This is a genomic window from Streptomyces sp. NBC_01166 (assembly GCF_045039765.1).
GTDB lineage: Bacteria > Actinomycetota > Actinomycetes > Streptomycetales > Streptomycetaceae > Streptomyces.
In genome coordinates, this window is record NZ_CP108613.1 from 6,150,953 (window position 1) to 6,266,295 (window position 115,343).

Annotated in this window: 99 protein-coding genes, 1 pseudogene and 1 riboswitch (2 of these 101 running past the window's edge); of the genes and pseudogenes, 69 read left to right on the top strand and 31 right to left on the bottom strand. The window is 70.9% G+C overall.

Annotated elements, in window-relative coordinates; genetic code table 11:
• Positions 1 to 33, top strand: partial view of a CsbD family protein gene (locus tag OG379_RS28385; protein WP_104789534.1) — the end only. It extends 159 nt beyond the left edge of the window; 33 of the gene's 192 nt are visible here — the last part of the coding sequence; its start codon lies off the left edge, out of view; its stop codon occupies positions 31 to 33.
• Between the two features lie 267 nt (positions 34 to 300).
• The gene (locus tag OG379_RS28390) at positions 301 to 519 is read left to right on the top strand and encodes a hypothetical protein (protein WP_405665806.1); all 219 of its coding nucleotides are present in this window, start codon (positions 301 to 303) and stop codon (positions 517 to 519) included.
• Positions 520 to 615: 96 nt separating this feature from the next.
• Here the strand turns inward: OG379_RS28390 and OG379_RS28395 are convergent, their stop codons facing one another.
• Positions 616 to 1,422: an Fpg/Nei family DNA glycosylase gene (locus OG379_RS28395; protein WP_405665808.1), complete on the bottom strand. Its 807-nt coding sequence runs from the start codon at positions 1,420 to 1,422 to the stop codon at positions 616 to 618.
• A gap of 58 nt (positions 1,423 to 1,480) precedes the next feature.
• A complete protein-coding gene (locus OG379_RS28400; protein WP_405665809.1) occupies positions 1,481 to 6,193 on the bottom strand; it encodes a DEAD/DEAH box helicase in 4,713 nt (1,570 codons plus the stop codon).
• A 101-nt stretch (positions 6,194 to 6,294) separates the two neighbouring features.
• Between OG379_RS28400 and OG379_RS28405 the strand changes: the two are divergent.
• The 3 genes and pseudogenes from OG379_RS28405 to OG379_RS28415 all read left to right on the top strand — a co-directional run bounded on the left by OG379_RS28405 (position 6,295) and on the right by OG379_RS28415 (position 8,249).
• Positions 6,295 to 7,157, top strand: a pseudogene (locus tag OG379_RS28405) (AraC family transcriptional regulator).
• Between the two features lie 10 nt (positions 7,158 to 7,167).
• Positions 7,168 to 7,947 (top strand): AzlC family ABC transporter permease, encoded by a 780-nt coding sequence (locus OG379_RS28410; protein ID WP_405665810.1) that lies wholly within the window; start codon positions 7,168 to 7,170, stop codon positions 7,945 to 7,947.
• Entirely contained in the window at positions 7,944 to 8,249 is a 306-nt protein-coding gene (locus OG379_RS28415; protein WP_393761929.1) for an AzlD domain-containing protein, read from the top strand. Before OG379_RS28410 ends, OG379_RS28415 begins: the two co-directional genes overlap by 4 nt.
• Positions 8,250 to 8,259: 10 nt before the next feature.
• Here OG379_RS28415 and OG379_RS28420 read toward each other — a convergent pair whose 3' ends face one another.
• Complete coding sequence (locus OG379_RS28420) at positions 8,260 to 9,174, bottom strand: hypothetical protein (RefSeq protein ID WP_393761931.1); 915 nt, start codon at positions 9,172 to 9,174, stop codon at positions 8,260 to 8,262.
• Positions 9,175 to 9,254: 80 nt separating this feature from the next.
• Between OG379_RS28420 and OG379_RS28425 the strand changes: the two genes are divergently transcribed.
• From OG379_RS28425 to recX, 4 genes are all read left to right on the top strand, one after another.
• A complete protein-coding gene (locus OG379_RS28425; RefSeq protein ID WP_104789542.1) occupies positions 9,255 to 9,449 on the top strand; it encodes a DUF3046 domain-containing protein in 195 nt (64 codons plus the stop codon).
• A 196-nt stretch (positions 9,450 to 9,645) separates the two neighbouring features.
• A complete protein-coding gene (locus OG379_RS28430; protein ID WP_405668681.1) occupies positions 9,646 to 10,791 on the top strand; it encodes an AI-2E family transporter in 1,146 nt (381 codons plus the stop codon).
• A gap of 319 nt (positions 10,792 to 11,110) precedes the next feature.
• Positions 11,111 to 12,241, top strand: a complete 1,131-nt coding sequence (gene recA, locus OG379_RS28435) for a recombinase RecA (RefSeq protein WP_401519646.1) — start codon at positions 11,111 to 11,113, stop codon at positions 12,239 to 12,241.
• 3 nt (positions 12,242 to 12,244) lie between these two features.
• The gene (gene recX / locus OG379_RS28440) at positions 12,245 to 12,937 is read left to right on the top strand and encodes a recombination regulator RecX (protein WP_104789545.1); all 693 of its coding nucleotides are present in this window, start codon (positions 12,245 to 12,247) and stop codon (positions 12,935 to 12,937) included.
• A gap of 187 nt (positions 12,938 to 13,124) precedes the next feature.
• On the opposite strand, the gene OG379_RS28445 is transcribed toward recX, so the two are convergent.
• From OG379_RS28445 to OG379_RS28485, 9 genes are all read right to left on the bottom strand, one after another.
• Complete coding sequence (locus tag OG379_RS28445) at positions 13,125 to 13,775, bottom strand: hypothetical protein (RefSeq protein ID WP_405665812.1); 651 nt, start codon at positions 13,773 to 13,775, stop codon at positions 13,125 to 13,127.
• A 280-nt stretch (positions 13,776 to 14,055) separates the two neighbouring features.
• On the bottom strand, positions 14,056 to 14,463 hold the full coding sequence (locus OG379_RS28450; protein WP_405665813.1) for a rhodanese-like domain-containing protein: 408 nt from the start codon (positions 14,461 to 14,463) through the stop codon (positions 14,056 to 14,058).
• On the bottom strand, positions 14,460 to 15,050 hold the full coding sequence (locus tag OG379_RS28455) for a cysteine dioxygenase (RefSeq protein ID WP_405668682.1): 591 nt from the start codon (positions 15,048 to 15,050) through the stop codon (positions 14,460 to 14,462). Before OG379_RS28455 ends, OG379_RS28450 begins: the two co-directional genes overlap by 4 nt.
• Positions 15,051 to 15,144: 94 nt before the next feature.
• Positions 15,145 to 15,231: a putative leader peptide gene (locus OG379_RS28460; protein ID WP_311605579.1), complete on the bottom strand. Its 87-nt coding sequence runs from the start codon at positions 15,229 to 15,231 to the stop codon at positions 15,145 to 15,147.
• 32 nt (positions 15,232 to 15,263) lie between these two features.
• Positions 15,264 to 16,898, bottom strand: coding sequence for an FAD-dependent monooxygenase (locus OG379_RS28465; RefSeq protein WP_405665814.1), 1,635 nt, complete (start codon positions 16,896 to 16,898; stop codon positions 15,264 to 15,266).
• Positions 16,899 to 17,200: 302 nt separating this feature from the next.
• The gene (locus tag OG379_RS28470) at positions 17,201 to 18,133 is read right to left on the bottom strand and encodes an amino acid ABC transporter permease (RefSeq protein ID WP_405665815.1); all 933 of its coding nucleotides are present in this window, start codon (positions 18,131 to 18,133) and stop codon (positions 17,201 to 17,203) included.
• Positions 18,130 to 18,777 (bottom strand): amino acid ABC transporter permease, encoded by a 648-nt coding sequence (locus OG379_RS28475; RefSeq protein WP_104789549.1) that lies wholly within the window; start codon positions 18,775 to 18,777, stop codon positions 18,130 to 18,132. The genes OG379_RS28470 and OG379_RS28475 overlap by 4 nt, the downstream gene beginning before the upstream one ends.
• 140 nt (positions 18,778 to 18,917) lie before the next feature.
• Positions 18,918 to 19,841 (bottom strand): glutamate ABC transporter substrate-binding protein, encoded by a 924-nt coding sequence (locus OG379_RS28480; RefSeq protein ID WP_405665816.1) that lies wholly within the window; start codon positions 19,839 to 19,841, stop codon positions 18,918 to 18,920.
• A 32-nt stretch (positions 19,842 to 19,873) separates the two neighbouring features.
• Positions 19,874 to 20,659 (bottom strand): amino acid ABC transporter ATP-binding protein, encoded by a 786-nt coding sequence (locus OG379_RS28485; RefSeq protein WP_356710160.1) that lies wholly within the window; start codon positions 20,657 to 20,659, stop codon positions 19,874 to 19,876.
• A gap of 354 nt (positions 20,660 to 21,013) precedes the next feature.
• Here OG379_RS28485 and OG379_RS28490 point away from each other — a divergent pair, with 354 nt between their 5' ends.
• Entirely contained in the window at positions 21,014 to 21,706 is a 693-nt protein-coding gene (locus tag OG379_RS28490; RefSeq protein ID WP_104789552.1) for a response regulator transcription factor, read from the top strand.
• Between the two features lie 15 nt (positions 21,707 to 21,721).
• Positions 21,722 to 23,116, top strand: a complete 1,395-nt coding sequence (locus OG379_RS28495; protein ID WP_405665817.1) for a sensor histidine kinase — start codon at positions 21,722 to 21,724, stop codon at positions 23,114 to 23,116.
• Between the two features lie 16 nt (positions 23,117 to 23,132).
• Here OG379_RS28495 and OG379_RS28500 read toward each other — a convergent pair whose 3' ends face one another.
• On the bottom strand, positions 23,133 to 24,131 hold the full coding sequence (locus OG379_RS28500) for a TAXI family TRAP transporter solute-binding subunit (protein ID WP_405665819.1): 999 nt from the start codon (positions 24,129 to 24,131) through the stop codon (positions 23,133 to 23,135).
• A 99-nt stretch (positions 24,132 to 24,230) separates the two neighbouring features.
• On the opposite strand from OG379_RS28500, the gene miaB reads away from it, so the two are divergent.
• Positions 24,231 to 25,751 (top strand): tRNA (N6-isopentenyl adenosine(37)-C2)-methylthiotransferase MiaB, encoded by a 1,521-nt coding sequence (gene miaB / locus OG379_RS28505; protein ID WP_405665820.1) that lies wholly within the window; start codon positions 24,231 to 24,233, stop codon positions 25,749 to 25,751.
• A 29-nt stretch (positions 25,752 to 25,780) separates the two neighbouring features.
• A complete protein-coding gene (locus OG379_RS28510; RefSeq protein WP_405665821.1) occupies positions 25,781 to 26,500 on the top strand; it encodes a class III extradiol dioxygenase subunit B-like domain-containing protein in 720 nt (239 codons plus the stop codon).
• An 84-nt stretch (positions 26,501 to 26,584) separates the two neighbouring features.
• Here OG379_RS28510 and OG379_RS28515 read toward each other — a convergent pair whose 3' ends face one another.
• Positions 26,585 to 26,830: an antitoxin gene (locus tag OG379_RS28515; RefSeq protein WP_405665822.1), complete on the bottom strand. Its 246-nt coding sequence runs from the start codon at positions 26,828 to 26,830 to the stop codon at positions 26,585 to 26,587.
• A 133-nt stretch (positions 26,831 to 26,963) separates the two neighbouring features.
• Here OG379_RS28515 and miaA point away from each other — a divergent pair, with 133 nt between their 5' ends.
• The 6 genes from miaA to hflX all read left to right on the top strand — a co-directional run bounded on the left by miaA (position 26,964) and on the right by hflX (position 34,955).
• Positions 26,964 to 27,902, top strand: coding sequence for a tRNA (adenosine(37)-N6)-dimethylallyltransferase MiaA (gene miaA / locus OG379_RS28520; RefSeq protein ID WP_405665823.1), 939 nt, complete (start codon positions 26,964 to 26,966; stop codon positions 27,900 to 27,902).
• 107 nt (positions 27,903 to 28,009) lie between these two features.
• On the top strand, positions 28,010 to 28,447 hold the full coding sequence (locus OG379_RS28525; protein ID WP_405668684.1) for a hypothetical protein: 438 nt from the start codon (positions 28,010 to 28,012) through the stop codon (positions 28,445 to 28,447).
• Positions 28,448 to 28,544: 97 nt separating this feature from the next.
• Positions 28,545 to 29,417, top strand: a complete 873-nt coding sequence (gene dapF / locus OG379_RS28530; protein ID WP_405665824.1) for a diaminopimelate epimerase — start codon at positions 28,545 to 28,547, stop codon at positions 29,415 to 29,417.
• A 136-nt stretch (positions 29,418 to 29,553) separates the two neighbouring features.
• Positions 29,554 to 31,701 carry a RelA/SpoT family protein gene (locus tag OG379_RS28535; RefSeq protein WP_405665825.1) on the top strand — a complete coding sequence of 716 codons (2,148 nt, stop codon included), beginning with the start codon at positions 29,554 to 29,556 and terminating at the stop codon, positions 31,699 to 31,701.
• 108 nt (positions 31,702 to 31,809) lie between these two features.
• Complete coding sequence (locus OG379_RS28540) at positions 31,810 to 33,300, top strand: M1 family metallopeptidase (RefSeq protein ID WP_405665826.1); 1,491 nt, start codon at positions 31,810 to 31,812, stop codon at positions 33,298 to 33,300.
• A 134-nt stretch (positions 33,301 to 33,434) separates the two neighbouring features.
• Entirely contained in the window at positions 33,435 to 34,955 is a 1,521-nt protein-coding gene (hflX, locus tag OG379_RS28545; RefSeq protein WP_405665828.1) for a GTPase HflX, read from the top strand.
• 94 nt (positions 34,956 to 35,049) lie between these two features.
• Here the strand turns inward: hflX and OG379_RS28550 are convergent, their stop codons facing one another.
• A complete protein-coding gene (locus OG379_RS28550) occupies positions 35,050 to 36,261 on the bottom strand; it encodes a trypsin-like serine peptidase (RefSeq protein WP_393761971.1) in 1,212 nt (403 codons plus the stop codon).
• Positions 36,262 to 36,601: 340 nt separating this feature from the next.
• Between OG379_RS28550 and OG379_RS28555 the strand changes: the two genes are divergently transcribed.
• Genes OG379_RS28555 through OG379_RS28575 form a run of 5 tightly spaced genes read left to right on the top strand, consistent with a single transcriptional unit; the run spans position 36,602 to position 44,633 of the window.
• Positions 36,602 to 37,993 carry a diaminobutyrate--2-oxoglutarate transaminase family protein gene (locus OG379_RS28555; protein ID WP_393761973.1) on the top strand — a complete coding sequence of 464 codons (1,392 nt, stop codon included), beginning with the start codon at positions 36,602 to 36,604 and terminating at the stop codon, positions 37,991 to 37,993.
• Positions 37,994 to 38,021: 28 nt separating this feature from the next.
• Positions 38,022 to 39,944, top strand: coding sequence for an IucA/IucC family protein (locus tag OG379_RS28560; protein WP_405665829.1), 1,923 nt, complete (start codon positions 38,022 to 38,024; stop codon positions 39,942 to 39,944).
• A 31-nt stretch (positions 39,945 to 39,975) separates the two neighbouring features.
• A complete protein-coding gene (locus tag OG379_RS28565) occupies positions 39,976 to 40,695 on the top strand; it encodes a GNAT family N-acetyltransferase (RefSeq protein ID WP_405665831.1) in 720 nt (239 codons plus the stop codon).
• 60 nt (positions 40,696 to 40,755) lie between these two features.
• The gene (locus tag OG379_RS28570) at positions 40,756 to 42,615 is read left to right on the top strand and encodes an IucA/IucC family protein (protein WP_405665833.1); all 1,860 of its coding nucleotides are present in this window, start codon (positions 40,756 to 40,758) and stop codon (positions 42,613 to 42,615) included.
• A 50-nt stretch (positions 42,616 to 42,665) separates the two neighbouring features.
• On the top strand, positions 42,666 to 44,633 hold the full coding sequence (locus tag OG379_RS28575) for an ATP-dependent DNA helicase (protein WP_405665834.1): 1,968 nt from the start codon (positions 42,666 to 42,668) through the stop codon (positions 44,631 to 44,633).
• Positions 44,634 to 44,702: 69 nt separating this feature from the next.
• Here OG379_RS28575 and lexA read toward each other — a convergent pair whose 3' ends face one another.
• Positions 44,703 to 45,500 carry a transcriptional repressor LexA gene (gene lexA, locus OG379_RS28580; protein ID WP_104789571.1) on the bottom strand — a complete coding sequence of 266 codons (798 nt, stop codon included), beginning with the start codon at positions 45,498 to 45,500 and terminating at the stop codon, positions 44,703 to 44,705.
• A 534-nt stretch (positions 45,501 to 46,034) separates the two neighbouring features.
• On the opposite strand from lexA, the gene nrdR reads away from it, so the two are divergent.
• Both nrdR and OG379_RS28590 read left to right on the top strand, forming a co-directional pair.
• Positions 46,035 to 46,550: a transcriptional regulator NrdR gene (gene nrdR / locus OG379_RS28585; protein WP_405665836.1), complete on the top strand. Its 516-nt coding sequence runs from the start codon at positions 46,035 to 46,037 to the stop codon at positions 46,548 to 46,550.
• 156 nt (positions 46,551 to 46,706) lie between these two features.
• Positions 46,707 to 49,616 carry a vitamin B12-dependent ribonucleotide reductase gene (locus tag OG379_RS28590; RefSeq protein ID WP_405665837.1) on the top strand — a complete coding sequence of 970 codons (2,910 nt, stop codon included), beginning with the start codon at positions 46,707 to 46,709 and terminating at the stop codon, positions 49,614 to 49,616.
• 129 nt (positions 49,617 to 49,745) lie between these two features.
• Here the strand turns inward: OG379_RS28590 and OG379_RS28595 are convergent, their stop codons facing one another.
• Positions 49,746 to 50,279 (bottom strand): TerD family protein, encoded by a 534-nt coding sequence (locus OG379_RS28595; protein ID WP_405665838.1) that lies wholly within the window; start codon positions 50,277 to 50,279, stop codon positions 49,746 to 49,748.
• Positions 50,280 to 50,481: 202 nt separating this feature from the next.
• Here OG379_RS28595 and OG379_RS28600 point away from each other — a divergent pair, with 202 nt between their 5' ends.
• The 6 genes from OG379_RS28600 (at position 50,482) to OG379_RS28625 (ending at position 56,698) form a co-directional block, all read left to right on the top strand.
• Complete coding sequence (locus OG379_RS28600) at positions 50,482 to 51,087, top strand: YdbC family protein (protein WP_393761988.1); 606 nt, start codon at positions 50,482 to 50,484, stop codon at positions 51,085 to 51,087.
• Positions 51,088 to 51,179: 92 nt separating this feature from the next.
• The gene (locus OG379_RS28605; protein ID WP_393761990.1) at positions 51,180 to 51,839 is read left to right on the top strand and encodes a histidine phosphatase family protein; all 660 of its coding nucleotides are present in this window, start codon (positions 51,180 to 51,182) and stop codon (positions 51,837 to 51,839) included.
• Positions 51,840 to 51,851: 12 nt separating this feature from the next.
• Positions 51,852 to 52,763, top strand: coding sequence for an ADP-ribosylglycohydrolase family protein (locus tag OG379_RS28610; RefSeq protein WP_405665839.1), 912 nt, complete (start codon positions 51,852 to 51,854; stop codon positions 52,761 to 52,763).
• Between the two features lie 246 nt (positions 52,764 to 53,009).
• Positions 53,010 to 54,800: a DUF4153 domain-containing protein gene (locus OG379_RS28615; RefSeq protein ID WP_405665840.1), complete on the top strand. Its 1,791-nt coding sequence runs from the start codon at positions 53,010 to 53,012 to the stop codon at positions 54,798 to 54,800.
• A 490-nt stretch (positions 54,801 to 55,290) separates the two neighbouring features.
• Positions 55,291 to 56,001, top strand: coding sequence for a ribonuclease HII (locus OG379_RS28620; RefSeq protein WP_405665841.1), 711 nt, complete (start codon positions 55,291 to 55,293; stop codon positions 55,999 to 56,001).
• A gap of 58 nt (positions 56,002 to 56,059) precedes the next feature.
• The gene (locus OG379_RS28625; RefSeq protein WP_405665843.1) at positions 56,060 to 56,698 is read left to right on the top strand and encodes a hypothetical protein; all 639 of its coding nucleotides are present in this window, start codon (positions 56,060 to 56,062) and stop codon (positions 56,696 to 56,698) included.
• 62 nt (positions 56,699 to 56,760) lie between these two features.
• On the opposite strand, the gene OG379_RS28630 is transcribed toward OG379_RS28625, so the two are convergent.
• Together OG379_RS28630 and OG379_RS28635 are read right to left on the bottom strand one after the other, a co-directional pair.
• Positions 56,761 to 57,393: a hypothetical protein gene (locus tag OG379_RS28630; protein ID WP_405665845.1), complete on the bottom strand. Its 633-nt coding sequence runs from the start codon at positions 57,391 to 57,393 to the stop codon at positions 56,761 to 56,763.
• A gap of 216 nt (positions 57,394 to 57,609) precedes the next feature.
• Complete coding sequence (locus tag OG379_RS28635; protein WP_405665847.1) at positions 57,610 to 59,781, bottom strand: RecQ family ATP-dependent DNA helicase; 2,172 nt, start codon at positions 59,779 to 59,781, stop codon at positions 57,610 to 57,612.
• 110 nt (positions 59,782 to 59,891) lie between these two features.
• On the opposite strand from OG379_RS28635, the gene OG379_RS28640 reads away from it, so the two are divergent.
• From OG379_RS28640 to OG379_RS28665, 6 genes are all read left to right on the top strand, one after another.
• Positions 59,892 to 61,241: a DUF4192 domain-containing protein gene (locus OG379_RS28640; RefSeq protein ID WP_405665849.1), complete on the top strand. Its 1,350-nt coding sequence runs from the start codon at positions 59,892 to 59,894 to the stop codon at positions 61,239 to 61,241.
• 130 nt (positions 61,242 to 61,371) lie between these two features.
• Complete coding sequence (locus tag OG379_RS28645; RefSeq protein WP_405665851.1) at positions 61,372 to 62,136, top strand: NUDIX domain-containing protein; 765 nt, start codon at positions 61,372 to 61,374, stop codon at positions 62,134 to 62,136.
• 146 nt (positions 62,137 to 62,282) lie between these two features.
• Complete coding sequence (locus OG379_RS28650) at positions 62,283 to 64,028, top strand: ATP-binding cassette domain-containing protein (RefSeq protein ID WP_405665853.1); 1,746 nt, start codon at positions 62,283 to 62,285, stop codon at positions 64,026 to 64,028.
• A 181-nt stretch (positions 64,029 to 64,209) separates the two neighbouring features.
• Complete coding sequence (locus tag OG379_RS28655) at positions 64,210 to 65,076, top strand: FadR/GntR family transcriptional regulator (RefSeq protein WP_405668685.1); 867 nt, start codon at positions 64,210 to 64,212, stop codon at positions 65,074 to 65,076.
• A 323-nt stretch (positions 65,077 to 65,399) separates the two neighbouring features.
• Positions 65,400 to 66,947, top strand: coding sequence for an RNA polymerase sigma factor (locus tag OG379_RS28660; protein WP_405665855.1), 1,548 nt, complete (start codon positions 65,400 to 65,402; stop codon positions 66,945 to 66,947).
• A 130-nt stretch (positions 66,948 to 67,077) separates the two neighbouring features.
• The gene (locus OG379_RS28665; protein ID WP_405665856.1) at positions 67,078 to 67,908 is read left to right on the top strand and encodes a S1 family peptidase; all 831 of its coding nucleotides are present in this window, start codon (positions 67,078 to 67,080) and stop codon (positions 67,906 to 67,908) included.
• 134 nt (positions 67,909 to 68,042) lie between these two features.
• On the opposite strand, the gene OG379_RS28670 is transcribed toward OG379_RS28665, so the two are convergent.
• The gene (locus OG379_RS28670; protein ID WP_104789587.1) at positions 68,043 to 68,276 is read right to left on the bottom strand and encodes a hypothetical protein; all 234 of its coding nucleotides are present in this window, start codon (positions 68,274 to 68,276) and stop codon (positions 68,043 to 68,045) included.
• A gap of 433 nt (positions 68,277 to 68,709) precedes the next feature.
• On the opposite strand from OG379_RS28670, the gene OG379_RS28675 reads away from it, so the two are divergent.
• The 6 genes from OG379_RS28675 (at position 68,710) to OG379_RS28700 (ending at position 75,484) form a co-directional block, all read left to right on the top strand.
• Entirely contained in the window at positions 68,710 to 70,833 is a 2,124-nt protein-coding gene (locus tag OG379_RS28675) for a type IIA DNA topoisomerase subunit B (RefSeq protein ID WP_405665857.1), read from the top strand.
• A 121-nt stretch (positions 70,834 to 70,954) separates the two neighbouring features.
• Entirely contained in the window at positions 70,955 to 71,494 is a 540-nt protein-coding gene (locus OG379_RS28680) for a DUF1453 domain-containing protein (RefSeq protein WP_405665859.1), read from the top strand.
• Positions 71,491 to 72,654: a sensor histidine kinase gene (locus tag OG379_RS28685; protein WP_405665860.1), complete on the top strand. Its 1,164-nt coding sequence runs from the start codon at positions 71,491 to 71,493 to the stop codon at positions 72,652 to 72,654. The genes OG379_RS28680 and OG379_RS28685 overlap by 4 nt, the downstream gene beginning before the upstream one ends.
• Complete coding sequence (locus OG379_RS28690; RefSeq protein WP_405665862.1) at positions 72,651 to 73,328, top strand: response regulator; 678 nt, start codon at positions 72,651 to 72,653, stop codon at positions 73,326 to 73,328. The genes OG379_RS28685 and OG379_RS28690 overlap by 4 nt, the downstream gene beginning before the upstream one ends.
• Positions 73,329 to 73,424: 96 nt before the next feature.
• Positions 73,425 to 73,895 (top strand): DUF485 domain-containing protein, encoded by a 471-nt coding sequence (locus tag OG379_RS28695; protein ID WP_393762017.1) that lies wholly within the window; start codon positions 73,425 to 73,427, stop codon positions 73,893 to 73,895.
• Positions 73,892 to 75,484, top strand: a complete 1,593-nt coding sequence (locus tag OG379_RS28700; protein WP_405665863.1) for a cation acetate symporter — start codon at positions 73,892 to 73,894, stop codon at positions 75,482 to 75,484. Before OG379_RS28695 ends, OG379_RS28700 begins: the two co-directional genes overlap by 4 nt.
• 14 nt (positions 75,485 to 75,498) lie before the next feature.
• Here OG379_RS28700 and OG379_RS28705 read toward each other — a convergent pair whose 3' ends face one another.
• Positions 75,499 to 76,176, bottom strand: a complete 678-nt coding sequence (locus OG379_RS28705; protein WP_405665864.1) for a response regulator — start codon at positions 76,174 to 76,176, stop codon at positions 75,499 to 75,501.
• Entirely contained in the window at positions 76,173 to 77,897 is a 1,725-nt protein-coding gene (locus OG379_RS28710) for an ATP-binding protein (protein WP_405665865.1), read from the bottom strand. The genes OG379_RS28705 and OG379_RS28710 overlap by 4 nt, the downstream gene beginning before the upstream one ends.
• A 190-nt stretch (positions 77,898 to 78,087) precedes the next feature.
• Here OG379_RS28710 and OG379_RS28715 point away from each other — a divergent pair, with 190 nt between their 5' ends.
• Positions 78,088 to 79,098 carry a LacI family DNA-binding transcriptional regulator gene (locus OG379_RS28715; protein WP_393762023.1) on the top strand — a complete coding sequence of 337 codons (1,011 nt, stop codon included), beginning with the start codon at positions 78,088 to 78,090 and terminating at the stop codon, positions 79,096 to 79,098.
• Between the two features lie 25 nt (positions 79,099 to 79,123).
• Here OG379_RS28715 and OG379_RS28720 read toward each other — a convergent pair whose 3' ends face one another.
• Complete coding sequence (locus OG379_RS28720; protein WP_405665866.1) at positions 79,124 to 80,455, bottom strand: citrate/2-methylcitrate synthase; 1,332 nt, start codon at positions 80,453 to 80,455, stop codon at positions 79,124 to 79,126.
• Positions 80,456 to 80,596: 141 nt separating this feature from the next.
• Here OG379_RS28720 and OG379_RS28725 point away from each other — a divergent pair, with 141 nt between their 5' ends.
• Both OG379_RS28725 and OG379_RS28730 read left to right on the top strand, forming a co-directional pair.
• Complete coding sequence (locus OG379_RS28725; RefSeq protein ID WP_405665867.1) at positions 80,597 to 81,760, top strand: citrate synthase; 1,164 nt, start codon at positions 80,597 to 80,599, stop codon at positions 81,758 to 81,760.
• A 20-nt stretch (positions 81,761 to 81,780) separates the two neighbouring features.
• On the top strand, positions 81,781 to 82,842 hold the full coding sequence (locus tag OG379_RS28730) for a CobW family GTP-binding protein (RefSeq protein ID WP_405665869.1): 1,062 nt from the start codon (positions 81,781 to 81,783) through the stop codon (positions 82,840 to 82,842).
• A 24-nt stretch (positions 82,843 to 82,866) separates the two neighbouring features.
• Here the strand turns inward: OG379_RS28730 and OG379_RS28735 are convergent, their stop codons facing one another.
• Positions 82,867 to 85,317 (bottom strand): DNA topoisomerase (ATP-hydrolyzing) subunit A, encoded by a 2,451-nt coding sequence (locus OG379_RS28735; protein ID WP_405665870.1) that lies wholly within the window; start codon positions 85,315 to 85,317, stop codon positions 82,867 to 82,869.
• A gap of 246 nt (positions 85,318 to 85,563) precedes the next feature.
• Here OG379_RS28735 and OG379_RS28740 point away from each other — a divergent pair, with 246 nt between their 5' ends.
• The 4 genes from OG379_RS28740 to OG379_RS28755 all read left to right on the top strand — a co-directional run bounded on the left by OG379_RS28740 (position 85,564) and on the right by OG379_RS28755 (position 90,395).
• Positions 85,564 to 86,916: a pitrilysin family protein gene (locus OG379_RS28740; RefSeq protein ID WP_099176506.1), complete on the top strand. Its 1,353-nt coding sequence runs from the start codon at positions 85,564 to 85,566 to the stop codon at positions 86,914 to 86,916.
• Between the two features lie 26 nt (positions 86,917 to 86,942).
• A complete protein-coding gene (locus tag OG379_RS28745) occupies positions 86,943 to 88,325 on the top strand; it encodes a M16 family metallopeptidase (protein ID WP_393762198.1) in 1,383 nt (460 codons plus the stop codon).
• Between the two features lie 191 nt (positions 88,326 to 88,516).
• A riboswitch (cyclic di-AMP (ydaO/yuaA leader) is annotated at positions 88,517 to 88,685 on the top strand.
• A gap of 12 nt (positions 88,686 to 88,697) precedes the next feature.
• The gene (locus tag OG379_RS28750) at positions 88,698 to 89,477 is read left to right on the top strand and encodes a M23 family metallopeptidase (protein WP_405665871.1); all 780 of its coding nucleotides are present in this window, start codon (positions 88,698 to 88,700) and stop codon (positions 89,475 to 89,477) included.
• A gap of 219 nt (positions 89,478 to 89,696) precedes the next feature.
• Positions 89,697 to 90,395, top strand: a complete 699-nt coding sequence (locus OG379_RS28755) for a GntR family transcriptional regulator (RefSeq protein WP_405665872.1) — start codon at positions 89,697 to 89,699, stop codon at positions 90,393 to 90,395.
• Between the two features lie 173 nt (positions 90,396 to 90,568).
• Here the strand turns inward: OG379_RS28755 and OG379_RS28760 are convergent, their stop codons facing one another.
• Positions 90,569 to 90,850, bottom strand: a complete 282-nt coding sequence (locus OG379_RS28760; RefSeq protein ID WP_356710256.1) for an HPr family phosphocarrier protein — start codon at positions 90,848 to 90,850, stop codon at positions 90,569 to 90,571.
• Positions 90,851 to 91,015: 165 nt separating this feature from the next.
• On the opposite strand from OG379_RS28760, the gene OG379_RS28765 reads away from it, so the two are divergent.
• The 5 genes from OG379_RS28765 (at position 91,016) to OG379_RS28785 (ending at position 97,293) form a co-directional block, all read left to right on the top strand.
• Positions 91,016 to 93,895 (top strand): GNAT family N-acetyltransferase, encoded by a 2,880-nt coding sequence (locus tag OG379_RS28765; RefSeq protein ID WP_405665873.1) that lies wholly within the window; start codon positions 91,016 to 91,018, stop codon positions 93,893 to 93,895.
• 60 nt (positions 93,896 to 93,955) lie between these two features.
• On the top strand, positions 93,956 to 94,552 hold the full coding sequence (locus OG379_RS28770) for a DUF5998 family protein (protein ID WP_365521898.1): 597 nt from the start codon (positions 93,956 to 93,958) through the stop codon (positions 94,550 to 94,552).
• The gene (locus OG379_RS28775) at positions 94,552 to 95,739 is read left to right on the top strand and encodes an alkaline phosphatase family protein (protein ID WP_405665874.1); all 1,188 of its coding nucleotides are present in this window, start codon (positions 94,552 to 94,554) and stop codon (positions 95,737 to 95,739) included. The genes OG379_RS28770 and OG379_RS28775 overlap by 1 nt, the downstream gene beginning before the upstream one ends.
• Before the next feature lie 56 nt (positions 95,740 to 95,795).
• Positions 95,796 to 96,446 carry a thymidine kinase gene (locus OG379_RS28780; protein WP_393762046.1) on the top strand — a complete coding sequence of 217 codons (651 nt, stop codon included), beginning with the start codon at positions 95,796 to 95,798 and terminating at the stop codon, positions 96,444 to 96,446.
• A 364-nt stretch (positions 96,447 to 96,810) separates the two neighbouring features.
• Positions 96,811 to 97,293 carry a nucleoside deaminase gene (locus tag OG379_RS28785; RefSeq protein ID WP_405668687.1) on the top strand — a complete coding sequence of 161 codons (483 nt, stop codon included), beginning with the start codon at positions 96,811 to 96,813 and terminating at the stop codon, positions 97,291 to 97,293.
• 82 nt (positions 97,294 to 97,375) lie between these two features.
• Here the strand turns inward: OG379_RS28785 and OG379_RS28790 are convergent, their stop codons facing one another.
• Complete coding sequence (locus tag OG379_RS28790) at positions 97,376 to 98,152, bottom strand: VOC family protein (RefSeq protein WP_405665876.1); 777 nt, start codon at positions 98,150 to 98,152, stop codon at positions 97,376 to 97,378.
• Positions 98,153 to 98,394: 242 nt separating this feature from the next.
• On the opposite strand from OG379_RS28790, the gene OG379_RS28795 reads away from it, so the two are divergent.
• Complete coding sequence (locus OG379_RS28795; RefSeq protein ID WP_405665878.1) at positions 98,395 to 99,222, top strand: sulfurtransferase; 828 nt, start codon at positions 98,395 to 98,397, stop codon at positions 99,220 to 99,222.
• Between the two features lie 83 nt (positions 99,223 to 99,305).
• Here the strand turns inward: OG379_RS28795 and sepH are convergent, their stop codons facing one another.
• Positions 99,306 to 100,370, bottom strand: coding sequence for a septation protein SepH (sepH, locus tag OG379_RS28800; RefSeq protein ID WP_405665879.1), 1,065 nt, complete (start codon positions 100,368 to 100,370; stop codon positions 99,306 to 99,308).
• A 498-nt stretch (positions 100,371 to 100,868) separates the two neighbouring features.
• Between sepH and OG379_RS28805 the strand changes: the two genes are divergently transcribed.
• Positions 100,869 to 101,882: a hypothetical protein gene (locus tag OG379_RS28805; RefSeq protein ID WP_405665880.1), complete on the top strand. Its 1,014-nt coding sequence runs from the start codon at positions 100,869 to 100,871 to the stop codon at positions 101,880 to 101,882.
• A gap of 30 nt (positions 101,883 to 101,912) precedes the next feature.
• On the opposite strand, the gene OG379_RS28810 is transcribed toward OG379_RS28805, so the two are convergent.
• Both OG379_RS28810 and OG379_RS28815 read right to left on the bottom strand, forming a co-directional pair.
• Entirely contained in the window at positions 101,913 to 103,232 is a 1,320-nt protein-coding gene (locus OG379_RS28810) for a D-arabinono-1,4-lactone oxidase (RefSeq protein WP_405665881.1), read from the bottom strand.
• The gene (locus OG379_RS28815) at positions 103,192 to 104,436 is read right to left on the bottom strand and encodes an MFS transporter (RefSeq protein WP_405665882.1); all 1,245 of its coding nucleotides are present in this window, start codon (positions 104,434 to 104,436) and stop codon (positions 103,192 to 103,194) included. The genes OG379_RS28810 and OG379_RS28815 overlap by 41 nt, the downstream gene beginning before the upstream one ends.
• A 115-nt stretch (positions 104,437 to 104,551) precedes the next feature.
• Between OG379_RS28815 and OG379_RS28820 the strand changes: the two genes are divergently transcribed.
• A complete protein-coding gene (locus OG379_RS28820) occupies positions 104,552 to 105,676 on the top strand; it encodes a ferrochelatase (protein WP_405665883.1) in 1,125 nt (374 codons plus the stop codon).
• 72 nt (positions 105,677 to 105,748) lie between these two features.
• A complete protein-coding gene (locus OG379_RS28825) occupies positions 105,749 to 106,549 on the top strand; it encodes an inositol monophosphatase family protein (protein WP_393762063.1) in 801 nt (266 codons plus the stop codon).
• 101 nt (positions 106,550 to 106,650) lie between these two features.
• Here OG379_RS28825 and OG379_RS28830 read toward each other — a convergent pair whose 3' ends face one another.
• A complete protein-coding gene (locus tag OG379_RS28830) occupies positions 106,651 to 106,824 on the bottom strand; it encodes a hypothetical protein (protein ID WP_164992724.1) in 174 nt (57 codons plus the stop codon).
• Positions 106,825 to 107,187: 363 nt separating this feature from the next.
• Here OG379_RS28830 and OG379_RS28835 point away from each other — a divergent pair, with 363 nt between their 5' ends.
• The 4 genes from OG379_RS28835 to OG379_RS28850 all read left to right on the top strand — a co-directional run bounded on the left by OG379_RS28835 (position 107,188) and on the right by OG379_RS28850 (position 110,761).
• Entirely contained in the window at positions 107,188 to 107,841 is a 654-nt protein-coding gene (locus OG379_RS28835) for a response regulator transcription factor (protein WP_031089418.1), read from the top strand.
• 7 nt (positions 107,842 to 107,848) lie between these two features.
• Positions 107,849 to 109,090: a sensor histidine kinase gene (locus tag OG379_RS28840; RefSeq protein ID WP_393762066.1), complete on the top strand. Its 1,242-nt coding sequence runs from the start codon at positions 107,849 to 107,851 to the stop codon at positions 109,088 to 109,090.
• Between the two features lie 403 nt (positions 109,091 to 109,493).
• Positions 109,494 to 109,790 carry a DUF4193 domain-containing protein gene (locus tag OG379_RS28845; RefSeq protein WP_003965732.1) on the top strand — a complete coding sequence of 99 codons (297 nt, stop codon included), beginning with the start codon at positions 109,494 to 109,496 and terminating at the stop codon, positions 109,788 to 109,790.
• A gap of 11 nt (positions 109,791 to 109,801) precedes the next feature.
• A complete protein-coding gene (locus tag OG379_RS28850; protein WP_405665884.1) occupies positions 109,802 to 110,761 on the top strand; it encodes a hypothetical protein in 960 nt (319 codons plus the stop codon).
• 4 nt (positions 110,762 to 110,765) lie between these two features.
• Here OG379_RS28850 and OG379_RS28855 read toward each other — a convergent pair whose 3' ends face one another.
• The gene (locus tag OG379_RS28855) at positions 110,766 to 111,221 is read right to left on the bottom strand and encodes a DUF3093 domain-containing protein (protein WP_393762070.1); all 456 of its coding nucleotides are present in this window, start codon (positions 111,219 to 111,221) and stop codon (positions 110,766 to 110,768) included.
• Positions 111,222 to 111,279: 58 nt separating this feature from the next.
• Between OG379_RS28855 and OG379_RS28860 the strand changes: the two genes are divergently transcribed.
• The 5 genes from OG379_RS28860 to OG379_RS28880 all read left to right on the top strand — a co-directional run.
• Positions 111,280 to 111,864 (top strand): PaaI family thioesterase, encoded by a 585-nt coding sequence (locus tag OG379_RS28860; RefSeq protein WP_393762072.1) that lies wholly within the window; start codon positions 111,280 to 111,282, stop codon positions 111,862 to 111,864.
• On the top strand, positions 111,864 to 112,391 hold the full coding sequence (gene dut / locus OG379_RS28865; protein ID WP_014153608.1) for a dUTP diphosphatase: 528 nt from the start codon (positions 111,864 to 111,866) through the stop codon (positions 112,389 to 112,391). Before OG379_RS28860 ends, dut begins: the two co-directional genes overlap by 1 nt.
• A 1-nt stretch (position 112,392) precedes the next feature.
• Positions 112,393 to 113,160 carry a DUF3710 domain-containing protein gene (locus tag OG379_RS28870; protein WP_405665885.1) on the top strand — a complete coding sequence of 256 codons (768 nt, stop codon included), beginning with the start codon at positions 112,393 to 112,395 and terminating at the stop codon, positions 113,158 to 113,160.
• A 153-nt stretch (positions 113,161 to 113,313) separates the two neighbouring features.
• Entirely contained in the window at positions 113,314 to 114,048 is a 735-nt protein-coding gene (locus tag OG379_RS28875; protein WP_405665886.1) for an ABC transporter ATP-binding protein, read from the top strand.
• A gap of 138 nt (positions 114,049 to 114,186) precedes the next feature.
• Positions 114,187 to 115,343, top strand: partial view of an ATP-binding protein gene (locus tag OG379_RS28880; protein WP_393762078.1) — the 5' portion only. It continues 1,387 nt past the right edge of the window; only the first 1,157 of its 2,544 coding nucleotides appear in the window; its start codon is at positions 114,187 to 114,189; its stop codon lies beyond the right edge, outside the window.

Below are 115,343 nucleotides of genomic sequence, written 5' to 3' on the forward strand. Positions count from 1 at the left end.
GTGAAGGATTCCCTCACCGACGACGACAGGTAGGAGCAGCGCCCACCGGTGTGCCCCCGCGGATTCCGATCCCGGGGGCACCGGCATGTCCGGGGTGCCGGCGTGCCCGGGGCCGTGGGATGCAGCCGGCGCCGACCCGGGGGAAACTGCGGGGGAGGGCCGGGAAACACCTCTGCGGTCAGCGGCCCCAGGAGAGAGCGCGCACTGTCGTTCCACTCGCGCCGTGCACGCCGGTAGTGCACCGATGCGCCCTCCCGTCAGGAGATCGTGCCGTACTAGCGTCGGCCGGAGGAGGCAGCCATGGTGCGGCGATGGGTGCCGGTGCTCGTCCTCGGAGGCATGTGGTGGTGGGCGGTGCTGCGGCTGCTTCTGGAGCCGCAGCACGCCGGAGTGGTCGAGGGTGCGGTGGCGGCCGGTGGGTGGGGGCTGAGTCTCCTGCCGGTTCATGTGGCGTCCTCGGGGCGGCCGGAGAAGGCTGCCGATGAGCCCGCGGTGGACCGGACGGACATACCCTCCTAGCGCCTCAGCAGACAGCGTCCGTCCCGTCACGCAGACATTGCCTGGGGCGGCACCTGACTTTCAGCGCGTGCCGGGGCCGCGGACGGGGCACGGACCTCAGCCGGTGGGCCCGGACTGGCAGTGCGGACACCAGTAGGTGGGGCGGTCGTCGCGATCCGCGACGCGGATGGGCGTACGACAGCGCAGACAGGGCCGGCCGGCCCGCCCGTAGACGAAAAGACGCTCCCGTGTACGGCTGCGGGACATGGCCGCCGTCGCCCCGGTCGTGGTCCGCACGGGCCGGTCGCGGTTGGCCTCCAGGAGCTGCCTGGCCGTGCTGACCAGACGGGTGGCGACGGGCAGGGGCAGCTCGCCCACCGGGAGCCACGGCGTCGCGCGGGCCATGAAACAGAGCTCACACATGTAGACATTGCCGATGCCGGCCAGGTTGCGCTGGTCCAGAAGCGCGTCCCCGATCCGGCGTCCGGGGTCGGCGAGCAGATTGCGCAGTGCGGTGTCCGGGTCCCAGTCCGGCCCCAGCAGATCGGGCCCCAGATGGCCCACCGCCTGCGCTTCGTCCTCGGTGCGGAGCAGTTCGAGGACGGGCAGGCGGTAACCGACGGCGGTGTGCTCCGCAGTGGCGAGCACCGCGCGGATCTGGTGGGCGGGGCCGCCTCGCCAGCGCTCGCCGGGGTCGTACACGCGCCAGGAGCCCTCCATGCGCAGATGACTGTGGAGGGTGAGACCGCCCTGGAACCGGGTGAGCAGATGCTTGCCGCGCGCCGTGACGTCCAGGACGGTCCGGCCGGTCAGGTCTGCTGTGGCGAACCGGGGGACCCGAAGGTCGGAGACCGTCAGGACCTGGCCGGCGAGTGCCGCGTCGAGACGCCGGGCGGTCTGCAGGACGGTGTCACCTTCGGGCATGTGTCCATGATGCGCGGCCCGGGCCGCGCATGGTCCCCCGGCCGCGCCGAAACCGTCCTCAGGCGCGCAGCCGCAGACCTCGTGGCGTGGCGAGGAAGCCGGCGGCCTCCAGGGTGCGGCCGAGCGGGGAGGTGAGGGAGGAGGCGCCGTTGGTGCGCTCCACCGTGACCGTGCCGAGCGTCCCCGCGCGGGCGGCCGACGCGAGCGCCTCCGCGGCGGCCCGGAGCGCCGGGTCGTCCGGATCGGTGGGCCATGCGAGGAGGGACTTGCCACCGCGCTCCATGTAGAGCGTCAGCTCGCCGTCCACGAGAACCACCAGCGACCCCGCCTTGCGGCCGGGCTTGTGTCCCGCGCCATCCGGTGACTCGGGCCAGGGCAGGGCGGCACCGTACGCGTTGGCCGGATCGGCCGCCGCGAGGACCAGGGCGCGGGGAGCCGAGCCAGGGTCCGCACGGTCGCGTGCGGTTGAGGCTGCCCTGAGCCGGTCCACGGCGCCGTCCATGGCGAATTGCGCGGCCCCCAGCCCCTCGACGACGTAACCACGGCGGGCCTGACCGCTGTCCTCGAACGCGGCAAGGATGCGGTAGATCGCCGAGAACCCGCCCTCGACGCCCTCGGCCTGCACCGCGCCGCGGGTCACCACGCCGTGGCGGTCGAGGAGTGTCCGGGCAAGGGCGTGCGCGCGATGGGTCGGCTCGGGCTCGGCGGGGGGCAGCAACGACCAGCGTCCCGACACGGTCGGCGGGCCGGTGCGGGATGCGGGACGGGCCGCAGCGGTCAGCGACCCGTAACGGCCGCGCGGCACATTGCGCCGCGCGCGGTGCGCGGTGGAGCCCGCAGTGCGCCCTGAGCCGAGGAGCGAACGCAGGGGCGCGAGCGTGTCGTTGGTGAGACGGCCGGACCAGACCAGGTCCCAGAGCGCGTCGGCCAGCTGGGGATCGGTGCAGTCCGGGTGGGTGGTGGCCCGGACCTGATCGGCGATCTGCCGGAAGAAGAGCCCGAACCCGCCGGAGAGCACGGTGAGAACCGACTCGTGCAACGCGCTCTCCTCCAGCGGAAGGGGAGGAGGGAGGAGCAGCGGAGCACTGTCGGCCAGGTAGACGGAGAGCCAGCCGTCCTTTCCGGGGAGAGCGCCCGCGCCTGCCCAGACGACCTCGCCCGTGGTCGTGAGCTCGTCGAGCATGGCGGGGGTGTATCCCGCCACGCGGCTCGGCAGGATCAGCTTCTCCAGGGCGGACGCCGGGACCGGGGCGCCCTGCAACTGCTCGATGGCACGGGCCAGTCCGTCGATCCCCCGCAGACTGTTGTCGCCGAGGTGCTGCCACTGGGGGAGGAAGCCGGCCAGCGCGGCGGGTGGCACAGGCTCCAGCTCCTGTCGGAGCGCGGCGAGCGAACGGCGGCGCAGCCGCCGCAGGACCGTGGCGTCGCACCACTCCTGGCCGATGCCCGCGGGGTGGAACTCGCCCTGGACGACGCGGCTCGACGCGGCGAGCCGCTGCAGCGCCCCGTCCGTGACGGCGCTGCCGAGGCCGAAACGGCTCGCCGCCTGTGTGGTGGTGAACGGGCCGTGCGTACGGGCGAACCGGGCGAGGAGGTCGCCGAGCGGGTCCTTGACCGGCTCCGTGAACGCCTCGGGGACTCCTACCGGGAGTGCGGTGCCGAGTGCGTCGCGCAGCCGGCCCGCGTCCTCGACAGCCGCCCAGTGGGAGGTTCCACCGATGCGGACCTGGATGGCGCGCCGGGATGTCGCCAGCTCCGGGGCCCACGCGGGCTCCGCGCCGCGCTCGGCCAGCTCGGCGTCGGTGAGGGGGCCGAGCACGCGCAGCAGATCGGCGACCCCCTCGACGTCCTTGATCTTCCGGTCGTCGGTCAGCCACTGGAGCTCCCGCTCCAGTTCGCCGAGGACATCGGCGTCGAGCAGCTCCCGCAGCTCCGCCTGGCCCAGCAGCTCGGCCAGGAGATGGGAGTCGAGCGAGAGTGCCGCCGCCCGCCGCTCGGCGAGGGGCGAGTCGCCCTCGTACAGGAACTGCGCGACGTAGCCGAAGAGGAGGGAGCGGGCGAACGGTGACGGCTCGGGGGTGGTCACCTCGACCAGACGGATGCGGCGGGCCTCCAGGTCGCCCATCAGCTCGGTGAGACCGGGGACGTCGAAGACGTCCTGAAGGCACTCGCGGACGGCTTCGAGGACGATCGGGAACGAGCCGAACTCGGAGGCCACCTGGAGCAGCTGGGACGCGCGCTGACGCTGCTGCCACAGGGGGGTGCGCTTGCCGGGGCTGCGCCGGGGCAACAGCAGGGCGCGCGCGGCGCATTCGCGGAACCGGGAGGCGAACAGGGCGGATCCGCCGACCTGTTCGGTCACGACCTGACTGATCTCGCCCTTGTCGAAAACCACGTCGGTGGCCCCGACGGGAGGCTGCTCGCTGTCGAATCCGGCGGCGGGAAGACCTGGGCCGCCGGCGCCGCGCCCCGCGCCGCCCGCGGCCTCACCGCTCGCATCGGCCTGGACCGGATCGAAGTCGAGGAGGTCGAGCCCCATCAGGTCGGCGTCGGGCAGCCTCAGCACGATGCCGTCGTCGGCGTGCATGACCTGTGCGTCCATGCCGTACCGCTCACCGAGCCGGGCGGACAGGGCGAGCGCCCACGGGGCGTGGACCTGGGCGCCGAACGGCGAGTGCACCACGATCCGCCAGTCGCCCAGCTCGTCCCGGAACCTCTCGACCAGCACCGTCCGGTCGTCGGGGACATGCCCGCAGGCCCGGCGCTGCTCGTCGAGGTACGACAGGATGTTGTCCGCGGCCCAGGCATCGAGCCCGGCCGCGACCAGCCGGAGCCTGGCGTCCTCGGCGGACAGCCCGCCGATCTCCCGGAGGAACGCACCCAGGGCACGGCCCAGCTCCAGCGGGCGGCCCAGCTGGTCGCCCTTCCAGAACGGCAGCCGGCCGGGGACTCCGGGGGCGGGCGAGACGAGGACCCTGTCCCTGGTGATGTCCTCGATCCGCCAGGATGTGGTGCCCAGGGTGAACACGTCGCCGACCCGGGACTCGTAGACCATCTCCTCGTCCAGCTCGCCGACGCGTCCGCCGCCCTTCTTCGGGTCGGCGCCGGCCAGGAAGACGCCGAAGAGTCCGCGGTCGGGAATGGTGCCGCCCGAAGTGACGGCGAGCCGCTGGGCACCGGGGCGGCCCGTGACCGTACCGGTGACGCGGTCCCACACCACACGCGGCCGCAGCTCCGCGAAGGCGTCGGACGGATAACGCCCGGCGAGCATGTCGAGCACGGCGGTGAACGCGGATTCGGGCAGGGAGGCGAAGGGGGCCGCCCGGCGGGCGAGGGCGAGCAGATCGTCGGCCTGCCAGCTGTCGAGCGCGACCGTGGCGACGATCTGCTGGGCGAGCACGTCCAGGGGGTTGGACGGGATCCGCAGAGCCTCGATGGCGCCCTGGCGCATCCGCTCGGTGACGACGGCCGCCTGTACCAGGTCGCCCCGGTACTTGGGGAAGACCACCCCGGTGGACACAGCGCCGACCTGGTGCCCGGCTCGGCCCACCCGCTGCAGTCCCGAGGCCACGGAGGGCGGCGACTCGACCTGGATCACCAGGTCGACCGCGCCCATGTCGATCCCCAGCTCCAGGCTGGAAGTGGCGACCACGGCCGGCAGCCGGCCCGCCTTCAGGTCCTCCTCGACCTGGGAGCGCTGCTCCTTGGACACCGAGCCGTGGTGCGCTCGGGCCAGGACGGCCGGTGCCCCCTTCGCCGCCCCGGACTGGGCCATGATCTCGGCGGGGGAGTGGGCTTCGGGCAGGGGCCCGCCCGCCCCCGGCCCTTCCTCCGACGCGGCGGTCGCCCGCTCGTGAGCGATCTCGTTCAGCCGGTTGCACAGGCGCTCCGCCAGCCGCCGGGAGTTGGCGAAGACGATCGTGGAGCGGTGTGACTGCACGAGGTCGGCGATGCGCTCCTCGACATGGGGCCAGATCGACGGCTTCTCCGCCTGGCCGCCCTCGTCACCCGTGGCGGGGGAGCCGCCCAGCTCGCCGAGATCCTCCACCGGAACCACGACGGAGAGGTCGAACTCCTTGGTGGAGGGGGGCTGGACGATCTCCACCCTCCGTTGCGGGGAGAGGAACCGCGCGACCTCGTCGACCGGGCGGACCGTCGCCGACAGCCCGATACGCCGCGCGGGCCGCGGCAGCAGCTCGTCCAGACGCTCCAGGGAAAACGCGAGATGGGCGCCGCGCTTGGTGCCCGCGACGGCATGCACCTCGTCCACGATCACCGTCTCGACCCCGGCGAGCGCATCCCGGGCCGAGGACGTGAGCATCAGGAACAGGGACTCGGGAGTGGTGATCAGGATGTCCGGGGGCCTCGTCGCCATCGAACGGCGCTCGGCCGGAGGGGTGTCGCCGGAACGGATCCCCACCCGCACCTCGGGCTCGGGCAGACCCAGACGTACTGACTCCTGACGGATCCCGGTCAGAGGTGAACGCAGATTCCGCTCCACGTCCACGGCGAGCGCCTTCATCGGTGACACGTACAGCACCCGGCAGCGCTTCTTCGCCTCGGCGGGCGGCGGAAGGGCCGCCAGCCGGTCCAGGGAGGCGAGAAAGGCGGCGAGCGTCTTACCCGATCCGGTCGGTGCGACGACCAGCACGTCCGAACCCTCGCCGATGGCCCGCCAGGCCCCCTCCTGCGCGGCGGTGGGCGCGTCGAAGGCGGCGGCGAACCAGCTGCGGGTCGCGGGTGAGAACGAGTCGAGTGCGGAACCGGCCATGCCCCCCATCGTGCACCCCGCCACCGACAACGGCCGGTGGACGTGCCGCCGCCCACCGTCCTGGGCTTCGGACACCGGCCCGGACCTGCGAGAATACGAGCATGGCGGAGGTGGACACGACACAGGAATGGGCGAGGTACTGGCAGTACGCGGAGCTGCCCGACCTCGATCTGCTGCGTGCCCGCTACGTCCGCCACGCCTTTCCGCGCCACAGCCACGAGGGCTACGTCTTCGGCACGATCACCAGCGGTATCGAGGACGTCGGCCTCCCCGACGGCACCGTGCACGCCGGACCCGGCACCGTGGTCATGATCAACCCGGAGGTGCCGCACACCGCCCGTGCCGGAGTGCCCGAAGGATGGGTGTACGCCACGCTCTACCCCTCCGCCCAGGTGATCAACGACATCGCGGCCGACCTGACGAACCTGCGCGGCACCCTCGGCTTCGCGGAGACCGGCGTGCGGGACCCGCATGCCGCCCGTCTGATCACCGAGGTCCACCGGGCCGCCGAGGAGGGTAACGCCCTCGCCGCCGACAGCGTCCTGCGCGTCCTGGTAGCCCGGCTGCTCGACCGCCACGGCAGCGTGCTGCCGGCCAGGACCCCGCACTTCGCCGGCGCCCGGGACGCGGTCCGCGCACGGGCCGCACTGGAGGAACGGATGGAGCGGCCGCCCACCCTGGAAGCGCTCGCGGCCGAGCTGGGTACCGGCCCGTTCGCGCTGCTGCGGGCCTTCAAGAAGCAGTACGAATGCCCCCGCACACGTGGCTCACCGACGCCCGGGTGCGCCGTGCGCGACGCATGCTCGACGCCGGGACCGCGCCCGCCGAGGCAGCCGCCGCCGTCGGCTTCACCGACCAGCCCCATCTCAACCGTCACTTCACCCGGATCGTCGGAGTGCCCCCGGGCGCCTACCAGCGCGAGCGTGCAAGAACGTACAAGACCGGCGGGGATCCCGCACCGTAGCGTTCCGGGCGTGGCAGAACAGACAGCACTCCCTCAGAGCTCCGGCGCACTCGGCGCCCAAGGAGCGGATACGGAGAAGCCGGACGGCGCCGTCGTCCGGGACGCACTCGGCGTGGGCATAGCCGTGGGCCTCTCCGGGTTCGCCTTCGGCGTGACCTCGGCAGGCTCCGGACTGAGCCTTCTCCAGACCTGCGCGTTGAGTCTCCTCGTCTTCACGGGGGCCTCCCAGTTCGCCCTCGTGGGTGCCATCGCGGCCGGCGGCAACCCCTGCACCGCCGCGGCAGGAGCCTTCTTCCTGGGCGTCCGCAACGCCTTCTACGGGCTACGGCTGTCGCAGCTCCTCGCCTTGCCGCGCTTCGTGCGCCCCCTCGCCGCCCACTGGGTCATCGACGAGACGACCGCCGTCACGCTGCCCCAGCCCACCAGGCGTGCCGCGCGTATCGGCTTCACCGTCACCGGGCTCACCCTCTACGTCCTGTGGAACCTGACCACGCTGGGGGGCGCGCTCGGGGCGAAGGCGCTCGGCGACACCGACGCCTGGGGACTGGACGCGGCGGGCCCCGCCGTGTTCCTCGCGCTGCTGGCACCGATGCTGAAGAGCGCCACGGAGCGCGTCACGGCGGCGCTGGCGGTCCTGCTGGTGCTGGGCCTCCTGCCGGTGCTGCCGGCGGGCGCGCCCGTACTGGTGTCCGCGCTGGCCGCTCCGGTCGTCCTGTTCCTGAACGGCCGGGGTGGGAGCGGCTCGGACCGGACCGCCACCGGAGGCACGGCGCCCGGGGAGGGCCGATGAACATCTGGATCGCCATCGGACTCACCGCCGTCGGCTGCTATCTCGCGAAGCTCCTGGGGCTCCTGGTCCCCGCCGGAGTCCTGGAGCGCCCCCTCGTGCAGCGGCTGGCAGCACTCATGCCGGTGGCGCTGCTCGCGGCCCTCACCGCTCAGCAGACCTTCGCCGACGGACAGCAGCTGATGCTGGACGCCAGAGCGGCAGGGCTCGCCGCGGCGGCGCTCGCCCTCGTCCTGCGGGCGCCCTTCCTCGTCGTCGTCGGCACCGCCGTCGTGGTCACCGCTGCCGCGCGCGCCCTGTTCTGAGGCGGGCAGGTCAGCGCGGACCGCGGCCGTACGCCCGGAGGGTCTGCAGCGCCTTGATCGTCACGATCGGACGGCCCTCCAGGGCCGTCCCCGGGGCCCAACGGCGCCAGTTGACCGGCCAGCCGCCGTCCTCCTCCTGTTCGGCCGCGAGATGATCCAGAGCGCTCTCCAGCTCGCTCTCGCTGAACCAGCGACGGGCGAGCGACCCGGGTGTGCGGGCGTAGTCGTAAGGGAAGTGGTGTTCCCCCGGGGCATAGCCAGGAGCCACCGGATACTCCGCACGGCGCCGGGGATCGAGCACCACCAGCCGCTGCTCACGCACCAGTTGCCCCAGCCGGTCGGCTGCCGATTCGGCACGCGCACGGTCGGGAACGCCGTCCAGGAAGGCTACGGCGGCCTCGATCTCGTACGGATGGGACTGCTCCAGGGCGTCGACGGCGGCCCAGCAGAAGTCGGTGGCCCGGAACAGCCAGGCGTGCCACACCTGATTGCGGTGCAGAAGCCCGACCACCGGGCCCGTCGCCAGCAGTTCGGCGGGCGGGTCGTCGACTACGGGGATAAAGGGTGCCGCGGGGTAGCCACGCTGGGAGGGATGGAGCGCGGGCAGAGCGCCTTCCTTGGTCGACACGTCCGTCAGATAGCGGCAGATCCGTTCCACGCGCATCCCACCGCAGCGGCTGATGGAGTCGAGGACGCTCAGCGCATGAGCGGTGTGGAGCGGCTGACTCACCGGTCCGCGAAGATCGGGTTCGAGCGCGTGACCGTAGCCACCGTCCCCGTTCCGATAGGCGTCGAGCGCGGTTTCGACGGTGTCCGCGCTCCCTCCCAGGAAGAGATGGGCGAACCGCCGCTGTTCGAGGACGCGTGCGGTGAGCCAGATGAACTGCTCGGCGCGGGCGAGGGGATTTGCTCCGGTTCCAGCCATGGAACCGACCGTAGAGGGGAAAACGTCGCCGGCAGGGCCCTCCGGCCCGGCTGCACTCTCAGGAGCGGGATACTGAGGGCATGCGGTTGACGATTTTCTGGGAACGGATGGCGGATCACTTCGGCGAGGCCTACGCCGACTCCTTCGCGCGCGATCACGTCATGGCGGAGCTCGGCGGCCGCACGGTGCACGAGGCCCTGGCCGCGGGATGGGAGGCCAAGGACGTCTGGCGCGGGGTCTGCTCGGCGGTCGGAGTGCCCCCGGACAAGCGCTGAGCGACGCGGCCATGCCCGCTGCCTCGGCCGCGGCACCCGCGTCACCCGCATCGGTCCCTGCCTGGCCGGGGGTCCGGCTGTCACAGCAGTGAGCGAGACTTGTCACGTGGCACCGACAGACGAGACAGCCCAGACCCAGCCGCCCGCCTCGCCGCCCGCACCACCGAGTCCGCCGCCCGGCACCGGCCCCGTCCGCATGCCCGGCTGGCTGCCGCGCGCGATGGTCATGGCTCTGGCGCTCTACGGGTGCTTCCAACTGAGCAGCTGGGCTTTTTACCAGCTCATCGGGCTGCTGACCAACATCCTCATCGCCTTCTTCCTGGCGCTGGCGATCGAGCCGGCCGTGAGCCGCATGGCCGGGCACGGGATGCGCCGGGGACTCGCCACCTTCCTGGTCTTCCTCGCCGTGCTGATCGCCGGGATCGGCTTCATCGTCCTCCTCGGCTCGATGCTCGCCGGCCAGATCGTCGACATGGTCGAGGAGTTCCCCAAGTACCTCGACTCGGTGATCAACTGGGTCAACCAGACCTTCCACACGGAGCTCTCGCGGGTCGAGGTGCAGGACAGCCTGCTGCACTCCGACTGGCTCCAGAAGTACGTGCAGAACAGCGCTACCGGCGTGCTCGACGTCTCGACCACCGTCCTCGGCGGGCTGTTCCGGCTTCTGATGATCTTCCTGTTCTCGTTCTACTTCGCGGCCGACGGTCCCCGGCTTCGGCGCGCGCTCTGCTCCGTGCTGCCTCCCTCCCGGCAGACAGAGGTGCTGCGCGCCTGGGAGATCGCGGTCGACAAGACCGGCGGCTACATCTATTCGCGCGGACTGATGGCGCTGATCTCCGGCGCGGCGCACTACGTCCTGCTGGTGGTCCTCGGAGTGCCGTACGCGCCGGCGCTCGCGGTCTGGGTCGGCCTCGTCTCGCAGTTCATCCCCACGATCGGTACGTACCTGGCCGGCGCGCTGCCCATGCTGATCGCCTTCACGGTCAATCCCTGGTACGCGCTGTGGGTTCTCGGTTTCGTCGTGGTCTACCAGCAGTTCGAGAACTACGTGCTGCAGCCGAAGCTCACGTCCAAGACGGTCGACATCCATCCCGCGGTCGCCTTCGGCTCGGTGGTCGCGGGCACCGCGCTCATGGGAGCCGTCGGAGCGTTGATCGCCATTCCGGCCGTCGCCACGCTCCAGGCGTTCCTGGGCGCGTATGTGAAGCGCTACGACGTGATGGACGACCCGCGGGTGCAGGGCGGACACCGCTGGCGCCGTGGCGAGCCGGTGCTGTCGAGGATCCGCCGCGCCGTGGGGGGCGGCGGGCACGCCCGAGGCCCGGCCGACGGCAATCCGTGACACCGCCCGGCGGCTCGGGGGTCGGGCCCGGGGCCTGGGCCTCCGCGAGGCATCGCCCGAATCCGGCGTGAGGCCTGTCGCAGTTCATTGACTTGATCGATGTCGACTGCTATAAGCGGCTACCCTCGGCCGTATCGGCCCGGCGTGGTGCGCTTGACACTGAAATCGAACATCCATTCTCATGGGATTCCGGCCGGGTTTTGCCGGGCCCGACCGTGGAGTTGTCCACAGGCCGGGAGGACGTCGAGGCCCATTGTCAGTGGCAGGGGTTAGCGTCTGTGACGTGAAGCGATCGACTCAAGCAAATCGGGTGGAACCCATGGCAGGAACCGACCGCGAGAAGGCGCTGGACGCCGCACTCGCACAGATTGAACGGCAATTCGGCAAGGGCGCGGTGATGCGCCTCGGTGAGCGGCCGAACGAGCCGATCGAGGTGATCCCCACCGGGTCCACCGCGCTGGATGTGGCCCTCGGTGTGGGCGGTCTGCCGCGCGGCCGTGTGGTGGAGGTGTACGGACCGGAGTCCTCCGGCAAGACGACGCTGACTCTGCACGCCGTGGCGAACGCGCAGAAGCTCGGCGGCTCGGTGGCGTTCATCGACGCGGAGCACGCTCTGGACCCGGAGTACGCGAAGAAGCTCGGCGTCGACATCGACAATCTCATCCTCTCGCAGCCGGACAACGGCGAGCAGGCGCTGGAGATCGTGGACATGCTCGTCCGCTCGGGCGCGCTCGACCTGATCGTCATCGACTCCGTCGCGGCCCTGGTGCCGCGAGCGGAGATCGAGGGCGAGATGGGCGACTCCCACGTGGGTCTGCAGGCCCGCCTGATGAGCCAGGCGCTCCGGAAGATCACCAGCGCGCTCAACCAGTCCAAGACCACCGCGATCTTCATCAACCAGCTGCGCGAGAAGATCGGCGTGATGTTCGGCTCGCCGGAGACCACGACCGGTGGCCGGGCGCTGAAGTTCTACGCCTCGGTGCGTCTGGACATCCGCCGGATCGAGACCCTGAAGGACGGCACCGACGCCGTGGGCAACCGCACTCGCGTCAAGGTCGTCAAGAACAAGGTGGCGCCGCCGTTCAAGCAGGCCGAATTCGACATCCTCTACGGCCAGGGCATCAGCCGTGAGGGTGGTCTGATCGACATGGGCGTGGAGCACGGCTTCGTCCGCAAGGCCGGCGCCTGGTACACGTACGAGGGCGACCAGCTCGGCCAGGGCAAGGAGAACTCCCGCAACTTCCTCAAGGACAACCCCGACCTGGCCAACGAGATCGAGAAGAAGATCCTCGACAAGCTCGGCGTCGGTGTCCGTCCGGAGGATGCCGCGGCGGAGCCCGCAGCCGATGGTGCGGTCACCACGGGGGCTCCGGCCGACGGGGCGGCCAAGTCGGTACCGGCTCCCGCGACCAAGGCCAAGCCCGCCAAGGCCGCAGCGGCCAAGAGCTAGGCCGTGACGCGTCGCACGGAGTGGCCGGGCACCGACGCGGGTGCGGGCCCCGGCCCCGAGTACGCCGCAGAACCGTCCGGGGGTCCCCCGGAGCCCGGCCGGGGGGCCGGGTTCGGTGAGGGGGCGGGGCGTCGTTCCCGCTCCCGCTCCAGAAGCAGCGGTTCCCCTTCCTCGTCGAGGGCCGAGAAGGGGGAACCGCGAGACCCGGTCGAGCAGGCGCGCAACATCTGTCTCAGGCTGCTGACCGGGACCCCGCGCACCCGTAAGCAGCTGGCTGACGCGCTCAGAAAGCGGGAGATTCCCGACGAGGCGGCCGAGGAAGTGCTCTCGCGGTTCGAGGACGTGGGACTGATCGACGACGCCGCGTTCGCGGACGCGTGGGTCGAGTCCCGGCACCACGGACGAGGGTTGGCCCGGCGTGCCCTCGTGCGGGAGCTGCGCACCAAGGGGGTGGACCCGACAGTGATCGACGAGGCGGTCGGGCAGCTCGACCCCGAGCAGGAGGAGGAGACCGCCAGGGAGCTCGTCGCGCGCAAGCTCCGCTCCACCCGGGGGCTGGACCGCGACAAGCGTCTGCGCCGGCTCGCGGGCATGCTCGCGCGCAAGGGGTACGGCGAGGGGATGGCCCTGCGCGTGGTGCGTCAGGCGATCGAGGCGGAGGGGGAGGACATGGAAGGGCTGGACGAGCCCTTCTGACCGGTGGAACGGGGGCGGGAGGAGCGGGGGAGCACGCAGCCAGGCCGGTGTGGGGCTCGGCGCCCGGTCGGTGCGGGGGATTCGGGGGATGAACGCGCAGGTCACGGGGCGGTCGGCGACGGTGGCGGAGGGGGCTACCGCCGCAGACCGGCCCGGTGCCGGAAAGGGGCGGGTGAAAGTCGGGTGCTCAGTGTCCTGCAAGGGACGCGCGGCGGATCGTGGCGTCGATCAGGGCCAGTGCGTCGGCGGCGGTGCGGCCGGGGTGCCGGTTCCAGGGGCCGATCAGGTCGGACCAGCCTTGCGAGCGCAGCTCGGTGATCACCCACGCACCGGCACGGTCGACGGTGTCGAGCGACCCGTAGCCGAGTCGGTGAGCCGTCAGCATGGCCCCGCAGAGGCAACGCGCGCCACGGGTGTTGCGCAGGCGGTAGGGGGTGTTCTGCCAGCCCCACTCGGTGAGGATCTGTCGGGCGTAGCCCAGATGGGTGGACGGGCGCACATCAGGCTGTCCGATGCGGCGCCACGCGTGCAGACGCTCGGGCAGTACAGCGCCGAGGCGCCCGGGAAGCCGGCGCTCGCGCGGCTGCCGCGGAGGCAGGGCCCGCAGGGAGTCCTCGACGAGCCGGTCGACAGGCACGGACAGCAGGTCCCGCCAGTCCGCGGTCGGGGGTGCGGGCCGAGCCTCGTCGGCCGGTACGGATGCCGGGGGTTCGGTCGCGGGTGCGGGCTCCCGGGCGGTCTGCTCCCAGCCTGTGACGATGCGCTGCCACGCGTCGCTGCCATGGAGCAGGGAGGCCTGTGTGTCGAGCTGGTCCGGGGTGAGCTGAGCGGTTTCCATCGGCGCGACATCTCCGTACATTCCGGTCCTCAGTGATGAGGTGAATGTCCGTCGCGCGCGGGGATAGCTCCACCGGGGAGCAGCGTTCGGGTGGGTCGGAGCGTCGTTCGGTCCAGTGAGCGGCCGGATGACCGGTGACTGTGCCACCGGTCATCCGGTCATCCGGACATCGGTCATCGACCACCGGTCATCGGAAAGAGTCCTCGGAGCGGCAGGGCCGCCGACACGGTGTGGCGGCGGCCGTCGGTGCACGAGGCCAGGCGCGTCAGGTGCCCTCCCCTCAGGGAGCGACCGGGAGCCCGGCCGAGCGCCACGCCTGGAAGCCACCGGTCAGGTCCGTGGCCCGGTGCAGTCCCAGCTGCCGCAGGGAGGCGACCGCGAGACTCGACGCGTAACCCTCGTTGCAGATCACCACGACCCGCAGATCGTGGCTCACCGCCTGTGGGGCACGGTGGCTTCCCTGCGGATCGAGCCGCCACTCCAGCTCGTTGCGCTCGACGACGAGAGCCCCGGGGATCAGGCCGTCCTTCTCGCGCAGCGCCGCGTAACGGATGTCGACCAGCAGCGCGCCGTCGGCTGCCTCCGCTGCCGCCTCCTCGGGTCCGATCCGCTCGTAGCCTGCCCGTACCCGGTCGAGCAGCTCATCGATGCCCACCGGTTTCCGCTGTACCTGGTCCGCGTCGCTCACTGCCAGTCCTCCGGGCGTTCGGTCTGCTCCAGGCGCAGGACCGCTCCCGTGCGGCTGTAGCGGCGGATCTGCGGCAGGGGCGGGTAGTACGCGTGCACCGATACGGCGTGCTCGTCGCCGGACTCGTTGAGTACCTCGTGGACGTGGTGGCGGCCGAAGGCCCTGCCCTGCCCGGTCGCCAGGAGCCGGTCCCGGTCGATGCCCTCGCTCAGTTCGAGGGTCTTCCAGCCGTCCGTGGGCAGTCGCGCGGCCAACGAGTGTTCCCGGAGGGCGCCCGCTGCGACGGTGAAGGCCCCCGTCGACTCGGCGTGGTCGTGCCAGCCCGTGCCCGTACCGGGCGGCCAGCTGATCAGCCACGCCTCGCTGCCGCCTGGGCCCTCGAGCCGGAGCCAGGTGCGGCCCTCGGGATCGAGCGGGAGCGAGGCGACGAGCGCGGAGTCCTCCGCGGTCCGGCGGACGAAGTCGAGCAGTTCCGCGGCGGTCGGGGCCGGGGAGCCCGTACCGGAGACGGCGGGCACGCTCGGGCCGTCGACAGCCGGGGCCGACGGGCCCGTTCCGACGGCTGACTCGGACGCGGATGTGGGCAGGGTGGGAAAGGATGCAGACACAGGGACCGTCCTGAGAAGTTCGCGTGGGAGCACAGCCGCGCGCGAAACAGCACGGTGTGCGGGGAGAGGCGATTCAGCAGGACGGGCGACACACGCAGCCCGCATAGCGGACGAGGTCCATATGGACCCTCCGCCACAGGCGCACATCGGTGTCGGTCATGATCTGGAGTACACCATGTGCGCCTGCGACGGTCAATTGACGTCTGCGGTCCGGTCGGAGCTCGTGGTGGTGCGCGCCGGGTCGCCGTGCGCCGTGTCCGGGCCACCCCCGCGCGCCGCGTCCGCCGCCGCGAACAGTTCGGCGGGCCGCACCCCGCTGAAGGCCGCGACGAGGTGCCCGTCCGGCCTGACCAGCAGCACCGTATGGGCCGTCGCCCCCGGGTAGCTCTCGGTCACCAGCAGCTCGGCGTTCACGGGGAGGGCGGCCACCGCGTCGACGAGCCGGGGCATGACCCCCGCGGTCAGCCAGTGCCGCCTGTCCCACACCCCCGTGCCAGGTGCGACCAGGATCACGAGCAGATGCCCCAGTCCCAGCCGGTCGCGCAGCCGCACCGTCTTCCCGTCGGGCGCGGTCACCCGCACGTCGGTGACCGGCGCACCGGGGTCCGTCCCCACCGACGCGTGTCCCTCGGTGCGTTGAGGCGAGAGAGGGGAGTGCGTGTACGCGGGGGGCGCGCCCAGGGGACCGCACCCCAGATGACCGTCGGCCAGCAACGTGTCGTGCCCGCGCGCGGCACCGGGTACGAGTGTCCGGAGGCCTGGCCCGCCCCGCAGTATCGGCAGAGACTGGTCGGCGGCGCGCAGCCGGGAGGCGACGGCGGCCCGGCGCTCGGCCTGGTAGCTGTCGAGCAGGAGCTCGGAGGCACTCTGGTGCCAGGCCTGCGCCAGCTTCCAGGCCAGGTTCTCGGCGTCTCGCAGCCCCTCGTCCAGGCCCTGAGTACCGAGCGCGCCCAGCAGATGGGCGGCGTCCCCGGCGAGGAAGGCCCGCTGGGACCGCCACCGCCTGGCCAGCCGGTGGTGGAGGGTGTAGACGCCCGTGTCCAGCAGCTCGTAGGCCGGAGTCTCACCGCACCAGCCCTCGAGCGTGTCCCGGATCCTGGTGATCAGGGCCTCGGGGGTGACCAGTTCACCGCGCGGCGGAAGGAGCCAGTCAAGCCGCCAGACACCGTCCGGCAGCGGACGCGCGGTGACCTCGGCGCCACCGGTGCGCCAGGGCGGGGACCGGTGCAGCACCGCCTCGTCCGGCCAGGGCAGTTCGGCGCGGAGCGCCGCGACAGCGTGCCGCTCGACCGCCGTGCGACCGGGGAACCTGATGTCGAGGAGCTTGCGTACGGTGGACCGCGCGCCGTCGCAGCCCACCAGATAACTCCCGCGCCACCAGGTCGATCCGGGCTCACGGGTGTGCACCGTGACGCCGTGCGCGTCCTGCTCCAGGGTGTCGATCCTGCTGAACGGCACCATGGTGACCAGGTCCTGCGCGGCGACCGCCGCGCGCAGACCGCCTGCCAGGGCGTGCTGGGGCAGATGGACGGGTGAGGGCAGCGGTACGGTGCCCTCCTCCTCGCCCAGCGGTACGGCCCGCACCAGTTGCTTACGCCGTACCGAACGCCAGCCGGCCCACCGCAGCCCTTCTTCGTGGAGCGCCGGGCAGCCGAGCCGTTCCACCAGGTCCGCGGTGTCCTCGCGCAGCACGACGGTGCGGGCGGGGCGCGGTTCGTCCTTCCCCGGGCCCTCGTCGAGCAGCACGGAGGGAACGCCCTGAGCCGCGAGGGCGAGCGACAGCGCCAGCCCGACGGGGCCGGCACCGACGACGATCACCGGGTCCACGGCGCGAACCCTCCGGCGCTGGTGGGAGTGGCCGTCGAGGTCCTGGGGGCCGAGGGGGAGGAAGGGGGTGCGGCGGCGGTGGTTCGGGGCGCGATCACAGAACGAATGCAACCCACTGCCGGTGCTTGCGTCAAGCGACGGTGGGACAGGGCGCCTGAGTTGCCGCCCCACGCAACCCATGCAGCTCCCGCGCCTCAGCGATCCGGAAACAGTGACAGCCCGCCGGTGTGCCGGCGGGCTGTCACGAAGGTGGGGAGGGAGGGCGGCGCGTCCGTTCACGGGACGTCCGGCCGCCCGCTCCGTCAGTCGGTCTTGCCGGTCCCCTCGGTCGACTCGGGCCCGCCTGCCGGGCCGTCCTCGGCGTGGGGCGCCGCGAGACTGCCGGCCGGGAGGATGCCCGGCGTCTCGGCGGCCGCGGCCATCGCGATACCGGTCTTGGCCCGTCGGCCGCGCTTCTCGATCCAGGTGGCCAGCGCCGACAGGAGCAGACACATCGCCACATAGATCGTGCCGATGACCGCGATCGTCGAGACGTACGGGTACTGGCTGTTGACCTGGGTGTTGGAGGCGATCAGACGCGCCGTCTGCAGCAGCTCCGGGTACAGGATGATGAAGCCGAGCGAGGTGTCCTTGAGGGTCACCACCAGCTGGCTGATGATCGTCGGCAGCATCGCGCGCACCGCCTGCGGGATCAGCACGCTGACCATGACCTGCGTCTTGCTCATCCCGAGGGCGTACGCCGCCTCGCTCTGGCCCTTGGGCACCGAGTTGATACCCGCGCGCAGCACCTCGGCCTGGACACAGCCGTTGTAGACCGACAGTCCGAGCGCCAGGGCCCACATCGAGTAGTCGGTGAGGAAGCCGACCCAGATGGCGTAGATGGTGATCAGCAGCGGGATCGAACGGAAGAGTTCGATGAAGGTGGTCGCGACCCAGCGGACCGGCTTGTGGTCGGAGAGCCGGCCGACGGCGAGCAGGACCCCGAGGATCAGTGAACCGGCAGCCGCCAGACCGAAGGCCTTGAGCGTGGCGAGCACCGCGTCGGCGATGTTCTGCCGGATGCCCGCGTAGTTGAAGATGTCCCACATCTCGGGGGCCAGATGCCCCTTGTCGGACAGCCGCACCAGGCTGACCGCGATCAGACCCAGGATGGCGAGGCTTCCGACCACGGCATAGATCCGGTTACGGACGGCAGCCTTGGGACCCGGGGCGTCGTAGAGAACGCTGGCACTCATCGGGCGACCTCCATACGACGCTCGAGCAGCCGGAAGAGACCGCTGATGGCAAACGTGACGACCAGGTAGCCGAGGGCCACCCAGACGAAGACGGGCATGATCTCGTAGCCCCGGTCACTCATCAGCTTCTGCCACCCGAAGAGTTCGGTGACACTGAAGGCCCCGGCGATCGCCGAGTTCTTCGTGAGGGCGATGAAGATGCTGCTCAGCGGCGGGATGACGGACCTGGTGGCCTGCGGGAGAACCACGATCCGCAGGGTCTGGGCGAACGTCATGCCGATGGAGCGGGCGGCCTCGGCCTGCCCCAGGGGGACGGTGTTGATACCCGAGCGGACCGCCTCGCACACGAAGGAGGAGGTGTAGAAGCCGAGTGCCAGCGAGCCGAGCAGGAAGGGGCTCATGCCCGGGAAGAGGATCTCCGGCACCACGAAGAAGAAGATCAGGAAGAGAAGCGTCAGCGGGGTGTTGCGCAGCAGGGTCACCCAGGCGGTGCCGAAGAAGCGCAGCGGCGGCACGGGCGACACACGGAAGCCGGCTATGGCGACGCCCAGGACCAGCGCGATGACCGAGCTGATGGCGGTGATCGACACGGTGCCTATGAAGCCGTCGCGGTATTCCGGGAAGTTGTCGAGCAATACGTTCATGGGGTCTCCGCGTCGGCGGTCAGCGGCATCTGGGCAGGGGAAGGGGCGCCCCGTACACCGCAGTACTCAGGAGGGCGGCGTACGGGACGCCTCACTCACGCGTGTGGCGTCAGTGACAGGACGTCAGCGACGGAGCTGAGTCAGTAGCTCTCGATGGCCGGCGGCTCGGTGTACTCCGAACCGGACAGGCCCAGGGTCGCCTCGTAGATCTTCTTGTACGTACCGTCCTTGACGTGGGTCTCCAGCGACTTGTTGATCGCCTCGCGGAGCACCTTGTCGTCCTTGTTCAGGCCGACGCCGTAGGGCTCGTCGGTGAACGGCTTGCCGACGACCCTCAGCTTGCCGGAGTTGGCGGCGGCGTAACCCTTGAGGATCGAGTCGTCGGTCGTGACGGCGTCGACCTGCTTGGTCAGGAGCTGCTGCACGCAGTCCGAGTACTTGGCCAGTTCGACGACCTGCGCGCCGTACTCGGGCTTCTTGATCTCCTGGAGCGGGGTCGAACCCACGATCGAGCAGACCTTCTTGTCCTTCACCGACTCCTTGCCGGTGATGGAGGTCTCGTCCTTGCGCACCAGGAGGTCCGCGCCGGCCTTGTAGTACGGGCCCGCGAATCCGACCTGCTTCTTGCGCTCGTCGTTGATCGTGTAGGTACCGACGAAGTAGTCGACCTGGCCCTTGGAGATGGCCGTCTCACGGATGCCGGAGTCGACGGTCTTCCACTCGATCTGCTTCTCCGAGAAACCGAGGTCGGCCGCGATCATCCGGGCGATCTCGACGTCGAAGCCGGAGCGCTCCTTCGTCGACTGGTCCTCGAAGCCGAGGTACGGCTGGTCGGCCTTGGCGCCGATGACCAGCTTGCCGCGCTTCTTCGCGTCCTTGAAGGTCGGCGAGTCGAGGTCGACACCGGTGGCGACGGTGTACTTCGGCAGCGCGGGGGCCTCGGAGGAACCGGGCTTGACGCCCGACGGCTTGTCGCCGGCGGAGCCCTCCTTGCCGCCACAGGCGGTCGCGGTCAGGGCGAGCACAGCGATGGCCGCAACGGCGGCCGACTTGCGGAGCTTCATGTGAACAATCCTCGTGTCGTAGGTCGTCGGTATCAGTGGTGAAGAATCTTCGACAGGAAGTCCTTGGCCCGGTCGCTGCGCGGATTGCTGAAGAACTGGTCGGGAGTTGCCTCTTCGACGATCTTCCCGTCCGCCATGAAGACCACACGGTTGGCGGCCGAACGGGCAAAGCCCATCTCGTGGGTGACGACGACCATGGTCATCCCCTCCCGGGCCAACTGCTGCATGACCTCGAGCACCTCGTTGATCATCTCCGGGTCGAGAGCCGAAGTGGGCTCGTCGAAGAGCATGACCTTGGGGTCCATCGCCAGCGCGCGTGCGATCGCGACGCGCTGCTGCTGACCGCCCGAGAGCTGCGCCGGGTACTTCTCCGCCTGCACGCCGACGCCCACACGGTCGAGCAGGGTCCGGGCCTTCTCCTCGGCGGCCTTCTTGTCCGTCCCGCGGACCTTGACCTGGCCCAGCATCACGTTCTCGAGCACCGTCTTGTGCGCGAAGAGATTGAACGACTGGAAGACCATGCCGACATCGGCACGCAGCCTCGCAAGCTCCTTGCCCTCCTGGGGCAGGGGCTTGCCGTCGATCGCGATCGCGCCCGAGTCGATCGTCTCCAAGCGGTTGATCGTGCGGCACAGCGTGGACTTCCCGGACCCGGAGGGCCCGATGACTACGACGACCTCGCCACGGGCGATGGTCAGATCGATGTCCTGGAGCACATGCAGCGCGCCGAAGTGCTTGTTGACGTTGCTCAGTACGACAAGGTCGTCTCCCGCAGGTGCGGCATCCTCGGCGGCCTTGGTCACTGAAACTCCGCTCATCGGCTTCTTGCTCCGTCCTCCTCGGTTAGGCAAGGACCCTAGTGACGCAGTGCTACCAGCGTCATTACATCTGAGCGGAAATTGAGCATAACGATCCGGCCGCAACCGGACACACCGCGTGAAGGGGACGCCACGGGGTGCTCGACGGCATACCGGGTGGGTAACGGAAACCTGGTGGTAACCGGCAGGGACTTGACTGACCCACCCGTCATCGGCGTGGATGCCCTGGTAAGGGGATGGCGTGAATCAGCGCTGTACGGAAAGGTTCGCCGGGCGGAACACCGGTGGACCGTCACGCACGGTTCGCGGTCGTCGCGAAGGACCATGAGAAGACATGAGGCGGAGAGGGGGGCCATGAGACTGCTGCTGGTCGAGGACGACGACCACGTCGCGGCTGCCCTGTCCGCCGTGCTGTCGCGCCACGGTTTCAAGGTCGTGCACGCCCGCAGCGGCGAGGAGGCCCTCCAGGCACTGCTGCCGGCCGAGAAGGAGCCCTTCGGGGTCGTGCTCCTGGATCTCGGGCTGCCCGACCAGGACGGCTACGAGGTGTGCGGGAAGATCCGCAAGCGCTCCGCGATCCCGGTGATCATGGTGACCGCGCGGTCCGACGTCCGCTCGCGGATCCACGGCCTGAACCTCGGCGCCGACGACTACGTCGTCAAGCCCTACGACACCGGAGAGCTGCTGGCCCGTATCCACGCCGTCGCCCGGCGCAGGACGGCCGGTGAGGACACCGGGCCGACCCCCCTCGCGGCGCTGCGGATCGGGCCCGTCCACATCGAACTGCCCACCCGCAGGGTCAGCGTCGACGGTCAGGAGGTCCAGCTCACCCGCAAGGAGTTCGACCTGCTCGCACTGCTCGCCCAGCGCCCCGGCGTGGTCTTCCGCCGGGAGCAGATCATCAGCGAGGTGTGGCGGACGAGCTGGGAGGGAACGGGACGCACCCTGGAGGTGCACGTCGCCTCGCTGCGCTCCAAGCTGAGGCTTCCCGCACTGGTCGAGACCGTGCGAGGCGTCGGCTACCGGCTCGTCCCGCCGTCGGCCTGAGGACGTCCGCCCCCCGTGCGCACCCGCCTGCTCCCTCTGCTCATCGTCCTGATGGCCGCCGTGCTGCTCGCTCTCGGCTTCCCGCTGGCCGTACGCGTGGCCGCCGCCGAACAGCAGCGGGTCGTCATCGACCGGATCGACGACACGGCTCGCTTCGGCGCGCTGGCCCAGTTCGTCGACGAACCCGTCCGGGGCACCGAGGAGCGGCAGCGCACCCTGCAGACCGAACTCGAGGCGTACGACTCGGTCTACGGGATCCGGGCCGGAGTCTTCTACCGTGACGACAGGGCCCTCGCCAGGGCGCCGGCCTCCTGGACCCTCCCCACCGAGGGAGAAGGGCGTGAGGCCTTCGCGGAGGCTCTCCTCGGCCGTCGCTCCCACGACCCGCCCCAGGTCTGGCCCTGGCAGAACGGCCGGATCGTCGTCGCCTCCCCGGTCGTACGCGACGGGGACGTGGTCGCCGTCGTCGTGACCGACTCGCCCACCGGGGACATGCGGTCCCGCACACTGCGCGGCTGGCTGCTCATCGCCCTCGGCGAGGCCGTGGCCATGCTCGTGGCGGTCGGTGCCGCGTTCCGCCTCACCGGATGGGTGCTCCTGCCCGTACGGACCCTGGACGCGGCCGCGCACGACATCGCGAGCGGCCGGATGAGGTCCCGTGTCGTCGCGTCCGGCGGGCCTCCGGAGCTCCGGCGCCTGGCGCGCTCGTTCAACGAGATGGCCGACAACGTCGAGGACGTGCTGGAGCAGCAGCGTGCCTTCGTCGCCGACGCCTCGCACCAGCTGCGTAACCCGCTGGCGGCGCTGCTGCTCCGGATCGAGCTCCTCGCACTCGAACTCCCCGAGGGCAACGCGGAGATCGCCTCGGTCCGCACGGAGGGCAAGCGCCTCGCCCAGGTCCTCGACGACCTGCTGGACCTGGCGCTGGCCGAGCACACCGCGGCGGATCTCCAGCTCACGGACATCGCCGCACTCGCCGGTGAACGGGTCGCCTCATGGCGTCCGCTGGCCGAGGAGAAGGGCGTACGGCTGACCCTGGACGGGGCACCCGCTGTGACCGGCTGGGCGGACCCGATCGCCCTCTCCAGCGCGCTGGACGCCGTCATCGACAACGCGCTCAAATTCACCCCCGGAGGCCAGGAGGTCCGGGTCACCGCCGGGCTCGAGGGCGAGGGTGCCACGGTCGTCGTCGCCGACCGGGGACCGGGCCTGACCGAACAGGAGCTGGAGCGCGTCGGCGACCGCTTCTGGCGCAGCGGGCGGCACCAGAACGTCAAGGGATCCGGCCTCGGACTGTCCATCTCGCGCGCCCTGCTCGAGGCGGGCGGGGGATCGATCCGCTACGGGACGCACGAACCGCACGGCCTGCGGGTGACGGTCACCGTGCCGCGCAACCTGCCGCACGCGTGAGCCCGGCCCCGGACCGTCAGGGCTTGGCCGAGCGGTAGTAGCGCTTGGCGCCCTCGTGCAGCGGCAGCGGATCGGTGTAGATGGCGGTCCGCAGGTCCACCAGCTGCGCCGAGTGCACCTCGCGGCCGATCCGGTCCCGGCTGTCGATCACGGTCCGGGTGAACGCCTCGGTCGTCAGCGGATCCGTACGGTCCGTGGTGATCAGCAGATTGGAGACGGCGACCGTCCGCACGGCCTGCCCCTGCTGGGCGTGCAGGTAGGCGTCCGCCGGCATCACGGCCGAACGGTAGTAGCGCGTGGACCCGCCGGCCGCCTGGAGCTGGGTGACCAGCGCGTCCTCCAGGGGCACCAGCCGGATCGCGAACTTCTCCGAGAGGTCCTGCACCGCGCCGGTCGGCAGCCCGCCGGACCAGAAGAAGGCATCCAGCCGGCCGTCCGCCAGCCGCGCGGGCATCGTGTCGATCCCGGCCTGGACGGGAGTGATGTCCTCCGCCGGATCGACGCCGGCCGCCTTCATCAGCCGGTCCGCGACGAGAAGCACCCCCGACCCCTTCTGGCCCACACCCACCCGCTTGCCCCGCAGGTCTGCGACCTCACGGATCCCGGAGTCGCGGGGCACGATCAGCTGGATGTAGTCGTCGTACAGCCGGACGCAGCCGCGCAGCCGGCCCGCGCCCGGTTTCCCGCTCGCAAGGTAGGTGGCGACGGCATCGGCGGTGGCGATCGTGAAGTCGGCCTTCCCCGTCGCGACCCGTTCGATGTTCTGCTGCGAGCCCTCGCTGGTCTGCAGCCGTATCGACACCTTGGGCATGTCCTTGGCCAGCGCACCCTCCAGCCGCTGTCCGTAGCGCTGGTAGACCCCGCTCCGTACGCCCGTGGAGAACGTGAGCGAACCGCTCGGCTCCTCCTCCCCGATCGGGAGCACCCACCACAGGAGCAGTCCGAGCACGACCACGGCGGCGGCGCCCCCCTGAAGGGTGCGGCGCCGGCCGAACCGGGACAGTGCGTGCAGCATGGCGCGATCCTGCCAGGCCGTGCCCCGTCCTGGCCAGGCCGGATCCGGGCCACGGGCTCCGGCGACGGGAGAGGCACCGTCACCGCCTACCCTTGTCCCATGACCAGCGGCAACCGGAGCGAAGCAGTGGACGTCCAGAAGAGCTACGAGGTACGCACTTACGGGTGCCAGATGAACGTCCACGACTCCGAACGCTTGTCGGGGCTCCTGGAGGGCGCCGGATACGTGCGCGCCCCCGAGGGCTCCGACGGCGACGCCGACGTCGTCGTCTTCAACACCTGCGCGGTGCGTGAGAACGCCGACAACAAGCTCTACGGCAACCTCGGCCGCCTCGCCCCGATGAAGACGAAGCGCCCCGGGATGCAGATCGCCGTCGGCGGCTGTCTGGCGCAGAAGGACCGCGACACCATCGTGCGGCGTGCCCCCTGGGTGGACGTCGTCTTCGGTACGCACAACATCGGCAAGCTGCCGGTGCTCCTGGAGCGCGCCCGGGTCCAGGAGGAGGCGCAGGTCGAGATCGCCGAGTCGCTGGAGGCGTTCCCCTCGACGCTGCCCACCCGCCGTGAGTCCGCGTACGCCGCGTGGGTGTCGATCTCGGTCGGCTGCAACAACACCTGCACCTTCTGCATCGTCCCGGCGCTGCGGGGCAAGGAGAAGGACCGCCGCACCGGCGACATCCTGGCCGAGATCGAGGCCCTGGTCGCCGAGGGGGTCAGCGAGATCACCCTGCTCGGCCAGAACGTCAACGCGTACGGCTCCGACATCGGTGACCGCGAGGCCTTCTCCAAGCTGCTGCGGGCCTGCGGCACGATCGAGGGCCTGGAGCGCGTCCGCTTCACCTCGCCCCACCCGCGGGACTTCACCGACGACGTGATCGCGGCGATGGCCGAGACACCGAACGTGATGCCCCAGCTGCACATGCCGATGCAGTCCGGCTCGGACACGATCCTCAAGGCCATGCGCCGCTCGTACCGCCAGGAGCGCTTCCTCGGGATCATCGAGAAGGTGCGCGCCGCCATGCCGGACGCGGCGATCTCCACCGACATCATCGTGGGCTTCCCCGGTGAGACCGAGGAGGACTTCGAGCAGACCATGCACGCCGTGCGCGAGGCCCGCTTCGCGAACGCCTTCACCTTCCAGTACTCCAAGCGCCCCGGGACGCCCGCCGCCGACATGGAGGGACAGGTCCCCAAGGAGGTCGTACAGGAGCGCTACATGCGCCTCTCCGCCCTCCAGGAGGCGATCTCCTGGGAGGAGAACAAGAAGCAGGTCGGCCGCACCCTGGACGTCATGGTCGCGGAGGGCGAAGGCCGCAAGGACGGCGCCACGCACCGGCTCTCCGGCCGGGCTCCCGACAACCGTCTGGTCCACTTCACCAAGCCGTCCCAGGACGTACGCCCCGGGGACGTGGTGACGGTCGAGATCAGCTACGCCGCCCCGCACCACCTGCTCGCCGAGGGAACGCCCCTGGGCGTCCGGCGCACCCGGTCGGGTGACGCCTGGGAGAAGCGCAACGCGACCCCTGCCGACCGGCCCGCCGGAGTCATGCTCGGCCTGCCCGGGATCGGCGTGCCCGCCCCGCAGCCCGTGGCCGCCACCCCGGGGTGCGGCTGCGACTGAGACCGGCCCGTCTGAGTACGCTGACCGGCATGCTTGCCGCCGCCGCCGTCTGTCCCTGCCCGCCGATCCTGGTCCCCGAGGTGGCCGCGGGAGCCGCGCCCGAGCTCGACGCCGCGAGGAACGCGTGCCTCGACGCCCTGGGCGTGCTCGCCGCCGCGAAACCGGACCTGCTGATCGTGGCCGGGCCGGCCGGACCTGACAGCCGCGGGCCGTTCCCCCCGGGATCGGCAGGTTCCTTCTCCGGATTCGGCGTCGACCTGACCGTGCGGCTGGGTGAGGCCACGGCAGGATCCCCCGCCCCCGGCCGCCCGCTCCCCGCATCACTCGCCGTCGGCGCCTGGCTGCTCGGCCGCACCCGATGGGACGGCGCCCCGGTCGAGGGGCTCGGCGTGGGGGAGCCACTCGCCACCGACCGCTGCCTGCGGGCGGGAGCGGACCTGGCGGCCAGGGCTGAGCGGGTTGCCCTGCTGGTCATGGGCGACGGCAGCGCCTGCCGTACGGTCAAGGCGCCCGGCTATCTGGACGAGCGGGCGGCGGACTTCGACGCGGCCGCTGCCCGTGCGCTGGCAAGCGCCGACGTGGCCGCGCTGAGCGCTCTGGACGAGTCGCTCGCGTACGAACTGAAGGCGGCGGGCCGGGCGCCCTGGCAGGTGCTCGCGGGCGCGGCGCGGGGTGCGGGCCTCGGCGGGCAGCTGCTGTACGAGGACGCCCCGTACGGCGTGGGATACGTCGTCGCCGCCTGGTCGTGACCCTTCGGTCCTGACTCTCCGCGGCACGGACGAGGGCCGTGGAGGCATATCGCTCCACGGCCCCCGATTCCGGCGGGACCCGGGTCAGTGCGCGGGCGGTGACGGCGGTGTACCGCCCTGGTCCTTCTGGCCCAGACGGTCGACCGCGTCCTTGGCCTTCTGCGTGCCGGACACGATCTTGTCGCTGTACTTGCCCTTGGTCCTTTGGTCGACCGTGCGGGCGGCCTTGTCGATGCCCTGGTCGATCTTGCCCCCGTGCTGCTGCGCGAGGTCGCCGACCTTCTCCTTGGCCGGGGCCAGCTTGGCCTTCAGGTTGTCCAGGAAACCCATGGGTCACCTTCCGTGCTGGGGGACTGTGGTCACATTTTACTCGTCTGTGAGAAATCACGCGTTACTCGCCGTGTCCGTCCGTTCGCGGTCTCTTCCGGTCGGAAGGCACCCCGAAGTTTGGGAGACTGTCTCGGTGAGAAGACCAGCTCCCACCCCTCGCGTCATCACCGTCGTCGGTCCCACCGCGGCCGGAAAGTCCGATCTGGGAGTGTTTCTCGCCCAGCAGCTCGGTGGTGAAGTGGTCAACGCCGACTCCATGCAGCTCTACCGGGGCATGGACATCGGCACGGCGAAGCTGACTCTCCCCGAGCGTGCCGGCGTTCCGCACCGTCTCCTGGACATCTGGGACGTCACCGAGGCCGCGAGTGTCGCCGAGTACCAGCGGCTCGCGCGTATCGAGATCGACCGGCTGCTGGCCGAAGGCCGTACCCCCGTCCTGGTGGGCGGCTCGGGTCTCTACGTGAAGGGCGCGATCGACGCCCTCGAATTCCCGGGCACGGACCCCGGCGTACGGGCACGGCTCGAACAGGAGCTCACGGAGCACGGCTCCGGCGCCCTGCACGCCCGGCTCGCCGCCGCGGACCCCGAGGCGGCCCGCGCCATCCTGGCCGGCAACGGCCGCCGTATCGTCCGCGCCCTGGAGGTCATCGAGATCACCGGCAAGCCCTTCACGGCCAACCTCCCGAGCGGTGAAGCGGTCTACGACGCCCTTCAGATCGGTGTGGACGTCGGACGCCCCGAACTCGACGAACGTATCCGTACCCGCGTGGACCGGATGTGGGAGGCCGGGCTGGTGGACGAGGTGCGTGACCTGGAGGCCCGCGGGCTGCGCGAGGGACGCACCGCCTCGCGCGCGCTGGGCTACCAGCAGGTGCTCGCCGCTCTCGCGGGGGAGTGCACCGAGGACGAGGCACGCACGGAGACCGTACGCGCCACCAAACGCTTCGCGCGGCGGCAGGACTCCTGGTTCCGGCGCGACCCGCGCGTCCGCTGGCTGAGTGGTGCCGAGGAAGAGCGCGGAGAACTCCCGCGCCGGGCGCTGGCGTTGGTCGAACGAGCGGTTACAGCCTGATCACGTGATGGCATCGGGACGCTCCGCCCGTCATTTCGGCGGCCGGGGCCGTGCCATCATCGAGCATCGATCGACCAGTGGAGTCCGAGTTGGGAGGGCGCGTGGCGATGGAGGCCGGCCCTCGCGACACAGACAGAGACGTACCGGACACGCAGCACGAGGCAGGACGCCTGAGCCCCGACGGGCCGGACGAACACGAGGTGGCCCCCGAGGTCGAGGTCGAGCTCCGGCCCGCCCGCCGGCTGCGGATCTGGCAGCTCGCGCCCATCGTGGCGCTGGCGGCGGTCGGCTCCCTGATGTTCGCCTTCCCGCTCGCCTTCGAGTTCGGCGGCGGCGGTGCCGTCGTGGCGATGCTGGGCTTGCTGATCAGCGGCTGTGCCGCGGGCTGGGGCATGATGGCCGCCCGCCGTGTCGGCCACACCTGGCCCGGCCTGCCGGCCAGGGGATCGAACGAACGCCCCGACTGGCGCGTGGTTACGCTGTACGTAGCCGTCTGCGCCGTGCTGGTGGCCCTCGCCGTCTGGCGCGTGGCCCGGCTCCGCTGACCGGCCCGGACCCCAGGAGCCCCTTCCGAGGGCAGGCGCCGGCCCGCGACGTGGCCCGGACCCGCTGACTGTCGGCGGAGCCTCGTACAGTTGCTTCGTGAGCACTTCGCAGATCACCTTCCTCAAGGGACACGGCACCGAGAACGACTTCGTGATCGTTCCCGACCCGGACAACGCCCTCGACCTGCCGGTCTCCGTCGTCGCCCGGCTCTGCGACCGCCGGGCGGGCATCGGCGGCGACGGGCTGCTGCACGTCGTGCGGTCCGCCGCGCACCCCGAGGCGCGAGGTATGGCCGAGCAGGCCGAATGGTTCATGGACTACCGCAACGCGGACGGCTCGGTCGCCGAGATGTGCGGCAACGGGGTGCGTGTCTTCGCCCGCTACCTCCAGCGTGCCGGGTTCGTCGCCGAAGGTGATCTGTCCGTCGCCACGCGGGGCGGGGTCAAGCGGGTGCACATCGCGAAGGACGGCGATGTCACGGTCTCCATGGGGCGTGCCGTGCTGCCGGGCGACGGCGTCACCGTCACCGTGGACGGCCGCAGCTGGGAAGCCCGCAACGTGAACATGGGCAATCCGCACGCCGTCGCGTTCGTCGAGGACCTGGACCACGCCGGAGAGCTCTCCTCCGTACCGCCGTTCAGCCCGCGGTCCGTCTACCCCGACGGGGTCAACATCGAGTTCGTCGTGGACCGCGGCCCCCGGCACGTCGCGATGCGCGTCCACGAGCGCGGTTCCGGTGAGACCCGGTCGTGCGGCACCGGGGCCTGTGCGGTGGCCGTCGCCGCCGCACGCAGGGACGGCGTGGACCCGGCGGCGACCGGCGCCCCCGCGGCGTACACCGTGGACCTGCCCGGCGGCACCCTGGTGATCACCGAATACCCGGACGGCGGGATCGACATGACGGGGCCCGCCGTGATCGTCGCGGAGGGCGTGATCGACCCCGTCTGGCTCGAAACGATGATCGGTTAGAGCTTCGCTCGAATGGGTGATCCGTTTCACGCTGAGCGAGAGCTGGACTGCGCCACGTGGTGGGGTCGATAGCATCAAGCACCGGCTCGGGGGTGTAACCGCATCCACCGCCGGTCGACGTTGCCGGAGGTGCCCCATGAGCGCAGAGGCCACCAATCCAGGTGCTCCCCTTCGCAAACGCGGTCGTCCACGGATCGACCTGCGCAGGCTGGGCCGTGTCGCCCTGCTCGGGCCGGTCTCCCGTGACCGGCTTCCCGACGCCATCGGGCATGTCGCGGAGGCTCATCGCGCGCACTACCCGGACGCCGACCTCGCCATCCTGCGCAAGGCGTACGTCCTCGCCGAGACCTCCCACCGCGGCCAGATGCGCAAGAGCGGTGAGCCGTACATCACCCATCCGCTGGCGGTGACCCTGATCCTCGCCGAACTCGGCGCGGAGACGACGACCCTGACGGCCTCGCTGCTCCACGACACGGTCGAGGACACCGATGTGACCCTCGATCAGGTGCGGGAGCAGTTCGGCGACGAGGTCTGCTACCTGGTCGACGGCGTCACCAAGCTGGAGAAGGTCGACTACGGGGCGGCTGCCGAGCCCGAGACCTTCCGCAAGATGCTCGTCGCCACCGGGAACGACGTCCGCGTCATGTCGATCAAACTGGCCGACCGGCTGCACAACATGCGGACACTCGGCGTCATGCGCCCCGAGAAACAGGCCAGGATCGCCAAGGTCACCCGGGACGTGCTCATCCCGCTCGCCGAACGCCTCGGGGTGCAGGCGCTCAAGACGGAGCTCGAGGACCTCGTCTTCGCGATCCTGCACCCGGACGAGTACGAGCGCACCCAGGCCCTGATCTCCGCCTGGAGCGGAGCGGAGGACCCTCTCACGGAGATCGCCGGCAGCGTCCGATCGACCCTGCGGGAAGCGGGCATCAGCGCCGAAGTGCTCATCCGGCCGCGTCACTTCGTCTCCGTGCACCGGGTGAGGATCAAACGCGGCGAGATGCGGGGTACCGACTTCGGACGGCTGCTGGTGCTGGTCGGGGAGGACGCCGACTGCTACGCGGTCCTGGGCGAGCTGCACACCTGTTTCACCCCGGTCATCTCCGAGTTCAAGGACTTCATCGCGGCGCCCAAGTTCAACCTCTACCAGTCGCTGCACACGGCGGTGGTCGGACCCGAGGGCGCGGTCGCCGAAGTCCTGATCCGTACGCACCGGATGCACAAGGTCGCCGAGGCGGGTGTCGTCGCGCTCGGCAACCCGTACACCCAGGACGGGACCACCGCCGCGCACCAGGCCGAACCCGCCGACGGCGAGCGCGCCGACCCGACCAGGCCCGGCTGGCTCTCCCGCCTCCTGGACTGGCAGGAGTCGGCGACCGACTCCGACACGTTCTGGGCCACGCTGCGCGCCGACCTCGCACAGGACCGGGAGATCACGGTCTTCCGCACCGACGGCGGGACCCTCGGGCTGCCCGCCGGCGCCAGCTGCGTCGACGCCGCCTACGCGCAGTACGGCGAAGAGGCGCACGGCTGCATCGGAGCCCGCGTCAACGGCCGGCTGGCGACGCTGAGCACCGCGCTGAACGACGGTGACACCGTGCAGCTGCTGCTCGCCCAGGACGCCTCTTCCGGGCCCTCCCCGGAGTGGCTGGACCACGTCCGTACGCCTGGCGCCCGGATCGCGATCACGGCATGGCTCGACGCCCATCCGGACGGCGCGCAGGGCCCCCGCAAGAGCAGGCCCGACGCCCCGAGGCCGCAGGCCCAGCCCGCCGACGACGCGGCGCACAGCCGGGCCAGGGCAGCCGGCCGGGCTCCGATCGTGGCGGTCGGCACGCCAGGAGCACCGGTCCGGCTCGCAGGGTGCTGCACCCCCGTCCCGCCCGACGGCATCGTGGGATTCACGGTGCGCGGCGGCGCCGTCACCGTGCACCGCGAGGAATGTCCGGCGGTGGCCCGGATGAGGGCGATCGGCCGGCCGGCCGTGGAGGCGCGCTGGAACGACCCCGGCGGCCGGAGCGGCACCCCCGACTACCGGGTCACCCTCGTCGCCGAGTCCTTCGGACGCCCCCGGCTCCTCGCCGACCTCACCGAGGCCATCGCGACCGCGGACGCCGCCATCGTCTCGGCGACCGTCGAGCCGCCCAGCGAACAGCGCGTCCGGCACACCTACACGCTGCAGCTGCCCGACGCTGCGGGGCTGCCGGGCCTCATGCGGGCGATGCGCGACGTACCCGGCGTGTACGACGTGAGCCGCGCCCAGCAGCCCGCCGCCACCGGCTGACACCCCTGCCCGTCCGGGACCTCTCCTTGCAGCCCACCGGCGAACCCGTTCGGGTGGTGCGGCGCGCGCCACCCCCGCGTGGACGGGGCGCGCTGGTAGCCGTAGTCCATGCCGCTCACCTCCCGCCGACTGCGTGCCGCTCTGCTGGCCACCGCGTCGGTCACCCTCGTCGCCGCCACCCTGCCCGCACCCGAACCGCTGGGCATCGGCGACCGACTCTTCCCCCACCTCGGCAACCCGGGCTACGACGTCCTCTCGTACGACATCTCTCTCACCTACAAGGGCCGCAACACCGAGCCCCTGGACGCCGTCACCACGATCGACGCGTGGACCACCGCACCGCTGGAACGGATCAACCTCGACTTCGCCCGGGGTGCCGTCCGCTCCGTCGAGGTCGACGGGCTGAAGTCGGAGTTCGCCACCGCCGGTGAGGACCTGATCGTCGACGCGCCCTCCCGGATCCGGGCCGGGGTGCCCGTGCGGATCACCGTCCGGCATACGAGCGACCCCTCGGGGGACCGGGCCAACGGGGGCTGGGTGCCGACCGCCGACGGCCTCGCGATGGCGAACCAGGCCGACGCCGCCCACCGGGTCTTCCCCGGCAACGACCACCCCGCCGACAAGGCGTTCTTCACCTTCCGGGTGACCGCGCCCAAGGACCTCACGGTCGTGGCGGGCGGCCTTCCCGCCGGGAAGCGGGACCACGCCGGCGCGACCACCTGGACCTACCGCACGGAACACCCGATGGCGACGGAACTCGCCCAGGTGTCCATCGGCCGCTCCGCCGTCCTCCACCGGACCGGGCCCCGGGGACTGCCGGTACGCGACGTGGTGCCCACGGCCGACCGGGCGAAGCTGGAGCCCTGGCTGGAGAAGACCCCGGCGCAGCTGGCCTGGATGGAGAAGCAGGTCGGCCCGTACCCGTTCGAGACGTACGGACTCCTCGTCGCGGACACCGAGACGGGCTTCGAGCTGGAGACGCAGACCCTCTCGCTCTTCGAACGCTCCCTGTTCACCGGGGACGGATATCCCGAGTGGTACGTCGACTCGGTCATGGTGCACGAGCTCGCCCACCAGTGGTTCGGCAACAGCGTCTCCCCGCGGTCCTGGTCCGATCTGTGGCTCAACGAGGGGCACGCGACCTGGTACGAGGCCCGCTACGCCGAGGAACACGCGCAGAAGCCCATGGAGCGCCGGATGCGCGAGGCCTACACCCGCTCCGACACCTGGCGCGCGGCGGGCGGTCCGCCCGCACGCCCCGACGTGCCCACCCCCGACCACAAGATCAGCCTCTTCAGGCCGGTCGTGTACGACGGGAGCGCGCTCATCCTGTACGCGCTGCGCGAGGAGATCGGCGAGGCCGCGTTCGACCGCCTTGAGCGGACCTGGGTACGTGTCCACCGGAACGAATCGGCGACCACCGAGCAGTTCACGGACCTGGCGTCGAGGATCGCGGGACGGGACCTGACGGCGTTCTTCGACGGGTGGCTGTACGGGAAGAAGACCCCGCCGATGCCGGGGCACCCGGACTGGCGCAGCGAGACGCCCCGGAGCGCCTCGCTCGGGCAGAGCCCCGCGCGGGCGCCGAAACCCGAGTGACGGCCCGGTCGGGGACATGCCACTATCGACGCGTCGGCACGGCGGCCGGCCGGTGGATCCCCCTCCATGGGAATCTTCCGGCGGGGTCACGCGTTGTGACTGACGTATCGGACTTCTATCGACGTAAGGATCCAATGACCTCCTCTTCTTCCCTTCCCCAGGACGCGCAGGACGCGCAGAGCGCCACGGAAGCCAACTCCGAGAGCCTCACCGAGAGCCTTCGGGCCGACGCCCTGATGGAAGAGGACGTCGCCTGGAGCCACGAGATCGACGGAGAGCGGGACGGCGAGCAGCTCGACCGTTCCGAGCGTGCGGCTCTGCGCCGCGTGGCAGGCCTCTCCACCGAGCTCGAGGACGTCACCGAGGTCGAGTACCGACAGCTGCGCCTGGAGCGCGTGGTTCTCGTCGGTGTCTGGACATCGGGGACCGTCCATGACGCGGAGATCTCCCTCGCGGAGCTCGCGGCCCTCGCCGAGACGGCGGGCGCCCAGGTGCTCGACGCCGTGTTCCAGCGGCGGGACAAGCCCGACCCGGCCACCTACATCGGCTCGGGCAAGGCGCTGGAGCTGCGCGACATCGTTCTCGAATCCGGGGCCGACACCGTCGTCTGCGACGGTGAGCTCAGCCCCGGCCAGCTGATCCACCTGGAAGACGTCGTCAAGGTCAAGGTGGTCGACAGGACCGCCCTGATCCTCGACATCTTCGCCCAGCACGCCAAGTCCCGTGAGGGCAAGGCGCAGGTGTCGCTGGCACAGATGCAGTACATGCTCCCGCGTCTGCGCGGCTGGGGTCAGTCGCTGTCCCGGCAGATGGGCGGCGGCGGTTCCAGCGGCGGTGGCGGCATGGCCACCCGTGGTCCTGGTGAGACCAAGATCGAGACGGACCGGCGACGGATCCGCGAGAAGATGGCGAAGATGCGCCGGGAGATCGCGGAGATGAAGACCGGCCGGGAGATCAAGCGCCAGGAGCGCAAGCGCAACAAGGTGCCTTCGGTGGCGATCGCCGGATACACCAACGCCGGAAAGTCGTCGCTGCTCAACCGGCTCACCGGCGCGGGTGTCCTCGTGGAGAACGCCCTGTTCGCGACCCTCGACCCGACCGTGCGCCGGGCCGAGACGCCGAGCGGCCGCATCTACACCCTGGCCGACACCGTCGGGTTCGTGCGGCACCTGCCGCACCACCTGGTCGAGGCGTTCCGCTCCACCATGGAGGAGGTCGGCGAGTCCGACCTGATCCTGCATGTGGTGGACGGTTCCCATCCGGTGCCGGAGGAGCAGCTCGCCGCCGTGCGTCAGGTGATCCGGGAAGTCGGCGCTGTCGACGTACGCGAGGTCGTCGTGATCAACAAGGCGGACGCGGCCGACCCGCTCGTCCTGCAGCGCCTGATGCGCGCCGAGAAGCACGCGATCGCGGTATCGGCGCGGACCGGCGCCGGTATCGACGAGCTGCTCGCGCTCATCGACGCCGAGCTGCCGCGGCCGTCCGTGGAGATCGAGGCGCTCGTGCCCTACATCCAGGGCGGGCTCGTCTCCCGGGTGCACGCCGAGGGCGAGGTGATCTCCGAGCAGCACACACCGGAGGGCACCCTGCTCAAGGCGCGGGTCCACGAGGAGCTCGCTGCGGAGCTCGCCGTCTTCGTGCCGGTGGCTCACTGACGCGGTAGACACGCAGGAGGCCGGGCTCCCCCTCGAAGGGGAGCCCGGCCTCCTTGTGCTCCGGCCCTCGACCGCCGGGCCGGAGCGCGCGGTCCTACTGTCCCGCGTACTTCTTGCTGACGGCCTCGTAGACGCCCTTGGCCTCCTCGCCCAGGCGGGGGCCGGCCAGCCAGCCCGCCGTCACCGGGCCGATGGAGGTGTTGGAGACCAGCGCCGGCTTACCGTCCTGGCCCTTCGCGACCCAGCCGCCACCGGAGGAACCACCGGTCATCGTGCACCCGATGCGGTACATCGTCGGCTGTTCCTGGAAGACGGCGAGGCGGCCCGGCTCATCGGTGCACCGGAGAGCCTTCTGGCCGTCGAACGGCGGGGCAGCCGGATAGCCGGTCGCCGTCATGCTGTCGATCTCCGGGACGGCCGGGGCGTTGAAATCGACCGGGAGTGCCGAACCGACGGTCTCCTCCAGGGACTTGCCCGTCGAACCCTTCTCCGGAGCGACCTGCAGCACCGCGAAGTCGTACGGGGCTCCCTGGCCGCCGGTCGCGGCGCCCTGGTTGATCCACTGGTCGGAGGTCTGCGCCCACTGGCCCCACCACACGCCGTACGGAGCGATCTCCTCCTTCGTCGCGTTCTGCAGCTCGGCCGTCGACATACCGCTGTCGTTGTACGAGGGTACGAAGGCGATGTTGCGGTACCAGCCGCCGTTCTTGCCCGCGTGCACACAATGCCCGGCCGTCCAGACCATGTTGGACTTGCCCGGGTGGGCCGGGTCCTGCACCACGGTCGCAGAGCAGACCATCGAGCCCTCGGGCCCGTCGAACAGGAGCTTGCCGGACTCGGGCGCGCTCCCGTGGTACGGCGTCTGCAGGTTCGCGGCCTCGACCGGCGCGGGGGTCGGGTCCGTCACGCCCTCGTCGCCGGAGATGTCGTTGTCGACGGGGTTCTCCGGGGCCTTGTCGGCGTCCCGCATCCGCTCCGGGTCCCAGAGGTCCTCGATGATGGGGTTGACGTAGTCCTTGGCCTCACGCAGCCACTTGTCCCTGTCCCAGTTCTTCCACTCGCCGTCCCTCCACTTGTCGAGGTCGATCCCGTGCTCCTTGAGCCGGTCCTTGAGATCGTCGGGGATCACGACCTTTCCGTCGGAGGACTGGCCGGTGGAGCTGCTCGGCTCGCTGATCGCGCCGTCCTCCTCCGGCCCGCAGGCCGTGGCGGAGAGCGTCAGGAGAGCGGCAAGGGCGGCCGCGGCGAACACCCGAGGGGTGCGGCGGGCGCTCCCCCCGCGGTGTGCGGTATCGGTCGGGCGCATGGGTCGCATCTGTTGATCCCCCTGGGACTTCGTCACTGACTTCGGTGCCGCACTGCGGACTTGGCGTGCGCGGCAGAGCCGTGCGGCCACATCGCGCATCGCTCGGAGCGGCGGCTCCGTGCCGAGTGCGGCCCCTACTATGCCGGTGCCGTTGGGGACGGTGCGCGGCAGGGCCACGGTTCCGCCTGTACAAGGATCTTCCGATTTACCCGTGATCTTCCGCGTTCCGCGTCGTTGGTACGTACGGGGGACACCCGGACGGCGTTCATCGGCGCAGTCCGCCCCTGGGGGACCGTACCGATGCGCAACGCAACTGTTACAGCAGGAGGACCGAACAGCCGTGGCCGTGACCGAACCAGCTCCGGTGGCGCTTTCTCCTGCGCACGAAGGGATTCTGCGGCGTCAGGCACTACGTGAATCGGCGGCCCGCACCTATGCGCGGTCCCTGCCGATCGTGCCGGTACGCGCACGGGGCATGACGATCGAGGGCGCGGACGGCCGACGCTATCTCGACTGTCTGTCAGGTGCGGGCACGCTGGCCCTCGGGCACAACCACCCCGTGGTGCTCGAGGCCATCCGGAAGGTCATCGACTCCGGCGCACCACTGCATGTGCTCGATCTCGCCACACCCGTCAAGGACGCCTTCACGACCGAGCTGTTCGCCACGCTGCCCCGTGAACTGGCCGACAACGCCCGGATCCAGTTCTGCGGTCCGGCCGGGACGGACGCCGTCGAGGCGGCCTTCAAGCTGGTCCGGGCGGCGAGCGGGCGCAGCGAACTCCTCGCCTTCACCGGCGCGTACCACGGGATGACCGCCGGTGCCCTGGCCGCTTCGGGTGGGGCCACGGACGTCCGGGTGACGCGGCTGCCCTTCCCGCAGAACTACCGCTGCCCCTTCGGAGCCGGCGGGGAGCGGGGCGCGGACATCGCCGCGCACTGGACGGAATACCTCCTGGACGACCCCAAGGGCGGGGTGCCCGCTCCGGCCGCCATGATCCTGGAGCCGGTCCAGGGCGAGGGCGGGGTGAACCCCGCCCCGGACGGCTGGATGCGCCGGATGCGGGAGATCACCCAAAAGCGTTCCATCGCCCTGATCGCGGACGAGGTGCAGACCGGAGTCGGCCGGACCGGCACCTTCTGGGCGGTCGAGCACAGCGGTATCGTGCCCGACGTGATGGTGCTCTCGAAAGCCATCGGCGGCTCGCTGCCCCTCGCGGTGATCGTCTACCGCTCCGAGCTCGACCTCTGGCAGCCGGGCGCCCACGCCGGCACCTTCCGGGGCAACCAGCTGGCCATGGCAGCCGGCGCCGCGACCCTCGCGTACGTACGGGAGAACCGGCTCGCCGAACGCGCGGGGACACTCGGCGCGCGCATGCTCGCCCGGCTCCAGGCGCTCGGCGCGGACCATCCGAGCATCGGTGACGTCCGTGGCCGGGGCCTGATGATCGGCATCGAACTCGTCGACCCCGAGGCCGAGCCGCTCACCGTCACCGCCGAGAGCGGCTCCGCCCCGCCGCCCGATCCGGCCCTCGCCGCGGCGGTGCAGCAGGAGTGCCTGCGCCGCGGCCTCATCGTCGAACTCGGCGGACGCCACGGCGCCGTGGTCCGACTGCTCCCTCCCCTCACTCTCACCGACGAACAGGCGACGGCGGTCGTCGACCGCCTCGCCGACGCGCTGAGAGCGGCCGAGCGCTCTCCGTACCGCCGGGCCGCTGCCGGGCCGACCCGCTGATCCCGGACCCCTCACAAGGAAGACCGCCGTGAACCCCACCCCTGCGCCCGAGGCCGACGGCCCTCTCACCAGCCAGCAGCGAGGACATGACCTGCCGGAGGGCCCCCTCGCCGTCGAGTCGACGACCGTGCCGCGCCAGAAGGCCGGTCCGCACGGCACCCCGCGTGCCGGTTCGGACGCCCTCACCGGCGCCGTCCCGGCGGACCGCCCCGGCGACACGGTGCGGGACCCGCTCGACCATCCGGACCCGCTCCGGGCCGCGGACTCGGCCGGTACGGAGAATCTGCTGCGCTGCTGGACCAGGGAGAACGACCTGCCCCGCCCCCGGGGAAACACCCTGCGCGTTCCGCTCCCCGCCAGCGGCACCGCCCTGCTCGTTCCGGTCGCCCACTGGTCCGCGACGGGCTGGCACCGCTTCGGGACGCCGTCCCTGGAGAACGCGCCCGACGGTGCCCCGGGCGTCGACGCCGTCACCGTGGCCGCGCTGCTCAGCCGGGAGAGCGAGCGGAACACCGGCGTCGATCTGGTGGCCAGGGTGGCCGACTCCGTACGGCACACGGCTGCGTTCATCGCCGACCGGCGCCGCACACCCACCGCGCCGCCGGAGGCCGATCTCTTCCTCACCGCCGAACAGTCCCTCGTCCTCGGCCACCCCCTGCACCCCACGCCCAAGAGCCGTGAAGGCCTCTCCGAGTCGGAGACGCTGCTCTATTCACCCGAGCTGCGCGGCTCCTTCCCGCTCCACTGGATGGCCGTGGACCGTTCCGTGCTGGCCACGGAGTCGGCGTGGACGAAGGCCGGCCGGCCGGTCTCGGCGGAGGCGCTCCTCGCACCACACTCCGAAGGGCTGGACCTCCCCGAAGGGACCACGGCCCTTCCCCTCCACCCCTGGCAGGCCGCGGAGGTCCTGCGCCGCCCCGACGTCGTCGCCCTGTGCGAGAAGGGCCTCCTGCACGACCTCGGCCCGTACGGCGAACGCTGGCACCCCACCTCGTCCGTCCGCACCGTGCACCGCCCGGGCTCCGACCTCATGCTGAAGCTGTCCCTGGGCGTACGCATCACCAACTCCCGCCGCGAGAACCTCCGTAAGGAGCTCCACCGAGGAGCCGAGGTGCACCGGCTGCTGCGCACCGGCCTCGCCGACCGGTGGCAGGAGGCACACCCGGGCTTCGACATCGTCCGGGACCCGGCCTGGCTCGCCGTCGACCAACCGGACGGCAGCCCCGTCCCCGGCCTCGACGTGATGCTCCGCCACAATCCCTTCGGCCCCGCCGACGACGCCGTGTGCATCGCCGGACTCACCGCCCCGCGGCCGTGGCCCGGCCGTCCCGGCACGCACTCGCGGCTCGCCGACACGGTCTTCTCGCTGGCCGCGCGCACGGGCCGGACGACCGGGGCGGTGTGCGCCGAGTGGTTCCTGCGCTACCTCGACCGCGTCGTCCTCCCCGTCCTCTGGCTCGACGCCAACGCGGGTGTCGCCCTGGAGGCCCACCAGCAGAACACGCTCGTACTCCTCGACCAGGACGGCTGGCCCGTCGGCGGCAGGTACCGCGACAACCAGGGCTACTACTTCAGGGAGTCCCACCGGACCGCACTCGAGCGCCGGCTCCCGGGCATCGGTGCCGTCAGCGACACCTTCGTCACCGACGCCGTCACGGACGAACGGCTCGCCTACTACCTCGGCATCAACAACGTGTTCGGGCTGATCGGCGCCTTCGGTGCCCAGCGGCTCGCCGACGAGCAGCTGCTCCTCGCCGCGTTCCGCCGTTTCCTCGAAGGCGCCGTCGACCTGGGATCCTCCCTGCCCGCCTACCTTCTGGAGACCGGCCAGCTCCGCTGCAAGGCCAACCTGCTGACCCGGATGCACGGCCTCGACGAACTCGTCGGTCCGGTCGACACCCAGTCCGTGTACGTCACCATCGCCAATCCGCTCACCGGCGGCAAGGCATGACGGTCTGAACCAGCGAGAGGAGAGCGTCACGGTGCACCAAGCCGATGCCCACACCGGGACCGGTGCCGGCCCGCCGGACGGCACCGGCACCGAGGACACCCTGGAGCTGCGGCTCACCGAGGAGCTCCTCGCCCTGCTCGGTGACGGCTCGGCGGCGGCCGACGCGACGGCCGACGCCTCCGCTCTCGTGGGAGATCCCGGCGGGTGGAGCCCGGTCACCACTTCCGCCGGGGCGTTCCGACTCGTCCCGGTGGAACCCGAACGCGATCTGGCGGTGATCAGCCGCTGGATGAACGATCCCGCGGTTGCCGCCTTCTGGGAGCTCGCAGGACCGGAGCCGGTCACCGCGGCGCACCTTCGCCGGCAGCTCGAAGGGGACGGCCGCAGCGTCCCCTGCCTCGGAGTCCTCGCGGGTACCCCCATGAGCTACTGGGAGATCTACCGCGCGGATCTGGACCCGCTCGCCCGCCACTACCCGGCACGGCCCCACGACATGGGGATCCACCTCCTCATCGGCGGTGTCGGCAACCGAGGACGGGGCATCGGAACCGTGCTGCTCAGGGCCGTCGCCGATCTCGTACTCGACAACCGGCCGCACTGCGGACGCGTCGTCGCGGAGCCGGATCTGCGCAACACCCCGTCCGTGTCCGCTTTCCTGAGCGCCGGCTTCCGCTTCTGCGCGGAAGTGGACCTTCCCGACAAGCGAGCCGCCCTGATGGTCCGCGACCGAGCGCACCGTGACCGCCTGTGAACAACTCGCCGCACCGCACAGCCTGCTCGAACCCCATCGGTCCCACCCGGAGGAGTCCCCGTGCCGACATATCCTGCGAGCCATCATCCGGCGAAGCCTCATACGCCGCTCGACACTCCGGAACTCAACCGGACCGTCTGGGACCGGGCTGCGGCGAGGCTCCTCGCCAAGATGCTCGGTGAGTTCGCCTACGAGGAAGTCATCGAGCCCGTACCCCGGACGGACGACGGATCGGGGCGGACCGGCGACTACACCCTGACGCTCGACGACGGCGCGACCCTGAGCTTCCACGCCCGGCGTGGTGTCTACGGCAGCTGGCGTGTCGACCCGGCGACGATCCGCGAGTTCTCCGCCGGGGACACCGGGGCCGGCAGCACCGACGGCGCACCCTTCCGGGACCCCCTGAGATTCCTCGCCCGAGGACGCCGTCTTCTCGGTCTCGACGGTGCCACGCTCGGCCACCTCATCCGCGAGCTCACCGCCACCCTCACCGCCGACGCCCGGCTCGACCACACGGCGCTCACCGCGGCGCAGCTCGCCGAGCTCCCGTACGCCGAGCTCGAAGGACACCAGACAGGACACCCCTGGCTCGTGGCGAACAAGGGCCGTCTCGGATTCTCCGCCACCGACGCCGCCCGCTTCACACCGGAAGCCCGGTCCGCGACCGCGCTGCCATGGATCGCCGTCAGCACCCGCATAGCGGGTTACCGGGGAGTGGGCCGTGTCGCCGCCCCCGGAGACCTCTACGACCGGGAACTCGACCCGCATGTCCGGGAATCCTTCGCCGCGATCCTGCGCGGACGGGGGCTCGACCCCGCGGACTACCTGTTCCTCCCCGTGCATCCATGGCAGTGGGACGAATGGATCGTCCCCCTCTTCGCCCCCGCGATCGCGGACGCCGAGATCGTTCCCCTGCACACCGACGACGACCTCCGGCTGCCGCAGCAGTCCATCCGCACCTTCACCAACGTGGGGCGGCCCGACCGGCACACGGTCAAGCTGCCCCTGTCGATCCTCAACACCCTTGTCTGGCGGGGCCTGCCGACCGAACGCACGCTCGCCGCCCCGGCCGTCACGGCGTGGGTCCAGGGGCTGTGCGACGGCGATCCGTTCCTCCGGGACTCCTGCGGCGTCATCCTGCTCGGCGAGGTCGCCTCGGTGGCCGTCGAACACCCGCTCTACGATCACCTCCCCGAGTCTCCGTACCAGTTCAAGGAGATCCTCGGAGCGATCTGGCGGGAGCCTCTCCAGCCGCGGCTGGCACCCGGTGAACGCGCCCGTACGCTGGCCTCGCTGCTGCACACGGACCCCGACGGCCGTTCCTTCACCGCCGAGCTCGTCGCCCGCTCGGGGATGGCCCCCGCCGCCTGGCTGACCCGGCTCTTCACCGCGCTGCTGCCACCACTGCTGCACTTCCTGTACCGCTACGGCACGGTCTTCTCCCCGCACGGTGAGAACGCCATCGTCGTCTTCGACGAGCACGACGTACCCCTGCGGCTCGCGATCAAGGACTTCGTCGACGACGTGAACGTCAGCGCCCGGCCGCTGCCGGAGCACGACACGATGCCCGCGGACGTCCGGGACATCCTGCTCACGGAGGACCCCTCCTTCCTCACCCAGTTCATCCACTCCGGTCTCTTCGTGGGCGTCTTCCGCTATCTGTCGCCCTTGTGCGAGGAGCAACTGGACGTACCTGAGGGTGAATTCTGGTTACTCGTGCGTGCCGAGATCCTGAGGCACCATGCCCGGTTCCCCGACCTCAAGGAGCGGTTCGAGATCTTCGACATGCTGACGCCGACGATCGAGCGCCTGTGTCTCAACCGCAACCGTCTGCATCTGGACGGCTACCGCGACCGCCCGCAGCGCCCGCACGCCGCCGTCCACGGCTCCGTCCCCAACCCGCTCCACCCTTCCGCGTGAGTCCGGGAGCGATCGATGGTGTCAGTGGGGCGCCGTAGGGTGGACGGGCTATGACGAAGCCATCTCTCCCCGAGCTCCTCCACGCCGCCGTCACCGCCGTCGGCGGTACGGAACGCCCCGGCCAGGTCTCCATGGCCGAGGCCGTCGCCGAGGCTGTCGACGACAACGCCCATCTGCTCGTCCAGGCCGGCACCGGCACGGGCAAGTCCCTCGGCTACCTGGTGCCGGCGCTGGCCCACGGCGAGCGGGTCGTGGTGGCCACGGCCACTCTGGCCCTCCAGCGCCAGCTGGTGGAGCGGGACCTTCCGCGTACGGTCGACGCGCTGCACCCGCTGCTGCGCCGTCGGCCGCAGTTCGCCATGCTCAAGGGCCGGTCGAACTACCTCTGTCTGCACCGGCTCCACGAGGGGGCGCCGCAGGACGAGGAGGAAGGACTCTTCGACCAGTTCGAAGCGGCGGCGCCGTCGAGCAAGCTGGGCCAGGACCTGCTGCGTCTGCGGGACTGGTCGGACGAGACGGAGACCGGCGACCGGGACGATCTGACGCCGGGTGTCTCGGACCGTGCCTGGTCCCAGATCTCTGTCTCCTCGCGCGAGTGCCTCGGTGCCACCAAGTGCGCGTACGGGGCCGAGTGCTTCGCGGAGGCGGCCAGGGAGAGGGCCAAGCTCGCCGATGTCGTCGTCACGAACCACGCCCTGCTTGCGATCGACGCGATCGAAGGCGCCCCGGTGCTTCCCAAGCACGAGGTGCTCATCGTCGACGAGGCCCATGAGCTGGTCTCCCGGGTCACCGGGGTGGCCACCGGTGAGCTCACCCCGGGCCAGGTCAACAGGGCGGTGCGCCGAGCGGCGAAGCTGGTCAACGAGAAGGCGGCCGACGCGCTGCTGACCGCGTCCGAGGGATTCGAGCGGGTCATGGAGCTGGCGCTCCCTGGGCGCCTCGAAGAGGTGCCGGAAGACCTCGGCTACGCACTGATGGCCCTGCGTGACGCCGCGCGTACGGTGATCTCCGCTCTAGGAGGGACCCGCGACAAAAACGTCCAGGACGAGGACGCTGTGCGCAAGCAGGCGATGGCGTCGGTCGAGTCCATCCACAGTGTCGCGGAGCGCATCACCCAGGGCTCCGAGTACGACGTCATCTGGTACGAGCGCCATGACCGCTTCGGGGCGTCGGTCCGGGTCGCACCGCTGTCCGTGTCCGGGCTGCTGAGGGAGAAGCTGTTCGCCGACCGCTCGGTGGTGCTCACCTCGGCCACCCTCAAGCTCGGCGGTGATTTCAACGGGGTGGGGGCCTCACTCGGTCTCGCGCCCGAGGGCACGGCGGGTGACGACATCCCACAGTGGAAGGGGCTCGATGTCGGCTCGCCCTTCGACTACCCCAAGCAGGGCATTCTGTACGTCGCCCGGCACCTGGCCACGCCCGGCCGGGAAGGTTCCCGCACCGACATGCTCGACGAGCTCGCGGAGCTGGTGGAGGCGGCGGGCGGCCGCACCCTGGGCCTGTTCTCGTCCATGCGGGCGGCCCAGGCGGCAGCCGAGGAGCTGCGTGGCAGGCAGGACAAGCCGATCCTGCTGCAGGGCGAGGAGACACTCGGCGAGCTGATCAAGAATTTCGCGGCTGACCCCGAGACGTGTCTGTTCGGGACTCTCTCCCTCTGGCAGGGCGTCGATGTCCCCGGCCCGAGCTGCCAGCTCGTGATCATGGACCGGATTCCGTTTCCCCGGCCGGACGACCCGCTGATGAGCGCCCGGCAGAAGGCGGTCGAGGACGCGGGCGGCAACGGATTCATGGCGGTGGCGGCGACCCATGCGGCGCTGCTGATGGCACAGGGCGCGGGCCGGCTCGTCCGGGCCATGGGCGACAAGGGCGTGGTCGCGGTGCTCGACCCCCGACTGGCCAACGCGCGGTACGGGAGCTATCTCCGCGCCTCCCTGCCCGACTTCTGGTACACCACGGACCGCAACCAGGCGCGGCGCTCGCTCGCGGCCATCGACGCGGCGGCCAAGACCGCTCAGTGAGCACCGCGGACGTGCCAGGGCCCCGGGATCGGCGCAGAGATCCCGGGGCCCAGTCCGAACCGGCGGAGCTCACACTCGCCGCAGCACCGCCACGACCTTGCCAAGGATCGTCGCCTCGTCACCAGGGATCGGCTGGTAGGCGGAGTTGTGCGGGAGCAGCCAGACATGGCCGTCCTCCCGCTTGAACCGCTTGACCGTGGCCTCGCCGTCCAGCATGGCTGCCACGATGTCGCCGTTCTCCGCGACCGGCTGGCGCCGGACCGTGACCCAGTCCCCATCCATGATCGCCGCCTCGATCATCGAGTCACCGACGACCTTCAGCACGAAGAGCTCGCCGTCACCGACGAGCTGGCGGGGGAGCGGGAAGACGTCCTCGACGGACTCCTCGGCGAGGATCGGCCCGCCGGCGGCGATCCGGCCGACCAGCGGCACGTACGACGCCGCGGGCTTCCCGGTGGTGTCGGTCGGCTGGGTGCTGGGCTGATCCGAGCCCCGGACCTCGTAGGCGCGCGGCCGGTGAGGGTCGCGGCGCAGGAAGCCCTTGCGCTCCAGAGCCATCAGCTGGTGGGCGACGGACGAGGTGCTCGAGAGCCCCACCGCCTGGCCGATCTCGCGCATCGACGGGGGATAGCCCCGCCGCTGCACGGAATCCCGGATCACCTCGATCACACGCCGCTGCCGGTCCGTGAGCCCGGAGCTGTCCGCCCGGATTCCAGGAGGCCGGCCGGGCAAGGAGCGTGCGGGGCGTGTGGGCTCTGGCCCCTCCGCGTTCATGACTGAGTCATTCATGGCATGCACCGGCTCAAGTCGGCTCTGGGAGCGGTGGTCCTGGGCAGTGATGGTGGCGCTGTCTGCGGTGGTGGTCACGTCGGCCCCTCTCGAATGGTCTCCCTAGTTAGGCAACGGTAGTAGCTTTCGAAAGGTTGCGCCAAACACACGTTCGAGTGAAAAACAAATAAAGGGCTGTCGCGCGCTTGCCGAGAGGTGTATGAGCTGAATGCGGCGGACCGGAATCGAGCGCGGTTCCCGGAGGCCACGCTAGCGTTCCGCCGGTCCGTTCCCGTGCGCGGGGGTGGGTCCCCGGCGTGCCGTGGTGTGCCCTCCGGGGCTCGCGCCGGGCCGCCTGCCGGGCGGCCCCCGCGGCCCGGGCATGTGTGCGTTTCCCGTACCCTCGTGCCGGGCCGTAGGCTGCCACCCGGCCCCCGGGGGAGCGCGACACGCGCGGGGGTGAAGGTGGAGCGAAACCCTAGATGTAGTGGTTGCCTTGCTGTCGTCGCCCATAAGTAGTGGTCCCCGGTCCACCAGGGCTGAGTTCATCGCCTATGCTGGTGACTGTCCTCAGGGGCCCTGAACAGGGCACGGAGGGCTATTCAGTCGTGCTGTGAGGGAGGGTTCGGAGACATGCACTGCCCCTTCTGCAGGCACCCCGACAGTCGGGTCGTGGACAGTCGCACGACGGACGACGGGACGTCGATCCGACGGCGCCGTCAGTGCCCCGACTGCTCCCGTCGCTTCACGACTGTGGAGACCTGCTCGCTGATGGTGGTCAAGCGCAGCGGCGTGACCGAGCCCTTCAGCCGCACCAAGGTCATCTCGGGGGTCCGCAAGGCCTGCCAGGGCCGGCCCGTCACCGAGGACGCACTGGCGAAACTCGGCCAGCGGGTCGAGGAAGCCGTGCGGGCCACCGGGAGCGCCGAGCTGACGACGCACGACGTGGGTCTGGCCATACTCGGCCCCTTGCAGGAGCTCGACCTCGTCGCGTACCTGCGTTTCGCATCGGTGTACCGGGCGTTCAACTCCCTCGAAGACTTCGAGACCGCGATCGCGGAGCTCCGTGAAGAGCGGCCCCGCGCAGAGCAATGCGGGAGCGGCGAGACCCCCGAGGTCCCCGCGCCCGCCGCAGTCGCCGCTGATTGATCACCTGGCCGGCCGCCAGGGGCGGCGGAGCCGGTGACGGGCGGCACCAGACCTGTTCCGAGACGCTCTGCGTGGCGTCCGGAGCATCAGACACACACTGTGCCCTGGGAAGAACTGGGCACTTCAGGGCGTTTTTGCCCACATATGGGAGGCGGCATGACAGAGACGGCGAGCGGCCCGGCACGAGGTTCCCGCACCAAGGGAGCCAAGTCGACTGCGACCAAGCAGGGCCTGCGCATCGAGCGCATCCACACGACTCCCGGCGTGCATCCGTACGACGAGGTCGCGTGGGAGCGCCGTGACGTCGTCATGACCAACTGGCGCGACGGCTCGATCAACTTCGAGCAGCGTGGCGTCGAGTTCCCCGACTTCTGGTCGGTGAACGCGGTCAACATCGTCACCAGCAAGTACTTCCGGGGGGCTGTCGGCACGCCGCAGCGCGAGACCGGTCTGCGACAGCTCATCGACCGGATCGTGAAGACGTACCGGAAGGCCGGCGAGGACTACAACTACTTCGCTACCCCCGCCGACGCCGAGATCTTCGAGCACGAGCTGGCGTACGCCCTCCTGCACCAGATCTTCAGCTTCAACTCGCCGGTCTGGTTCAACGTGGGGACGCCCCAGCCGCAGCAGGTCTCGGCCTGCTTCATCCTGGCCGTCGACGACTCCATGGAGTCGATCCTCGACTGGTACAAGGAAGAGGGCATGATCTTCAAGGGCGGCTCCGGCGCCGGCCTGAACCTGTCCCGCATCCGCTCCTCCAAGGAGCTGCTCTCCTCAGGCGGCAACGCCTCCGGCCCGGTCTCCTTCATGCGGGGCGCCGACGCCTCCGCGGGAACGATCAAGTCGGGTGGCGCCACGCGCCGCGCGGCCAAGATGGTCATCCTCGATGTCGACCACCCCGACATCGAGAACTTCATCGAGACCAAGGTGAAGGAGGAGGAGAAGATCCGCGCCCTGCGCGACGCGGGCTTCGACATGGACCTGGGCGGCGACGACATCACGTCCGTCCAGTACCAGAACGCCAACAACTCGGTCCGTGTGAACGACGAGTTCATGAAGGCCGTCGAGGCCGGCGGGAAGTTCGGTCTGCGGGCCCGCATGACCGGTGACGTCATCGAAGAGGTCGAGGCCAAGTCCCTCTTCCGCAAGATGGCGGAGGCCGCCTGGGCCTGCGCGGACCCCGGCATCCAGTACGACGACACCATCAACCACTGGCACACCTGCCCGGAGTCCGGCCGCATCAACGGCTCGAACCCCTGCAGCGAGTACATGCACCTGGACAACACCTCGTGCAACCTGGCCTCGCTGAACCTGATGAAGTTCCTCAAGGACGACGGCGAGGGCCACCAGTCCTTCCAGGCCGAGCGCTTCGCCAAGGTCGTCGAGCTGGTCATCACCGCGATGGACATCTCGATCTGCTTCGCGGACTTCCCGACCCAGAAGATCGGCGAGAACACCCGCGCCTACCGCCAGCTGGGCATCGGCTACGCCAACCTGGGCGCCCTGCTGATGGCCACCGGGCACGCGTACGACAGCGACGGCGGCCGTGCGCTCGCCGGCGCGATCACCTCGCTGATGACCGGTACGTCCTACCGGCGCTCCGCCGAGCTCGCCGCGGTCGTCGGCCCGTACGACGGCTACGCCCGCAACGCCGAGCCGCACCAGCGCGTCATGAAGCAGCACTCGGACGCCAACGCCGTGGCCGTCCACGTCGACGACCTGGACTCGCCGGTCTGGGCCGCCGCCACCGAGGCCTGGCAGGACGTGCTCCGCCTCGGCGCGAAGAACGGCTTCCGCAACGCCCAGGCGTCGGTCATCGCCCCGACCGGCACCATCGGTCTCGCGATGTCCTGCGACACCACCGGCCTCGAGCCCGACCTCGCCCTGGTCAAGTTCAAGAAGCTCGTCGGCGGCGGCTCGATGCAGATCGTCAACGGCACGGTCCCGCAGGCCCTGCGCCGTCTCGGCTACCAGCCGGAGCAGATCGAGGCGATCGTCGCCCACATCGCCGACAACGGCAACGTGATCGACGCCCCCGGTCTCAAGACCGAGCACTACGAGGTCTTCGACTGCGCGATGGGCGAGCGCTCCATCTCGGCCATGGGCCACGTCCGGATGATGGCGGCCATCCAGCCGTGGATCTCCGGCGCGCTGTCCAAGACGGTGAACCTGCCGGAGACGGCCACCGTCGAGGACGTCGAGGAGGTCTACTTCGAGGCGTGGAAGATGGGCGTCAAGGCGCTCGCGATCTACCGCGACAACTGCAAGGTCGGCCAGCCGCTCTCCACCAAGAAGTGGGAGGAGAAGAAGGACGAGGTGACCGCGAAGACCGAGGACACCATCCGTGCCGCGGTCGAGAAGGTCGTCGAGTACCGCCCGGTCCGCAAGCGTCTGCCCAAGGGCCGTCCCGGCATCACCACCTCCTTCACGGTGGGCGGCGCCGAGGGTTACATGACCGCCAACTCCTACCCGGACGACGGTCTCGGTGAGGTCTTCCTGAAGATGTCCAAGCAGGGTTCCACCCTCGCGGGCATGATGGACGCCTTCTCGATCGCGGTCTCGGTCGGTCTGCAGTACGGCGTGCCGCTGGAGACCTACGTCTCCAAGTTCACCAACATGCGCTTCGAGCCGGCCGGTATGACGGACGACCCGGATGTGCGGATGGCGCAGTCGATCGTCGACTACATCTTCCGCCGCCTGGCGCTCGACTTCCTGCCGTTCGAGACGCGCTCCGCGCTCGGCATCCACTCGGCCGAGGAGCGTCAGCGTCACCTCGACACCGGTTCGTACGAGGCCGCCTTCGGGGACGACGACCTCGACTCGGAGAGCCTGGCCCAGTCCGCTCCTGTGCACGTGGAGCCGTTGAAGGCCGTCGCTTCGCCGGAGGAGAGCGCCGCGGAGAAGCCGGCCCCCAGGACCGCGCACACCTCGGCCGAACTGGTCGAGATGCAGCTCGGCATCAACGCGGACGCGCCGCTGTGCTTCTCGTGCGGTACGAAGATGCAGCGCGCCGGGTCCTGCTACATCTGCGAGGGCTGCGGCTCGACCAGCGGCTGCAGCTGAGGGTGAGCGGAGCCGTACCGGACGGGTCGTCCGGTACGGTCCGCCCCGGCAGCTGACCAGCAGCTCACGAAGGGGACCGGCCGGTGGCCGGTCCCCTTCGGGCTGCCGGCCGTGGCGAGCGGAGCCCGGTCAGGCGCCCGGGCGGTTCCCCATCTCCGTGGCGAACGAGCCGGGATCGCCGTCGAACCCGCGGACGGAACCGTGGAAGCCCCAGGCCCCGGAGGTGTCCCGGACGAATTCCGCGACGACCGCCGCGGTGGCTGCCGGCACCGCGGAGAAGTCGTCCTCCGCCAGGCTCGTGTAGCCCTCGCGGATCTGTACGGCCGTGTGCCCTATCTGACCGAAGGTCTTGTGGCCGTCGCGCTGCTGGATGGCCACGCCGACCACGACCCTGGCGTACGCGTCCGACAGACGGTCCAGTTCGAGGGTCATGACCTCGTCGAAGCCGAAGCCCTGTCCCGTCCGGCTGTCCCGGTTCAGCGTGATCGTCCCGTCCGGTGACCTGCTGTCGAAGTGCACGAGATAGACGGGACTGCCGTAGGGCGCTTCCGTCCCGTAGGTGGCCGCGATGATGTCGAGGTCGTTCGCGGGCTCACCGAAGTCGCTGGGGTCCCATTTGACCCTCACCTCGACCTTCTCGATGTCCTTGTTGGGAGTGCTCATCGGACGTGCCTCCTCGCTGCTGGACCGACGGACCGCTTGCCTCCTCAGATCATGTCCGTAACTGTCCGTGGATCCAACCGCGTTGGAAACGGGCGTCGCATTCGGGCCATCGTGTGGCCGGAGTTGTGCGTTGCCGGTGCCGACAGGCCCCCGGCCGTCCGGAGCGTGACCCGCGCCACGCCGGGCGCCGTACGATGGCGCAGTGCTGGTCAAGTGGATTCGCTGCACCGTGGTGGACCGCCGCGGTTTCGAGCGGGGGCAGCGGAAGTGGGCGGCGCTGCTCGGTGAGCCGGGGTTCCGGAGTCAGAGCGGCGGGTGGAGCCGAGGGCAGCCCGAAGTCGCCCATGTGTTCGCGTTCTGGGAGAACCGGGTCTTCTACGACTCCTTCATGGCCAGCGGGCACGACCGGCTGGCCGCCGCACAGTCCGGCATGTACAAGGACATGCAGGTCAAGCTCTTCGAGTACCGATTCGATGTGAAGACCGGATTCGTGCCGGACTTCACCGACGCCGATGTGGTCAGGGTCGCGCACAGCCAAGTGCACGAGGACCGCGTCGACCATTTCGCACTCATGCAGCAGCGGGTGTGGAACCCGGCCATGGCGGGTTCTCCCGGGATGCTGCGCGGAGTCTTCGGCCAGGCCCCGGGGCACGAGTTCCTGGTGCTGTCGATGTGGCAGTCGAGCGCCGAACGCGGCAAGTACCGGCCGGAGAGCGTCGCCAGGCTCTCGGCGCGGGCGGAGACCGAGCGGGATGTCGAGTCGCTCACGGGTGACGTGGTGCAGCTCGAACCCTCGTGGACGGTGTGACCCGGCCCCGTACGGGCGTTTCCTTGGTCACATACGCCCGATGGAGCCCGCACAATTGCTCGATCGGGCCGGACGGCATCTAGGGTCGGTACATGGCACGACCGCAACGCATCGTTCTCGTCCGGCACGGTGAGTCCGAGGGCAATGCCGACGACACGGTCTACGAACGTGAGCCCGACCACGCGCTCAGGCTCACGGCGACGGGGCTGCGTCAGGCAGAGGCGGCGGGCTCCCGGCTGCGTGAGACGTTCGGCGACGAGCGTGTCAGCGTCTACATCTCGCCCTACCGTCGCACCCACGAGACGTTCCGGGCGTTCGGCCTCGAACTGGAGCACGTGCGTGTCAGGGAGGAGCCCCGGCTGCGCGAGCAGGACTGGGGCAACTGGCAGGACCGCGACGACGTCAGGCTGCAGAAGGCCTACCGGGACGCGTACGGGCACTTCTTCTACCGCTTCGCGCAGGGCGAGTCCGGCGCCGACGTGTACGACCGGGTCGACGCGTTCCTGGAGAGCCTCCACCGCAGCTTCGAGGACCCCGGCCATCCGCCGAACGTCCTGCTGGTCACCCATGGGCTGACCATGAGGCTCTTCTGCATGCGCTGGTTCCACTGGTCGGTGGCGGAATTCGAGTCACTGTCCAATCCCGGGAACGGCGAATCCAGGACGCTGCTGCTGGGAGAGGACGGCCGCTATACGCTCGACCGGCCCTTTCAGCGGTGGCGCACCCCCGAGCCGTACGGCATCACCGGATAGAGTGGCAGAGCGATGACCGCTGACTCCGCTTCCGAACGTTTCGAACGCGCTCTGGCCAGCCTGCGTGGACTGTCCGTGGGAGATGCCCTCGGCTCCCAGTTCTTCGTCCCGGCCCATTACCCCCTGCTCAAGAGCCGCGACCTGCCGCCCGGCGACTGGCAGTGGACCGACGACACCGAGATGGCCTGCTCCGTACTCGCCGTGCTGGCCGCACACGAGCGCGTCGACCAGGACGAGCTCGCCCACTCCTTCGCTGGGCACCATGACTTCGACCGGGGCTACGGGCCCGCGGTGAACCGGCTGCTCAGGCTGGTGCGGGAAGGCGGCGACTGGCGGGAGCTGGCATCGGCGCTCTTCCAGGGCCAGGGCTCCTGGGGGAACGGTTCGGCGATGCGCATCGCACCGCTGGGCGCCTGGTACGCGGACGATCCGGAGCAGGCCACCCACCAGGCCGAGATCTCCTCGTACACCACCCATCAGCACCGCGAGGCCGTCGTGGGATCGATGGCCGTCGCGGCGGCGGCCGCCCTCGTCGCCGCGCCGGAAGGGCCGCCGACGCCGGAGGACCTGATCGACGGCGTCGTCGCCCTCGTCCCGCGCAGCGCTGTCGGCGCCGGGCTGCGCAGGGCGCGCGACATGCTCGACTACCGCGACGCCGGGACGGTCGCGGCGGTGCTCGGCAACGGCCGCCGTACGAGTGCGCACGACACCGTGCCCTTCGCCCTCTGGTCGGCGGCCCGGAGCCTCGGTGACTTCGAAGAGGCTTTCTGGGTGACGGCCCAGGCAGGCGGCGACGTGGACACCACCTGCGCCATCGTCGGCGGGATCGTCGCCGCCCAGCCTGGCGGTACCCCTCCGGCCGACTGGCTGGCCCGGACGGAACAGCTGCCCGACTGGATGCCCCTCGCTCCGGCGCGCCGCTGAGCGAACGCGGGGTGTGCGCTCGTCGGGCCTGGCGGCTGTCGTGCCCTCCTTCACGGCCAGGCATGGCACTTCTACTGTCACGGTCCTGCCACAGCGGCGGCCCCGACCGGCTGAACGGTCCGGGCGCGACTTACTCTTTCGGCCACGCCGCCCTCATCGATCTTGGTGGGCGTGCGCCTAGAGACGCCGGGGCAGGCGCGCCGCGATGTGGCGGCGCGAGCGGACCTCGGTGGGGGGAGGGGTCCCATGTCCGATCAGTCGTCCGATGCGTCCAGCCGGCCCGAGACGTCACCGGAGTCCGGCAACGCGGCGAAATCCGCTGCGGAGACCGCGTCCGGGTCGGGGAGCGAGGCGTCCCGCGCAGCGCCCGGGAGTCCCGGACGGGCCGAGGCGGCGGCCAAGCCTGCGAGGGCTTCCACCCAGGTGCCGCCGCAGCAGGCGGGCCCGGATGTGCCGAAGGTGCCCTCCTATCTCCAGCCGCCGTCCTCCGCGGACGTCTGGCGGCGCCCCGGACGGCATCAGCCGGTCGGCGTGCTGTCGCGGCTGAGGCCTCCGTCCCCGCGCGCGATCGGGCCCGCCACACTCTGGGCGGTCCTCGCCACGGGCCTGCTCAGCGCCCTGCTGCTCGGTGACGGCCTCGGGCCCAATCTGCTGATCGTGGCCGTGCCCGCCGCCTTGGGGGCGTTCTTCGCCGCACGCTCGGCGGGGCGCAGGCTGCGCCCCTGGACCGCGGTGTGGGCGGTGGGCGGCCTGGCGCTCCTGGCGATTCCGGCGCTCCGGGAAGCGGGGTGGCCGGTCTTCCTCGCAGTGGTGTCGGCGCTCGCCCTCGGCTCACTCGCCCTGCACGGAAGCCGCAGCTGGCCGGGCGTGCTGCTCGGCTCGCTGGGACTGTTCCCCTCGGTCGCGGCGGGTGTGCGCTGGGGGTGGCACGGGGTACGTGACCGCGCGGACGACTCCCGGGGGCGGGTGCGCACCGTGGTGCGCAGCGCGGCGGTGGCGGTGGTCCTGCTCGTCGTGTTCGGCGCGCTCTTCGCCTCCGCGGACGCCGCCTTCGCCGACCTCCTGGGCAGCCTCACCCCCGACGTGTCCGTCGGCGACAGCCCCTGGCGGCTCTTCCTCTTCGCACTCGGCCTCGTCGGAGCACTTGCCGCCGCATACAGCGCTGCCGCGCCGGTGCGCTGGGACGGGATCACCGTACGGCCGGGCAAGGCCAGGAACAGGGCGGAGTGGGCGCTTCCGCTGATCGTGCTCAACCTGCTCTTCGCCGCGTTCATCACCCTCCAGCTCGTCGTCCTGCTCGGCGGGTACGACAAGGTGCTCGACGAGACCGGCCTGCTGCCCGCCGAGTACGCCCGGCAGGGCTTCTGGCAGCTCCTCTGGGCCACCGTGCTGACCCTCCTCGTCATCGCCCTCGCCCTGCGCTGGGCGCCGCGGGGCGGACCGCGTGACCGGGTCCTGGTCCGGAGCGTTCTCGGTGCACTGTGCGTACTGACGCTCGTCGTCGTGGCCTCGGCCCTGCGCCGCATGGACCTCTACGTGGACGCCTTCGGGCTGACCCGGCTGCGGATCTCGGTGGCCGCTGTGGAGCTCTGGCTCGGAGTGGTGCTGATCCTCATCCTCGCGGCCGGAGTCTTCGGCGCCAGGCTGCTGCCGCGCGCGGTCGCAGTGAGTGCGGCCGTCGGCGTGCTCGCCTTCGGGCTGCTCTCACCCGACGGGCTGATCGCCGAACAGAACGTCGAGCGGTACGGCAGCCACAGGACGATCGACCTCGAGTACCTCGAGGGGCTCTCCGCGGACGCCGTACCGGCCCTGGACGGGCTGCCGGAACCTCTGCGGTCCTGTGTGCTGGAGAAGTACCAGCGCGACCTCGCCCTCCTGGACACCCCCTGGTACAGCTCCAGCTGGGGAGAGGTCAGAGCCCGGGACATCCTGAAGGAACACCCCGTACAGGACCGTGAGATCGACTGCCGCGGCCTCGGGACGGAGACCGACGAGCGGGACGCGCACGAGGAGGAGGACTCCTACGACCCGTACTGAGGCGGTCCGCCCCGAACACCTGGTTCCGGCAGGGGTGTTCGGGGAACGCGCCCGTGCCGGCGCGGTCGGTGACGTGTCCCCGCACGAACCGCAGCGCCGCGGGTCGCGTACCGCTCTCGGGGCACCTTTCGCTCAGGAGCGGTACGGGCAGGCGTTCGCGCTTGCGATGTGGGTGAGAAGACCACTGTGTGAGGCGGCCTGGTCAGCAGTGGGCCATGGGCGCTCCAGTCCCACTCGGGTGCCGTGAACGGAGGCGCGGCCGAGCGGTAGGGATGCTCGCAGTGGCATGTGCGGAAGCGAAGATATCTGTGGGTGTGCCGCCTGCGGCGGCCGGCCGGGTCGTGGGACCGCTCCTCCGCTTCCGGCGCCGCCTCCGGCCCTCGTCGCGCACCGCCCGGGGTGTTCCGGACATGGCCGGACACGTGCCGGAGCGCTGCACGGTGCCCCGGGGTGTTCTTGCCGTGCCCATCGGCGTAACCTGGCAGGCGCCATGCCGTACGAACCACCCACGCACACCGTCGAGCGCTCACTGCGCGCTACGTCCGGTGCCAGGACCGTCGCCGGTGTCGATGAGGTCGGACGCGGAGCGTGGGCCGGCCCCGTCACCGTGTGCGCGGCCGTCACCGGTCTCCGTAGAGCCCCTGAGGGACTCACCGACTCCAAGCTGATCAGTCCCAAGCGCCGGGCGGAACTCGCCCCGTTGCTCGAGAAGTGGGTCACGGCCTACGGGCTGGGGCATGCGTCACCACTGGAGATCGACGACCTCGGCATGACCGCGGCGCTCCGTCTCGCGGCCGTCAGGGCGCTGGACGCTCTGCCCGTGCGGCCGGACGCCGTGATCCTCGACGGCAAGCACGACTACCTCGGCACGCCCTGGAACGTCCGTACCGTGATCAAGGGCGACCAGTCCTGCATCGCCGTGGCCGCGGCCTCGGTGATCGCCAAGGTCCACCGGGACACGATGATGGCCGAACTGGGCGCGGGCACCGGGGAGTACGCAGACTTCGCCTTCGGCGAGAACGCCGGTTATCCGTCACCGGTACACCGGGCCGCGCTGGAGGAGCGGGGGCCTACGCCTCACCATCGCCTCAGCTGGGCCTACCTCGACGCGCTGCCCAAATGGCAGCACCTGAAAAAGGTCCGATTCTCCGCCGAGGCGGCGGCACTGGAAAGCGGGGGCCAGCTCGGCTTCGACTTCTGATCGCACAGGCGCACCCCACCGCCGACGTGTCCGCGTCGGCTGCGAAAGACAACCATTCATGCCTCTCATCCCCGAGGAGCCTCAGATTCCCGAGAGCGCCCAGGGTCCCCGCGTCACTCCGGCCGCCGGCCGCACCGCGCCGACCCCCCGTCCCGTACCCGGCCCGCGTTCCGCGGCCACACCGCGTCCCGGAAGCCCGGGCCGTGGCCCTGCGAGGCCCGCGCCCCCGGCGCAGCGCCTGCAGCCCACATCCGCCTCTCCCGCTGTTCCGGCCCCTGCCGGGCAGAAGCTGTCCGAGGAACGTCCGGCAGCACAGTTCCAGCTGATCCCGGCTCCGGCCGGCGGTGCGATCGACGCCGCCGACGAGGCCGTCGACCTGCTGCTCGACTCCGGGCGGGCACCTGGCGACATCCTGGTGCTCACCACCGGCGAACAGCATCCCTGGGCCGTGCACGAGCTCTCCTTCGGAGAAGCCAGGTACTGGGCCCAGCACGACGCGGGTGACGACGTCTTCTTCGCCCGTACGGCCAACGCCGACCGGTGTGCCACCCGTACCGTCGTCGTCGTCGCGGTCAACAGCGACCTCGACGACGCGGCTGCCCGGGCGCTGTCCGGCGTGCGGGAGCGCGCCGGCGCGCTGCTGATCGTGTGCGGAGACCCGCAGCAGGTCAACTCGGCACTCGGCGCGGGAGTCTGAGCCGTACGTCCGTGGGTCCCGGCCATCCGTGAGGACGGCCGGGACCCACGTCCCGTTTCAACTCAACGGGCGGCGCTCCGCCGCAGTGCTTCGGCCGCACCGCCCCCGGTGCGGAGCGGACCGGGGGCCTGGTCGGCGGAGGCGTCCGCCAGGGCCGACGGCGTGGACAGCAGCGTCGGCCTGCGGCCGCCCCGGCCCTCACCGAGGACCTGCCATCCCCCACGCGTCAGGGTGATGTAGGCCCCGCAACGAAGGCCGTGCAGTGTGCAGGCGTCCCTGAGCCCCCACATCCACGCCCCGTCCTCCTCCGTCCAACGCTCGTCGCCCTCGCGGCAGTAGAGCAGTACGGCGGTACGCACCGGGGTGCGGCGGCGCAGATCGTGCGGGATCACCCGGCGCAGATGGGCCAGCAGGGCGTTGCGGAACTCCCAGCCGTCCGTGGCCACGGTGGACCGCCGGGCGAACGAGGCGCTCGCCGTGAGCCGTTCCTCATGATCGAGGACGGCGACCACCGCGGTGGCCGGAGTCGGCCGGTGCCGTGAGTGGAGGCCGCTGACGACCTCACGCGGACTGCGCAGCAGAGGTATGCCCGCCGCCGCCCACTCGGCCGGTTCGAGCATCCTGGCCACGTTGTTGACGGAGCCCGCGGACGCCGACAGTGAAGTGGCCGCGGACGGAGCGAATCCGAAGGTCACGGTCCTCCCTTCGCTACGCGCCCACGGTGCGGGCAGGGTCGAGTGAGGGCGCGCCGCGGCACAGCCCTTCCGGGCCCGCGAAGAGACCGTGCGGGGAGCGATTCCAATTCTTCCTGTCACATCGGCAGGCGGCAACGAGCAATTGGCGCGGCTGACTGGTATCTGACGGAATGACACAGATATCCCTGCCCGTTCGGCGGCGAACGAAGCCAATCGTCAGGCCTGGACTGCGAGGACCAGCGGAAACACTCCCTCCGCTCCCGCGCGCCGGAGCAGCCGCGCCGCCACGGCGAGGGTCCACCCGGTGTCGGCGAGATCGTCGACGAGCAGGACCGGCCCTCCCGCGGATGCGAGCGACTCCGCCAGCGCGGGCTCCACGACGAGGGCTTCGTGCAGCGCCCTCACCCGCTGCGCGCTGTTGGTCTGGGAGATGCGCAGATCCTCGCTGCCCGGAGCGTAGGTGACCGTGCCCAGCAGGGGCATCCGGCCGACCTCGGCGATGCGGCTGCCGAGTGAGTGGACCAACTGGGGTCTGCGGCGTGAGGCGACCGTGACGACACCGACCGGCCGGTGTGCCGCGTCCGGGGCTCCGGAGGCCCAGCCGCCGGGGCCCTTCGCCCAGTCGGTGATCACCGTGACGACCGCGCTCGACACGTCGTCGGGGACGGGGGCGTCCTGTGCCTGCGCCGCGAGCAGCGGACGGAGTCTGTTGCCCCAGCCGATGTCCGAGAGCCTGCCCAGCGCGCGGCCGGGGAGGGCCAGTTCGCCGGCGGGGATACGGCCCTTGAGATCGATCCCCACCGCGGACAGCCCCGTGGGCCACATCTTGCGCGGCTCCACCTCCACACCCGGCCTGCCGAGCTCGCCGCGCGCCCCGTCGAGGGCGGCGGTGGAGACCTTGTCGTCGAACCGCGCGCCCGCGCAGTTGTCACAGCGCCCGCACGGCGCGGCCTCCTCGTCGTCCAGCTGGCGCCGGAGGAACTCCATGCGGCATCCGGTCCCCGAGGCGTAGTCGCGCATCGCCTGCTGCTCGGCCGCCCGCTGCCGCGCGACCCAGGCGTAACGCTCGGCGTCGTACACCCACGGTTCGCCCGTGGAGATCCAGCCGCCCTTCACCCGCTTCACCGCACCGTCGACGTCCAGCACCTTGAGCATCGTCTCGAGGCGGGTGCGCCGCAGGTCGACCAGCGGTTCCATGGCGGGCAGCGACAGGGGCCGGCCGGCCTGGGCGAGGACGTCGAGGGTCCGGCGGACCTGCTCCTCCGGAGGGAAGGCGACCGAGGCGAAGTACTGCCAGATGGCCTCGTCCTCCTTGCCCGGGAGCAGCAGGACCTCGGCGTGCTCGACTCCACGGCCCGCGCGCCCGACCTGCTGGTAGTAGGCGATGGGCGAGGACGGCGACCCCACGTGCACGACGAAGCCGAGGTCGGGCTTGTCGAAGCCCATGCCCAGCGCGGACGTGGCCACCAGCGCCTTGACCCGGTTGGCCAGGAGATCGTCCTCGGCCTGCTGGCGGTCGGCGTTCTCCGTACGGCCGGTGTACGACACGACAGTGTGCCCGCACTGGCGGAGGTAGGCCGTGATCTCCTCGGCGGCCGCGACCGTGAGCGTATAGATGATGCCCGAGCCCGGCAGCTCTCCGAGATGGTCGCCCAGCCAGGCCAGACGGTGCGCCGCGTTGGGCAGTTGGAGCACCCCGAGACTGAGGCTCTCCCGGTCCAGGGGGCCCCGCAGCACCAACGCGTCCGTGCCCGCCCCCGTGCCGAGCTGCTCCGCGACGTCCGCGGTCACCCGGGCGTTGGCGGTGGCCGTCGTGGCGAGCACGGGAACGCCCGCCGGAAGATCGGCGAGCATGGTCCGCAGCCTTCGGTAATCCGGCCGGAAGTCGTGGCCCCAGTCGGAGATGCAGTGCGCCTCGTCGACCACCAGCAGACCCGTGGCCGCGGCGAGGCGCGGCAGCACCTGGTCCCGGAAATCGGGATTGTTGAGCCGCTCGGGACTGACCAGCAGCACATCCACCTCGCCCGCCGCCACCTCGGCCTGGACGGTGTCCCACTCCTCGGTGTTGGAGGAGTTGATCGTGCGGGCGCTGATACCGGCCCTGGCCGCCGCCGCCACCTGGTTGCGCATGAGGGCGAGCAGGGGCGAGACGATGACCGTCGGCCCGCTGCCCTGGGCGCGCAACAGCGATGTCGCCACGAAATACACCGCGGACTTGCCCCACCCGGTCCGCTGGACGACCAGGGCTCTGCGCCGGTCGGCGACGAGGGCCTCGATGGCCCGCCACTGGTCCTCGCGCAGCCGGGCTGTGCCGGTGGCGTCCCCGACCAGACGGGCGAGTACGGAGTCGGCCGAGGCCCTGAGCTCTGCGCGGTCTGCGTTGGTCATGCCCCCATGCAACCCGATGCCTACGACAAACCGCGAACGGTGGTCCGTGCCTGTGGACAAAGTTATCCACAGGGGTCGCGGAAATCCGCGGCCCGCGGGACGGTCATGCCATGAACAAGCACGACGAAACCACCGGACCGTCCGAGGCTCAGCAGGTCACCCTGCGGGGCCCCGCCGAACTCGCCGACGCCCTTCCGTACCTGATGGGTTTCCATCCGAACGACAGTGTGGTCATGGTGGCCCTGCACGGCGGCCGGGGCCGCTTCGGCGGTCGGCTCAGGCTGGGCATCCCGCAGGAACCGGAGGAGTGGGCGCCGGTCGCCGAGCAGCTGGCGCGATGCCTGATCGCGGGAAGCGAGAGGCGCGAATCCCGGCCTGACGCGATTGTCGTCTTCCTCTGCCAGGACCCGGCGGAGGGAGAGCGCGCGCCGCAGACCATGGAGCGGCTGAGGCCGCTCGCCCAGCGCCTGCGCACGGCCTGCGGGGCGCTCGACGTTCCCGTCCTCGAAGCGCTCTGCATCTCCGACGGCCGTTACTGGTCCTACTGCTGCCCCGATGACCGCTGCTGTCCGCCCGAGGGCAACCCGCTGGCGCTCCCCGGGACCACGGTGATGGCGGCCGCAGCCGCGTACGCCGGTGTTCAGGTGCGTGGGTCGCTGCGGGACATGGAGGCGCGGCTCGTGCCGTGGGACTCCGCGGCGGCACAGGAGCAGGAGCGGGCGCTGGACTCGGCGGGTGCCGCCCTGGTCTCCCGCATCCTCGATGTCGACGGGCGCGGGGAGGTGGCGCGGGAGACTCTCGCGCTCGCGCGGGACCTCATGGAACGCATGGGGAACGCACCGCCCTCCGGCTCGGAGGGGACGGACGGCGGTGACGACGTCCTGATCGCACCCGACGAGGCGGCGGCGCTGATCCTGGGCCTTCAGGACCGCGAGACCAGGGACCGGGCCGCCGAGTGGATGGAGGGCCCCGAGGCCGGGACGGCGCTCCGGCTGTGGCGCGCTCTCGCCCGCCGGTGTGTCGGGCCGTACGTGGAACACGCCGCGGCGCCGCTCACGCTGGCCGGCTGGGTCTCGTGGTCCACCGGCGACGAGGCGGGCGCCAGGGTGGCACTGGGGCTCGCTCTGCGCGCGGACCCCGACTACACCTTCGCTCAGCTGCTGCACCAGGCGTGCAATCAAGGACTGGATCCGGAGACGCTGCGCAGCTGTCTCCGCGGGGAGCGCACGCTGCGCGAGAGCGGAAGCGCCGGCGCCCCGCGCGAACGCGGCAGCGGGCGCCGTCCGGAGCGAAGGGCCGAGTCCCGGCCCCCGCGCACTCCGGCCGCGAGGCGCAAACGGAGGGGGACGGAGCGGCCGGCACCGGGCCTCGCCTCCCGTCCGGGCTCGTCCGTGAGCCGGGGCCGGGCCCGTGACACCACCCGGCGGCTGGGTCAGCGTGGTGCCGGGAGCCGCGATTGAAGTACATGCCGCGGGTGTGGACGGAAGCCCTCCGCCCGGCCGGCCACGCGGGGGAGGCAACCGGAGCAGGGCGCGGAACCGGTGTTGCGAAGGGAGTGTTTATCGTCAGGGAGACGACTATGATTCCCGCATGCCGCCCTACGACCCGTCGACCTTCCCTCCCTTCGCTGTCACCGTCGACCTGGTTGTCCTCACGGTGCGACGTCACGCCCTCTGCGCGTTGGTGGTACGCCGAGGCGAATCGCCGTTCCAGGGGCGGTGGGCACTACCCGGCGGATTCGTCAGGATCGATGAGGACCTCGCTGCTGCGGCAGCGCGTGAACTCGTCGAGGAGACCGGGCTCTGTGCTCACGATCCGGCCGCCCCCGCCGTCGGGAACGGCGCCCATCTCGAACAGCTCGCCACCTACGGCGACCCGGGGCGCGACCCCCGGATGAGGGTCGTCAGCGTCGCGCACCTCGCGCTCGCGCCAGACCTCCCGGCTCCTCGTGCGGGCGGGGACGCGAACAGCGCCCGCTGGGCACCGGTCGAGGACCTGCTCGGGCCAGGGGGCGGCTTCGCCCGCGACGGCGAGCAGTCCGCGCCGCTGGCCTTCGATCACGCGAGGATCCTCGACGACGGGGTGGAACGGGCCCGCTCGAAGATCGAGTACTCCTCGCTGGCCACGGCGTTCTGCCCGCCGGAGTTCACGGTCGGCGAGCTGCGCAGGGTGTACGAGGCGGTGTGGGGTGTGGCCCTGGACCCCCGGAACTTCCACCGCAAGGTCACGGGCACGCCCGGCTTCCTGGTGCCGTCCGGCGGGACGACCACGCGCCAGGGGGGCCGGCCTGCCCAACTGTTCCGGGCAGGGGCGGCGACCGTGCTCAACCCTCCGATGCTGAGGCCGGAAGTCTGAGCGGGGCCCGAGCCGCGGGCCCCCGCCGCGCGCACCTGCGGAACGCCCATAGAAGCACCGGTGCGCAAAAAGTCTGAAATGTCGCGTTATCTTGCTGAGGTAATCCACCCTGCCGCCGAGCGGTCTCACCCTCAGCGAGAGAAGCGATGCTCCAGGCCATCGGACTCACCAGCGCCCCCCACCGCGACCGTCCGCCCGTCGTGGACGACCTGACCTTCGAAGCCCCGCCCGGCAGTGTCACCGCACTCCTCGGCGCACCTGGCTCCGGCAAGACCACCGCCCTCCGGCTGATGCTCGAACTCGAAGCGGGCAGGGGCGTCACCTACTTCAAGGGCCGCCCGCTGCACCGCATCGGGCATCCCGCCCGCGAGGTCGGGGTGCTGCTCGGGGACGTGCCGGGGCATCCTGCGCGCACCGCGCGCGGCCAGCTCCGCATGCTCTGTGCCGCAGCGGGAGTTCCCGCCTCCCGGGCGGACGAACTGCTCGAAGTCGTCGGCCTCGCAGGGCTGGGGGACCAGCGCATCGGAACCCTCTCGGCCGGCATGGACCGGCGGCTCGGTCTTGCCTCGGCGCTGCTCGGCGACCCCCATACGCTCGTACTGGACGAGCCCACCGAAGGCCTTTCGCCGCGCGAGAGGAGCTGGCTCCACGGTCTGCTCCGCGCACACGCGGCCGAGGGCGGCACGGTCCTGCACACGACCGGCGATCCCAAGGAGGCCGCTCGCGCGGCCGACCGCGTGGTCACCATCGACGAGGGGCGCCTCGTCGCCGATCAGGAGGTCGCCGACTTCGCCCGCACCCGTCTGCGGCCCCGGGTCGCCGTGCGGACGCCGCACGCGGCCCGGCTGGCCGCAGTGGTGAGCCGCGAAGCCCGCGCTGCCCAGCGCTCGGTCGAGGTGGTCGCCGAGGACGGCAGCCGGCTCTCGGTGTACGGCAGCAGTTGCGCGGAGGTCGGGGACACGGCGTACCGGCACGGCCTCCCCCTCCATCAACTCGCCGACGAGACCGGGGACGCGGGCCCGGTGGTCGCCCCAGGCGGTCCGGTGAGGGCCGTCCTGACGGGGCCCGCCTCGGCCGTGGCGGTCTCGAAGCTGCCGCCCCCGATCCCCGTGCGTCCGGCCCGTGGTCCGCTCCGGCCCATGCGGTACGAGCTGCGCCGCCTCTTCGGCGTCAGGACAACCGCCCTGATCATGGCGGCCGTTCTGGTCGTGTCGGCGGCCCTTTCCGTGCTGCTGGCCCGATCCGGGAGGGCATCCCTGCCCGATCTGCTGGTGGCCTGGCCGGACCTGCTGCCGCTTCCGCCCGCCGCGTTCGCGGCCGGGCTGCTGGGCGCCCTCTCCTTCGGTGACGAGTTCCGCTACCCGGCGCTCGCCGCAGGGCGGGGGACGGTCCCGCGCCGTCTCGGACTCCTGGTGGCCAAGCTGGTGGTCTCGGCGGGCGTCGCGCTGCTGCTCGCCCTGCTCTCCGTACTGGCGGACGCCGAAGCCCTGCGCCTCGTCTACGGCGGCGACTTGGTGACCATCCCGGCAAACGCGCCGCAGCTCGCCGCCAGTTGGGCGGGGCTGTCCGTCGGGTGTGCCTGGGCGGGCCTGCTCGGGGCGGGTGTGTTCCGGCTGACCGCTGCCGGAGTCGCTGCCGTACTGGCAGTCCCGGTCCTTGTGGTGCCGCTGATGCAGAAGCTTCTCGCGGGACCGTCCGCGCGTTCGATCACAGGACTCCCTGGCCGACTGCGTGAACTGGGCTGGGCGCAGTGGCCGTACGAGACGGACCGCTGGGCCATGGCCGCGGTGCGGGTCGTGGCCCAACCCGTGGGGCTGGCGCTTTCCCTGTCGTTGTCTGCCTTGATTTGCGCGTATGTGTTCACCAGCCTTCGAGGGAGAGCTCGTTGGTGATCGTTTGGCCCGGCACCTGCAGCTACTTACAGGCAACTCTCCTGAAAAGATGCGATTTGTGCTGATAACGCGTCAATTGAGAGGCGAGTGCCGATCACCCTTTCGTGTGCTTTTCAGCAAAGACCTCAAGGGGTGGGTGAGCCGCGCCGACAAAGGATGCGTGAGTACCCTTGCGCACACCATGATGACCGCCGCCCGCTCCGCCGACTCCGGCCTCGCCGGTCCGGGCGAAATCGACCGCTACCCGTACACGGAGGCGCCGGCCGGCGAGCGCGCCGCCCTCCGTTCCTGGGGTGGTGCCGAATCCGAACTGGGGCGGGCGAGCCGACGCGGCACGGCCAGTCGCGGCCGTGGACTTCACGGCCAACTGGTCCAGCAGCTCGGCCAGATGATCGTTTCCGGTGACCTCGGTGCCGACCGGCCGCTCGTCCCGGAGGAGATCGGCCAGCGGTTCGAGGTGTCCCGCACCGTTGTGAGGGAGTCCCTGCGCGTTCTCGAGGCCAAGGGCCTGGTGAGTGCCCGGCCCAACGTGGGCACGCGGGTCCGCCCCGTGAGTGACTGGAACCTGCTGGACCCCGACATCATCGAATGGCGCGCTTTCGGCCCGCAGCGTGATGACCAGCGCCGCGAACTGGAGGACCTCCGCTGGACCATCGAGCCGCTGGCCGCCCGGCTGGCCGCCGGTCACGGGCGTGAGGACATTCAGCAGCGTCTCGGCGACATGATCGAGATCATGGGGCACGCGATGGGACAGGGGGACGCCATCACGTTCTCCAGGGCCGACGCGGAGTTCCACGCCCTGCTGATCCAGGCGGCGGGCAACCGCATGCTCGAACACCTCTCCGGGATCGTGTCGGCGGCCCTGCATGTTTCCGGTGGACCCGTCACCGGCTGTGACCGGCCCGCCGAGGCGTCCCTCGGTCACCACGCACGCATTGCGGAAGCCCTCGCGTCGGGCGATTCCGCCGGCGCCGAGGCCGCGATGCGACAGCTGCTGTTCGGCCACACCGAAGGCGAGCGAGTGGTTCCCGCGCCTCGCGAGCACTGAACACCGCCAGACCGGGGTATGCGAACCGTGTGCTGCCGGGCCCAGGGGTTCGGCGGCAGGTTCGCGCGGAGATGTGACCTCTGGGTCTGTTTGTCGCGAATGAGGTGTGACTGGGGCCACGCGAATTGGGCGTAACACTCCTCGAAACAGTGCGATGACTTAAGAGGTGACCGCCGCGGAAGGAATACAGCAGCCACACAGTGCGCTGTGCAGTTCTGAGGCCAAGCCCGCGCCGTCGGCGACATCCCCAGCCGACGGTCGTCGGTTCCAGCCCTCTCAAGGGCCGGGCCGGAAGCCGTTTCCATCGTTCCGAGAGGTTGTTCGTGTCGGCCAGCACATCCCGTACGCTCCCGCCGGAGATCGCCGAGTCCGAGTCTGTGATGGCGCTCATCGAGCGGGGAAAGGCTGATGGGCAGATCGCCGGCGATGACGTGCGTCGGGCCTTCGAGGCTGACCAGATTCCGCCAACCCAGTGGAAGAATGTTCTGCGCAGCCTCAACCAGATCCTCGAGGAAGAGGGTGTGACGCTGATGGTCAGTGCCGCGGAGTCGCCTAAGCGCGCCCGCAAGAGCGTCGCAGCGAAGAGCCCGGTCAAGCGCACCGCCACCAAGACTGTCGCGGCCAAGACCGCCGTGACGCGGACCGTCGCGGCATCTGCCGCCCCGACGGCCCAGAACGCGGACGTGGCGGCCGACGACGCTGCCGTTGCCGCTCCTGCGAAGAAGGCGGCAGCCAAGAAGACGGTTGCCAAGAAGACCGCCGCGAAGAAGACGGCGGTCAAGAAGACCGCCGCCAAGAAGTCCGGCAAGCAGGATGACGAGCTCCTCGACGGTGACGAGGCGGTCGAGGAAGTCAAGGCCGGCAAGGGTGAGGAAGAGGAGGGCGAGGGCGAGAACAAGGGCTTCGTCCTCTCCGACGACGACGAGGACGACGCGCCTGCACAGCAGGTGGCCGTCGCCGGCGCCACGGCCGACCCGGTCAAGGACTACCTGAAGCAGATCGGCAAGGTCCCCCTCCTCAACGCCGAGCAGGAGGTCGAGCTCGCCAAGCGCATCGAGGCCGGCCTCTTCGCCGAGGACAAGCTCGCGAACTCCGACAAGCTCGCGCCGAAGCTCAAGCGCGAGCTGGAGATCATCGCCGAGGACGGCCGCCGCGCCAAGAACCACCTGCTGGAGGCCAACCTCCGCCTCGTGGTCTCGCTGGCCAAGCGCTACACCGGTCGCGGCATGCTCTTCCTGGACCTCATCCAGGAGGGCAACCTCGGTCTGATCCGCGCGGTCGAGAAGTTCGACTACACCAAGGGTTACAAGTTCTCCACGTACGCCACGTGGTGGATCCGCCAGGCGATCACCCGCGCCATGGCCGACCAGGCCCGCACCATCCGTATCCCGGTGCACATGGTCGAGGTCATCAACAAGCTCGCGCGGGTGCAGCGCCAGATGCTCCAGGACCTGGGCCGTGAGCCCACCCCGGAGGAGCTGGCCAAGGAGCTCGACATGACCCCCGAAAAGGTCATCGAGGTCCAGAAGTACGGTCGTGAACCGATCTCCCTCCACACCCCGCTGGGTGAGGACGGAGACAGCGAGTTCGGAGACCTGATCGAGGACTCCGAGGCGGTCGTGCCGGCGGACGCGGTGAGCTTCACGCTGCTCCAGGAGCAGCTGCACTCCGTGCTCGACACGCTCTCCGAGCGTGAGGCAGGCGTCGTCTCGATGCGTTTCGGTCTCACCGACGGCCAGCCGAAGACGCTGGACGAGATCGGCAAGGTCTACGGCGTGACGCGTGAGCGCATCCGTCAGATCGAGTCCAAGACGATGTCGAAGCTGCGCCACCCGTCGCGTTCGCAGGTCCTGCGCGACTACCTCGACTAGATCGCCGACGCACATGGGCTGGGGCCCGGAACCTCTTCAGGTTCCGGGCCCCAGCCCATGTGCGCATGCGGTCGGCACCGGGGCGGATGACGCTGAGTGGGCACTGTTCACCTCGGCGTCAGGAGTCTCCATGCCCCGCCTTCTCGTCCGTGTCCTTCCCGCCGCGTTCGCCCTTGCGGCCGCGGCGGCGCTGATACCCCCCGGCCCTTCGGTGCCCGCCGCGGCGGACAGCATCATCGTGGGCGGGAGGCCGGTGGCCGTCGCGGACAGCCCGTGGACGGTGGCCCTGTCGAGCCGTGACCGGTTCGGAGGAACCCGGGCGGGCCAGTTCTGCGGGGGAGTGGCGGTCGCACCCACCAAGGTGCTCACGGCGGCACACTGCCTCAGGGAGGACGTCCTGGGGGCCGCCGTCCCGGAGGTCCGGGATCTGCGGGTCATCGCCGGGCGGGACGAGCTGAGCGGGCCGGGTGGCCAGGAGATCCCCGTGCGATCGACGTGGGTCAATCCGGGGTACGACCCGCACACGAACGCCGCAGACCTGGCGGTTCTCACCCTGGCCAGGACGTTGCCGAAGGGCAGCGTCATCCCGATGGCCGGGGCCGGAAACGCGGCGTACGAACCGGGCACCCAGGCGACCGTGTACGGCTGGGGGGACATCACCGGGTACGGCGCCTACGCCTCAGGGCTGCACGCGGCCACGGTACGGGTGCTGGCGGACAGCGACTGCGCCCGCGCCTACCCCGGCGGCACGCAGGGCGCGTACGACGCCTCATCGATGCTCTGCGCCGGTGACAGGGCCGGCGGGCGGGATGCCTGCCAGGGGGACAGCGGAGGCCCGCTGGTGGCCCGTGGGCGCCTCATCGGGCTGGTCTCGTGGGGCAGCGGCTGCGGGAGCCCCGGCAGCCCCGGGGTGTACACCCGGGTGTCCGCGGCGATCCGTTGGATGGCCGACCGGAGCTGAACCGCGGAGGCCGCACCATCACGGTCACCGCCACATCGCGTCGGAGCACATGAGAACGGGCGGCTTTCCCCGAGGGGAGGCCGCCCGTCGGCCGGTCCTGGACCGTGCCCATAGCTCGTCGTGGATGCGAGGTGTCAGTGTTGATCCTCGTCGGCGGCACTGGCCTGCACGGCAGTGAGCCGATCTGTCTCATCCTGTATTTCCGCGGCGATCTTCTTGAGTTCCGGCTCGAACTTGCGCCCGTGGTGGGCACAGAAGAGCAGTTCACCGCCGCTGATCAGGACGACGCGCAGATATGCCTGGGCGCCGCAACGGTCACAGCGGTCTGCTGCGGTCAGCGGGCTCGCGGGGGTCAGAACAGTAGTCACGTCGCCTCTTCTCTAGCTCGACGAGCTGTCGTACCAGGGTCAACATCCAACCAGGCCGAAAACGTTCCCGCTCGTGGCATTTCTTCGAAACTTCTTCTCAGGATGGCTGTCTGTTGCCGGTTGGCGGCGAATGTGCCGTATTGCGTAGCGCTACGGTTTCGCGTTGCTTGTGTGGGCCGGTCCGCCGGCTGGCTTGCCGGTTGTTCATGAGGACGTGCCCGGAGCCTAAATGGTTCATGCCTCGAAGGGAACGTGATGTGCACGTCACCCTAACGAATGATCGAACGCGTATGCGAGGCTGGACTAGCATAAGGATTCCCCCTGGGTGGCGTTACAACCGCTCTACCAGGCCTCGGTAGGCTCTCAGCGGCTACCGAGGCCGAGCCCGATACCCACCGGGCCCCCAAATGAAATTCAGCGAGGAGCGAACCGCGTGACCGCCGATTCCGTGCCGTCCACTGCGCTGCTGACCGGAGCAGGCGGCTCAGACAGGGACAGCTCCAACTACACCGCGCGGCACCTCCTCGTCCTCGAGGGGCTCGAAGCGGTTCGTAAGCGCCCCGGGATGTACATCGGGTCCACGGACAGCCGCGGACTGATGCACTGCCTCTGGGAGATCATCGACAACTCGGTCGACGAGGCTCTCGGCGGTTACTGCGACAGCATCGAGGTCATCCTCCACGACGACGCCTCCGTCGAGGTCCGCGACAACGGCCGGGGCATCCCGGTCGACGTGGAGCCCAAGACCGGGCTGTCCGGCATCGAGGTCGTCATGACCAAGCTGCACGCCGGCGGAAAGTTCGGCGGCGGGTCCTACTCGGCGTCGGGCGGCCTGCACGGTGTCGGCGCCTCGGTCGTGAACGCGCTCTCCGCCCGGCTGGACATCGAGGTCGACCGCGGTGTCACCCACTCCATCAGCTTCCGGCGCGGTGTCCCGGGCATCTTCACCGAACAGGGGCCGGACAGCCCCTTCGACCCCGCCAACGGTCTCCGCAAGGGCAAGCGCGTCCCCAAGACGCGTACGGGTACCCGTACGCGGTACTGGGCGGACCAGCAGATCTTCCTCAAGGACGCGAAGCTCGACCTGGAGACCCTGTACCAGCGGGCACGCCAGACCGCGTTCCTCGTGCCCGGCCTCACCATCGTCGTACGCGACGAGCGGGGCATCGGCGGCGAGGGCAAGACCGAGGAGACGTTCCACTACGACGGCGGGATCAGCGAATTCTGTGAGTACCTGGCGCAGGACAAGGCCGTCTGCGACGTCCAGCGCCTCAGCGGAACGGGAACCTTCAAGGAGACCGTGCCGGTCCTGGACGACCGGGGGCACATGACGGCGACCGAGGTCACCCGTGAGCTGAGTGTCGACATCGCCCTGCGCTGGGGCACCGGCTACGACACCACTCTCAGGTCCTTCGTCAACATCATCGCCACCCCCAAGGGCGGCACCCACGTGAGCGGATTCGAGCGCTCCCTCACGAAGACGGTGAACGAGGTCCTGCGCTCCTCCAAGCTGCTGCGGGTGGCCGAGGACGACATCGTCAAGGACGACGCGCTGGAGGGCCTGACCGCAGTCGTCACCGTACGGCTGGCGGAGCCGCAGTTCGAGGGGCAGACCAAGGAGGTCCTGGGTACCTCGGCGGCCAACCGGATCGTGGCCAACGTGGTCGCCAAGGAGCTCAAGGCATTCCTGACGTCCACGAAGCGCGATGCCAAGGCTCAGGCCAGGGCGGTGCTGGACAAGGCGGTGGCCGCGGCACGCACCCGCATCGCGGCCCGCCAGCACAAGGACGCTCAGCGCCGCAAGACGGCGCTCGAGTCCTCTTCGCTGCCCGCGAAGCTCGCGGACTGCCGGAGCGACGACGTGGAACGCAGCGAGCTCTTCATCGTGGAGGGCGACTCGGCCCTCGGCACCGCGAAGCTGGCCCGCAACAGCGAGTTCCAGGCGCTGCTGCCGATCCGGGGGAAGATCCTCAACGTTCAGAAGTCGTCCGTCTCGGACATGCTCAAGAACGCCGAGTGCGGAGCCATCATCCAGGTCATAGGGGCAGGCTCCGGACGCACCTTCGACATCGACGCGGCGCGCTACGGCAAGGTCATCATGATGACGGACGCCGACGTCGACGGTTCGCACATCCGCACCCTGCTGCTCACGCTCTTCCAGCGCTACATGCGGCCGATGGTCGAGGCAGGGCGGGTTTTCGCGGCCGTGCCCCCGCTGCACCGGATCGAGCTCGTCCAGCCGAAGAAGGGCCAGGACAAGTACATCTACACCTACTCCGACAACGAGCTCCGGCAGACCCTGCTGGAGCTGCAGCGGAAGAACGTGCGGTTCAAGGACTCGATCCAGCGGTACAAGGGCCTCGGCGAGATGGACGCGGACCAGCTCGCGGAAACCACGATGGACCCGCGCCACCGCACCCTGCGCCGGATCAACATCGGCGACCTGGAATCCTCCGAGCAGGTCTTCGATCTGCTGATGGGCAACGAGGTCGCCCCACGCAAGGAGTTCATCACCAGCTCCGCCGCCACCCTGGACCGCTCGCGCATCGACGTCTGAAGCTCTCCACCCGTGGGTGGAGACCTTTCTCCACCCACGGTCAGCCTCTGAGCTGATCCCCTGACCGTCGTGCCTCCGTAGCGTCGAAGTCATCAAAATCTTCACGCCGTCGGAGGCTGTCGTGGCAGAGCTTTTCAACGTTCTGGTGATCTTCGCGGTTGCCGCGTTCGTGGTGGTGCGCCAGTTCTCGGCCCAGCGGGTCGGCGACCAGGAGCGCTGGTGGGTGCTGCCGGTGATCATGGCCGTCGTCGCCCTGCGCGGTGGCGGAGCGCTCGATCCCCGTCACGAGACACTGTCCTCGGTGATGCTCGGCGCGGGCCTCGTGGTGGGTCTGGTCACCGGCGCGGGGTGGGGCTGGACCGCCCGGTTGTGGCAAGGGCCGGACGAGACCTTCTGGAGCCGGGGTACCAGGGCCACCTTCTGCGTGTGGGCGGCAGGGATCGCTCTGCGCGTCTCACTGGGCGGGGTCGCCCTTCTGCTCGGCATACACCAGGGCACGCCGGCCCTTCTCATATCGCTCGCGGCGATGCTGTTCGCACGCGGCGGTGTCCTGGCCCTGCGGGCCAGGGACATGCGTGAGCGGGACGCTGTCACCGAAGGGTCCCCGGCCGGCTGCGCGCCGTCGGAGGCCGTACCGGCCTTGTCGAAGGCCCGGGCGTGAATCGCGGCAGGTGGACGAGCTGGCCTTCCAAGGAGGCCCTGACCCGGGCGCCGCACACGCGGCCCCGGGCCCTGATCCAGCGTCTCGCGTGGAGCGCGGTGCTCGCCGGCCTTCTCTGGAACGCCTTCGCGGACGGGCGGTTCGCCCTCTGGCAGGTCACGGTCGACCTGGTGACGGCGGCCGGCTGCTGGGCCGTGGGCAGCGCGTTCTTCCGCACCACCAGGGAGCATCGTCTGGGGCCCTCCCTCGCGCTGCTGGTGCTGCTGACGGCAGCGGCGGCCGGGGCTCTGGCCGCGGGCGCCGGAGAGCTCGCGGTGGTGGTGTGGTGCGGGGGCGCCGTGATCGCCCTGGAGCGGCTCCCGCTGTTCGCAGCGGTTCCCCTCACCACGGTGACCCTCATCGCCTACGCCGCCGTCAAGGGCGACGGCTGGCTGACGACCGTGATCACCACGGGTGGTCTGTGCCTGGGCGGCTACGTGCTGCGGCTCGATGCCGAGGCCCGGGCCGGCTCCCAGCGTCTCCTCGCCCAGGAACGGGCCGCGAGGGAGGCGGAGGCTGGGGCGGCGGCGCTGGCGGAGAGGTCCAGGATCGCCCGCGAGATCCACGATGTACTCGCCCACAGCCTCTCCGCCCAGCTCGTACACCTGGAAGCGGCCCGGCTGCTGATCGAGCGGGAGCCTTCGGCGGAATTCCGCGACCAGGTGCTGGAGAGAGTGGTGGCGGCGCGTGCCATGGCGCGTGAGGGCCTCGCGGAGACGCGTCAGGCGCTCTCCGCGCTGCGTGGCGAGCTGACCCCGGTGGAGGACTTCCTGAGCCAGCTGGTGGCCGGTGAGGCGGCCGAGGTGTTCGTGGCGGGGGAGCGGAGGGAGCTGGCCGTGGAAGCGTCGCAGACGGTGCGGAGGGTGGCTCAGGAGGCACTGACCAACACCCGGAAGCACGCTCCCGGGGCAGCCGTCACCGTCCGGCTGGAGTATCAGCCGGACGCGGTGGCCCTGGAGGTAAGGGATCACGGCGCTCTCCGTCCGGCGGGCGAGCTCGCTGTCAGTGGCTCCGGATACGGTCTGGTGGGGATGCGGGAGCGTGCAGAACTGCTCGGCGGGACGCTGGAGGCAGGGCCGGACGAGGAGGGGTTCGTGGTGAGTCTGCGGGTGCCGGCGTGAGTGCGCGGGTGGTGGTCGCCGACGACCAGTCGGTGGTGCGTGAGGGCATCGTCATGCTGCTGGGCCTGCTGCCGGGCATCGAGGTGGTAGGGGCCGCGAAGGACGGCGACGAGGCGGTGGCCCTCGTGGCCGAGACGGCTCCCGACGTGGTTCTGATGGATCTGCGGATGCCCCGCTGCGACGGTGTCGAAGCCACGCGCCGGATCCGCAAGGAGCATCCCCGTACCCAGGTGGTGGTCCTCACCACCTTCGCGGACGACGATTCGCTGTTCACCGCTCTGCGGGCCGGCGCCCGGGGATACCTGACCAAGGACGCCCGCGGTGAGGAGATCGCGCAGGCCATCGAGGCGGTGCTCTCCGGTGAGGCGGGGCTCTCGCCGAAGGTGCAGAGCAGGTTGCTGGAGCGGGTCACGGCCCAGGCCGTCGCGACCGGGGCGCCGCTTCCGTCGGAGCTGCCCGACGGGCTCACCCCCCGGGAGGCCGAGGTCCTGGTCCTCATCGCGGACGGACTGTCCAACGCGGAGATCGCACGCACGCTGCACATCTCCCGGGCCACGGTGAAGACGCACATCAACAACCTCTTCGCCAAGACGGGCGCACGCGACAGGACCGGAGCCGTGCGCTACGCCTACGGCCGGGGACTCGCACACCCACCCGGCACTTCCGTCACCTGAAATGGTGAAGCACGGCGAATGAAGTGCCCGGGATCTTCCCGGTCTGCCCATTCTTGGCTACGCGGCCGAAGAGGCTCGTGGACAAGGGAGTTGTCGGTGGAGAAGGAAGCAGGGCCGGGGGCCGCAGCGATGCGGCTCGACGACCCGTGGTACGAGGCGTCGGGCACGGTGTGGGGCGAGCCGGACGGTGCGGGGGCCGTTGTGCCCGATGGGCGGTCCCGGTCACAGGAGCAGGTCCGGAGCGCGGCGGAGATCTATCTGGAGGTGCAGGACAGCCCCGCCTTCCGCGAAGTGCGCCGTCGCTACCGGCGGTTCGTGGTCCCCGCCGCAGTCGCCTTCCTGCTCTGGTACCTGGCCTATGTCATCGCGGCCACCACCGCCCACGACCTGATGGCGCGTCCCGTCGCGGGCGCTCTCAACGTGGCCATGGTCGCCGGACTCGGGCAGTTCCTCACCACGTTCCTGCTCACGTGGGCGTACGCCCGACACGCGCGTCTGCACCGGGACCGTGCCGCTCTGGAACTGCGCTGGGACACACAGGAGATGACAAGAGGGATCAGCCGGTGAGGGGGGACCATCAGACGCTGGCGCTGCTGCTGTTCAGCGTGTTCATCGCCGTGACGCTCGGCATCACCACCTGGGTCAGCCGCAACCGGCAGGGGTCCGCCGAGGAGTTCTACGCCGGCGGACGGCTGTTCTCCCCCATGGAGAACGGATTCGCCATCGCCGGTGACTACATGTCCGCGGCATCCTTCCTCGGGATCTCGGGGCTGATCGCCCTGTTCGGCTACGACGGCATGCTGTACTCCGTCGGGTTCCTCGTCGCCTGGCTCGTCGTCCTGCTCCTCGTCGCCGAACTCGTGCGCAACTGCGGGCGGTTCACGCTCGCCGACGTGGTCGCCGCCCGGATGGCGGAGCGCCCGGTGCGCACGGCGCTGGGCACCTCGTCGGTCACCGTCTCGGTGCTCTATCTGGTGGCCCAGATGGTGGGGGCGGGGAGCCTCGTCGCGCTGCTGCTCGGAGGCACGAGCGACACCGCCCGATCCTGGACGGTGGTGGGGGTCGGAGCGCTGATGGTGGTCTACGTGTCGCTCGGCGGCATGCGCGCCACGACCTGGATCCAGATCGTCAAGGCGGTCCTGCTGATGGCCGGTGCCGTGGCGCTCACCGTGCTCGTCCTTCTCCGCTTCCACGGCGACCTCAACGCCCTGCTGACCTCCGCCGCCGAACGCAGCGGCCACGGACGGGACTTCCTCTCGCCAGGCCTGAGGTACGGCGGGAGCTGGACGGCGCGCTTCGATTTCATCAGCCTCGGGCTGGCGCTCGTCCTCGGCACGGCCGGGCTGCCGCACATCCTGTCGCGCTTCTACACCGTCCCCACGGCCCGGGCGGCACGGCGCTCCGTCGTCTGGTCCATCGGGCTCATCGGCAGCTTCTACCTGATGACCATCGTGCTCGGGTTCGGAGCTGCCGCGCTCGTCGGATCCGCGGACGTCCGGGCTTCCAACGCCTCCGGGAACACGGCTGTCCCGCTCCTTGCGCTCGTCCTCGGAGGTGGTGAGGGCTCCACGGGCGGCACGGTGCTCTTCGCCGTCGTGGCCGCCATCGCCTTCGCCACGATCCTCGCCGTGGTCGCGGGGATCACCCTCGCCTCCTCCGCCTCCGTCGCCCACGACCTGTACGCCTCGTTCCGGAGGCCGGGTGCCAAGCAGCGCAGCGAGGTCGGCGTGGCCCGGGTGGCCGCGGCGGGCGTCGGGGTGGTGGCCATCGGACTCGGCCTCCTGGCCCAGAATCTGAACGTCGCGTTCCTCGTCGGCCTGGCCTTCGCGGTCGCGGCCTCGGCCAACCTCCCGACGCTGCTCTACTCGTTGTTCTGGCGGAACTTCACCACCCGGGGTGCGGTCTGGGCGGTCTACGGCGGACTGATCCCCGCCGTCCTGCTCGTCCTGCTCTCGCCGGTGGTCTCGGGAAGCGCCACCTCGCTCTTCCCCGGCGTGGACTTCGCGCTCTTCCCCTTGGAGAACCCGGGACTGGTGTCGATCCCGGCGGGCTTCCTGGCCGGCTGGATCGGCACGGTCACCTCACCCGAGCCGCCGGACCCGGCCAAGCACGCGGAGACGGAGGTCCGGTCGCTCACCGGGGCGGGGGCGGCATAGGCGGGACCGCGCCCTCAGGAACCGGTGGCCCAGATGTACCGGTGTTCGGGGCGGCCCGTCTCGCCGTACTTGAGGGAGAGCCGCACACGGCCCGTGCGTTCGAGCAGCTTCAGATAGCGCTGGGCCGTCTGCCGGCTCATCCCGGCGCTCTCCGCCACCTCCTGGGCGGAGAGCGGCCCGTCAGCAGCCCGCAGGGCCTGGCGGACCAGTTCCGCGGTCGTCGTCGAATGGCCCTTGGGGAGGTCGGACCCGCCCGTGGCCCACAAGGCCCCGAACAGGCGGTCCACCTCCGTCTGCTCGGCCTCGCCGCCGCTCTCGAAGGTGCGGCGCAGCGCCGCGTACGCCTCCAGTTTGGTGCGAAGCCCGGCGTACGCGAACGGCTTGACCAGGTACTGGAGGGCGCCGTGGCGCATCGCCGCCTGTACGGTCGCCACGTCCCGGGCGGCCGTCACCATGATCACATCGGTGTGATGGCCGAGGGCCCGCAGCTCACGCACCACGGCCAGGCCGTTGCGGTCCGGTAGATAGTGGTCGAGCAGGATCAGATCGATGGGCACCTCGCCGATCCTCGCGAGAGCCTCTGTCGCGGAGTGGGCCATCGCGGCCACCCGGAATCCGGGCACCTTGGCGACATAGGCCGCGTTGATCCGGGCGACCCGTACGTCGTCGTCCACGACCAGAACCTCGATCACGGGGCGTCTCCTGACGTCGCGGGCCGTACGGGGGCCGACGGGCCGCCCGCGGCGGGGGAGCCGAGCCGTTCCGGGCTTCCGGGCGCCGGCACGCCCAGCCGTTCCGTGCCGCCCAGGGCCTCCGGAAGGACGACGGTGAACACCGCCCCGCCCTCGGGGGAGCTCGACACGGATACGCTGCCGCCCTGTCGCTCGGCGAGCCGCCGCACCAGCGGAAGCCCCAGGCCCCGCTTGCCGTGGGCCGGGAGTTCCTTGGTGGACCAGCCCTCCGTGAAGATGGATTCGTGATCACCGGCCGGAACGCCGGGGCCGCTGTCGCGCACCCCCAGTACCACCGTACGGCCGTCGGCCCGCAGCCCGACCTCGATCCGTGCGTCGGGCGTCCCCGCGGCCGCGTCCAGCGCGTTGTCCACCAGATTGCCGAGGACCGTGACGAGTCCGCGTGGGTCCACCAGCCTGTCCGGCAGGAGTGTTCCCGGCGCCATGCGCAGCGCGACACCACGCTCGGCGGCCACGGTCGCCTTGCCCACCAGGAGTGAGGCCAGCAGGGGGTCGTGGACCTTCTCGGTGACCTGCTCGGCCGTCGCCCGGTGGACGCCGACGACTTCCGTGACGAACTCCACCGCTTCTTCGTGCATCTCCAGTTCCAGCAGCCCCAGGAGGGTGTGCAGCCGGTTGGCGTGCTCGTGGTCCTGGGCGCGCAGGGCGTCGATCAGGCCATGGGTGGAGTCGAGTTCACGGCCGAGGTACTCCAGTTCCGTACGGTCGCGCAGCGTGGCGACGGCCCCGCCGTCGTCGGTCGGCATCCGGTTGGCGAGGAGCACGCGGTTGCCGCGGACCGTCACCAGGTCGTCGCCGACCACCCGCCCGGCCAGCACGTCGGTGGTGCGCCCCTCGCCCAGTGCCTCGTCGAGCCGCTTGCCCGAGGCCTCGGGGCCGAGCCCGAGCAGTCGCTGGGCCTCGTCGTTCAGGAGCCTGATACGCCCTGTGCGGTCGAGCGCGACGACGCCCTCACGGATGCTGTGCAGCATGGCCTCGCGCTCGGTGAGCAGCGCCGAGATGTCGGAGAACGCCAGGTCATGCGTCTGCCTCTGGAGACGGCGGGAGATCAGATAGGCGGCGAGGGCTCCCACGGCCAGTGCCCCGCCCGCGTAGGCGAGCAGCCCGGGGATCGCGGCGAGAAGCCGGGCGCGGACACTGTCGTACGCGATGCCCACCGAGACGGCACCGACGACCCGGTCCGATCCGTCGAGCAGCGGCACCTTGCCGCGCGCCGAACGTCCGAGTGTGCCGCTGTCGATCTCCATGACGGACCTGCCGGCGAGCGCCGCACTGGGGTCGGTGGAGACGACGTCGCCGATGCGGGAGGAGTCCGTGTGCGACCAGCGCACCCCCTGCCGGTCCATGACCACGACGTATTCGGCACCGGTCGCCCGCCTGATCCGCTCCGTCGCGGCCTGGACGGCGCCGTCCGGCCGCGGCTCGGTGGTGAGCAGCGACGCGGAGATCTGCGGCTGTGCCGCCGTGGACTGCGCGATCGCCAGGGCGCGGCGCATCGCCTGGTCGTCGAGCTGGGCGCTGAGTGGTGCCAGGAAGAGGCCCGTGACGAGGACCGTGACGCCGGTGATGATGGCCAGCTGCATCAGCAGGACCTGCGAGAAGACCCGCCGCGGCCAGCCGAACCGGCGCGGTCCCCGTGGGGTGGTCCGTGGGACGCTCATCGTACGAACGGTAAGGGGCAATCCACGCTCACCGAAATCTCGGAGGCCGATCGCCCGTCGTTCGCCTGCCGATCGTTCTCCGATCGCCGGACAGGCCGGGCTCTTGCCCTCCGGCTCTCCATCTGTGAGCGTTCTATGGGTATCTCCCTTGACGCAATATTTTTGCGGTTCTTGCGCTAATCTTGCGTTCATGACGCGACGACTTGCTCAGGTTGCCCAGAAAGTAGGAGTCAGCGAGGCGACGGTCAGCCGCGTGCTGAACGGCAAGCCGGGTGTCTCCGACGCCACACGCCAAGCCGTTCTCTCCGCCCTGGACGTGCTCGGCTACGAGCGCCCGACGCAGCTCCGCGGTGAGCGTGCAAGGCTCGTCGGACTGGTCCTGCCCGAGCTGCAGAACCCGATCTTCCCGGCCTTCGCCGAAGTGGTCGGAGGCGCGCTCGCCCAGCAGGGCCTGACCCCGGTGCTCTGCACGCAGACCAAGGGCGGGGTCTCCGAGGCCGACTACGTGGAGCTCCTCCTGCAGCAGCAGGTGTCCGGAGTCGTGTTCGCCGGTGGTCTCTACGCCCAGGCGGACGCCCCCCACGACCATTACAAGGTGCTCGCCGACCGCAAGATCCCGGTCGTCCTGATCAACGCAGCCATCGCGCATCTCGGGTTCCCGGCGGTCTCCTGCGACGACTCGGTGGCAGTCGAGCAGGCCTGGCGTCACCTCGTCTCGCTCGGCCACGAGCGGATCGGCTTCGTCCTCGGCCCGGCCGACCACATGCCCTCGCAGCGCAAGCTCGCCGCAGCCCGCGCACTGGCTGCCCAGTCGGGGGTCACCGTGCCGGACGAGTACGTCTCCCGGGCCATGTTCTCGCTCGAGGGCGGCCAGGCCGCCGCCACACGGCTGCTCGACCAGGGGATCACGGGCATCATCTGCGCCAGCGACCCGCTGGCCCTGGGCGCCGTACGCGCGGCGCGGCGCCGGGGACTGTCGGTGCCCGGAGAGGTCTCCGTCGTCGGCTACGACGACTCCGCGTTCATGAACTGCACCGAACCGCCGCTGACCACGGTGCGCCAGCCGATCGAAGCCATGGGCAGGGCCGCGGTCGAGCTGCTCTCCGTGCAGATCGGGGGGCGCGCGGTGCCGTCGGACGAGCTCCTCTTCGAGCCGGAACTGGTCGTCCGTGGTTCCACGGCCCGCCCGCCCCGGCCGTAGTCACGTGAATTTCCGCCGGTTGTAGCTAATTTGCAGGTCCCGCACCCCCCGGCGTGGCCGCCTTCGGGACAGGCAGCGGCTGGGGCGGGCGCGGGCCGGAGTACTGCCCGCTGGGACGCATGCGCAGCGGCCGTTCCGTGTACTCCTCCATCGCGTGGGCGATCCAGCCCGCCGTCCGGGACACGGCGAACACCGTCTCACCCGTTTCGGCGGGCATGCCGTAGGCGACCGAGAGGACGGCCAGGGCCAGGTCGACGTTGGCGTGCAGAGGTGTGTGGCGGGCGGTGGTCGCGACCACGTCACGGGCCGCCGCCACCGCCGGGGCCGCCTGCGGAATCTCGTCCAGCAGCGAGAAGAGCTCGCCCGCCCGCGGATCCTCGCTCCTGTACAGGCGGTGGCCGAGCCCCGGTACCCGTCGGCCGGCGCGCAGGTGGTCCGCGACCACGGGGGCCGCGCCGCCCCGGTCCACGACCTCGGCCAGCATCCGGTGCGCCGGCCCGCTCGCGGCGCCGTGCAGTGGGCCCTCCAGCACGCCGAGTCCCGCGGAGACCACGGCGTACGGGTTCGCGTGGGTCGAGGCGGCGACCCGTGCCGCCAGGGTCGAGGCCGCGAGGTCGTGGTCGGCCAGGAGGGCGAGCGCCGTGTCGAGCACGGCCAGTGCGGCCGCGTCCGCGGGCCGGGCGGAGAGCTTCGGCCACAGCTGGGCGGCCAGAGAGCCCTCGGCACTCACCTCGCCGTCGGCCCCGCCCCCGGCTGTCGGCAGCGCGCCGACCAGGGTGGGGATCAGGTTGCGTGCACTGTTGAGCACCCCCTCGGGGGAGAGGTCGAACCGCAGGGGATCGGCGGACGCGGCCGCGGCGACAGCGGCACGGAGCCGGTCCGTCGCGCTGCTGTGCCGCGGCATCGAGGCGGCCGTCCGGCGGGCCGCGGCGAGGGACTCGCGCGCCGCGGTGAAGCGGATGCCGGGGCGGAGCTCGCCGGTCCAGATCCACTCGGCAACCTCCTCGTAGCCGTAGTGACGGGCGAGTTCGGTCGCGTCGACGCCGCGGAAGAAGTAGCGGTCCGGCTCGATGAGCGTGATGCCGGTGCGGAAGACCAGATCGCCCGCGGCGGACGGCGAAGGCTCCCTGCGCCCCGTGCGGCGGGCCAGGGCGTCGACCTCCGTGGCGTCGAACGTGCTGCCGCGTCCGCCGGGAGTTCGTTTGCTGGTCAGCTGCCCCCTGCTCACGTAGGCGTACACGGTCTCGGGCTTCACTCCGAGGCGTTCGGCCGCCTCCCGGGTGGTCAGTCTGCGGGGCACCCCCTCGGCTCCCGAGTCCCGCGTACCGGTGGTTCCGTGCGCCGAGTCATGCGTCATGGCGCCCACCGTATCCATGTCCATGTATGCCGGATCACCTCCGACGACGCCTCATGTTGATTAAATCAATATTGACAACTTCAAAGTCAACCATGGACAGTCGAATCAATGTACTGCTCGTCGGTGGAGGAGAGACCTGCCATGACTGCTTCGCATACGGAAACCGCCCCTCTCGACGTTCCCCGGGGTCTCGCCGGCGTGATCGTGACCGACACCGCGCTCGGCGATGTGCGCGGGCGCGAAGGGTTCTACCACTACCGGCAGTACTCGGCGGTCGAACTCGCGCAGAGCCGCAGCTTCGAGGACGTCTGGTACCTGATGTTCCACGGCGAGCTGCCCGGCCGGACCGAGAGCGCCGGTTTCGCCGCCCGCACGGCCGGCCTGCGCCGGCTGCCCGCAGAGGTGCGGGAGGCGCTGCCCGCCATCGCCCGGGCCGGGGCTCTCTCCGGCCCGCTCGCCGGCCTTCGTACGGCGCTCTCGCTGCTGGGCGCCTCCGCCGGCTTCCGTCCGGTGTACGACATCGGGGCCGAACGCCGCCGTGAGGACGCCCTCGCCGTATGCGCGGCCGTCCCCACCTTGCTGACCTCCCTGTACCGCCTCGGCCAGGGCCTGGAGCCGGTCGAACCGCGTGACGACCTCCCGTTCGCCGCGAACTACCTGTACATGCTCAGCGGCGAGGAGCCGGACGCCGTACGGACCTCGGCCGTCGAGCGGTACCTCGTCTCCACCGTCGACCACGGCTTCAACGCGTCCACGTTCACCGCCCGAGTGATCGCCTCCACCGGCGCCGATGTGGCCGCCTGCCTCGTCGGAGCCGTCGGCGCGCTCTCCGGGCCGCTGCACGGCGGCGCGCCCAGCCGGGCGCTGGACACCCTGGACGCCATCGGCACCCCCGACCGGATCGACGGCTGGATCCGCGGACGCGTCCTCGCGGGGGAGCGGATCATGGGATTCGGGCACCCCGTCTACCGCACGGAGGACCCACGCTCCCGCATGCTCCGCTCGGTCGCGCAGAGCTTCGGCGGCCCGCTCGTCGACTTCGCCGTCGAGGTCGAACGCCAGGTGGAGGCGATCCTCGCCGAGCTCAAGCCGGGACGCGAGCTGCACACGAACGTGGAGTTCTACGCCGGTGTCGTCATGGAGCTCTGCGGGCTGCCGCGTGAGATGTTCACGCCCACCTTCTGTGCCGCGCGCATGGTCGGCTGGAGCGCCAATATCCTGGAGCAGGCGGAGGACTCGAAGATCATCCGCCCGGCGGCCCGCTATGCCGGGCCCCCGCCTCCGCAGCCCGTACCGGCACTCTGAACGACCCGAGGAAGGCCCCGTTGACCCCGCCCCACGCCCCGCAGATCCCGGTCGTCGTCCTGGCCGGGTTCCTCGGATCCGGCAAGACGACACTGCTCAACCATCTGCTCCGCAACAGGGCGGGCAACCGGATCGGCGTCATCGTCAACGACTTCGGGTCCATCGAGATCGACGCCATGACCGTCGCGGGGCAGGTCGGATCGACGATCTCACTGGGCAACGGCTGTCTTTGCTGCGCGGTCGACGCGAGCGAACTCGACACTTACCTGGAGACGCTGACCGGGCCCGCCGCGCGCCTCGACGTGATCGTCATCGAGGCCAGCGGTCTCGCCGAGCCCCAGGAACTCGTACGGATGCTGCTGGCCAGCGACAATCCGCACATCCGGTACGGGGGACTGGTCGAGGTCGTCGACGCGGCCGAATTCCCGGCCACGCGGGAGCGCCACCCCGAGATCGACCGCCACCTCGCGGCCGCCGACCTGATCGTCCTGAACAAGACCGACCGGGTCTCGGACGTGGAACTGGCGGCGGTGCGGGAGACGGTCGGGACGGCGGGCGCCAGGGCGGCGGTCATCCGCGCCGCGTACGGCAGGATCGACCCGGAGCTGCTCTTCGATCCCGTGCTCCGGCCGGACGAGGACGGATCTTTCCGCCAACTGACGTTCGAGGACCTGCTCCCCGAGGCCGACCGCACGCATGAGGAGCACCTGCACACGGCGTACGAGAGTGTCTCCTTCACCGCCGACGTGCCGCTCAGCCCCCGCCGCTTCATGGCGTTCCTCGACTCCAGGCCGGCGGGCCTCTACCGGATCAAGGGTTTCGCCGACTTCGGTGCGGGCGACCCCGGCAACCGGTACGCCCTGCACGCCGTCGGGAGGTTCCTGCGCTTCGTGCCGGAGCGCTGGGCCCGTGACGAACCCCGACGGACCCAGCTGGTGCTGATCGGCTCCGGTATCGACGCCGACGCCCTGCACAAGGAACTGGAGGCCTGCCAGGACGCGTGGCAGGACGTCACCGAGGAACTGGAGCGCAGCATGTGGGGCGTCCTGCGGTACGTACGGCAGCCGGACGACGAGGACTGAGCCCCTGCCGCCCGGCCGGGTGTCCTACAGAGGCCCGGCGATCACCGCGACCGGACTCGTCAGCGGCGTGCCCGAACCGTCACGGCGCGGATCGGGGTCCGGAAGCTCGGCCGGGGCGCCGTTCTTCTGGGCCGCCCGTGCCGGGGTCTCGCCCGCCCAGGCGAACACCAGGACGTCCTCCCCCTTGAGGAAGCGCTGGCAGCGCACCCCGCCGGTGGCCCTGCCCTTGCGTGGGTACTGGTCGAACGGGGTGAGTTTCCAGGTCCGCTCGGAGTCGTCCAGCGTGCCGTGCGATCCGGCGACGGTGAACACCGCCGCGTCCGCGGAGGGATCCACCGCCGCGAACGAGAGAACGGTGGCGCCCGCCGCGAGCTTGACACCCGCCATGCCGCCCGCCGCGCGTCCCTGCGGGCGCACCGACGCGGCCGGATAGCGCAGCAGTTGGGCGTCGGACGTGATGAAGACCAGGTCCTCCTCGCCCGTACGCAACTGCTTGGCGCCGACGATCCGGTCACCGTCCTTCAGCGAGATGACCTCCAACTCGTCCTTGTTGGCGGGGTAGTCGGGCACCACGCGCTTCACCACGCCCTGCAGGGTGCCGATGGCCAGGCCCTGCGCCTCCTCGTCGAGGGTGGTGAGGCAGATCAGATCCTCGTCCGGCTCCAGCGTCAGGAACTCCGAGATCTGGGCACCGCCCGACAGATTCGGAGCAGCATGGGTGTCCGGCAGCTGCGGCAGGTCGATCACCGAGAGCCGGAGCAGCCGTCCGGTGGACGTCACCGCGCCCACGTCCCCGCGCGCCGTCGCGGGGACGGCGGAGACGATCGCGTCGTGCTTCGCGCGCCTGGCGTCCTCGGCCTGGGGAACCGGCTCGGCGTTGGCCGTGCGGGCCAGGAGTCCGGTCGAGGAGAGGAGCACCTGGCACGGGTCGTCCGCGACCTCCAGCGGCACCGAGGCGACCTGCGAACCCGCCGACTCCAGCAGCACCGTGCGCCGCTCGGTGCCGAACTTCTTCGCCACCGCGGCCAGTTCGGCCGAGACCATCTTGCGCAGTTCGGCGTCCGACTCCAGGATCGCGGTCAGCTGGGCGATCTCCTCGTTGAGCTTGTCGCGCTCGCTCTCCAGCTCGATCCTGTCGAAGCGCGTGAGCCGGCGCAGCGGGGTGTCCAGGATGTACTGGGTCTGGATCTCGCTCAGCGAGAAGCGCTCCATCAGGCGCTCCTTCGCCTGCGCCGAGTTGTCGCTGTCCCGGATGAGCCGGATGACCTCGTCGATGTCGAGCAGCGCCACGAGGAGGCCCTCGACCAGGTGCAGCCGGTTGCGCCGCTTCGTCCTGCGGAACTCGCTGCGCCGGCGCACCACGTCGAAACGGTGGTCGAGATAGACCTCGAGGAGTTCCTTGAGCCCCAGGGTGAGCGGCTGGCCGTCGACCAGCGCGACGTTGTTGATGCCGAAGGACTCCTCCATCGGCGTCAGCTTGAAGAGCTGCTCCAGCACGGCCTCCGGCACGAAGCCGTTCTTGACCTCGATCACCAGACGCAGACCGTGCGCCCGGTCCGTGAGGTCCTTGACGTCCGCGATGCCCTGGAGCTTCTTCGAGCCGACGAGGTCCTTGATCTTGGCGATCACCTTCTCCGGACCCACGGTGAAGGGCAGTTCGGTGACGACGAGACCCTTGCGACGGGCCGTGACGCTCTCTATGGCGACCGTGGCGCGGATCTTGAACGTGCCGCGCCCCGCGGCGTAGGCGTCCTTGATGCCGCCGAGGCCGACGATCCTGCCGCCGGTGGGCAGGTCGGGACCCGGGACGAAGCGCATCAGCGTCTCGAGGTCCGCACCCGGGTGCCGGATGAGGTGGCGGGCGGCGGCGATGACCTCGCCGAGGTTGTGCGGGGGCATGTTGGTAGCCATGCCGACCGCGATACCGGAAGCGCCGTTGACCAGGAGGTTCGGGTACGCGGCCGGGAGGACGACCGGCTCCTGTTCCTGGCCGTCGTAGTTCGACTGGAAGTCGACGGTGTCCTCGTCGATCGACTCCGTCATCAGCGACGTGGCGTCGGCCATCCGGCACTCGGTGTACCGCATGGCGGCCGGCGGGTCGTCGTTGCCCAGCGAGCCGAAGTTGCCGTGCCCGTCGACGAGGGGCAGGCGCATGGAGAACGGCTGTGCCATGCGCACCAGTGCGTCGTAGATCGACGCGTCACCGTGCGGGTGCAGTTTGCCCATCACTTCGCCGACGACGCGTGCGCACTTCACGTAGCCGCGGTCGGGGCGGAGCCCCATCTCGTTCATCTGGGACACGATGCGGCGGTGCACGGGCTTCATGCCGTCGCGGGCGTCGGGCAGAGCCCTGGAGTAGATCACCGAGTACGCGTACTCGAGGAAGGAGCCCTGCATTTCGTCGACGACGTCGATGTCGAGGATCTTCTCCTCGAAGTCGTCCGGCGGCGGGGTCTTCGTGCTGCGGCGGGCCATCGCGGCTGCGACTCCTTCACAGATTCTGTCGGGCAACCTCAGGTTCTGACGCGGACCATTGTGGCCCGCCGTACTGACAACACCGACCTCGACCCGTCCGAAGCGGTCCTCAGGGCCTCCGCGGAGCCCCCGTTCACGGCAGTATCTACGACAACATTCACCCGGCGGGAACTTCGCCAGGTGCCCGTTCGCTTGCCTAGAGTGGCAGGTCCGGCAGGAAATCCTGTACCGATCGAAGGGACGTACATGCCCATGGGTCACACGGCCACAGCCCAGGCCGGTTCCGGCGGCTTGACGGCGACCGAGCACCGTCTGGCGAACGGCCTGCGGGTGGTGCTCTCCGAGGACCACCTGACCCCCGTCGCCGCGGTCTGCCTCTGGTACGACGTCGGCTCCCGCCACGAGGTCAAGGGGCGCACAGGTCTGGCTCACCTCTTCGAGCACCTGATGTTCCAGGGCTCGGGCCAGGTCAAGGGGAACGGGCACTTCGAGCTCGTCCAGGGGGCCGGTGGTTCCCTGAACGGCACGACCAGCTTCGAACGCACCAACTACTTCGAGACGATGCCGACGCACCAGCTGGAGCTGGCCCTGTGGCTCGAGGCCGACCGGATGGGCTCCCTGCTCGCCGCGCTCGACGAGGAGTCCATGGAGAACCAGCGGGACGTCGTGAAGAACGAGCGCCGCCAGCGCTACGACAACGTCCCGTACGGCACGGCCTTCGAGAAGCTCACCGCCCTCGCCTACCCGGAGGGCCACCCGTACCACCACACGCCAATCGGCTCGATGGCCGACCTGGACGCGGCGACGCTGGAGGACGCGCAGGCGTTCTTCCGTACGTACTACGCGCCGAACAACGCGGTGCTCTCCGTGGTCGGGGACATCGACCCGGAGCAGACGCTCGCCTGGATCGAGAAGTACTTCGGCTCCATCCCGTCCCACGACGGCAAGCAGCCCCCGCGTGACGGCACGCTGCCGGGCATCATCGGCGAGCAGCTGCGCGAAGTGGTCCAGGAGGAGGTCCCCGCGCGTGCGCTGATGGCCGCCTACCGGCTGCCGCACGACGGCACCCGGGAGTGCGACGCCGCGGACCTGGCGCTGACCGTGCTCGGCGGCGGCGAGTCGTCCCGTCTGCACAACCGGCTGGTGCGCCGCGACCGTACGGCGGTGGCCGCGGGATTCGGGCTGCTCAGGCTGGCCGGCGCGCCGTCGCTCGGCTGGCTGGACGTCAAGACGTCCGGTGGCGTCGAGGTGCCGCAGATCGAGGCGGCCGTCGACGAGGAGCTGGCCCGCTTCGCCGAGGAGGGCCCCACGCCGGAGGAGATGGAGCGCGCCCAGGCGCAGTTGGAGCGCGAGTGGCTCGACCGTCTCGGCACGGTCGCCGGCCGCGCGGACGAACTGTGCCGGTACGCGGTCCTGTTCGGCGACCCGCAGCTCGCCCTGACCGCGGTGGGCCGTGTGCTCGACGTGACGGCCGACGAGGTCAAGGCAGCCGCCCGGGCGCACCTGCGCCCCGACAACCGTGCGGTCCTGGTCTATGAGCCGGTCGAACCGGCCGACGAGACCGAGGGCACCGACGCGCCCGAAGGGGCCGACAAGTGACCGACGCCGCCGTGACTGGAGTAGCGATGGAGTACCACCCGCAGCCGACCGCCGGCGAGGCCAGGCCCTGGGCCTTCCCCGCGCCCGAGCGCGGCGCCCTGCCCAACGGGCTGACCGTGCTGCGCTGCCACCGGCCCGGCCAGCAGGTCGTCGCCGTGGAGATCTTCCTCGACGCCCCGCTGGACGCGGAGCCCGAGGGCCTGGACGGTGTGGCCACGATCATGGCGCGCGCGCTGTCCGAGGGCACGGACAAGCACTCCGCGGAGGAGTTCGCCGCCGAGCTGGAGCGGTGCGGCGCCACGCTGGACGCCCACGCGGACCACCCGGGTGTCCGCGTCTCCCTGGAGGTACCGGTCTCCCGGCTGACCAAGGCCCTCGGCCTGGTCGCGGAGGCCCTGCGGGCCCCGGCCTTCGCGGAGAGCGAGATCGAGCGCCTGGTGGGCAACCGCCTCGACGAGATCCCGCACGAGCAGGCCAACCCGGCCCGGCGCGCGGCCAAGCAGCTCTCCAAGGAGCTCTTCCCCGCCACCGCACGGATGTCGCGCCCGCGCCAGGGCACCGAGGAGACGGTCCGGCGGATCGACGCCGCCGCCGTACGCGCCTTCTACGACGCCCATGTCCGCCCGTCCACGGCGACGGCGGTCGTCGTCGGCGACCTCACCGACGTGGACCTGGACGCGCTGCTCTCCGACACCGTCGGCGACTGGTCGGGCAATGCGGGCCAGGCCCGGCCCGTGCCCCCGATCACCGCGGACGACACCGGCCGTGTGGTCATCGTGGACCGCCCGGGAGCCGTGCAGACGCAGCTGCTGATCGGCCGGATCGGCGCGGACCGGCACGACAGCGTGTGGCCCGCCCAGGTCCTCGGCACGTACTGCCTGGGAGGCACCCTGACCTCCCGGCTGGACCGTGTGCTGCGTGAGGAGAAGGGCTACACCTACGGCGTCCGGGCCTTCGGACAGGTGCTGCGCTCGACGGCGCCCGACTCCTCGTCCGGGGCGGCGGGTGCCGCGATGCTCGCCATCAGCGGCTCCGTCGACACCGAGTCCACCGGGCCCGCGCTGGACGACCTCTGGAAGGTCCTGCGCACCCTCGCGGCCGAGGGGCTCACCGACGCCGAGCGGGAGACCGCCGTGCAGAACCTCGTGGGCGTCGCCCCGCTCAAGTACGAGACGGCGGCGTCCGTCGCGGGCACCCTGGCCGACCAGGTGGAGCAGCACCTCCCGGACGACTACCAGGCGAAGCTGTACGCACGCCTGGCCGACACCGGCACGGTCGAGGCGACCGCCGCCGTGGTCAACGCGTTCCCGGTCGACCGGTTGGTCACCGTCCTGGTCGGGGACGCCGCTCAGATCAAGGAGCCCGTGGAGGCGCTCGGTATCGGTGAGGTGTCGGTCGTCAGCGGCTGACAGAACCGGACATGACGGACCCCGGCGGCTGCACTCCCGCCGGGGTTCTGTCATGTGTCCGTATTGCGGAGAAGATTGCGATACATCCTGTGGGATGTGCGACAAAAGGCCCTTTCCGTTTGGCGGGGGAAAGTCCCCCGATCTAGCGTCGGCGCGGCTGTCCGCCGGACGACTGCCGCGCCCGCGGCGCCGGACAGCCATCGCCGAGTCCCCGTCAGGCGCGAGCCTGGGGAGCCGGGGACCCATGTAGTCCCTGGGGTGAATCGGATCCCTGTACCTCGTCGGAGGCGCAGGGGGCCGTAGGAGACCTTCCTGCTCCGAACCCGTCAGCTAACCCGGTAGGCGAGAAGGAAGGAAAGGACCAGCCCCTCCATGGCGTTCATCCGTGCCACCGGGAAGCACCGTGCCCCGAGCCGCCTGACGCGCAAGAGCGCCAAGGTCGCCGGCGTCGCCGCCCTGGCCACCACCGGCGTACTCGGTGCCACGGCCTCCCCGGCCCTCGCCGCGGACTCCGAGGTCGCCGCGGGCGGCACCGGCCTGACCCAGACGGTCGCCCTCGACACCACCCTCGCCGCCCAGATCGAGGCTCAGGCGAAGGCCCAGAAGCACCAGGCCGACGTCGCCGCGAAGGCCGCGGCCGAAGCGAAGGCGAAGGCCGAGGCCAAGCGCAAGGCGGAAGCCCGCGCCAAGGAGGCCCGTGAGGAGAAGGCGCGCGCCGCCCGCGCCGCCGAGCGCGCCCGGCTCAACGCCTTCCACCTCCCCGTCGCCGGTTCCCACGTCACCACCGGTTACAAGTCCGGTGGCGCGCTCTGGTCCTCCGGCTCCCACTCCGGCGTGGACTTCCAGGCCGCGTCCGGCACCTCCGTCGTCGCGGTCGGCGCCGGTACGGTCGTCGAGGCCGGCTGGGGCGGCGCCTACGGCAACAACATCGTGCTCAGGATGAAGGACGGCACGTACACCCAGTACGGCCACCTCTCCTCGATCGGCGTCTCCGTCGGCCAGAGCGTCGGCTCCGGCGAGCAGATCGGTCTCTCCGGCTCGACCGGCAACTCCACCGGGCCGCACCTTCACTTCGAGGCCCGGACCACCCCCGAGTACGGCTCGGACATGGACCCCGTCGCCTACCTCCGCGCCCACGGCGTCCAGGTCTGACCCCGCGCCGCACCGCGATCTCCGACGAAGGCCCCGGCACCGCCGGGGCCTTCGCCGTGTCCCGGGGCGACGCGTGCCGAAGCCCCGCGGAAGTGCTCCCTGGCCAAAAGATATCCATGGATTCCACCCCGCCATCGGAAATTCCGGCCGGTTGCAATAGAGTCACAGAACAGGCGTCGATCGGCCGCGTTTCGCGGGGATTAAGGCGGAGGTTCGGACATGCGCATTCCCGCGCATTCGGTATGCACGGCAATCCGTGACGACATCGTCTCCGGTGTCTTCGAACGCGGCAGCCGCCTCACCGAAGAGGTGCTCGCGCGTCGCTACGGCGTCTCCCGCGTCCCCGTACGCGAGGCGCTGCGCACCCTGGAGTCCGAAGGGTTCGTCGTCACCCGCCGGCATGCGGGTGCCTGTGTCGCCGAGCCCACCGAGCAGGAGGCGGCCGATCTCCTGGAGATACGTATGCTCCTGGAGCCCCTCGGGGCCGCACGTGCGGCGCAGCGCCGCACCGAGGCGCATCTCAAGGTGCTCCGCGGTCTGGTCAGACTGGGCCAGGAGCGGGTGCGCCGGGGCGAGGGGGAGGACCTGCGCTCCCTCGGGGGCTGGTTCCACGAGACGCTGGCGCAGGCCTCGGGGAGCCCCGCGCTGATCGCGCTGCTCACCCAGCTCCGGCACAAGATCGCCTGGATGTACGCGGTCGAGCAGCCGGTCCGCCCCGCGGACTCCTGGGCCGAGCACGGCGCTCTGGTCGACGCCGTTGCCCGCCGTGACACCGAGCGGGCCAGGGCGCTCGCCGTCCAGCACGCCGAGCGGGCGACAGCGGCCCACCGGCTGCGGCGCGCGCCTGGGCACGCGCCCGGCCAGGCCCGGGTGAGGACTTCGCAACACCCCGTAAACATCGCGGGAGTCCGTCATTAACAATTGCGCCGTATACAAAGAGAGTAATTATCGGAGGGCTTTCTTTTTGCTGCCCTGATCCATGCTTTCCGGAGCTCTGCCCGCTCCGCTTCGGGAAACAGGAAAGCCGCGGCTCCCGGTCGGGGGTGCCGCGGCTTTTCCGCAGAAAAAATTCCGGTTCGAAGTGACCGGAATCAGACGGTCTCCGGGAGCTCCTCGAGCCCCTCGGCGACCAGCTTGGCCAGACGGTCCAGGGCGGCCTCGGCGTTGTCCGCCTCGGATGCGAGCACGATCTCCTCGCCGCCCTGGGCGCCCAGGCCGAGCACCGCGAGCATGGAGGCGGCGTTCACCGGGTTGCCGTCGGCCTTGGAGATCGTCACGGGGACGCCGGAGGCCGTGGCGGCACGGACGAAGATGGAAGCGGGGCGGGCGTGCAGGCCCTCGGCCCAACCGACGTTGACGCGGCGCTCAGCCATGGTTCTGCCCTTCACGTAACAATGGGTTGTCTAGACCAGTCTCTCATGCAGTGCGCGCTGCCGTGCCCGGCACCGTCACCGGCCTGTCCGCCGTCCGCCGGCACCCCCAGCGTGCCCTTGCCCGGATCCCGCCGCTACCGGTGCCACGAGCCGTAGGCTTTGCCCATGGAGCCCACTCCGGAGCAGAGTCCGCATCACGCGTACCCCGACCACTGGGAGGCGGACGTGGTGCTCCGCGACGGTGGCACCGCGCGGATCAGGCCCATCACCACGGACGACGCCGAGCGGCTGGTCAGCTTCTACGAGCAGGTGTCCGACGAATCGAAGTACTACCGCTTCTTCGCCCCGTATCCGCGTCTCTCCGCCCGAGACGTGCACCGCTTCACCCATCACGACTACGTCGACCGGGTGGGACTGGCCGTCACGATCGGCGGCGAGTTCATCGCCACCGTCCGCTTCGACCGGATCAACGAGCAGGGCAGGCCCGCCTCGGCCCCCGCCGACGAGGCGGAGGTCGCCTTCCTCGTGCAGGACGCCCACCAGGGCCGCGGCGTGGCGTCCGCCCTCCTCGAACACATCGCGGCGGTGGCCAGGGAGCGGGGGATCCGCCGTTTCGCCGCAGAGGTGCTGCCCGCCAACAACAAGATGATCAAGGTGTTCCGGGACGCCGGCTTCACCCAGCAGCGCAGCTTCGAGGACGGTTCCGTCCACCTCACCCTCGATCTGGAACCCACGGCCGAGTCCCTCGCCGTCCAGCGCGCCCGTGAGCAGCGGGCCGAGGCGCGCTCCGTGCAGCGCCTGCTGGCCCCCGGTTCCGTCGCGGTCATCGGCGTCGGCCGCGCGCCCGGCGGTGTGGGCCGGACCGTCCTGCGCAACCTCCTGGGCTCGGGCTTCACCGGGCGCACGTACGCCGTGAACACCTCCTTCGCCGCCGGTACGGGAACGGTCGACGGGGTGCCCGCGCACCGCTCGGTGGGCGAGATCGGCGAGCGGGTCGATCTCGCGGTCGTCGCCGTTCCGGCCGACCGGGTGCCCGAGGTCGTGGCCGACTGCGGCGAGAACGGCGTCCAGGGACTCGTGGTCCTCTCCGCCGGTTACGCCGAGCGAGGCACCGAAGGCCGGGAACGGCAGCGGGAACTGGTCCGGCAGGCACGCTCCTACGGCATGCGGATCATCGGCCCGAACGCGTTCGGCATCATCAACACGTCCGGCACGGTCCGCCTCAACGCCTCCCTCGCCCCCGAGTCGCCCAAGGCCGGGCGCATCGGGCTCTTCACCCAGTCGGGCGCCATCGGCATCGCCGTCCTGTCCGGTCTGCACCGCAGGGGCGCCGGGCTGTCGGCCTTCATCTCCGCGGGCAACCGCGCCGATGTCTCCGGCAACGACTTCCTCCAGTACTGGTACGAGGACCAGGACACCGATGTCGCCCTGCTGTACCTCGAATCACTGGGCAACCCGCGCAAGTTCACCCGGCTCGCCCGCCGGACGGCCGCCGTGAAGCCGGTGGTCGTGGTGAAGGGCGCCCGGCACAGCGGGTCCAATCCGCCGGGCCACGCGGTGCCCGTCAGCCGTATCCCCGACGCGACGGTCTCCGCGCTGATGCGTCAGGCGGGCGTGATCCGCGTCGACACCGTGACGGAGATGGTCGACGTCGGCATCCTCCTCGCCGGCCAGCCCCTGCCGGACGGCCCCCGCGTGGCGATCCTGGGCAACTCGGAGTCGCTCGGCCTCCTCACCTACGACGCCTGCATGGCGGAAGGGCTCCGCCCACGCCCGCCCCGCGACCTCACCACGGTGGCGAGCCCGCAGGACTTCCGTGACGCGCTGGCCGAGGCCCTCGCCGACCGGACGTGCGACGCCGTGATCGTGACCGCGATCCCCTGGGTGGGGGAGAACGGCGAGGCGGAGACCGGTGACGGCGAGGTCCTGGCCGCCGCCCTGCGCGAGGCGGCGGCCGACGGCCCCGCCAAGCCCGTGGCCGTGGTGCACGTGGAGATGGGCGGACTGGCGCAGGCCCTCGCCGCCGCCGCGAGCACGGCCGCCCCGCGCGGGACCCGGCGGCCGGCCGGCCCCGCGGCAGCCCCGAGCCCGCCCGCCCCCGCCCCCCGGGCGGAGGCGGGCGCAGCAGCGCCGACCGCGACCGACACGAGTGCGGGCGGCTCCTCCGCCGGGCGCATCCCCGCCTACCCCGCCGCCGAGCGAGCCGTACGCGCGCTCGCCGAGGCGGTGAGGTACGCGCAGTGGCGGCGCCAGGCGGCCGCCCCCGGCAGGGTGCCCGAATTCCTGGACGACACCATCGACGAGCACGGGACCGCCGCGCTGATCGAGACGCTGCTCGGTCCGAGCCCCGACCCGCGCGGCCGTCCGCTGACCCATGACGAGGCCCGTGAGCTGCTCGCGCGCTACGGCGTCACGGTACGGCCGGCGCTCCCCGCCCCCGATCGGGAGGCAGCCGTCGCCGCCGCCGAGAAGATCGGCTACCCGGTGGCCCTCAAGACCACCGCCCCCCATCTCCGGCACCGCGCCGACCTCGGTGGTGTCCGGCTCGATCTCGCCGGCGAGGACGCGCTGCGCCGGGCGTACGACGAACTGACCGATCTGCTGGGCACGCCCGCCGAACTCAGGCCCGTCGTCCAGGCCATGGCGCCCAGGGGTGTCGACACCGTCGTCAGGGCGGCCATCGACGCTGCCGCCGGTGCCGTCCTCTCCTTCGGCCTGGCCGGCGCACCCTCCGAGCTCCTGGGCGACACGGCTCACCGTCTCGTCCCCGCCACCGACCGCGACGCGGCGGAGCTGATCCGCTCCATCAAGGCGGCTCCGGTCCTGTTCGGCTGGCGTGGTGCCGCTCCGGCGGACACCGCGGCGCTCGAAGAGCTCCTGCTGCGGGTGTCCCGGCTGGTCGACGACCACCCCGAGGTGGTCTCGGTCGCCCTGGAACCCGTCGTCGTCGCCACGCACGGCCTGACGGTGCTCGGAGCGAGCGTCCGGCTCGCCCCGCCCCCCGCCCGCAGCGACCTCGGCCCCCGTCGGCTCCCCAGCTACTGAACGCCCACGGACCCCGCACAGCGTCCCCGGCAGTCACCGGCCCCCCGTAGGATGGTTCCCATGGCAAAGACCGGTACGACGACCCAGGGGCTGCGCGCGGCGATCGAGCGCAGCGGCTACTACCCGGCCCTCGTGGCCGAGGCGGTTGAGGCCGCCGTCGGCGGGGAGCCGGTCGCTTCGTACCTGGTGCACCAGGAGACCACCTTCGACTCCAACGAGGTCCGACGCCATGTCACGGTCCTCGTGCTGACGGACACGCGCTTCATCGTGAGCCACACCGACGAGCAGGCCGCCGACACCAGTTCCCCGACGCCGTACGCCACGACGTCCACCGAGTCGGTCAAGCTCGACCGGATCTCGTCCGTCGTGGTCAGCCGCGTCGTCGCCGACCCCGAGAAGTACGTGCCCGGCACGCTGCCCCGCGAGGTCGTCCTGACCATCGGCTGGGGCGCCGTCTCCCGCATCGACCTGGAGCCCGCGGCCTGCGGCGACCCCAACTGCGAGGCCGACCACGGCTACACCGGCAGCTCCACCGCCGACGACCTGAGCCTCCGTGTGAGCGAGGCCGGGGACGGGCCGGACACCGTGCGCCAGACCCTCGCCTTCGCCCAGTCCCTCTCCGAGGCCACGGCCGCGACCGCGGCGACCACCCGCTGATGGTCCAGCCCGCATGGCAGGACCCCGTCCTGCTCGCCCCCGAGAGCGCGCCCGTGCCCGAATACGGAATCGGCTCGCTCGCGGACCTGCTGCCGACGCTGGTCGCGGGACAAGGCGTACCCGGCTTCGAGGCGACGATCCCGGAGCTCACCCCCGCCGACCGTAACTGCGTCTTCCTGATCGACGGACTCGGCTGGGAGCAGATCAAGGCCCACCCGGACGAGGCCCCCTTCCTGCACTCGCTGCTCCCGACCTCCCGCGGCGGCACCGGCCGGCCAGTCACATCGGGCTTCCCGTCCACCACGGCGACCTCGCTCGCCTCCGTCGGTACGGGCCTGCCCCCGGGCGAGCACGGCCTGCCCGGGTACACGGTGCGCAACCCGGCGACGGGCGCGCTCATGAACCAGCTCCGCTGGAAGCCGTGGACCGACCTCAAGGCCTGGCAGCCGCACCCGACGGTCTTCAAGCTCGCCGACGCCGCCGGAGTGCGCACGGCTCAGGTCTCGGCACCCGACTTCGAGCAGACACCCCTGACCAAGGTCGCGCTCAGCGGTGGTTCCTTCCTCGGCCGGCTCACCGGCGAGGACCGGATGGACCTCGCGGCTGAGCGGCTCGCCGCAGGCGACAGGTCCCTCGTCTACACGTACTACAGCGAGGTCGACGGCCAGGGACACCGCTTCGGTGTCGACTCCGACGCCTGGCGGGGCCAGCTGATGTACGTCGACGGGCTCGCCCGGCGCCTCGCCGAGCAGCTTCCGCCCCGCTCGGCGCTGTACATCACCGCCGACCACGGCATGATCGACATCCCCTTCGACGAGAACTCCCGGATCGACTTCGACGAGGACTGGGAGCTGAGCGCCGGGGTCGCCCTGCTGGGCGGCGAGGGCCGTGCCCGCCATGTCTACGCGGTGCCCGGGGCCGAGGCCGACGTGCTGACCGTCTGGCGCGAGGTGCTCGGCGAGCAGTTCTGGGTGGCGAGCCGTGACGAGGCCGTCGCGGCGGGCTGGTTCGGCCCGCGGATCGACGAGCGGGTCCACGGCAGGATCGGTGACGTGGTGGCCGCCGCCCACGACGACGTGGTGATCACCGCCTCGGTCAAGGAGCCCCACGAGTCCGCGATGGTGGGGATGCACGGTTCGCTGACCCCCGTGGAACAGCTGGTTCCGCTCCTCGAAGTACGCTCGTAGCCGATCTCTTCCGTTCCCCGCACCCGCACACTCCTCCGAAAGGCGCGTCCCCTCTCATGCCCGAGCTCGTGTTCTTCTCCGGGACGATGGATTGCGGAAAGAGCACCCTGGCTCTCCAGATCGGCCACAACAGGTCGGCGCGCGGCCTGCGGGGAGTGATCTTCACCCGGGACGACCGGGCGGGGGAGGGGAAGCTGTCGTCGCGGCTCGGGCTGGTGACGGAGGCGGTCGAGGCTTCTCCGGGCATGGATCTGTACGGCTATCTCGTGAGCCGGATGTCGAAGGGCGACAAGGTCGACCATGTGATCGTGGACGAGGCCCAGTTCCTCGCCCCCGAGCAGATCGACCAACTGGCCCGTGTCGTCGACGACCTCGGCCTGGACGTGTTCGCGTTCGGCATCACCACGGACTTCCGCACCAAGCTCTTCCCCGGCTCGCAGCGGCTGATCGAGCTGGCGGACCGGATAGAGACGCTCCAGGTCGAGGCCCTGTGCTGGTGCGGGGCCCGTGCCACGCACAACGCCCGGACGGTCGGCGGGGTGATGGTGGTCGAGGGGGAGCAGGTCGTGGTCGGGGACGTCGACCAGCCCGCCACGGACGTCGGCTACGAGGTCCTCTGCCGCCGTCACCACCGCCGCCACATGACGAGTGCCACCGCCCACGCGGGTGCGCTGTCGCCCGACGTCCTGCCGGTCGCTTCCGCCTGACCGTCCGCCCCTGGCTTCTGCCCGCGGGCGCCCCGCCCCCCGGTCGGCGGCCCGCCGGATCTTGCGCCGTTCCGTGAACTCCACGTGTAGGGAAGCCGTTTCACCGCCGGGTCCGGGTAACTTCGACCAGACCCTCGACGACATCGAGCAGCGCGCCTCGCCGACACGGATACTGTGCCGCTCGGCCCTGCACCGGTGATCCGGGCGAGACCCTCCGGCCCGAGGCGGCATGGCAGGCAGTGGCCACCGTGGCCGTGCACCGGGCCCACCGATACCCCACAGAGACGGAGTAACAGTGGCACTCGACGACCACGACCTTTCCAGGAGCGACCCCGATCGCGCCGCCACTGTCACCGCGGCCGACCTGACATATCTGCGCCGCTGCGTCGAGCTGGCGGCTGAGGCGGTGGACGCCGGCGACGGGCCGTTCGGGTCCGTGCTGGTCGGCGCGGACGGCAAGGTCCTGGCGGAGGACCGCAACCGCGAGTCCACCACCGGCGACCCGACCATGCACCCGGAGTTCGAACTCGCGCGGTGGGCGGCGAACAACCTGAGTGCCGAGGAGCGGGGCACGGCGACCGTCTACACATCGGGCGAGCACTGCCCGATGTGTGCCGCTGCGCACGGGTGGGTCGGACTGGGCCGCATCGTGTACGCGAGCTCGTCCCAGCAGGCCCGCGACTGGAAGACCGAGTGGGGTGTCCCCCTGACGTCGCCCCTGAGCCCGCTGTCCATCCGGGACGTCGTCCCCGGCCTCGAGATCGCCGGCCCTGTCCCTGAACTCGCCGAACAGGTGCGCGCCTTGATGCTCCGTTCCCGTACAGGAGGGGCCGACGCCACCGGCTGACACTGCAACGGGCAGGACAACTGCGAAGGTCCGGGGGAGCGGTACGCGGCCGCTTCCCCCGAAGGCTGCGTCGAGGCGGGCGTCAGCTGCCCGGCGGCCGCACGATCGTGAACACCGCGCCCTCCGGGTCCGCCACCGTGGCCAGCCTGCCGCTGGAGGCCTCACGCGGCGGCTGCAGCACGTGCCCGCCGAGTTCCACGACCCGTGCCGTCGCCTCGTCGGTGTCGGCGACCTGGAAGTACGTCATCCAGTGGGGCCCCCGGTCGCGCGGCAGGGCGTGTCCCACGCCGTGCAGGGCGGCCACCGGGCGGCCCTGGATGTGCAGCGTCTGGTAGTCGAAGTCGGCCGAGACGACCGCCTCGGTCTCGAACCCGAACACGGCCTGGTAGAACTTGGCGACCGACGCGGTCTCCCGGGTCACCAGCTCGTTCCACACGGGGGTGCCCGGTGTGCCCGCGAGGGCGGTACCGAGGTGCTCGGCGGCCTGCCAGACACCGAAGACCGCGCCGCTCGGGTCGGACGCGATCAGGAGGCGGCCCGCGTTCCCGGCGTCGAGGGGGCCGACGGCCACCGTCCCGCCGCAGGAGCGGATCGACTCCGCCGTGGCGTCCGCGTCCTCCGTGGCGAGATAGGTCGTCCAGGCGATCGGGAGGTGCCGGCCGGGCGGCAGCTGCCCGATCCCCGCGACCTCCTTGCCGCGCAGCAGCGCTCGGACGTAGGGTCCCAACTGCTCGGGCCCGGGCTGGAACTCCCAGCCGAACAGCCGGCTGTAGAACTCCTGGGTCGCGGTCAGGCCGTGCACGATCAGACTCACCCAGCACGGTGCTCCAGGCGTGCGCCGGGTGGCAGCCTCGGTCATCTTCTTCTCTCTCCTCGTACCATCGGGGTGGCCGTACGGGGGGACGGAGCCTGTGCGGTGTCCAGCGGCACGGATACGGGTGCGTACGCTCCGTGCAGATGCTCGCACCACTGAGCCTCCCAGGCACCCCGGCCGCGCCGCGTTTTCCGGCTTCCGCTCAGGTCGAAGCCCGTTTTGGTGCGATACATCCAATTCGGCGCTACGGCAACGAGGGCGGTCGCCCCTGCGCGAAGATGGCACCCATGAAGCCCATCATCACCGCATCCGAATACCTGAGCGAGTCGGCGGGGCCGCGCCCGCCGGTGCTCCTGGACATCCGCTGGCAGCTCGGCGGACCGAACGGTCGCGCCGACTACGAGGCCGGGCACATCCCGGGCGCGGTGTTCGTCGACCTCGACTCCGAGCTCGCGGGCCCGGCGGGCAGCGGGGGCCGTCATCCTCTGCCGGACCCGGAGGCCTTCGGGGCCGTCATGCGGCGGGCGGGGGTCGGCGAGGAAAGTCCGGTCGTGGTCTACGACGGCGGCCAGGGCTGGGCGGCGGCGCGTGCGTGGTGGCTGCTGCGCTGGACCGGACACACCGACGTCCGGGTCCTGGACGGCGGCCTCGCCGCATGGACGGGTGAGCTCACCACCGGCATCCCGGAGCCCGCCGAGGGTGACTTCCGGCCCCGGCCGGGCGCGCTCGGCCTCCTCGACGCGGACGAGGCCGCGGATCTGGCCCGCTCCGGTCTGCTGCTCGACGCACGGGCCGCGGAGCGCTACCGCGGGGACGTGGAACCGATCGACCGCGTCGGCGGCCACATCCCCGGCGCGGTGTCGGCGCCGACGACGCAGAACGTCGGCGAGGACGGGCGCTTCCTGGCCGCCGGAACCCTCGCCTCCCGCTTCTCCGCTCTGGGGGCGGACGGCGACACCCAGGTCGGCGTCTACTGCGGCTCCGGTGTCTCGGGTGCCCATGAGGTACTGGCACTGGAGCTCGCCGGACACCGGGCCGCCCTGTACGCCGGGTCCTGGTCGGAGTGGTCCTCGGACGAGTCCCGCCCCGTCGCCACCGGACCGGACCCCGCCTGACGCGACCGGGATCCGGACGGAGCGAGGGCCCGCACGCTGCTGCGTACGGGCCCTCCTCATGCCACGGTCACCCGGGCCGGTCCTCAGTCCTGCTTCTTCCGGCGTGTGCCGAAGACGATCTCGTCCCAGCTCGGCACCGCCGCCCGGCGGCCCGGACGCACGCCGTCGGCCTCGGCCTGGCGGTCCGTCGTCCCGGTCAGCCTGTCGCGGTGGCCGGCCACCGCGCGGGGCATCAGCACATCGGCGTAGGCGGATCCCGCACCGGCGGACGCCGCTGCGGCCGGGGGCTCGTCGGCCTCCGGCTCCTCCTGCTGCGCGGGCTCGAGGGCCGGCGGCTCGGGCTGCGAAGGCCGCTCCGGGACGACCATGTCGCCACGGAAGCTCGGCACCGCCTCCAGGAGGCTGGTCAGCGAGTCGCGCTCGCCTGCGGACACACCGCTGACGCGCTCCTCCGGCTCCGGTGCGGGGGGAGAGGGACGCTCGATCTGCCGGTCCAGCGCACGGTCCAGCGGCCGGTCGCGCGGCAGCCGCGCGATCCGGGGTACGAACGGGAAGCTCGGCTCCGGAGCCGCGACGTCGTCGGTCTCGCCGATCAGCGAGCGCGCCTCCTCGTCCACGGCCTGCACGAGCCGCCGCGGCGGGTCGTACGTCCAGCTCGCGGAGTGCGGTTCGCCCGCGACGCGGTAGACCAGGAGGACCTCCCAGGTGCCGTCGTCCCGGCGCCAGGAGTCCCACTGGACGGTCTCCCTGTCGGCTCCGCGCAGCAGCAACCGCTCCTGCACCGCCTCGCCGAGCTGGGGCCCGGTGTTCTCGCCGGGACGGCGCACAGGAGTCTTCCGCGCGCGCTCGGCCATGAACGCGCGCTCCGCGAGCACAGGGCCCTCGAAGCGGCGTACCCGGTCCACCGGAATGCCGGCGAACTGGGCGACCTCCTCGGCGGAGGCGCCGGCGCGTATGCGCGCCTGGATGTCGCGCGGGCGGAGATGGCTCTCCACCTCGATCTCGATCTGGCCGAGCCGGGCGCGGTCGTTGCGCACGGCGGCACGCAGCCGCTCATCGATCGGAAGCGTGTACTCCGTGCTGTCTGCAGCCTTGAGCACCAGTCGTGTGCCGTCGTTTGAGACGGCCACGACACGCAGTTCGGGCATGGGAACCTCCCGGGTGGTGCCTGCCGACGTCACGTGCGTCGCTGCTTCCGCTAGTCGAGTGTGACCTGCCCGGGTTCAGCCTGCCACAACCTTGCCAAGTTACCCGGCGTGTCGGGCCTTGGCCCTGGAGCGCCACGATGGCACGGTTACCTGTTTACGACGCGGAGTGACCGGTTGGTCGCTCCATGTAGCAGGCGCCCGTGCGATGCCGCGGCGCCGCCGGTTCGGGTGCCGTCCTTCGGCCCCCTCCCGTAGGTTCCGGATACCCGTGTGGGAGTCCGGCCCCAGGGCTCGCCACAGTACTCCATTCGGGCCACGGGAGTGGACCGGCGCGCCGCCGAAGTTCTCGCCGGGTACGGGAGTTGGGTTACCCGGATGTCTGCGGTATGCCCTCAATGAGTGTGCTGCTTCACAAAATCTCCAGAATCGGAACTATTTGATTCGCTCAAATGTCCCTTCCTGGTGCAAGGTGGGGTAGTTGTCGAGCAGGGGCTGATCATGGTTCAGAAGCCGCAGAGCGGTGCGGAAGGCAAGGAAAGGCGCATAGATCTGAGCCTCCCGCAGGTTGCGGGCAGTGCGGTCGCGGCGGTCGCGGCGGCGGTGATGGCCTCACAGCTCGGCGTGTACGGAACCATCGCCGGCGCCGGTGTGATGAGCGTAGTGGCCACCTGCGGAGGCTCGGTCTTCCAGCACTTCTTCCGCCGCACCGGCGAACAGATCCGTGAAGTCACCGTCCAGGTGAAGCACCCTGCGGGCCGTCAGGTGACCGTGCACACGCGGGAGACGGTTCCCGGCCCGCAGCGGCCGGAGGACGACGCGACGCGGGTCCTGCGCACGGTGGGGCCCGACGCTGACCGCACCACGGTGCTGCGACAGGTCCGGCCGGGGGAGGCCGGCCCCGGCGGTGCGTATCCCGGGGGCCCGGCCCTCGGCGATCCGTCCCCGGATGGCCCGCGCCCCGGCGACGCGCTCACGGACGGCTCCTACTCCGACGCCCGTACGCACGGCACCCGCGTCCGCGGCTGGAAGCGTTCGGCCCTCGCGGCCACGGGTGTGTTCGTCCTGTCGATGGCCGGCATCACCGTGTACGAAACGGTCTCCGGGCATGATCTGGGAGGCAACGGAGGGACCACCATCGGCACCGTCGTGAGTGGCGAGCGCCACGGGGGGACGACCTCGCCCTCCCCCTCGCCCTCGGACAGCACGGGCCAGGAGGACGAGGGGGACCAGGGGGACGACGGGAACGCGCCCGGCAGCGGGAGCTCGACGTCGCCCGGTACCGGCCGGGGCGACGGCGGGAGCGCGCAGCCGGACCCCTCGGGCGGCGGCGGTACGGCCACCGACCCCGCCCCCACGCCGTCGGCGTCCGGCGGGGCCACCACCCCGGAAGCCACCACCCCGACGGAACCGGGCGACTCCGGCACCACGCCGGCCGCACCGGACCCGACCGGGGCCGACGAGGTCCCGGACCAGCAGGGCGGGGACACGGCCGGGAGCGACACGGACCGGTGAACCGGCCCCGGATGTGCGAACCGCCCTCGCTCAGTCCCCGAGCACGCGACGCAGGTAGTCGTTGGCGAACAGCCGCTCCGGGTCGAGGCGGTCGCGTACGGCGGTGAACTCGCCGAACCGCGGATAGCTCCCGGCCAGGTAGCCGGCGTCACGGGTGTGGATCTTGCCCCAGTGCGGGCGGCCGTCGTATCCCGTCATGATCCGCTCCACGGCGGTGAAGTACGCCTGGTACGGCGTGCCCCGGTACAGATGCACCGCGATGTACGCGCTCTCCCGGCCCGAGGCCGTGGAGAGCGCGATGTCGTCCGCGGGCGCCGTGCGGACCTCCACCGGGAAGCTGATCCGCAGCGGCGAGCGCTCCACCATCGCCTTGAGCTCACGCAGTGCCTCGACCGCCGCCTCGCGCGGCAGGGCGTACTCCATCTCGACGAAGCGCACCCGCCTCGGGCTGGTGAACACCTTGTACGGGATGTCGGTGTACGTACGGGCGGACAGGGCGCGGCTGGAGATCCTGGCGATGGAGGGGATGGCCCCGGGGACCACCCGGCCCAGCGAACACGCGACCTGGAAGATGCCGTTGGAGAGGAGCTCGTCCTCGATCCAGCCGCTCACCCGTCCGGGCGGAGCGGTGGGACCCGCGCTCCGGTTGTTGCGTTTGGTGTTGCAGTTGCCGGTGTGGGGGAACCAGTAGAACTCGAAGTGCTCGTTCTCCGCGACGAGCTGATCGAAATCGGCCGTGACCCGGTCGAAGGTCATCGGCTCCTCGCGGGCCGTCAACAGGAAGACCGGCTCCACCGCGAACGTGACCGCGGTGATCACGCCGAGCGCCCCGAGCCCGATCCGGGCCGCCGCGAACACGTCCGGGTGCTCGTCGGCCGAGCAGCGCAGCACCGTGCCGTCGGCCGTGACCAGCTCCAGCGCGCGGATCTGCGCGGACACCGAAGCCGAGTCGCGGCCGGTGCCGTGGGTACCGGTCGAGATGGCCCCGGCGACCGTCTGCTCCATGATGTCGCCCATGTTGGTGAGGGAGAGCCCCTCGCGGGCGAGCGCGGCGTTGAGACGCTTCAGCGGTGTGCCCGCCTCGACCGTCACGGTCATCGCCCGGCGGTCGACGCCGCGGATGCCGGTGAGCAGGTCCGGACGTATGAGGACGCCCTCGGTGGCTGCGGTCGCAGTGAACGAGTGACCGGTGCCGACCGGCTTGACCGTCAGGCCCTCCTCGGACGCCCTGCGGAGCACGTCGGCCAGCTCGTCGACGGAGGCGGGGGACTCGACGCGTGCGGGCCGGGCGGTGACGTTGCCCGCCCAGTTACGCCACGTGTTCGTCGTCCGTGCGTAGGTGTCGGTCATCTTCCCCGCGCCCTCCCCTAGGAACCGGCTCCGCGAGCCGGCGATACCCCAGGAACGCCACCGCGGCCGCGAGCGCTCCCGCCACGGCGGGCACCGCGTACCCCGCCCCGGCCCCGGAGGAGTCGACCACCCAGCCTGCGGCGGAGGAGCCGAGTGCCACTCCGACGGCGAGTCCGGTGCTGGTCCAGGTCATGCCCTCGGTCAGCTGGGTGCGCGGTACGTGCTGTTCGACGAGGGCCATCGTGGTGACCATCGTCGGTGCGATGGCGAGGCCCGCGACAAAGAGCGCCACGGCCAGGAACGGCAGGCTCCCGGCCAGTTGGAGGGGGATCATACTCACGGCCATCGCGCACACCCCCAGCAGCCACCGGGTGGACGGTTTCCCCCGCAGGTGCACCAGGCCGAAGACGGCGCCGGCGAGGCAGGACCCCAGGGCGTAGACGGCGAGCACGAGGCTGGCCGCCGCCTTGTGGCCGCGCTCCTCGGCGAAGGCCACGGTCACCACGTCGACCGCTCCGAAGATCGCCCCGGTGGCGACGAAGGCGGTCACCAGCACCTGGAGCCCGGGCGAGCGGAGGGCCGAGCCGCCCGTGTGGTGCTCCTTCGGTTGCGGTCGGGGTTCGGTGGCCCGCTGGGCCGTCAGCCAGAAGACGCCGGTCACGAGGAACACACCCGCGACCAGGGGGCCGGCCTCCGGGAACCACGCGGTGGACAGACCGATGGAGACGATGGGCCCGAAGATGAAGCACACCTCGTCGACGATCGACTCCCAGGAGTACGCCGTGTGCAGCTGACGGCCGGAGCCCCGGTAGATATCCGCCCACCGGGCCCGGACCATCGAGCCCATGCTGGGCACGCAGCCCGCGCCGGCCGCGAAGACGAACAGGGTCCAGTCCGGCAGCCGCTGCTGGGCGCAGACCAGGAGCCCCGCCACCGCCGCCGCCGCGACCAGGGTGACCGGGCGCAGCACACGCCGCTGCCCGTACCGGTCGACCAGCCGGGAGACCTGCGGACCCATCACGGCGGCCGCCATGGCGAGCGTGGCGGAGAGCGCTCCGGCGAGCCCGTAGCGGCCGGTCATCTGGGACACCATCGTCACGACGCCGATGCCCATCATGCCCAGCGGCAGCCTGCCGAAGAATCCCGCCGCCGAGAACCCCAGGGTTCCGGGGGCGGCGAAGATGGCGCGGTAGGGGCTGGGCAAGGGGCGCTCCGGGAAAGCCTGTCAGGTGTATGGGTGGCTGATACAGCTTACGGGCGCGGCGGACCCGCCGACGGCGGCTTCCGCACTGTCGGAGGCGGGTGGCAGGATCGGGTGCATGTCCGATCTGCGTGGTCCCGCTCCCTACGACGCCCTGCTGCTGCTCTCCTTCGGGGGTCCCGAAGGCCCTGACGACGTGGTCCCGTTCCTGGCGAACGTGACGCGCGGCCGGGGCATCCCCGAAGAACGGCTCAAAGAGGTCGGCAAGCACTATTTCCTCTTCGGCGGCGTGAGCCCGATCAACGCCCAGAACAGGGCGCTGCTGGACGCACTGCGCAAGGACTTCGCGGAACACGGCCTCGAGATCCCGGTCTACTGGGGCAACCGCAACTGGGCTCCGTACCTCACCGACACCCTGCGGGAGATGATCACGGACGGCCACCGCCGGATCGCCGTGCTCGCCACCAGCGCCTACGCCTCGTACTCCGGCTGCCGTCAGTACCGCGAGAATCTGGCCGAGTCTCTGTCCGCGCTGGAGGCGGAAGGGCTCCCGGTGCCCCGGGTGGACAAGCTGCGGCACTACTTCAACCACCCCGGGTTCGTGCGGCCCATGGTGGACGGCGTGCTGGCGTCGCTGGCCGATCTCCCCGAGGACGTCAGGGCGGGCGCGCACCTCGCGTTCAGCACGCACTCCATCCCGGTGTCGGCTGCCGACACCTCCGGGCCGGTGGAGACCCACGGCGACGGCGGCTCCTACGTGGCCGAGCACCTGGAGGTCGCCCGGCTGATCACCGAGGCCCTGCGCGAGGAGACCGGCGTCGAGTACCCGTGGCAGCTCGTCTACCAGTCGCGCAGCGGCGCCCCGCACATCCCGTGGCTGGAGCCCGACATCTGCGACCACCTGGAGACGCTCCACGGCGACGGTGTCCCGGCGGTCGTCATGGCGCCCATCGGCTTCGTGTCGGACCACATGGAAGTGCTGTACGACCTCGACACGGAGGCCACCGCCAAGGCCGCCGAGCTCGGACTGCCCGTGCGCCGCTCCGCGACGGTGGGCGCGGACCCCAGGTTCGCCGCGGCCGTGCGTGAGCTTCTCCTGGAGCGCGCCGCAGCCGAGCGGGACCGCCCGGTCGCGCCGTGCGCCCTGGGGGCGCTCGGCGCCTCCCACGACCTCTGTCCGGTCGGCTGCTGCCCGGCCAGGGCCCCCAAGCCGGCCGCCGCGGGCGCCGACAGCCCGTTCTAGCCACCGTCCGCATCCCCTGCCGCGGCGGGCGCCGACAGGCCCGCCCGGCCCGCGAACCACCTCTGGAGCGTTGTGACCGACCCCCTCCTGTCCGAACTGCTCGACCTCGCCCTGGAGGCGGCCCGCCGGGCGGGCGCGCTCCTGCGTGACGGCCGCCCCGCCGACCTCGGGGTGGCCGCGACGAAGTCCAGCCCGATCGACGTCGTCACCGAGATGGACATCCGGGCGGAGAAGCTGATCACCGGCTACCTCTCCGAGCACCGCCCCGCCGACGGCTTCCTCGGCGAGGAGGGCGCCAGCGCCGAGGGCACCAGCGGCATCCGGTGGGTCATCGACCCGCTCGACGGCACGGTGAACTACCTCTACGGACTTCCGACCTGGTCCGTCTCCATCGCGGCCGAGCGGGACGGCGAACGGGTCGTCGGCGTCGTCGAGGCCCCGATGCGGCGAGAGACGTTCCACGCGGTCCTCGGCGGGGGCGCGTACGGGAACGGCGACGCGCTGCGCTGCCGCCCCACGGCCCCCTTCGACCAGGCGCTGGTGTCGACCGGCTTCAACTACGTCACCGAGGTCCGCACCCATCAGGCCGCCGTGGCCCAGCAGCTCATCCCGCGACTGCGTGACATCCGCCGCGGGGGATCCGCGGCCGTCGACCTGTGCGACGTGGCCGCCGGCCGGCTCGACGGCTACTACGAGCGCGGACTGCACCCGTGGGACGTCGCGGCGGGCGATCTCATCGCCCGGGAGGCGGGTGCCCTCACCGGTGGACGGCCGGGCAGGCCGGCTGACGGAGACCTGACGGTCGCGGCGACCCCCGGCCTCTTCGAGCCGCTGCAGGCGCTCCTGGAGGAACTGGGCGCCTGGCACGACTGACGTACGCCCTCCCTGAGCCCGTTGCGGCCCCCAGGGAGGGCGCCGGCACGAGAGAGGGCCCCGGAGAGCCATCACGGCTCCCGGGGCCCTCTCGTGGCGGCTCAGACGCTTGTGGCGCCGATTTCCACGCCGTGCTCGGCGGCGAGGCGGTGCAGGTCGTCAAGCTCTCCCTGCTCGACATCCGCGAGGAAGTCGTCACCCGTCTCGCGAGCCCTCGTGAGGTCGGACTCGGTGGTCTTGATTCGTTGCAGCAGACCTGCGGTGAAAGCGTCCATGAAGCGCCCCCTCGTCGTGGGTCGGTGGCACGGGGGTGTGCCCGGTGGTCCTCCGGTCCGTGGGCCGGAGTGCGGGTGATCACGCAGTCCCTCTGGAAGCAGGACGGGCTGTGGTACGCCACATGCAGGGCGTGATCGCGGGTGTGAGAACGTCCTCCCCGCCGCCCGCTCGCGAGAAACCTCAACTGTCGTGGAAATCCGCTCAATTCCCTGGAGCGGCCGACCGGACCGCGCCGTCTTACCGCCGGTTTATGCGCGTTACGGGCAGGATGGACGCGCACAGTCGGTGCCGCTGACGTGCTGCGAGCGGCCGGAACGAGGGCCACTCGCCGTTTTTTCGAAGATCTAGGGAAGGACTGCGCCGTGCGCGTACTCGTCGTCGAGGACGAGCAGCTGCTCGCCGATGCGGTGGCCACCGGGCTGCGCCGGGAGGCCATGGCCGTCGACGTCGTCTACGACGGAGCGGCGGCCCTCGAGCGCGTCGGGGTGAACGACTACGACGTCGTCGTGCTGGACCGGGATCTTCCGGTGGTGCACGGGGACGACGTCTGCCGCAAGATCGTCGAACTCGGCATGCCCACCCGGGTGCTCATGCTCACCGCCTCCGGTGACGTCAGCGACCGGGTCGAAGGCCTGGAGCTCGGCGCGGACGACTACCTGCCCAAGCCCTTCGCCTTCAGCGAGCTGACGGCGCGGGTGCGCGCTCTGGGGCGCCGCACCACGGTCGCGCTTCCGCCCGTGCTGGAGCGGGCCGGCATCAAGCTCGACCCCAACCGCCGCGAGGTCTTCCGGGACGAGCAGGAGATCCAGCTCGCCCCGAAGGAGTTCGCCGTCCTGGAGGTCCTGATGCGCAGCGAGGGCGCGGTCGTCTCGGCCGAGCAGCTGCTGGAGAAGGCGTGGGACGAGAACACCGACCCCTTCACCAACGTGGTGCGGGTGACGGTCATGACCCTGCGCCGCAAGCTCGGCGAGCCGCCCGTCATCGTCACCGTCCCCGGCTCCGGATACCGGATCTGAGGGCGTGATGGCAGCTTCCCCGGCCCCCATGAAGGCACCTCCGAAGCCGACGTGGGAACCCAAGGCGCAGGAGTCCCCATACCCCTGGCTGCGGCCGACCATCCGGATACGGCTCACGCTGCTGTACGGCGGCATGTTCCTGATCGCGGGCATCCTCCTGCTGTCGATCATCTACATGCTGGCGGCGCAGGCGCTGCACGACGCGGGCGGCCCGGCCTTCCAGGTCTCCGGCACGAACGTCCAGATCTCCAGCGACACCTGTCCGCAGCTCGGCTCCGCGCAGAACAACGGCCAGCTCAACGAAGCGATCAAGAACTGCACCGCGGCACAGCGCCAGCACGCCCTCGACTCCCTGCTCAACAGGGCGCTGCTGGCCCTCGTCGGCCTCAGCATCATCGCCTTCGCCTTCGGCTACGCCATGGCGGGCCGCGTCCTGTCCCCGCTGGGCCGGATCACCCGCACCGCCCGCCGGGTGGCGGGAACGGATCTTTCCCGCCGGATCGAGCTGGACGGTCCCGACGACGAGCTGAAGGAGCTCGCGGACACCTTCGACGAGATGCTGGACCGCCTGGAGCGGGCCTTCACCGCCCAGCAGCGGTTCGTGGGGAACGCCTCGCACGAGCTGCGTACGCCCCTCGCGATCAACCGCACGCTCCTGGAGGTCCATCTCTCCGATCCGGAGGCCTCACCGGAGCTCCATCAGCTGGGCAAGACACTCCTGGCCACCAACGAGCGCAGCGAACAGCTGGTCGAAGGGCTGCTCCTGCTCGCCCGCAGCGACAACCAGATCGTCGAACGCAAGCCCGTGGACCTGGCCGAGGTCGCCGACCGCGCCATCGACCAGACCAGGGCCGAGGCGGCGGTGAAGGGGGTCGAGGTGCGCGGGGAGCGGGCCCAGGCCGTCGTCCAGGGCAACGGGGTACTCCTGGAGCGGATCGCGCTGAACCTCGTGCAGAACGCCGTGCGCTACAACGTGGCGGAGGGCGGCTGGGTGGAGGCCACCACCGAGCTCCGGCACGGACAGGCGCTCCTGACCGTCTCGAACACCGGGCCCGTGGTGCCCGCCTACGAGATCGACAACCTCTTCGAGCCGTTCAGGCGGCTGCGCACGGAGCGCACGGGCAGCGACAAGGGGGTCGGGCTCGGCCTGTCGATCGCGCGATCCGTCGCGCGGGCCCACGGAGGCCGTATCATCGCGGAGCCCCGCGAGGGCGGCGGTCTCGTGATGCGCGTCACCCTGCCTGTCTGAGAGGCTTCACGGTGTGAAGCCGCATTGGATCGCCCTGTTCGCTTTGGGCGGAATTTTCGAACCGGTTTCCATTCTGTCCTTGTGTGATCGATCACAGGGGCACTTTCCGGTCCCTCTACTCTCCGTGATCACAACTCTGTCCGAAAGCCTGGAAACGTCCGGGTTTCCGGGGGTCGATATCACGGGAAGTACACGGGGTGGCGCCCGTGAACTGCAGTAATCGGACCGTGTACGGTCCCCATCGCCACCCAAGCTGATCGCTCACGAGGGATCCGGTTGGGTGTCGATTGAGTAACAGACCTTGATGTGAGGCAAAATCTCCGCCTCAGGTCGGGCACAAGTCCGGCCTCTCACGCGTTACGTGCGCTGAGACACCGCAGACACCCATGAGGGGGAGAGCGACATGGCAACGGATTACGACACCCCACGCAAGACCGACGACGACGTGGACCAGGACAGCCTCGAAGAGCTCAAGGCTCGTCGGAGCGACAAGACGGCATCCGCCGTCGACGTGGACGAGTTCGACGCGGCAGAGGGACTGGAGCTGCCCGGCGCAGACCTGTCCAACGAAGAGCTGGCTGTGAGGGTTCTGCCCAAGCAGGCCGATGAGTTCACCTGCATGAGCTGCTTCCTCGTGCACCACCGGAGCCAGCTGGCGCGCGAGAAGAACGGCCAGCCCATCTGCCGCGACTGCGACTGAGGCAGGCCGGCGTGGCAGGCGACACACCGTTCCGGAAGCGGCGCTTGCGGCGCACGAAGTCGTCGGAGGCACATCAGGGCGGCACAGGCCCGGCAGAGGGCGAGAGCCCCACTGCCGAGCACCAGGCCGCCCTGCCTGCCTCTCCCGGCACACCACCTGACGACGAGCGGGGCCGTCCGGCCTCGCTCGAAGCGGTAAGGGCGACGGATGCGTCACCCGAGCCCGGGCAGGACGGACCGGCAGAGTCTCCGAAGGGCTCCGGCCCCCTGCACACACTGAAACGAGGCGTACGCAAGAGCCGGGAGAGTGCCGCGGCGGCGGTCGGCATGGTGGCCGATCGCATCATCGACACGGCTCCCCGTGTCCCTGTGCGGGACCTGGCCACCCTGCGCAAGCAGTTCCCGGGGCTCGGCCCGGAACAGCTCGCCGACAAGCTCGTCGCGGGCGCCTGCAACGCCACCGCGACCGTCGGCGCGGGCATCGGGGCAGCGGCGATGATGCCCGTACCCCCCGCCATGCTCGCCGAGCTGGCAGCCGAGATCACCGGAGTGGCCGCCGTCGAGATGAAGCTGGTCGCCGAGCTCCACGAGGTCTACGGCCGGCGCCCGCCGGGCAACCTCGGCCAGCGCAGCACCGCGTATCTGACGTCCTGGACGGAAGAGCGCGGCATCGACGTCTCACGCCCCACCACGCTCAACGCGGCGCTGGGCGGGCAGATGAAGCGCGAACTCCGACAGCAGATCATGAAGCGCACCGTGCGCGACCTGCCGAACCTCATCCCGTTCATGATCGGTGCCGCCGTTGGCGCGCTGATGAACCGACGGGACACCAGAAGGCTCGCCGACCGGGTCAGGAACGACCTGCGGCGCAACCAGGTCCCCTGGGACCGTCTCCCGGAGCTTCCCCCGCTGGAACAGCCCGCGGAACCCGCCAAGGAGCTGCCCAAGGGTCTGGACGACCCCGGCCGCTGACCACTCAGGCGGGTACGGGCGCGAGGGCCGCCACCAGAGCCTGCGGCTCCCGGGTCGACAGATAGAGATACGGCGTCGGGTCGGCCGGATCCGTGACCTTCACCCGCACCGCCGTCGGGACGTAGCTGCGCAGCAGCATGAACGCCCGCGGATCCGCCTTGTACGAGCGCCAGGCGCGGGCCTCGTCCCCCTCCAGCACCTCGGCGTCCCCGAGTGCTTCCAGGGGGATCCGGGCATCGCCGGCGACGAGGGCGCCCGCCACGACCCGGATGCGCGCGGAGCCGTACGAGCTCACGCCCACGCATGCCGCGGCCGTACCGGCGACCAGGCCGCCGAGCATCGGCAGGGCGCCGAGCGGCAGGAGCATCAGCGCGCAGGCGACGCCGATCCCGAAGGCGATGAGCCACCACGAGCGGGGTGCGGTGAGACGTTCGTCGAAGGGAGGTGCGGAAGGCTGCATGAAAGCAAGCTTGGCACGGCGCGACCCGCGGCCGGCCGCGCGGGTAAGGTCTGCGGCTGTGAGTGGAACATCTGCACGTCTGACACCTCCGGCCGACGCGGTGAAGCCTGTCCGCCATCCCGATGCTCCCGCGCCCGGTGAGCTCCTAGGGTCCCACTACGAACACTGTTTCGGCTGTGGTGGCGGGCAGCCGCACGGACTGCATCTCCAGGCGACGGCCGGAGAGGGTGTGAGCGTCACCGCCGAGTTCACCGTGAAGCCCGCCCACCAGGGTGCTCCGGGGCTGGCGCACGGAGGCGTCCTGGCCACGGCGATGGACGAGACGCTCGGCGCGCTGAGCTGGCTGCTGCGGGTCATCGCGGTGACCGGCCGGCTGGAGACCGACTACGTCCTGCCGGTGCCCGTCGACACGGTGCTCTTCCTGGAGGCCGAAGTCACCGCGGTGCACGGCCGGAAGATCTACTGCCGTGCGACGGGGCGGACCGGCGGCCCCGAAGGTCCCGTCGCGGTCCGTGCGGAAGCCCTCTTCATCGAGGTCAAGGTGGACCACTTCATCGACAACGGACGGCCGGAGGAGATCCAGGCCGCGATGTCCGATCCGAACCAGGTCAGGCGCGCCCGCGCCTTCGAGGTGAACCCCTGATGCGCCACCCCGTCGACGTACTCATCCGCCGGGTCGACCCGGACGTGCCGATTCCCGGGTACGGACACCCTGGCGACGCCGGTGCCGATCTGGTCACCACCGAGGCGGCCGAGCTCGCCCCGGGCGAGCGGGCGGTGCTCCCCACCGGGGTGTCGATCGCCCTGCCCGACGGCTACGCCGCCTTCGTCCACCCCCGCTCCGGCCTCGCTGCCCGCTGCGGAGTGGCTCTCGTGAACGCCCCAGGGACGGTCGATGCCGGGTACCGTGGGGAGATCAAGGTCATCGTGGTCAATCTCGACCCACGCGAGACCGTGAGGTTCGAACGGTTCGACCGGATTGCCCAACTGGTCGTCCAGCAGGTCGAGAAGGTGCGCTTCCACGAGGTGACGGAGCTCCCCGGCTCGGCGCGGGCCGAGGGGGGCTTCGGATCCACCGGCGGTCACGCCGCCGTGGACGGCGTCACGGGCGGTAACACCCAGGGTGGGAACAGCTACGCTTCGGTCGTATCCGACCGGGAAGGACGTTGACGTGTTCGGACGTCGCAAGAACAGTGGTTCCGCCAAGGACACGGCGGACGAAGCGCGCGAGGCCGAGCAGGTCGCCGACGAGCTCGACGACACCGCCGAGGGCGGCTCGCGCCGTACAAACCTTCCGCCGGCTCCCCGCCCCGACGGGCCGTGGGACATCTCCGAGGTCTCCCAGCCCGGCGAGGGCCGGGTGGACCTGGGCGGCATCTTCGTGCCCGGGGTCGAGGGCATGGAGCTCCGCGTGGAGGTCGCCGGTGACGCGATCGTCGCGGCGACCGTCGTGCTGCGCGACAGCGCGGTCCAGCTGCAGGCTTTCGCCGCTCCCAAGAAGGAGGGCATCTGGGGCGAGGTGCGCGAGGAGATCGCCTCGGGCATCACCCAGCAGGGCGGGATCATCGACGAGGTCGAGGGCCCGCTGGGCTGGGAGCTGCGTGCCCAGGTCCCCGTACAGCTTCCGGACGGGAAGACCGGCGTACAGCTGGTGCGCTTCATCGGCGTCGACGGACCGCGCTGGTTCCTGCGCGGCGTGATCTCCGGTCAGGGTGCCGTTCAGCCGGAGGCCGCCGGGCTGCTGGAGACGATCTTCCAGGACACCGTCGTCGTGCGCGGTGACGGTCCGATGGCGCCGCGTGACCCGATCGTCCTGAAGCTCCCCAACGACGCCCAGATGGTGCCCGAGGGTGTGCAGCAGGAGGACCAGGAGAGCTCGAAGTTCTCCGGCGGCATGGGCCAGCTCCAGCGCGGGCCCGAGATCACCGAGGTGCGCTGACCGCACCCCAGTTCGTTCCGGCCGGTGGGCCGCGCCCCGGGGAGGGGGCGCGGCCCACCGGCCTTTCCATTGCCTCACCGGCTGCCTCATGCACATACTGGCGGCTGCCTGAGGAGAGCGGTACGCACGGCGGCGTACACGCGGGGGAGAGCGATGACACGGACCACCGACGGACAGACCGGCACGGCCCTGGCCGAGAGCCCGGCCGACGGCCCCATGGTGAGCGTCGAGGACCTGCACCGCTCGTACGGGAGCGGCGCTGCCGCCGTGCATGCCCTGCGGGGGGTCTCCTTCGAGATCCCGCGCGGAGAGCTCGTCGCGCTCAAGGGCCGCTCGGGATCGGGCAAGACCACCCTGCTCAACCTGGTCGGCGGCCTCGACACACCGGACAGCGGCCGCATCACCGTCGGCGGCACCGACCTCTCCGGGCTCGGTGAGGACGGGCTGCTGGAGCTCCGCCGGGACAGGATCGGCTTCATCTTCCAGTCGTTCGGCCTGATCCCGATCCTGACCGCGGCGGAGAACGTCGGCGTGCCCATGCGCCTGCGCAGGACCGACCCGCACGAGCGCGAGGAGCGCGTGGCGCTGCTGCTCTCCCTGGTGGGCCTCGGTGACCACGCCCAGCAGCGCCCCGGAGAGCTCTCCGGCGGCCAGCAGCAGCGCGTGGCCATCGCCCGCGCGCTCGCCAACCGGCCCGCCCTCCTGATCGCCGACGAGCCCACCGGGCAGCTCGACGCCGAGACAGGGCTCGCGGTCATGCATCTGCTGCGGGCCGTCGTGCGCAGCGAGGGCGTCACCGTCCTGGTCGCCACCCACGATCCGCAGCTGCTCGGCTTCGCCGACCGGGTCCTGGAGCTCAGCGACGGGCACCTGCTCGAGCACGTCTGACCTGCTGAGCCGCGTCAGAATCCCGTCAATACGAACCCCCGGCGCACCCCTCCGGCCCCTGTGCGAGAAATTCCCGGGGTAGCTTCGAATCCGGCTCCCCGTATCTGCGGTGGCCGGTTCAGGGAAGACAATGGGGCCATGGGACGCGGCAAGCTACGGATCTACCTGGGTGCGGCACCCGGCGTCGGCAAGACCTACGCGATGCTGTCCGAAGCCCATCGACGGGTGGAGCGGGGCACGGACTGCGTCGTCGCGTTCATCGAGCACCACGACCGTCCGCGCACCGAGGTGCTGTTGCACGGCCTGGAGCAGATCCGGCGCCGTGACATCGAATACCGCTCCGCCGTCTTCGCCGAGATGGACGTCGACGCAGTCCTGGAGAGGGCGCCGGCCGTGGCCCTCGTGGACGAACTCGCCCACACCAACGTGCCCGGCTCCCGCAACGCCAAGCGCTGGCAGGACGTCGAGGAACTCCTCAAGGCCGGCATCGACGTGGTGTCCACCGTCAACATCCAGCACCTGGAGTCCCTCGGCGACGTCGTGGAGTCGATAACCGGGGTGCGGCAGCAGGAGACCATCCCCGACGAGGTCGCCCGGCGCGCCGATCAGATCGAGCTTGTCGACATGTCGCCCCAGGCGCTGCGCCGGCGTATGGCCCACGGCAACATCTACCAGTCGGACAAGGTCGACGCCGCTCTGTCCAACTACTTCCGCCCCGGCAACCTGACCGCCCTGCGCGAGCTGGCCCTCCTCTGGGTCGCCGACCGGGTCGACGAGTACCTCCAGCAGTACCGCGGCGAACACGACATCAGCGCCCCCTGGCAGGCCCGTGAGCGCATCGTCGTCGGACTGACCGGCGGACCGGAGGGCCGTACGCTCATCCGTCGCGCCTCCCGGATGGCCGCGAAGGGCTCCGGGAGCGAGATCCTCGCGGTCTACATCGCCCGCAGCGACGGACTGACCTCCGCGTCACCCAAGGAGCTCGCCGTCCAGCGCACCCTCGTGGAGGACCTCGGGGGCACCTTCCACCACGTCATCGGCGACGACATACCCTCGGCACTCCTCGCGTTCGCCCGGGGCGTCAACGCCACCCAGATCGTCCTGGGCTCCAGCCGCCGCAAGACCTGGCAGTACATCTACGGCCCCGGGGTCGGCGCCACCGTCGCCCGCGAGTCGGGACCCGACCTCGACGTGCACATCGTCACGCACGAGGAGGTCGCCAAGGGACGCGGACTGCCGATCGCGCGCGGGGCCCGGCTCAGCCGCACCCGGATCGTCTCGGGCTGGCTCGCCGG

Excerpts from the sequence above, each read along its gene's own strand:
- OG379_RS28390 (WP_405665806.1), top strand. The coding sequence starts at position 301 with ATGGTGCGGCGATGGGTGCCGGTGCTCGTCCTCGGAGGCATGTGGTGG.
- OG379_RS28395 (WP_405665808.1), bottom strand. The coding sequence starts at position 1,422 with ATGCCCGAAGGTGACACCGTCCTGCAGACCGCCCGGCGTCTCGACGCG.
- OG379_RS28400 (WP_405665809.1), bottom strand. The coding sequence starts at position 6,193 with ATGGCCGGTTCCGCACTCGACTCGTTCTCACCCGCGACCCGCAGCTGG.
- OG379_RS28415 (WP_393761929.1), top strand. The coding sequence starts at position 7,944 with ATGAACATCTGGATCGCCATCGGACTCACCGCCGTCGGCTGCTATCTC.
- OG379_RS28420 (WP_393761931.1), bottom strand. The coding sequence starts at position 9,174 with ATGGCTGGAACCGGAGCAAATCCCCTCGCCCGCGCCGAGCAGTTCATC.
- OG379_RS28425 (WP_104789542.1), top strand. The coding sequence starts at position 9,255 with ATGCGGTTGACGATTTTCTGGGAACGGATGGCGGATCACTTCGGCGAG.
- OG379_RS28430 (WP_405668681.1), top strand. The coding sequence starts at position 9,646 with ATGCCCGGCTGGCTGCCGCGCGCGATGGTCATGGCTCTGGCGCTCTAC.
- recA (WP_401519646.1), top strand. The coding sequence starts at position 11,111 with ATGGCAGGAACCGACCGCGAGAAGGCGCTGGACGCCGCACTCGCACAG.
- OG379_RS28445 (WP_405665812.1), bottom strand. The coding sequence starts at position 13,775 with ATGGAAACCGCTCAGCTCACCCCGGACCAGCTCGACACACAGGCCTCC.
- OG379_RS28460 (WP_311605579.1), bottom strand. The coding sequence starts at position 15,231 with ATGACCGACACCGATGTGCGCCTGTGGCGGAGGGTCCATATGGACCTC.
- OG379_RS28470 (WP_405665815.1), bottom strand. The coding sequence starts at position 18,133 with ATGAGTGCCAGCGTTCTCTACGACGCCCCGGGTCCCAAGGCTGCCGTC.
- OG379_RS28475 (WP_104789549.1), bottom strand. The coding sequence starts at position 18,777 with ATGAACGTATTGCTCGACAACTTCCCGGAATACCGCGACGGCTTCATA.
- OG379_RS28480 (WP_405665816.1), bottom strand. The coding sequence starts at position 19,841 with ATGAAGCTCCGCAAGTCGGCCGCCGTTGCGGCCATCGCTGTGCTCGCC.
- OG379_RS28485 (WP_356710160.1), bottom strand. The coding sequence starts at position 20,659 with ATGAGCGGAGTTTCAGTGACCAAGGCCGCCGAGGATGCCGCACCTGCG.
- OG379_RS28490 (WP_104789552.1), top strand. The coding sequence starts at position 21,014 with ATGAGACTGCTGCTGGTCGAGGACGACGACCACGTCGCGGCTGCCCTG.
- OG379_RS28500 (WP_405665819.1), bottom strand. The coding sequence starts at position 24,131 with ATGCTGCACGCACTGTCCCGGTTCGGCCGGCGCCGCACCCTTCAGGGG.
- miaB (WP_405665820.1), top strand. The coding sequence starts at position 24,231 with ATGACCAGCGGCAACCGGAGCGAAGCAGTGGACGTCCAGAAGAGCTAC.
- OG379_RS28510 (WP_405665821.1), top strand. The coding sequence starts at position 25,781 with ATGCTTGCCGCCGCCGCCGTCTGTCCCTGCCCGCCGATCCTGGTCCCC.
- OG379_RS28515 (WP_405665822.1), bottom strand. The coding sequence starts at position 26,830 with ATGGGTTTCCTGGACAACCTGAAGGCCAAGCTGGCCCCGGCCAAGGAG.
- OG379_RS28525 (WP_405668684.1), top strand. The coding sequence starts at position 28,010 with ATGGAGGCCGGCCCTCGCGACACAGACAGAGACGTACCGGACACGCAG.
- OG379_RS28535 (WP_405665825.1), top strand. The coding sequence starts at position 29,554 with ATGAGCGCAGAGGCCACCAATCCAGGTGCTCCCCTTCGCAAACGCGGT.
- OG379_RS28540 (WP_405665826.1), top strand. The coding sequence starts at position 31,810 with ATGCCGCTCACCTCCCGCCGACTGCGTGCCGCTCTGCTGGCCACCGCG.
- hflX (WP_405665828.1), top strand. The coding sequence starts at position 33,435 with ATGACCTCCTCTTCTTCCCTTCCCCAGGACGCGCAGGACGCGCAGAGC.
- OG379_RS28550 (WP_393761971.1), bottom strand. The coding sequence starts at position 36,261 with ATGCGCCCGACCGATACCGCACACCGCGGGGGGAGCGCCCGCCGCACC.
- OG379_RS28575 (WP_405665834.1), top strand. The coding sequence starts at position 42,666 with ATGACGAAGCCATCTCTCCCCGAGCTCCTCCACGCCGCCGTCACCGCC.
- nrdR (WP_405665836.1), top strand. The coding sequence starts at position 46,035 with ATGCACTGCCCCTTCTGCAGGCACCCCGACAGTCGGGTCGTGGACAGT.
- OG379_RS28590 (WP_405665837.1), top strand. The coding sequence starts at position 46,707 with ATGACAGAGACGGCGAGCGGCCCGGCACGAGGTTCCCGCACCAAGGGA.
- OG379_RS28595 (WP_405665838.1), bottom strand. The coding sequence starts at position 50,279 with ATGAGCACTCCCAACAAGGACATCGAGAAGGTCGAGGTGAGGGTCAAA.
- OG379_RS28605 (WP_393761990.1), top strand. The coding sequence starts at position 51,180 with ATGGCACGACCGCAACGCATCGTTCTCGTCCGGCACGGTGAGTCCGAG.
- OG379_RS28610 (WP_405665839.1), top strand. The coding sequence starts at position 51,852 with ATGACCGCTGACTCCGCTTCCGAACGTTTCGAACGCGCTCTGGCCAGC.
- OG379_RS28615 (WP_405665840.1), top strand. The coding sequence starts at position 53,010 with ATGTCCGATCAGTCGTCCGATGCGTCCAGCCGGCCCGAGACGTCACCG.
- OG379_RS28620 (WP_405665841.1), top strand. The coding sequence starts at position 55,291 with ATGCCGTACGAACCACCCACGCACACCGTCGAGCGCTCACTGCGCGCT.
- OG379_RS28625 (WP_405665843.1), top strand. The coding sequence starts at position 56,060 with ATGCCTCTCATCCCCGAGGAGCCTCAGATTCCCGAGAGCGCCCAGGGT.
- OG379_RS28635 (WP_405665847.1), bottom strand. The coding sequence starts at position 59,781 with ATGACCAACGCAGACCGCGCAGAGCTCAGGGCCTCGGCCGACTCCGTA.
- OG379_RS28640 (WP_405665849.1), top strand. The coding sequence starts at position 59,892 with ATGAACAAGCACGACGAAACCACCGGACCGTCCGAGGCTCAGCAGGTC.
- OG379_RS28645 (WP_405665851.1), top strand. The coding sequence starts at position 61,372 with ATGCCGCCCTACGACCCGTCGACCTTCCCTCCCTTCGCTGTCACCGTC.
- OG379_RS28650 (WP_405665853.1), top strand. The coding sequence starts at position 62,283 with ATGCTCCAGGCCATCGGACTCACCAGCGCCCCCCACCGCGACCGTCCG.
- OG379_RS28655 (WP_405668685.1), top strand. The coding sequence starts at position 64,210 with ATGATGACCGCCGCCCGCTCCGCCGACTCCGGCCTCGCCGGTCCGGGC.
- OG379_RS28665 (WP_405665856.1), top strand. The coding sequence starts at position 67,078 with ATGCCCCGCCTTCTCGTCCGTGTCCTTCCCGCCGCGTTCGCCCTTGCG.
- OG379_RS28710 (WP_405665865.1), bottom strand. The coding sequence starts at position 77,897 with ATGAGCGTCCCACGGACCACCCCACGGGGACCGCGCCGGTTCGGCTGG.
- OG379_RS28715 (WP_393762023.1), top strand. The coding sequence starts at position 78,088 with ATGACGCGACGACTTGCTCAGGTTGCCCAGAAAGTAGGAGTCAGCGAG.
- OG379_RS28720 (WP_405665866.1), bottom strand. The coding sequence starts at position 80,455 with ATGACGCATGACTCGGCGCACGGAACCACCGGTACGCGGGACTCGGGA.
- OG379_RS28725 (WP_405665867.1), top strand. The coding sequence starts at position 80,597 with ATGACTGCTTCGCATACGGAAACCGCCCCTCTCGACGTTCCCCGGGGT.
- OG379_RS28735 (WP_405665870.1), bottom strand. The coding sequence starts at position 85,317 with ATGGCCCGCCGCAGCACGAAGACCCCGCCGCCGGACGACTTCGAGGAG.
- OG379_RS28740 (WP_099176506.1), top strand. The coding sequence starts at position 85,564 with ATGCCCATGGGTCACACGGCCACAGCCCAGGCCGGTTCCGGCGGCTTG.
- OG379_RS28745 (WP_393762198.1), top strand. The coding sequence starts at position 86,943 with ATGGAGTACCACCCGCAGCCGACCGCCGGCGAGGCCAGGCCCTGGGCC.
- OG379_RS28750 (WP_405665871.1), top strand. The coding sequence starts at position 88,698 with ATGGCGTTCATCCGTGCCACCGGGAAGCACCGTGCCCCGAGCCGCCTG.
- OG379_RS28755 (WP_405665872.1), top strand. The coding sequence starts at position 89,697 with ATGCGCATTCCCGCGCATTCGGTATGCACGGCAATCCGTGACGACATC.
- OG379_RS28760 (WP_356710256.1), bottom strand. The coding sequence starts at position 90,850 with ATGGCTGAGCGCCGCGTCAACGTCGGTTGGGCCGAGGGCCTGCACGCC.
- OG379_RS28765 (WP_405665873.1), top strand. The coding sequence starts at position 91,016 with ATGGAGCCCACTCCGGAGCAGAGTCCGCATCACGCGTACCCCGACCAC.
- OG379_RS28770 (WP_365521898.1), top strand. The coding sequence starts at position 93,956 with ATGGCAAAGACCGGTACGACGACCCAGGGGCTGCGCGCGGCGATCGAG.
- OG379_RS28775 (WP_405665874.1), top strand. The coding sequence starts at position 94,552 with ATGGTCCAGCCCGCATGGCAGGACCCCGTCCTGCTCGCCCCCGAGAGC.
- OG379_RS28780 (WP_393762046.1), top strand. The coding sequence starts at position 95,796 with ATGCCCGAGCTCGTGTTCTTCTCCGGGACGATGGATTGCGGAAAGAGC.
- OG379_RS28790 (WP_405665876.1), bottom strand. The coding sequence starts at position 98,152 with ATGACCGAGGCTGCCACCCGGCGCACGCCTGGAGCACCGTGCTGGGTG.
- OG379_RS28795 (WP_405665878.1), top strand. The coding sequence starts at position 98,395 with ATGAAGCCCATCATCACCGCATCCGAATACCTGAGCGAGTCGGCGGGG.
- sepH (WP_405665879.1), bottom strand. The coding sequence starts at position 100,370 with ATGCCCGAACTGCGTGTCGTGGCCGTCTCAAACGACGGCACACGACTG.
- OG379_RS28805 (WP_405665880.1), top strand. The coding sequence starts at position 100,869 with ATGGTTCAGAAGCCGCAGAGCGGTGCGGAAGGCAAGGAAAGGCGCATA.
- OG379_RS28810 (WP_405665881.1), bottom strand. The coding sequence starts at position 103,232 with ATGACCGACACCTACGCACGGACGACGAACACGTGGCGTAACTGGGCG.
- OG379_RS28820 (WP_405665883.1), top strand. The coding sequence starts at position 104,552 with ATGTCCGATCTGCGTGGTCCCGCTCCCTACGACGCCCTGCTGCTGCTC.
- OG379_RS28830 (WP_164992724.1), bottom strand. The coding sequence starts at position 106,824 with ATGGACGCTTTCACCGCAGGTCTGCTGCAACGAATCAAGACCACCGAG.
- OG379_RS28840 (WP_393762066.1), top strand. The coding sequence starts at position 107,849 with ATGGCAGCTTCCCCGGCCCCCATGAAGGCACCTCCGAAGCCGACGTGG.
- OG379_RS28845 (WP_003965732.1), top strand. The coding sequence starts at position 109,494 with ATGGCAACGGATTACGACACCCCACGCAAGACCGACGACGACGTGGAC.
- OG379_RS28855 (WP_393762070.1), bottom strand. The coding sequence starts at position 111,221 with ATGCAGCCTTCCGCACCTCCCTTCGACGAACGTCTCACCGCACCCCGC.
- dut (WP_014153608.1), top strand. The coding sequence starts at position 111,864 with ATGCGCCACCCCGTCGACGTACTCATCCGCCGGGTCGACCCGGACGTG.
- OG379_RS28875 (WP_405665886.1), top strand. The coding sequence starts at position 113,314 with ATGACACGGACCACCGACGGACAGACCGGCACGGCCCTGGCCGAGAGC.